The sequence below is a fragment of the Pseudomonas sp. AN3A02 genome (genome assembly GCF_011765255.1).
Taxonomy (GTDB): Bacteria; Pseudomonadota; Gammaproteobacteria; order Pseudomonadales; family Pseudomonadaceae; genus Aquipseudomonas.
In genome coordinates this window covers 284,564-398,371 of sequence record NZ_JAARNI010000002.1, presented here as the reverse complement: position 1 = coordinate 398,371, position 113,808 = coordinate 284,564, and the positions used below count along the sequence as shown (strand labels likewise).

The 113,808-nt window shown below is 60.5% G+C and carries 96 protein-coding genes, 4 tRNA genes and 1 pseudogene (2 of these 101 only partly in view); 61 read left to right on the top strand and 40 right to left on the bottom strand.

Annotated features, from left to right (window positions below; all coding sequences use genetic code 11):
* The 8 genes from HBJ59_RS11510 to gcl all read right to left on the bottom strand — a co-directional run.
* On the bottom strand, nt 1-730 hold the 5' portion of the coding sequence (locus HBJ59_RS11510; RefSeq protein ID WP_076015197.1) for a sulfate ABC transporter substrate-binding protein. It extends 275 nt beyond the left edge of the window; the window shows 730 of its 1,005 coding nt (coding positions 1-730); its start codon is at nt 728-730; its stop codon lies beyond the left edge, outside the window.
* A gap of 105 nt (nt 731-835) precedes the next feature.
* Nucleotides 836-1,660, bottom strand: coding sequence for an ion transporter (locus HBJ59_RS11505; RefSeq protein ID WP_076015198.1), 825 nt, complete (start codon nt 1,658-1,660; stop codon nt 836-838).
* 31 nt (nt 1,661-1,691) lie between these two features.
* Nucleotides 1,692-2,567 carry an urea transporter gene (locus tag HBJ59_RS11500; protein WP_167663623.1) on the bottom strand — a complete coding sequence of 292 codons (876 nt, stop codon included), beginning with the start codon at nt 2,565-2,567 and terminating at the stop codon, nt 1,692-1,694.
* A 129-nt stretch (nt 2,568-2,696) separates the two neighbouring features.
* Entirely contained in the window at nt 2,697-4,112 is a 1,416-nt protein-coding gene (gene pyk, locus HBJ59_RS11495) for a pyruvate kinase (RefSeq protein ID WP_076015200.1), read from the bottom strand.
* On the bottom strand, nt 4,102-5,397 hold the full coding sequence (locus HBJ59_RS11490; RefSeq protein WP_167663622.1) for a glycerate kinase: 1,296 nt from the start codon (nt 5,395-5,397) through the stop codon (nt 4,102-4,104). The genes pyk and HBJ59_RS11490 overlap by 11 nt, the downstream gene beginning before the upstream one ends.
* Nucleotides 5,398-5,575: 178 nt before the next feature.
* A complete protein-coding gene (locus HBJ59_RS11485; RefSeq protein WP_167663620.1) occupies nt 5,576-6,466 on the bottom strand; it encodes a 2-hydroxy-3-oxopropionate reductase in 891 nt (296 codons plus the stop codon).
* Between the two features lie 176 nt (nt 6,467-6,642).
* The gene (gene hyi / locus HBJ59_RS11480; protein WP_076015202.1) at nt 6,643-7,425 is read right to left on the bottom strand and encodes a hydroxypyruvate isomerase; all 783 of its coding nucleotides are present in this window, start codon (nt 7,423-7,425) and stop codon (nt 6,643-6,645) included.
* Between the two features lie 10 nt (nt 7,426-7,435).
* Nucleotides 7,436-9,211: a glyoxylate carboligase gene (gene gcl / locus HBJ59_RS11475; RefSeq protein WP_076015203.1), complete on the bottom strand. Its 1,776-nt coding sequence runs from the start codon at nt 9,209-9,211 to the stop codon at nt 7,436-7,438.
* Between the two features lie 267 nt (nt 9,212-9,478).
* On the opposite strand from gcl, the gene HBJ59_RS11470 reads away from it, so the two are divergent.
* Nucleotides 9,479-9,919: a heme-binding protein gene (locus tag HBJ59_RS11470; protein ID WP_093207568.1), complete on the top strand. Its 441-nt coding sequence runs from the start codon at nt 9,479-9,481 to the stop codon at nt 9,917-9,919.
* Between the two features lie 126 nt (nt 9,920-10,045).
* Here the strand turns inward: HBJ59_RS11470 and HBJ59_RS11465 are convergent, their stop codons facing one another.
* Complete coding sequence (locus HBJ59_RS11465) at nt 10,046-10,504, bottom strand: transposase (protein ID WP_167663618.1); 459 nt, start codon at nt 10,502-10,504, stop codon at nt 10,046-10,048.
* Nucleotides 10,505-10,715: 211 nt separating this feature from the next.
* Complete coding sequence (locus tag HBJ59_RS11460) at nt 10,716-11,321, bottom strand: TetR/AcrR family transcriptional regulator (protein ID WP_076015206.1); 606 nt, start codon at nt 11,319-11,321, stop codon at nt 10,716-10,718.
* Between the two features lie 144 nt (nt 11,322-11,465).
* Between HBJ59_RS11460 and HBJ59_RS11455 the strand changes: the two genes are divergently transcribed.
* The 13 genes from HBJ59_RS11455 to HBJ59_RS11395 all read left to right on the top strand — a co-directional run bounded on the left by HBJ59_RS11455 (nt 11,466) and on the right by HBJ59_RS11395 (nt 31,323).
* Nucleotides 11,466-12,482 carry a LacI family DNA-binding transcriptional regulator gene (locus HBJ59_RS11455; RefSeq protein WP_167663616.1) on the top strand — a complete coding sequence of 339 codons (1,017 nt, stop codon included), beginning with the start codon at nt 11,466-11,468 and terminating at the stop codon, nt 12,480-12,482.
* Nucleotides 12,483-12,629: 147 nt separating this feature from the next.
* Nucleotides 12,630-13,454, top strand: coding sequence for an inositol monophosphatase family protein (locus tag HBJ59_RS11450; RefSeq protein WP_076015208.1), 825 nt, complete (start codon nt 12,630-12,632; stop codon nt 13,452-13,454).
* A 48-nt stretch (nt 13,455-13,502) separates the two neighbouring features.
* A complete protein-coding gene (locus HBJ59_RS11445; RefSeq protein ID WP_167663615.1) occupies nt 13,503-14,864 on the top strand; it encodes an MFS transporter in 1,362 nt (453 codons plus the stop codon).
* A gap of 123 nt (nt 14,865-14,987) precedes the next feature.
* Nucleotides 14,988-15,698 carry an oligogalacturonate-specific porin KdgM family protein gene (locus HBJ59_RS11440; protein ID WP_076015209.1) on the top strand — a complete coding sequence of 237 codons (711 nt, stop codon included), beginning with the start codon at nt 14,988-14,990 and terminating at the stop codon, nt 15,696-15,698.
* A 15-nt stretch (nt 15,699-15,713) separates the two neighbouring features.
* Nucleotides 15,714-16,991: a histidine-type phosphatase gene (locus HBJ59_RS11435; protein WP_167663613.1), complete on the top strand. Its 1,278-nt coding sequence runs from the start codon at nt 15,714-15,716 to the stop codon at nt 16,989-16,991.
* Nucleotides 16,992-17,061: 70 nt separating this feature from the next.
* Nucleotides 17,062-18,348, top strand: a complete 1,287-nt coding sequence (locus HBJ59_RS11430; RefSeq protein ID WP_167663611.1) for a histidine-type phosphatase — start codon at nt 17,062-17,064, stop codon at nt 18,346-18,348.
* 174 nt (nt 18,349-18,522) lie between these two features.
* A complete protein-coding gene (locus HBJ59_RS11425; RefSeq protein ID WP_076015344.1) occupies nt 18,523-19,650 on the top strand; it encodes an efflux RND transporter periplasmic adaptor subunit in 1,128 nt (375 codons plus the stop codon).
* A 13-nt stretch (nt 19,651-19,663) separates the two neighbouring features.
* Nucleotides 19,664-22,726 carry an efflux RND transporter permease subunit gene (locus HBJ59_RS11420; protein WP_076015212.1) on the top strand — a complete coding sequence of 1,021 codons (3,063 nt, stop codon included), beginning with the start codon at nt 19,664-19,666 and terminating at the stop codon, nt 22,724-22,726.
* A gap of 5 nt (nt 22,727-22,731) precedes the next feature.
* A complete protein-coding gene (locus tag HBJ59_RS11415; RefSeq protein WP_167663945.1) occupies nt 22,732-25,857 on the top strand; it encodes an efflux RND transporter permease subunit in 3,126 nt (1,041 codons plus the stop codon).
* A complete protein-coding gene (locus tag HBJ59_RS11410; RefSeq protein ID WP_167663610.1) occupies nt 25,854-27,269 on the top strand; it encodes an efflux transporter outer membrane subunit in 1,416 nt (471 codons plus the stop codon). The genes HBJ59_RS11415 and HBJ59_RS11410 overlap by 4 nt, the downstream gene beginning before the upstream one ends.
* A gap of 67 nt (nt 27,270-27,336) precedes the next feature.
* Nucleotides 27,337-28,242, top strand: coding sequence for a DUF808 domain-containing protein (locus HBJ59_RS11405; RefSeq protein ID WP_167663608.1), 906 nt, complete (start codon nt 27,337-27,339; stop codon nt 28,240-28,242).
* Nucleotides 28,243-28,276: 34 nt separating this feature from the next.
* On the top strand, nt 28,277-29,260 hold the full coding sequence (locus HBJ59_RS11400; protein ID WP_167663606.1) for a GlxA family transcriptional regulator: 984 nt from the start codon (nt 28,277-28,279) through the stop codon (nt 29,258-29,260).
* Nucleotides 29,261-29,331: 71 nt separating this feature from the next.
* Nucleotides 29,332-31,323: an FUSC family protein gene (locus tag HBJ59_RS11395; protein WP_167663604.1), complete on the top strand. Its 1,992-nt coding sequence runs from the start codon at nt 29,332-29,334 to the stop codon at nt 31,321-31,323.
* 30 nt (nt 31,324-31,353) lie between these two features.
* On the opposite strand, the gene HBJ59_RS11390 is transcribed toward HBJ59_RS11395, so the two are convergent.
* Both HBJ59_RS11390 and HBJ59_RS11385 read right to left on the bottom strand, forming a co-directional pair.
* A complete protein-coding gene (locus tag HBJ59_RS11390; RefSeq protein ID WP_076015218.1) occupies nt 31,354-32,142 on the bottom strand; it encodes a VacJ family lipoprotein in 789 nt (262 codons plus the stop codon).
* Nucleotides 32,135-33,433 carry a serine protein kinase PrkA gene (locus HBJ59_RS11385; RefSeq protein ID WP_010166231.1) on the bottom strand — a complete coding sequence of 433 codons (1,299 nt, stop codon included), beginning with the start codon at nt 33,431-33,433 and terminating at the stop codon, nt 32,135-32,137. The genes HBJ59_RS11390 and HBJ59_RS11385 overlap by 8 nt, the downstream gene beginning before the upstream one ends.
* 236 nt (nt 33,434-33,669) lie before the next feature.
* Here HBJ59_RS11385 and HBJ59_RS11380 point away from each other — a divergent pair, with 236 nt between their 5' ends.
* Nucleotides 33,670-34,038, top strand: coding sequence for a hypothetical protein (locus HBJ59_RS11380; RefSeq protein WP_167663603.1), 369 nt, complete (start codon nt 33,670-33,672; stop codon nt 34,036-34,038).
* A gap of 98 nt (nt 34,039-34,136) precedes the next feature.
* Here the strand turns inward: HBJ59_RS11380 and HBJ59_RS11375 are convergent, their stop codons facing one another.
* On the bottom strand, nt 34,137-35,690 hold the full coding sequence (locus tag HBJ59_RS11375) for a glycosyl hydrolase family 17 protein (protein ID WP_167663602.1): 1,554 nt from the start codon (nt 35,688-35,690) through the stop codon (nt 34,137-34,139).
* 330 nt (nt 35,691-36,020) lie between these two features.
* On the opposite strand from HBJ59_RS11375, the gene HBJ59_RS11370 reads away from it, so the two are divergent.
* On the top strand, nt 36,021-36,872 hold the full coding sequence (locus tag HBJ59_RS11370; RefSeq protein ID WP_076015220.1) for a glycine betaine ABC transporter substrate-binding protein: 852 nt from the start codon (nt 36,021-36,023) through the stop codon (nt 36,870-36,872).
* On the opposite strand, the gene HBJ59_RS11365 is transcribed toward HBJ59_RS11370, so the two are convergent.
* Nucleotides 36,865-37,125: a hypothetical protein gene (locus tag HBJ59_RS11365; protein ID WP_143503581.1), complete on the bottom strand. Its 261-nt coding sequence runs from the start codon at nt 37,123-37,125 to the stop codon at nt 36,865-36,867. The genes HBJ59_RS11370 and HBJ59_RS11365 overlap by 8 nt on opposite strands.
* Between HBJ59_RS11365 and HBJ59_RS11360 the strand changes: the two genes are divergently transcribed.
* Both HBJ59_RS11360 and HBJ59_RS11355 read left to right on the top strand, forming a co-directional pair.
* Nucleotides 37,112-37,423, top strand: coding sequence for a DUF485 domain-containing protein (locus HBJ59_RS11360; protein WP_076015221.1), 312 nt, complete (start codon nt 37,112-37,114; stop codon nt 37,421-37,423). The genes HBJ59_RS11365 and HBJ59_RS11360 overlap by 14 nt on opposite strands.
* The gene (locus HBJ59_RS11355) at nt 37,420-39,078 is read left to right on the top strand and encodes a cation acetate symporter (protein ID WP_076015222.1); all 1,659 of its coding nucleotides are present in this window, start codon (nt 37,420-37,422) and stop codon (nt 39,076-39,078) included. The genes HBJ59_RS11360 and HBJ59_RS11355 overlap by 4 nt, the downstream gene beginning before the upstream one ends.
* Nucleotides 39,079-39,241: 163 nt before the next feature.
* On the opposite strand, the gene gltA is transcribed toward HBJ59_RS11355, so the two are convergent.
* Nucleotides 39,242-40,531, bottom strand: coding sequence for a citrate synthase (gene gltA, locus HBJ59_RS11350; protein WP_003210575.1), 1,290 nt, complete (start codon nt 40,529-40,531; stop codon nt 39,242-39,244).
* A 363-nt stretch (nt 40,532-40,894) separates the two neighbouring features.
* On the opposite strand from gltA, the gene sdhC reads away from it, so the two are divergent.
* The 10 genes from sdhC to brnQ all read left to right on the top strand — a co-directional run bounded on the left by sdhC (nt 40,895) and on the right by brnQ (nt 53,927).
* Nucleotides 40,895-41,269 carry a succinate dehydrogenase, cytochrome b556 subunit gene (sdhC, locus tag HBJ59_RS11345; protein WP_008433998.1) on the top strand — a complete coding sequence of 125 codons (375 nt, stop codon included), beginning with the start codon at nt 40,895-40,897 and terminating at the stop codon, nt 41,267-41,269.
* On the top strand, nt 41,263-41,631 hold the full coding sequence (sdhD, locus tag HBJ59_RS11340; RefSeq protein WP_003210573.1) for a succinate dehydrogenase, hydrophobic membrane anchor protein: 369 nt from the start codon (nt 41,263-41,265) through the stop codon (nt 41,629-41,631). The genes sdhC and sdhD overlap by 7 nt, the downstream gene beginning before the upstream one ends.
* Nucleotides 41,632-41,634: 3 nt before the next feature.
* Entirely contained in the window at nt 41,635-43,410 is a 1,776-nt protein-coding gene (gene sdhA, locus HBJ59_RS11335; RefSeq protein WP_076015223.1) for a succinate dehydrogenase flavoprotein subunit, read from the top strand.
* An 11-nt stretch (nt 43,411-43,421) separates the two neighbouring features.
* Nucleotides 43,422-44,126, top strand: coding sequence for a succinate dehydrogenase iron-sulfur subunit (locus HBJ59_RS11330; protein ID WP_076015224.1), 705 nt, complete (start codon nt 43,422-43,424; stop codon nt 44,124-44,126).
* 262 nt (nt 44,127-44,388) lie between these two features.
* On the top strand, nt 44,389-47,220 hold the full coding sequence (locus HBJ59_RS11325; protein WP_167663600.1) for a 2-oxoglutarate dehydrogenase E1 component: 2,832 nt from the start codon (nt 44,389-44,391) through the stop codon (nt 47,218-47,220).
* 44 nt (nt 47,221-47,264) lie between these two features.
* Nucleotides 47,265-48,491: a 2-oxoglutarate dehydrogenase complex dihydrolipoyllysine-residue succinyltransferase gene (gene odhB, locus HBJ59_RS11320; protein WP_076015226.1), complete on the top strand. Its 1,227-nt coding sequence runs from the start codon at nt 47,265-47,267 to the stop codon at nt 48,489-48,491.
* A 95-nt stretch (nt 48,492-48,586) separates the two neighbouring features.
* On the top strand, nt 48,587-50,023 hold the full coding sequence (gene lpdA, locus HBJ59_RS11315; protein ID WP_076015227.1) for a dihydrolipoyl dehydrogenase: 1,437 nt from the start codon (nt 48,587-48,589) through the stop codon (nt 50,021-50,023).
* A 214-nt stretch (nt 50,024-50,237) separates the two neighbouring features.
* Complete coding sequence (sucC, locus tag HBJ59_RS11310; protein ID WP_003210567.1) at nt 50,238-51,404, top strand: ADP-forming succinate--CoA ligase subunit beta; 1,167 nt, start codon at nt 50,238-50,240, stop codon at nt 51,402-51,404.
* A complete protein-coding gene (gene sucD / locus HBJ59_RS11305; RefSeq protein WP_076015228.1) occupies nt 51,404-52,285 on the top strand; it encodes a succinate--CoA ligase subunit alpha in 882 nt (293 codons plus the stop codon). The genes sucC and sucD overlap by 1 nt, the downstream gene beginning before the upstream one ends.
* A 328-nt stretch (nt 52,286-52,613) precedes the next feature.
* Nucleotides 52,614-53,927 carry a branched-chain amino acid transport system II carrier protein gene (gene brnQ / locus HBJ59_RS11300; RefSeq protein WP_167663599.1) on the top strand — a complete coding sequence of 438 codons (1,314 nt, stop codon included), beginning with the start codon at nt 52,614-52,616 and terminating at the stop codon, nt 53,925-53,927.
* Nucleotides 53,928-54,013: 86 nt separating this feature from the next.
* Here the strand turns inward: brnQ and HBJ59_RS11295 are convergent, their stop codons facing one another.
* Nucleotides 54,014-57,298, bottom strand: a complete 3,285-nt coding sequence (locus HBJ59_RS11295; protein WP_167663597.1) for a dermonecrotic toxin domain-containing protein — start codon at nt 57,296-57,298, stop codon at nt 54,014-54,016.
* 244 nt (nt 57,299-57,542) lie between these two features.
* Nucleotides 57,543-57,785: a hypothetical protein gene (locus HBJ59_RS11290; protein WP_010166269.1), complete on the bottom strand. Its 243-nt coding sequence runs from the start codon at nt 57,783-57,785 to the stop codon at nt 57,543-57,545.
* 157 nt (nt 57,786-57,942) lie between these two features.
* Here HBJ59_RS11290 and HBJ59_RS11285 point away from each other — a divergent pair, with 157 nt between their 5' ends.
* From HBJ59_RS11285 to HBJ59_RS11270, 4 genes are all read left to right on the top strand, one after another.
* Entirely contained in the window at nt 57,943-58,419 is a 477-nt protein-coding gene (locus HBJ59_RS11285; protein ID WP_167663596.1) for a PaaI family thioesterase, read from the top strand.
* A complete protein-coding gene (locus HBJ59_RS11280; RefSeq protein WP_076015232.1) occupies nt 58,416-58,868 on the top strand; it encodes a PaaI family thioesterase in 453 nt (150 codons plus the stop codon). The genes HBJ59_RS11285 and HBJ59_RS11280 overlap by 4 nt, the downstream gene beginning before the upstream one ends.
* 89 nt (nt 58,869-58,957) lie before the next feature.
* Nucleotides 58,958-60,862 carry a molecular chaperone HtpG gene (gene htpG, locus HBJ59_RS11275; RefSeq protein ID WP_167663594.1) on the top strand — a complete coding sequence of 635 codons (1,905 nt, stop codon included), beginning with the start codon at nt 58,958-58,960 and terminating at the stop codon, nt 60,860-60,862.
* A gap of 66 nt (nt 60,863-60,928) precedes the next feature.
* Nucleotides 60,929-61,657: a dienelactone hydrolase family protein gene (locus HBJ59_RS11270; RefSeq protein WP_167663592.1), complete on the top strand. Its 729-nt coding sequence runs from the start codon at nt 60,929-60,931 to the stop codon at nt 61,655-61,657.
* A 135-nt stretch (nt 61,658-61,792) separates the two neighbouring features.
* Here the strand turns inward: HBJ59_RS11270 and HBJ59_RS11265 are convergent, their stop codons facing one another.
* Nucleotides 61,793-62,665: a pirin family protein gene (locus tag HBJ59_RS11265; RefSeq protein ID WP_167663591.1), complete on the bottom strand. Its 873-nt coding sequence runs from the start codon at nt 62,663-62,665 to the stop codon at nt 61,793-61,795.
* A gap of 64 nt (nt 62,666-62,729) precedes the next feature.
* Nucleotides 62,730-63,146 carry an OsmC family protein gene (locus tag HBJ59_RS11260; RefSeq protein ID WP_017477540.1) on the bottom strand — a complete coding sequence of 139 codons (417 nt, stop codon included), beginning with the start codon at nt 63,144-63,146 and terminating at the stop codon, nt 62,730-62,732.
* Nucleotides 63,147-63,286: 140 nt separating this feature from the next.
* On the opposite strand from HBJ59_RS11260, the gene HBJ59_RS11255 reads away from it, so the two are divergent.
* The 3 genes from HBJ59_RS11255 to HBJ59_RS11245 all read left to right on the top strand — a co-directional run bounded on the left by HBJ59_RS11255 (nt 63,287) and on the right by HBJ59_RS11245 (nt 66,584).
* Complete coding sequence (locus HBJ59_RS11255) at nt 63,287-64,291, top strand: amidohydrolase family protein (protein ID WP_167663589.1); 1,005 nt, start codon at nt 63,287-63,289, stop codon at nt 64,289-64,291.
* Between the two features lie 67 nt (nt 64,292-64,358).
* Complete coding sequence (locus tag HBJ59_RS11250) at nt 64,359-64,823, top strand: DUF3859 domain-containing protein (RefSeq protein WP_167663587.1); 465 nt, start codon at nt 64,359-64,361, stop codon at nt 64,821-64,823.
* A gap of 135 nt (nt 64,824-64,958) precedes the next feature.
* A complete protein-coding gene (locus HBJ59_RS11245) occupies nt 64,959-66,584 on the top strand; it encodes a methyl-accepting chemotaxis protein (protein ID WP_076015238.1) in 1,626 nt (541 codons plus the stop codon).
* A gap of 864 nt (nt 66,585-67,448) precedes the next feature.
* Here the strand turns inward: HBJ59_RS11245 and fabB are convergent.
* The 5 genes from fabB to HBJ59_RS11220 all read right to left on the bottom strand — a co-directional run bounded on the left by fabB (nt 67,449) and on the right by HBJ59_RS11220 (nt 74,407).
* Complete coding sequence (fabB, locus tag HBJ59_RS11240) at nt 67,449-68,669, bottom strand: beta-ketoacyl-ACP synthase I (RefSeq protein WP_017480195.1); 1,221 nt, start codon at nt 68,667-68,669, stop codon at nt 67,449-67,451.
* Nucleotides 68,670-68,680: 11 nt separating this feature from the next.
* The gene (gene fabA, locus HBJ59_RS11235) at nt 68,681-69,196 is read right to left on the bottom strand and encodes a 3-hydroxyacyl-[acyl-carrier-protein] dehydratase FabA (RefSeq protein WP_003210552.1); all 516 of its coding nucleotides are present in this window, start codon (nt 69,194-69,196) and stop codon (nt 68,681-68,683) included.
* 248 nt (nt 69,197-69,444) lie between these two features.
* A complete protein-coding gene (locus HBJ59_RS11230) occupies nt 69,445-71,346 on the bottom strand; it encodes an ATP-binding protein (RefSeq protein ID WP_076015240.1) in 1,902 nt (633 codons plus the stop codon).
* A complete protein-coding gene (locus HBJ59_RS11225) occupies nt 71,343-72,254 on the bottom strand; it encodes an ABC transporter substrate-binding protein (protein ID WP_167663586.1) in 912 nt (303 codons plus the stop codon). Before HBJ59_RS11225 ends, HBJ59_RS11230 begins: the two co-directional genes overlap by 4 nt.
* A gap of 20 nt (nt 72,255-72,274) precedes the next feature.
* Nucleotides 72,275-74,407: a TonB-dependent receptor domain-containing protein gene (locus HBJ59_RS11220; RefSeq protein ID WP_167663584.1), complete on the bottom strand. Its 2,133-nt coding sequence runs from the start codon at nt 74,405-74,407 to the stop codon at nt 72,275-72,277.
* A 195-nt stretch (nt 74,408-74,602) separates the two neighbouring features.
* Here HBJ59_RS11220 and HBJ59_RS11215 point away from each other — a divergent pair, with 195 nt between their 5' ends.
* The 9 genes from HBJ59_RS11215 to HBJ59_RS11175 all read left to right on the top strand — a co-directional run bounded on the left by HBJ59_RS11215 (nt 74,603) and on the right by HBJ59_RS11175 (nt 83,306).
* A complete protein-coding gene (locus HBJ59_RS11215) occupies nt 74,603-75,628 on the top strand; it encodes an NAD(P)H-dependent glycerol-3-phosphate dehydrogenase (RefSeq protein ID WP_076015243.1) in 1,026 nt (341 codons plus the stop codon).
* A 10-nt stretch (nt 75,629-75,638) separates the two neighbouring features.
* Nucleotides 75,639-75,986, top strand: a complete 348-nt coding sequence (locus HBJ59_RS11210; RefSeq protein WP_063028225.1) for a DUF4389 domain-containing protein — start codon at nt 75,639-75,641, stop codon at nt 75,984-75,986.
* Nucleotides 75,983-76,432: a phosphohistidine phosphatase SixA gene (sixA, locus tag HBJ59_RS11205; RefSeq protein WP_076015244.1), complete on the top strand. Its 450-nt coding sequence runs from the start codon at nt 75,983-75,985 to the stop codon at nt 76,430-76,432. Before HBJ59_RS11210 ends, sixA begins: the two co-directional genes overlap by 4 nt.
* Before the next feature lie 913 nt (nt 76,433-77,345).
* Nucleotides 77,346-79,013 (top strand): AMP-binding protein, encoded by a 1,668-nt coding sequence (locus HBJ59_RS11200; protein ID WP_167663583.1) that lies wholly within the window; start codon nt 77,346-77,348, stop codon nt 79,011-79,013.
* Between the two features lie 31 nt (nt 79,014-79,044).
* Entirely contained in the window at nt 79,045-79,488 is a 444-nt protein-coding gene (locus HBJ59_RS11195; RefSeq protein WP_076015246.1) for a hotdog fold thioesterase, read from the top strand.
* A 98-nt stretch (nt 79,489-79,586) separates the two neighbouring features.
* Complete coding sequence (locus tag HBJ59_RS11190; RefSeq protein ID WP_076015247.1) at nt 79,587-80,396, top strand: alpha/beta fold hydrolase; 810 nt, start codon at nt 79,587-79,589, stop codon at nt 80,394-80,396.
* Nucleotides 80,393-81,247: an alpha/beta hydrolase gene (locus HBJ59_RS11185; protein ID WP_167663581.1), complete on the top strand. Its 855-nt coding sequence runs from the start codon at nt 80,393-80,395 to the stop codon at nt 81,245-81,247. Before HBJ59_RS11190 ends, HBJ59_RS11185 begins: the two co-directional genes overlap by 4 nt.
* Nucleotides 81,248-81,349: 102 nt before the next feature.
* A complete protein-coding gene (locus HBJ59_RS11180; protein ID WP_167663580.1) occupies nt 81,350-82,168 on the top strand; it encodes a DUF4892 domain-containing protein in 819 nt (272 codons plus the stop codon).
* Nucleotides 82,169-82,241: 73 nt separating this feature from the next.
* Nucleotides 82,242-83,306: an AI-2E family transporter gene (locus HBJ59_RS11175; RefSeq protein WP_076015250.1), complete on the top strand. Its 1,065-nt coding sequence runs from the start codon at nt 82,242-82,244 to the stop codon at nt 83,304-83,306.
* A gap of 28 nt (nt 83,307-83,334) precedes the next feature.
* On the opposite strand, the gene HBJ59_RS11170 is transcribed toward HBJ59_RS11175, so the two are convergent.
* Together HBJ59_RS11170 and HBJ59_RS11165 are read right to left on the bottom strand one after the other, a co-directional pair.
* The gene (locus HBJ59_RS11170) at nt 83,335-84,372 is read right to left on the bottom strand and encodes a cell wall metabolism sensor histidine kinase WalK (protein ID WP_076015251.1); all 1,038 of its coding nucleotides are present in this window, start codon (nt 84,370-84,372) and stop codon (nt 83,335-83,337) included.
* Nucleotides 84,372-85,136 carry a response regulator gene (locus tag HBJ59_RS11165; protein ID WP_076015347.1) on the bottom strand — a complete coding sequence of 255 codons (765 nt, stop codon included), beginning with the start codon at nt 85,134-85,136 and terminating at the stop codon, nt 84,372-84,374. The genes HBJ59_RS11170 and HBJ59_RS11165 overlap by 1 nt, the downstream gene beginning before the upstream one ends.
* A 290-nt stretch (nt 85,137-85,426) precedes the next feature.
* Between HBJ59_RS11165 and pyrF the strand changes: the two genes are divergently transcribed.
* A complete protein-coding gene (gene pyrF, locus HBJ59_RS11160) occupies nt 85,427-86,125 on the top strand; it encodes an orotidine-5'-phosphate decarboxylase (protein WP_167663578.1) in 699 nt (232 codons plus the stop codon).
* Nucleotides 86,126-86,280: 155 nt separating this feature from the next.
* On the opposite strand, the gene HBJ59_RS11155 is transcribed toward pyrF, so the two are convergent.
* Nucleotides 86,281-87,288, bottom strand: a complete 1,008-nt coding sequence (locus tag HBJ59_RS11155) for an NADP-dependent oxidoreductase (protein WP_076015253.1) — start codon at nt 87,286-87,288, stop codon at nt 86,281-86,283.
* Nucleotides 87,289-87,515: 227 nt separating this feature from the next.
* Here HBJ59_RS11155 and HBJ59_RS11150 point away from each other — a divergent pair, with 227 nt between their 5' ends.
* From HBJ59_RS11150 to HBJ59_RS32025, 4 genes and pseudogenes are all read left to right on the top strand, one after another.
* Complete coding sequence (locus HBJ59_RS11150; RefSeq protein ID WP_167663577.1) at nt 87,516-88,277, top strand: SDR family oxidoreductase; 762 nt, start codon at nt 87,516-87,518, stop codon at nt 88,275-88,277.
* Nucleotides 88,278-88,480: 203 nt separating this feature from the next.
* Nucleotides 88,481-89,905: a PLP-dependent aminotransferase family protein gene (locus HBJ59_RS11145; protein WP_167663576.1), complete on the top strand. Its 1,425-nt coding sequence runs from the start codon at nt 88,481-88,483 to the stop codon at nt 89,903-89,905.
* 115 nt (nt 89,906-90,020) lie between these two features.
* Nucleotides 90,021-91,127, top strand: a pseudogene (locus HBJ59_RS32030) (HAMP domain-containing protein); the annotation flags it as partial.
* A complete protein-coding gene (locus HBJ59_RS32025) occupies nt 91,107-91,988 on the top strand; it encodes a methyl-accepting chemotaxis protein (RefSeq protein WP_372241474.1) in 882 nt (293 codons plus the stop codon). The pseudogene HBJ59_RS32030 and the gene HBJ59_RS32025, both read left to right, overlap by 21 nt.
* A gap of 36 nt (nt 91,989-92,024) precedes the next feature.
* Here HBJ59_RS32025 and HBJ59_RS11135 read toward each other — a convergent pair whose 3' ends face one another.
* Complete coding sequence (locus HBJ59_RS11135; RefSeq protein WP_076015257.1) at nt 92,025-92,837, bottom strand: alpha/beta fold hydrolase; 813 nt, start codon at nt 92,835-92,837, stop codon at nt 92,025-92,027.
* 122 nt (nt 92,838-92,959) lie between these two features.
* Nucleotides 92,960-93,718 (bottom strand): hypothetical protein, encoded by a 759-nt coding sequence (locus tag HBJ59_RS11130; RefSeq protein ID WP_178124263.1) that lies wholly within the window; start codon nt 93,716-93,718, stop codon nt 92,960-92,962.
* A gap of 370 nt (nt 93,719-94,088) precedes the next feature.
* On the opposite strand from HBJ59_RS11130, the gene HBJ59_RS11125 reads away from it, so the two are divergent.
* From HBJ59_RS11125 to HBJ59_RS11110, 4 genes are all read left to right on the top strand, one after another.
* Nucleotides 94,089-94,164: transfer RNA gene (locus HBJ59_RS11125), tRNA-Glu, on the top strand.
* 3 nt (nt 94,165-94,167) lie between these two features.
* Nucleotides 94,168-94,243, top strand: a tRNA-Gly gene (locus HBJ59_RS11120).
* A gap of 104 nt (nt 94,244-94,347) precedes the next feature.
* A tRNA-Glu gene (locus HBJ59_RS11115) sits at nt 94,348-94,423 on the top strand.
* Nucleotides 94,424-94,426: 3 nt separating this feature from the next.
* Nucleotides 94,427-94,502: transfer RNA gene (locus tag HBJ59_RS11110), tRNA-Gly, on the top strand.
* Between the two features lie 99 nt (nt 94,503-94,601).
* Here the strand turns inward: HBJ59_RS11110 and HBJ59_RS11105 are convergent.
* The 7 genes from HBJ59_RS11105 to HBJ59_RS11075 all read right to left on the bottom strand — a co-directional run bounded on the left by HBJ59_RS11105 (nt 94,602) and on the right by HBJ59_RS11075 (nt 100,977).
* Nucleotides 94,602-95,147 carry a hypothetical protein gene (locus HBJ59_RS11105; protein WP_167663573.1) on the bottom strand — a complete coding sequence of 182 codons (546 nt, stop codon included), beginning with the start codon at nt 95,145-95,147 and terminating at the stop codon, nt 94,602-94,604.
* Nucleotides 95,144-95,470: a hypothetical protein gene (locus HBJ59_RS11100; RefSeq protein WP_167663572.1), complete on the bottom strand. Its 327-nt coding sequence runs from the start codon at nt 95,468-95,470 to the stop codon at nt 95,144-95,146. The genes HBJ59_RS11105 and HBJ59_RS11100 overlap by 4 nt, the downstream gene beginning before the upstream one ends.
* A 117-nt stretch (nt 95,471-95,587) precedes the next feature.
* Entirely contained in the window at nt 95,588-96,805 is a 1,218-nt protein-coding gene (locus tag HBJ59_RS11095; RefSeq protein ID WP_167663571.1) for a phospholipase D-like domain-containing protein, read from the bottom strand.
* Between the two features lie 55 nt (nt 96,806-96,860).
* Nucleotides 96,861-97,508, bottom strand: coding sequence for a MotA/TolQ/ExbB proton channel family protein (locus HBJ59_RS11090; RefSeq protein WP_167663570.1), 648 nt, complete (start codon nt 97,506-97,508; stop codon nt 96,861-96,863).
* Between the two features lie 17 nt (nt 97,509-97,525).
* Nucleotides 97,526-99,808, bottom strand: a complete 2,283-nt coding sequence (locus HBJ59_RS11085) for a TonB-dependent receptor (protein WP_167663569.1) — start codon at nt 99,806-99,808, stop codon at nt 97,526-97,528.
* A 24-nt stretch (nt 99,809-99,832) separates the two neighbouring features.
* Nucleotides 99,833-100,567: an energy transducer TonB gene (locus HBJ59_RS11080; protein ID WP_167663568.1), complete on the bottom strand. Its 735-nt coding sequence runs from the start codon at nt 100,565-100,567 to the stop codon at nt 99,833-99,835.
* A gap of 2 nt (nt 100,568-100,569) precedes the next feature.
* Nucleotides 100,570-100,977, bottom strand: coding sequence for a biopolymer transporter ExbD (locus HBJ59_RS11075; protein WP_017480231.1), 408 nt, complete (start codon nt 100,975-100,977; stop codon nt 100,570-100,572).
* Between the two features lie 189 nt (nt 100,978-101,166).
* On the opposite strand from HBJ59_RS11075, the gene HBJ59_RS11070 reads away from it, so the two are divergent.
* Both HBJ59_RS11070 and HBJ59_RS11065 read left to right on the top strand, forming a co-directional pair.
* Nucleotides 101,167-101,721 carry a GNAT family N-acetyltransferase gene (locus tag HBJ59_RS11070; RefSeq protein WP_167663567.1) on the top strand — a complete coding sequence of 185 codons (555 nt, stop codon included), beginning with the start codon at nt 101,167-101,169 and terminating at the stop codon, nt 101,719-101,721.
* Complete coding sequence (locus HBJ59_RS11065; RefSeq protein WP_167663566.1) at nt 101,721-103,289, top strand: alkaline phosphatase; 1,569 nt, start codon at nt 101,721-101,723, stop codon at nt 103,287-103,289. Before HBJ59_RS11070 ends, HBJ59_RS11065 begins: the two co-directional genes overlap by 1 nt.
* Before the next feature lie 180 nt (nt 103,290-103,469).
* Here HBJ59_RS11065 and HBJ59_RS11060 read toward each other — a convergent pair whose 3' ends face one another.
* Nucleotides 103,470-104,096 (bottom strand): alanyl-tRNA editing protein, encoded by a 627-nt coding sequence (locus HBJ59_RS11060; RefSeq protein WP_167663565.1) that lies wholly within the window; start codon nt 104,094-104,096, stop codon nt 103,470-103,472.
* Between the two features lie 91 nt (nt 104,097-104,187).
* Between HBJ59_RS11060 and HBJ59_RS11055 the strand changes: the two genes are divergently transcribed.
* On the top strand, nt 104,188-105,120 hold the full coding sequence (locus HBJ59_RS11055) for a LysR family transcriptional regulator (RefSeq protein WP_076015268.1): 933 nt from the start codon (nt 104,188-104,190) through the stop codon (nt 105,118-105,120).
* A gap of 106 nt (nt 105,121-105,226) precedes the next feature.
* On the opposite strand, the gene HBJ59_RS11050 is transcribed toward HBJ59_RS11055, so the two are convergent.
* Both HBJ59_RS11050 and HBJ59_RS11045 read right to left on the bottom strand, forming a co-directional pair.
* On the bottom strand, nt 105,227-105,634 hold the full coding sequence (locus HBJ59_RS11050; protein WP_003217220.1) for a PA2817 family protein: 408 nt from the start codon (nt 105,632-105,634) through the stop codon (nt 105,227-105,229).
* Between the two features lie 74 nt (nt 105,635-105,708).
* Nucleotides 105,709-108,156 carry an acyl-CoA dehydrogenase gene (locus HBJ59_RS11045; protein ID WP_167663564.1) on the bottom strand — a complete coding sequence of 816 codons (2,448 nt, stop codon included), beginning with the start codon at nt 108,154-108,156 and terminating at the stop codon, nt 105,709-105,711.
* A gap of 192 nt (nt 108,157-108,348) precedes the next feature.
* Here HBJ59_RS11045 and HBJ59_RS11040 point away from each other — a divergent pair, with 192 nt between their 5' ends.
* The 4 genes from HBJ59_RS11040 to HBJ59_RS11025 all read left to right on the top strand — a co-directional run bounded on the left by HBJ59_RS11040 (nt 108,349) and on the right by HBJ59_RS11025 (nt 111,533).
* Nucleotides 108,349-109,008, top strand: a complete 660-nt coding sequence (locus HBJ59_RS11040) for a transglutaminase family protein (RefSeq protein ID WP_167663563.1) — start codon at nt 108,349-108,351, stop codon at nt 109,006-109,008.
* Nucleotides 109,009-109,065: 57 nt separating this feature from the next.
* Nucleotides 109,066-109,689 carry a glutathione S-transferase family protein gene (locus HBJ59_RS11035; protein WP_076015271.1) on the top strand — a complete coding sequence of 208 codons (624 nt, stop codon included), beginning with the start codon at nt 109,066-109,068 and terminating at the stop codon, nt 109,687-109,689.
* Nucleotides 109,690-109,824: 135 nt separating this feature from the next.
* On the top strand, nt 109,825-110,757 hold the full coding sequence (locus HBJ59_RS11030; protein ID WP_076015272.1) for an ABC transporter ATP-binding protein: 933 nt from the start codon (nt 109,825-109,827) through the stop codon (nt 110,755-110,757).
* Nucleotides 110,754-111,533: an ABC transporter permease gene (locus HBJ59_RS11025; protein WP_076015273.1), complete on the top strand. Its 780-nt coding sequence runs from the start codon at nt 110,754-110,756 to the stop codon at nt 111,531-111,533. The genes HBJ59_RS11030 and HBJ59_RS11025 overlap by 4 nt, the downstream gene beginning before the upstream one ends.
* Before the next feature lie 816 nt (nt 111,534-112,349).
* Here HBJ59_RS11025 and HBJ59_RS11020 read toward each other — a convergent pair.
* Nucleotides 112,350-112,895, bottom strand: coding sequence for a TetR/AcrR family transcriptional regulator (locus HBJ59_RS11020; protein ID WP_167663562.1), 546 nt, complete (start codon nt 112,893-112,895; stop codon nt 112,350-112,352).
* A 91-nt stretch (nt 112,896-112,986) separates the two neighbouring features.
* On the opposite strand from HBJ59_RS11020, the gene HBJ59_RS11015 reads away from it, so the two are divergent.
* A protein-coding gene (locus HBJ59_RS11015) for an MFS transporter (RefSeq protein WP_167663561.1) crosses the window boundary here: on the top strand, nt 112,987-113,808 show its 5' portion. It continues 372 nt past the right edge of the window; 822 of the gene's 1,194 nt are visible here — the first part of the coding sequence; its start codon is at nt 112,987-112,989; the stop codon falls past the right edge of the window.

Sequence of the window (113,808 nt, the reverse complement as noted above, 5' to 3'; positions counted from 1 at the left end):
GCTCAGCCTCGGCGGAGACGCTTGGGTAGATCACTTCGAACTGATCACGGCCAAATTCACGGGCGATCATTTCTGCTTCGTTCTCAAACGTCACCAGTACGTCGCCGATCTGGTTGGTCATGAACGTGGTGGTAGCGGCACGGCCACCGGTGTCCAGCACGGGGGCGTGTTTGAACAGGTCGCCCACGAACTTCTTGGCCTTCTCCTCGTCACCACCGTTCTTCAGCACATAACCCCAGGCCGACAGGTAGGTGTAGCGGCCGTTACCGGAAGTTTTCGGGTTCGGCACGATGACTTGTACGCCGTCCTTGACCAGATCCGGCCAGTCTTTCAGGGCTTTCGGGTTGCCTTTACGCACGATGAACACCGTGGCCGAGGTGAACGGCGCGCTGTTGTTCGGCAGGCGGGTGACCCAGTTGTCCGGCACCAGCTTGCCGTTGTCGGCCAGGGCGTTGATGTCGGTGGCCATGTTCATGGTGATCACGTCTGCCGGCAGGCCGTCGATCACCGAGCGCGCCTGTTTGCTCGAGCCACCGAAAGACATCTGCAGCGTCAGCTTGTCGTCTGGATGCTCGGCGGCCCAGTGCTTCTGGAAGGCGGCGTTGTAGTCTTTGTAGAAGTCGCGCATCACGTCGTAGGAGACGTTGAGCAGAGTGACCGGGGCGGCCTGGACGACGCCAGCCAGTGCGAGGCCGGCGGCCAGGAGAGAGGCGCTAACGAGTTTTTTCACTGCTCATTCCTTGTTGTTCGAGAAGGTTGTCGACGATGTAGGGGCAATATGCCAGCGACTATAACGGGGGGCGCATAGTCGCTTAAATATTAAAAAGAACTTTGCTTATTCCACTTTCTTGAAAAGCCCGTTACCACAGCGTGAGCAAAACGCGGCGTTCGGCTCATGGCTGTTTTTCTTGCACACCGGGCAATCGGTTTGCAGCGCGTCACCCCGCATGGCATTGGCCAGTTCGGCAGTGAAGATCCCGGTGGGCACGGCGATGATCGAGTAACCGGTGATCATCACCAATGACGAAATCACCTGGCCCAGCGGGGTCTTCGGCACGATATCGCCAAACCCCACGGTGGTCAGGGTCACGATCGCCCAATAGATGCCTTTGGGAATGCTGGTAAAGCCGTGTTCCGGGCCTTCGATCACGTACATCAAGGTGCCGAACACCGTGACCAGGGTGCAGACGCTGACCAGGAACACCACGATCTTCTGCTTGCTGCCCCGCAGCGCCGCCATCAGGTAGTTGGCTTGCTTGAGGTACGGGCTGAGCTTGAGCACACGGAAAATCCGCAGCATCCGAATGATCCGGATGATCAGCAGGTACTGCGCGTCGCTGTAATACAGCGCCAGGATGCCGGGGACAATGGCCAGCAAGTCCACCAGCCCGTAAAAGCTGAAGGCATAACGCAAGGGTTTGGGCGAGCAGTACAGACGCAACCCGTACTCGATCAGAAAGATCAGCGTGAAGCCCCACTCGATATAGGCCAGCACATCAGCGTAGTTCTGGTGCACCTGGTCGATGCTGTCGAGCATCACGATCACCAGGCTGGCGAGAATGATCAGCAGCAGGATGCCATCAAAGCGCCGCCCGGCGACGGTGTCGCTTTGGAATACCATGACGTAGAGCCGCTGACGCCAGTCGTTGTTGCTGTCCATAAAACCCGCCTGAATCGAATGTCGAGCAAGCCTAGGGGGATTCGAAGGGGCTGTCCATGCGGGCTTTGTGCATCACCCGATGGCTGGCGCGCACCAGCCAGGTGGCGAGGATAAACGGCGCGGTCAGCGCGGGCAGGTTCAGGCCGGTGAAGCCAGGCGTGAGGATGATCGCCAGCAGGATACCGATCAGCGGCAGCCAGGGTTGGCGGCGATGCTGGCTGAGGGCCAATGCCGCCAGTGCCGGGTTATAGCTGTGCAGGCCAAGCAGGGCGCTGGCGGGTTCGTCCATCAGCAGGGCGACCAGCACGCCGAAGCTCGCGCCGGCCAGCGCCCATAACGCAGCGCGGCGGCTGGCGAGCAGCAGGCCGAGGGCGATCAACAGGCCGGCCAAGGGTTGGTTAAGCAGAATGACTTGGGCGAGGCCGTTAAACGGTGCGCAGAGCAGTGCCCAGGTGCCCGGTTCGCTGGCGGCGAATGCGGTGGGCGGGGCGGTGCCGAGCAATAGCCAGCCGAGCACCACAAACGGTGTGGTGTAGGCGGGCAGATCGTCAGGGTTGGCGGCGCGTTTGAGCCATTGGCGGGTGAGGATTGCGCTGAGGCCACCGCAGGCGAGGATCAGCGGCGGTATCAGTGCCGACCAGGTGAAATGCTGGCTGATCAGCAAGCCGAGTAGCACGCCGTTATAGCTATAGAGGCCGGCTTGGCGCTCGGCCTTGGGATAGCCGCGGCGTTGGGCGGTCAGCAAACCGGCCACACCGCCCAGCAGTGCACCGCCGAGCAGGGGCGGGGCGCCGATCAGGATTGCCAGCAGGCAGAGCAGGCCACACAGCGGGTGGCGCTGGAGGAATATTTGGCTGAAGCCGTTGAGCAGGGCTTCGGCCCAGTCGGGGCAGGATTGGTTGGGCATGATCAATAATCTGCAGGAAAGCGCCGAATCTTGTGGCGAGGGAGCTTGCTCCCGCTGGGGCGCGCAGCGGCCCCAAAAGATGGGCCTGCTGCGCAGTCCAGCGGGAGCAAGCTCCCTCGCCACAGGGGATTAGATCAACGTCTCGATCCGCAACGAATTGGTCGACCCCGGCTGCCCAAACGGCACCCCCGCGGTTATCACCAACGTATCCCCACGCTGCGCCATTCCTTGTGCCTGGGCAATTTCCAGCGCCGTGGAACACACCTCATCCACCTGCCGCAGCCGATCATTCACCACCGAATGCACGCCCCACGCCACGCTCAAGCGCCGCGCCGTCGACAGGTTCGGCGTCAGGTTGAGAATCGGCACCGCCGGCCGTTCCCGCGCCGCCCGCAGGCTGGAGCTGCCCGACTCGCTGTAGTTCACCAGCACCGCCACCGGCAGGATGCTGCTGATACGGCGAATCGCGCAGCTGATGGCGTCCGACACCGTGGCATCCGCCTTGGGCCGGCTGACATCCAGTTGCGTCTGGTAGTCCGGGCCGTTTTCCACTTGGCGAATGATCTTGCTCATCATCAGCACCGCTTCCAGCGGGTATTCGCCGGAAGCGGTTTCTGCCGAGAGCATCACCGCATCCGCGCCTTCGGCCACGGCGTTGGCCACGTCAGTGACCTCGGCGCGGGTCGGCGCCGGGGAGAAGCGCATGGACTCGAGCATCTGCGTGGCCACCACCACCGGTTTACCCAGCTGACGGCAGACGCCAATGATGTCCTTCTGGATTTGCGGCACGCTCTCCGCCGGCACTTCCACCCCCAGGTCCCCTCTGGCGACCATGATCGCGTCGCTCAACTCGGCGATTTCCCGCAGGCGCTGCACCGCCGATGGTTTCTCGATCTTTGCCATCAGGAACGCCTTGTCACCGATCAACTCGCGGGCTTCGCGAATATCTTCCGGGCGTTGCACAAACGACAGCGCCACCCAGTCCACACCCAGTTCCAGGCCGAAGCTGAGGTCGCGGCGGTCCTTGGGGGTCAGCGGGCTGAGTTCCAGCAACGCCTGGGGCACGTTCACGCCTTTGCGGTCTGACAGTTCGCCGCCATTGAGCACGGTGGTGTCGATGGCGTCGGCGTGCTTGGTGATCACCCGCAGGCGCAGCTTGCCGTCGTCCAGCAGCAGGTCCATGCCGGGCTTCAGGGCCGCGATGATTTCCGGGTGCGGCAGGTTGACCCGACGCTGGTCACCGGGTGTCGGGTCCAAGTCCAGGCGCAGGGCCTGGCCGCGAATCAGTTGCACCTTGCCTTCGGCAAAACGCCCGACCCGCAGCTTCGGGCCTTGCAGGTCCATGAGGATGCCGAGGGGATAGTTGAGCTGGCGCTCCACCTGGCGAATCCACTGGTAGCGCTGAGCGTGATCGGCATGGTCGCCATGACTGAAGTTCAGCCGGAAGATGTTCACCCCGGCTTCCACCAGCTCGCGGATGTCGTCGATGCTGTCGGTGGCGGGGCCCAGCGTGGCGAGGATCTTGACCTTCTTGTCAGGCGTCATGTTCAGGGGACTCTCTTTCAGGGCTCTCTAGAATCAGAATGGCGCGAAAATCGTTGACGTTGGTGCGGGTCGGCTCAGTGATGATCAAGCCGTCGAGGGCCGCGAAGTAGCCGTAGCCATTGTTGTTGTCCAGCTCATCGCGGGCGCTCAAGCCCAGGGCTTCGGCGCGGGCGTAGCTGGTGGGTGTCATGATTGCGCCGGCGTTGTCTTCGGAACCGTCGATGCCGTCGGTGTCACCCGCCAGGGCGTAGACGCCGGGCAGGCCCTTGAGGCTGTCGGTGAGGCTCAGCAGGAATTCGGCATTGCGTCCGCCACGGCCGTTGCCGCGCACGGTCACGGTGGTTTCACCGCCAGAAAGGATCACGCAAGGCGCCGCCAACGGCTGGCCGTGCTGGATGATTTGCCGGGCGATACCGGCGTGCACCTTGGCCACGTCTCGGGCTTCGCCTTCCAGGTCGCCGAGGATCAGCGGGCTGAAACCGGCCTGGCGGACTTTCACCGCCACGGCTTCCAGGGATTGCTGCGGGCGCGCGATCAGCTGGAAATGGCTGCGGGCGAGCACCGGGTCGCCGGGCTTGACGGTTTCCGACTCCGGGCTTTGCAGCCAGGTGCGTACGGACGCCGGGATTTCAATCTGGTAGCGCTTGAGGATCGCCAACGCCTGTTGCGAGGTGCTCGGGTCGGCGACGGTGGGGCCCGAAGCGATGACGGTGGCCTGGTCACCCGGCACATCGGAAATCGCATAGGTGTAGACCGTGGCCGGCCAGCTGGCCTTGGCCAAGCGACCGCCCTTGATCGCAGAGAGGTGCTTGCGTACGCAGTTCATCTCGTCAATGGCGGCGCCGGATTTGAGCAGGGCTTTGTTGATCGCTTGCTTGTCCGCCAGGGTGATACCGGCGGCCGGAAGGGCGAGCAGCGCAGAGCCACCGCCGGAGAGCAGGAAGATCACGCGGTCGTCTTCGCTGAGGTTGCTGATCAGTTCCAGCACACGTTTTGCTACGGCCTGGCCTGCGGCATCCGGCACCGGGTGCGCGGCTTCGACCACTTCGATTTTCTTGCAGGGCGCGCCGTGGCCGTAGCGGGTGACCACCAGGCCTGTGACTTCGCCTTGCCAGCCGTTTTCCACCACCAGCGCCATGGCGGCGGCGGCTTTGCCGGCGCCGATTACGATGACGCGGCCGCTGCGGTCGGCGGGCAGATAGGGTTCGAGGACTTGCCGGGGGTGGGCGGCGTCGATGGCTGTGGCAAACAGCTCGCGAAGCAGGTGTTGCGGATCGACCGACATAAGCGGGCTCCCGGGGATTCTTGTTATTAGGGGTGACTCAAATTCGATGTGAAATGCGGTCAAAAATGTGGGAGCGGGCTTGCTCGCGAAAGCGGTCTACCATTCGACATCCATGCTGACTGATACACCGCTTTCGCGAGCAAGCCCGCTCCCACATTCGATCGCATTTCAACGGGCGTTATTTATCGCGAATCGAAAAATTCGCCATATGTTCCAGTCCCTTGATCAGCGCCGAGTGGTCCCAGTTGCCGCCACCGATTGCGGCGCAGGTGCTGAATACCTGTTGGGTGCCGGCGGTGTTCGGCAGGTTGATTCCCAGCTCCTTGGCACCCGCCAGCGCCAGGTTCAAATCCTTCTGGTGCAGGCTGATGCGGAAGCCCGGGTCGAAGGTGCCCTTGATCATCCGCTCGCCATGCACTTCGAGGATTTTCGACGAAGCAAAACCGCCCATCAGCGCTTCACGCACCTTGGCCGGGTCGGCGCCGTTCTTCGAGGCGAACAGCAGCGCTTCGGCCACCGCCTGGATGTTCAGGGCAACGATGATCTGGTTGGCCACTTTGGCGGTCTGGCCATCGCCATTGCCGCCCACCAGGGTGATGTTCTTGCCCATGGCCTGGAACAGCGGCAGGGCGCGTTCGAAGGTGTGCGGGTCGCCGCCGATCATGATGCTCAGGGTGCCGGCCTTGGCGCCGACTTCACCACCTGAGACCGGTGCGTCGAGGTAGCGTGCGCCGGTCTCGTTGATCTTCGCGGCGAAGGCTTTGGTGGCGGTGGGCGAGATCGAGCTCATGTCGATCACTACTTTGTTCGGCCCAAGGCCTGCAGCAACGCCGTCGGCGCGGAACAGCACATCATCGACCTGCGGGGTGTCGGGCACCATGACGATGATGAATTCGGCTTCCTGAGCCACTTGCTGCGGGTTGGCCAGGGCCACCGCGCCAGCGTCGATCAATTCAGCCGGGGCCTTGCCATGGTGCTCGGAAAGGAACAGTTGGTGACCGGCCTTTTGCAGGTTGGCGGCCATGGGTTGGCCCATGATGCCGGTGCCGATAAATCCGATTTTAGCCATGATGAAAATCCTCTTATTGTTAGGTATGCGGGCCTGGCGCGGCCTGCTAAACACAGGAGATCCACTGTGGGAGCGGGCTTGCTCGCGAATGGGGGCCGACATTCAGCATTGATGTCGACTGATCCACCGCTTTCGCGAGCAAGCCCGCTCCCACATTGGGTGCTGTGTTTGTTCAGTTAGATCGCGTTGTGGCTTTTGAGCCATCCCAGCCCGGCTTCAGTGGTGGTCAACGGCTTGTACTCACAGCCGACCCAACCCTGATAACCAATGCGGTCCAAATGTTCGAACAGGAAGCGGTAGTTGATCTCACCGGTGCCCGGCTCGTTGCGCCCCGGGTTGTCCGCCAGCTGGATGTGGTTGATCTCACCCAGGTGCGCGGCCATGGTGCGGGCCAGGTCGCCTTCCATGATTTGCATGTGATAGATGTCGTATTGCAGGAACAGATTGGCACTGCCCACCTGCTCGCGAATCGACAGGGCCTGCGCCGTGTTGTTCAGGTAGAAGCCCGGAATGTCGCGGGTGTTGATCATCTCCATCACAAGCCGGATGCCCACCGCTTGCAGCTTGTCGGCGGCGTACTTGAGGTTGGCGACGAAGGTTTTTTCCAGGGTGGCGTCATCCACACCGGCAGGACGAATCCCCGCCAGGCAGTTGATCTGGGTATTGCCCAGCACCTGGGCATAGGCGATAGCCAGGTTGACCCCGGCACGGAATTCCTCGACCCGATGCGGGTGGCACGCCAGGCCGCGTTCGCCCTTGGCCCAGTCACCGGCCGGCAGGTTGAACAGCACTTGGGTCAGTCCGTGGGCATCGAGTTGCGCCTTGATTTCAGCCGAGCTGAACTCATAGGGAAACAGGTATTCCACACCACTGAACCCCGCGTCGGCGGCGGCTTTGAAACGGGCAAGAAAGTCCTGTTCGGTAAACAGCATGGACAGGTTGGCGGCAAAACGCGGCATGGGGTTCTCCTTAATCGAGCAGTGAAATGGCAGTCGGTGCGTCGTTGCCCACCAGTGCCAGATCTTCGAATTCGTTGACGGCGTTGATCTCGGTGCCCATGGAAATATTGGTCACCCGCTCCAGAATGATTTCAACGATCACCGGCACCTTGAACTCTTCGATCATTTCCTGGGCCTTGCGCAGTGCAGGCTGGATCTGACCTGGCTCGAATACGCGCAGGGCCTTGCAACCCAGGCCTTCGGCGACGGCCACATGGTCGACCCCATAACCGTTGAGTTCCGGCGCGTTGAGGTTGTCGAAGGACAGCTGCACGCAGTAGTCCATTTCAAACCCGCGCTGGGCCTGGCGGATCAGGCCCAGGTAGGAGTTGTTCACCACCACGTGGATGTACGGCAGCTTGAACTGCGCGCCCACCGCCAGTTCTTCGATCATGAACTGGAAGTCATAGTCGCCGGACAGCGCCACGACTTTGCGGGTCGGATCAGCCTTGACCACACCCAGCGCCGCCGGAATCGTCCAGCCGAGCGGGCCGGCCTGGCCGCAGTTGATCCAGTGACGGGGTTTGTACACGTGCAGGAACTGCGCGCCGGCAATCTGCGACAGGCCGATGGTGCTGACGTAGCAGGTGTCTTTGCCGAACACCTGGTTCATCTCTTCGTATACCCGCTGCGGCTTGACCGGCACGTTGTCGAAGTGGGTCTTGCGGTGCAGGGTGGCCTTGCGCTGCTGGCAGTCGTGCAGCCAGGCGCTGCGGTCCTTGAGCTTGCCGGCGGCTTTCCACTCGCGGGCCACTTCAATGAACATGGTCAGGGCAGAGCCGGCGTCGGAAACGATGCCCAGGTCCGGGGTGAATACGCGGCCGATTTGCGTCGGCTCGATGTCCACGTGAATGAATTTGCGGCCCTCGGTGTACACCTCCACCGAACCGGTGTGACGGTTGGCCCAGCGGTTGCCGATGCCCAGCACCACGTCCGATTTGAGCATCGTCGCGTTGCCATAACGGTGGGAGGTTTGCAGGCCGACCATGCCCACCATCTGTGGGTGATCGTCCGGAATCGTGCCCCAGCCCATCAGGGTCGGGATCACCGGAATGCCGGTCAATTCGGCGAATTCCACCAGCAGTTCGCTGGCGTCGGCGTTGATCACGCCGCCACCGCTCACCAGCAATGGGCGTTCGGCCTGGTCCAGCAGGGCCAGGGCTTTTTCCACCTGGATGCGGGTCGCCAACGGCTTGGCCAGGGGCAGCGGCTGGTAGGCGTCGATGTCGAATTCGATCTCGGCCATTTGTACGTCGAATGGCAGGTCGATCAGCACTGGGCCTGGGCGACCGGAGCGCATTTCATAGAAGGCTTTCTGGAAGGCATACGGCACCTGGCCGGGCTCCATCACCATGGTTGCCCACTTGGTCACCGGCTTGACGATGCTGGTGATGTCGACAGCCTGGAAATCTTCCTTGTGCATCCGAGCACGGGGCGCCTGGCCGGTGATGCACAGGATCGGGATCGAGTCGGCCCAGGCGCTGTACAGACCGGTGACCATGTCAGTGCCCGCCGGGCCCGACGTGCCGATGCACACGCCGATATTGCCGGCCTTGGTGCGGGTGTAGCCCTCGGCCATGTGCGAGGCGCCTTCAACGTGGCGAGCAAGGACGTGATCGATGCCACCGACCTTCTGCAAGGCCGAATACAGCGGGTTGATCGCGGCGCCCGGGATACCGAAGGCGGTGTCGACCCCTTCACGGCGCATCACCAGGACAGCGGCTTCGATTGCTCTCATTTTGCTCATGGTTTTGGTGCCTCTTGCGTTTTGTAATTGTATACAAGTGGTGTTGGTCTGAAGTGTATTCACGGCGAGCGTGGCAGGTCAATCCATTTTCTTGGGTGGCCTTTACGTTCGTCGGAAGGCTTCTGGACAGGAATATTTCGACGTGTGGTGCGTATGTTTCGAAATATTGTATACAAAAAATAAATCTATTGTGTTCTATTTGTTTGATCCTGCTTTTGATCAAACAGAGCCCCACGGCTTTCCCATAACAAGATAAGGACGGCACCCATGAGCGCTTTAACCTTGAAAGTCGCAGTCAACCTGGCCAGCCACGCCATCGCGGCAGGCCGCACCATTTCGTCAGCGCCGCTGACCATTGCGGTACTCGACAGCGGCGGGCATTTGATTACGTTGCAACGCGAAGATGGCGCGAGCCTGTTGCGCCCGCAGATCGCGATCGGCAAGGCCTGGGGTGCGATTGCCCTGGGCAAGGGCTCGCGGCTGCTGGCGCTGGATGCGCAGCAGCGGCCGGCGTTTATTGCGGCGTTGAATAGTTTGGGGCAGGGCAGCGTGGTGCCGGCACCGGGCGGGGTATTGATTCGGGATCAGGAGGGCGTGGTGCTGGGGGCGATCGGGATCAGCGGGGATACGTCGGATATTGATGAGCAGTGTGCGATCAGTGCGATTGAGGGGCAGGGGTTGTGGGCGGATGCGGGGGTTAGTGCTTGATTTGAGGTGACTGGGAGGGCCTCTTCGCGAGCAAGCCCGCTCCCACATTTTACCGAGTTCCAGCTTTGGAATGCGGTCAAATGTGGGAGCGGGCTTGCTCGCGAAAGCGGCAACTCGGTCCCGGCTCTAAACCCAAACCGCATCCCACAACGGATAGTCGCCAATCCGCTCCACCAACCCGGCTCTCAATGGGTTAGCCACTACATACCGAGCCATCTTCACCAAGTCATCGTCCTTGCGCAGCGCCCGATCATGAAAGCTGGTTTGCCAAAGCCGACCTTTGCGGCCGGTAGCGCCATTAACGGTTCGAGTGCTTTTGGACTTCACTTGGCACATCAGGTCTCCCAATGAGCCTTTTTGCAGCTCGATCAACCAGTGAAAGTGGTCGGGCATGATCACCCAGGCCAGTGAGTTCGCCAACCCTTGGTATTGGGCGACCCTGAATTGCCAGACCACCAGCCGGCCCAGATAAAAGTCACTGAATATTGGCACGCGTTCGTGGGTGTTGGTGGTGATCAGGTAAATGCGGTTGGATTCGCTGAATCGCCCGATACGCAGGCGATGTGAAGCAGCTGGATCAGGCATTCCTTTGCCTCTCTTCAGAAAGTGTCCTGAGAGGCTAGGTTGGGGAATCTGGGGATGATGGTCTGGCTTTGTGCAGGATGTGTCTGGGAGGGCGCTTTCGCGAGCAAGCCCGCTCCCACATTGGATCTGCGTCGTTTAAACAATTTATGTCTGGCACAAATCCAAATGTGGGAGCGGGCTTGCTCGCGAATCTTGAAGGCGCTGCGGTCTATCAGTCCGGCTCACACCCTTTAAGCACCAACCGAATAATCGTCTGCGCCGCCGCCTCATAATCCGCGTCATCCAGCTTGACCTTCCCGGTCACCGCTGAAATCTGCCAGTCAAAATCCGCATACGTCTGCGTCGCCGCCCAGATACTGAACATCAAATGATGCGGATCAATCTCTGCAATCAGCCCTCGGTCCACCCAGCTCTGAATGCAGTCGATGTTGTGCTTGGCCTGGGCATTCAGCTGTTCCACCTGCTCGGGGCTCAAATGCGGGGCGCCGTGCATGATTTCGCTGGCAAACACTTTCGAGGCAAACGGCAAATCCCGGGAGATGCAGATCTTCGAGCGAATGTACCCGCTCAGCACTTCCTTGGGGTCGCCATCGGGATTGAACGGTGTGGAGGCCGCCAGGATCGGCTCGATAATGCTTTCGAGCACCTCGCGGTAGAGGTTGTCCTTGGACTTGAAGTAGTAGTAGACGTTGGGCTTGGGCAGCCCGGCCTTGGCGGCGATGTCGCTGGTTTTGGTCGCGGCGAAGCCCTTGTCGGCAAACTCCTCACTGGCAGCCCGCAGGATCAGTTCTTTGTTGCGCTCGCGAATGGTGCTCATAGACCAGGTCATTCCTTGCCAAGACAGGCGGTCGGGCATGGTAGCACCGGCTTTGCGCGAGCCTCAAGAATGCACCTGTCGCACGCTTTCCTTGAGGTGCGTTTGCCATTAACGTAACGCCTCTTTCGCAGTGGGCGGTTGACCATGGACGCTTCTGACAAAAACGTGATTACGGCCCTTGATGTGGCCCGGCATGCCGGTGTGTCCCGTTCGGCGGTCTCGCGTACGTTCACCGCTGGCGCCAGCGTAGCCCCGGCGACCCGCGAAAAAGTCCTGGCTGCGGCCAAGGCCCTGGGTTATCAGGTCAACATGATCGCCCGCACCATGAACAAGGGGAGCAGCAACTTTGTCGGCGTGGTCACGGCGGGTTTTGACAGCGCCTTTCGTGCCAGCCTCTTGAGCCCCATCGCCCACAGCCTGAGCCGTCGCGGCTTGATGCCGTTGCTGATGAATGCCGATGATCCGCAGCAGCTTGAGCAATCGTTGCACGCCTTGCTGAGTTACCAGATTGCCGGGGTGATTCTGACCTCGGCCTCGCCGCCCCTGTCGGTGGTCCAGCATTATCTGGACCGGCAGATTCCGGTGGCCATGATCAACCGAGGCCATGAGCTGGCTGGCGCTGAAGTCGTCGGCAGCGATAACCGTGCTGGTGGGCGGATGGCGGCCGAGGCGCTGCTCAAGGGTAGGGCCAGGCGCCTGGCGTTCATTGGCCAGGGCGAGCACAATTTCAGCAGCCGGGAGCGTTGGTTGGGATTTGCCGAGCGCTTGGCTGAAGCCGGTATCGAAGCGCAGACGGTGTTCAATGAAACCCCGGGCTACCAGGGCGGAATCCAGGCATTGCTGGCGTTGTTCAGCCAGGGCGAAGGTCCCGACGGAATCTTTTGTGCGACCGATATGCTGGCCCTGGGCGCACTCGATGCGCTGCGCTTCACCCTGAACATACAAGTGCCGCAACAGGTGCAGGTGATCGGGTTTGACGACATCGCCCAAGCCTCGCAACTGGCCTACGACCTGACCACCGTGCGCCAGGACAGCGTGCAACTGGCGCAACGGGCGGTGAATGCGATTGTGGCGCGGGGCGAGAATTTCATGCGAATCGCCGAGTTCGAGCCAGTGCCGGTGACGCTGATTGAGCGCGGAAGCACTCGGTTCCAGAAATAAAATTTCATAATGCACTTGAAGAGAAAATTTATTTCGTGTTGTATGAGCAGTAATCGGTGATGGGTTGGTCTTCGCAAAAGGCTTGCCCTCACTTTTTTTTCCAAGACGTTTGCACACGTGTGCAATCATCGCTCAAGGGTAGGTTTTATGATTCAGGCACAGACGTTATCGGACCCGGATGAGCTGGCTGCGCGCTACGCCTTGGCACGTGAGGTCGCAAGTGAAGCGGCCCAACGCGGTATGGCGTATTACCGTCAGCGCGAGCAGTTGAACGTTGAGCACAAGGATTCGGTTCCCCAGGACGTCGTCAGCATCGCCGACCGGGAACTTGAAGTGTTTATCAAGGCGCGCCTGGCCGAGCGGTTCCCCGAGGATGGGTTTGTCGGCGAGGAGGGCGGCGCCGACGGATTGCAGGCCCGCTGCGTGTGGGTGGTGGACCCGATCGACGGCACTAGTTGCTTCGTCAACGGCCTGCACACCTGGTGTGTGTCCATCGGCTTGCTGGTGGACGGCCAGCCCTGGCTGGGTGCAGTGGCGGATGCCAACCATAACGAACTTTTCCACGCCTGCCGTGGCCTGGGCGCCTATGTCAACGACACACCGATTCGTGTCAGCCAGGCAGCGGATATTCGCTACGGCGTGACCGGCGTTGGCACTTCCCATCGACGTGGCAAAGAGCACTTCATTCCGTTTCTTTCCGGGTTGCTGGAGGGCGGCGGCATGTTCATCCGCAACGGCTCCGGTGCCTTGATGATTGCCTATGTCGCAGCCGGCCGGCTGGTGGGGTACTACGAAACCCATATCAACAGTTGGGACTGTGCCGCAGGGCTAGTGCTGGTCAGTGAAGCGGGTGGGCGCTGCAGCGATTTCCTTCGGGGCGATGGCTTGCTCGGCGGTAACCCGCTGTTGGTGGCCAGCCCTCAGGTTTACCCGCAACTGGCCGAGCTGATCGGTCCGTCACTGGAGGCCTGAGTCCCGCTTCAACGTACAGCCAATAATAACAATAGGAGACTGTCCGCCATGAGATCCATCCTGCAACTGTTCCATGCCGCACCGGCCCGGCCCGGCGTCGACGACCCCGATGGCCGCAGGTTTCGCCGCGCACGCTGGCTGACCTTTTTATCCATGTCCTTGAGCTATGCGCTGTTCTACGTGTGCAGGCTTTCCTTCAACGTCGCCAAGCCCGCATTGGTGGCCCAGAACATCCTCAGCCCGACGCAACTGGGCATGATCGGCTCGGCGCTGTTTTTCACCTATGCCGTGGGCAAGCTGGTCAATGGCTTCCTCGCGGACCACGCCAACGTGCGACGCTTCATGATGCTCGGCTTGTTGATCAGTGCAGTGGTAAATGCGTGCATGGGCCTGACCACCAACGCAGTGGTCCTGACCATCGCCTGGGGCATCAACGGGTGGGCCCAATCCATGGGCGTGGGGCCGTGCGTGGTGTCGCTGGCGCGCTGGTATTCGGACAAGGAGCGGGGCACGTTCTATGGCTTCTGGTCGATTGCCCACAGCCTCGGTGAAGCGCTGACCTACATTGCGGTCGCGGCGATGATCGTGACCTGGGGCTGGCAATACGGTTACTGGCTGGCTACCGCGATGGGCTTGTTGGGCATGCTGCTGATCTACCTGTTCATGGCCGACTCGCCGCAAAGTGCAGGCTTTGCCGAAGTCGACAGCGACCGAGCGGAGGTGGTGTCGAAGACCATCGGCAAATGGGGCGCGCAACTGGCACTCCTGAAGAACCCGGCGCTGTGGTTGCTGGCGCTGGCGTCGTGCCTGATGTACATCGGCCGTTATGCAGTGATTTCCTGGGGCGTGTTTTTCCTTGAGAACGCCAAGGGCTACACCACGCTGTCGGCCTCGGCGCTGATCTCCATTACCGGCGTGTTCGGGATTGTTGGCACCGGTCTGAGCGGGCTGATTTCCGACCGTTTCTTCAGTGGTCGGCGCCACGGCCTGGCGATTCTGTTTGGCCTGATGAACAGTGCTTCCCTGGGGATGATGCTGTTCCTGCCGGGTGGCCATTACTGGCTGGACGCCGCGGCGATGATGCTGTTCGGCCTGTCCATGGGCGCATTGCTGTGTTTCCTCGGCGGCTTGATGGCCGTGGATATCGCCGCCAAAAGCGCGGCCGGTGCGGCGCTGGGCATGATCGGGATTGCCAGTTATGCAGGGGCGGCAGCTGGTGAAATTCTCACGGGTGTGTTGATCGAGCATGGCACCACGCTGGCCGCGGACGGGAGCAAGCTGTACGACTTCCATACCTTGTCGCTGTTCTGGATCGGTGCCTCGCTGGTCTCGGTAGTGATGACCGCACTGTTTTCCGGGCAGGTTTACCGCCGGCAACGGCATGCAGTGGCCAAGCCTTTAACCAACTAATAAACCCAGGTTTCAAACAATCCGAGTGATCCGGAAAAGGAGTACGTCTGCGCGTATAAAAAGCCGTCGTGGGAAGTTGTCTTGACATTAAAAATAAAAATAACAGGTGCAAAGATGAAGAAAATGAGCGTTAACCCTAATAAGAAAGCAATCCGGCGTATCTCGCTGATCGGTTTGGTAGTGGCCTCTACCACCGCCCATGCCCTTGAACTGGATTACCAACACCAGTATTCGGAAGTTGATCGCGAGCACAAAGATAAGGTCATGCTCACCCAGGCACTGGACAATGGGCTGGCGTTCTCGTTCGAGTCAGTGATGAACACTGCGCCCGACAAGGACGGCCAACCCGGCAAAGCGTTTTCGCGCCTGACCAAGGATGAACTCAAGGCCAAGGTCAAGTACAGCCACAAGCTGGGGCCTAAATGGAAGGTCAAGCCCAAGTTCACTTATGCCGTGGCCAAGGACAAGAAGTCCTATAAACCGTCATTGAAAGTTTCTTACGCCGTCACTGAAAAGTTCTCCATCACGCCGGGTTATTACTACAAGCTCACCCACTACGACGCGTCGGGCAAAGAAGATAAAAAAGATAACGTTATTGAGCTGGGTGCCAAATACAAGTTTGGGCAATTGTCGGTGGGCGTAGGCCGTAAGCAGATTTACAGCGACCAAGTGGTGTTCGACGGCACGAAGAATAACTACAGCAATAAGGTGTTGTTTGAGTACAAGGTGAACAAACAATTTACGCCTTATCTGGAGGTGGCCGACGTGTACGTCGACAAGAACACCGACCAGCGCCAGGCCCGCTATCGCCTGGGTTTCAAGTACGAATTCTGATCAAGGAGACTGCGCATGACCGTATTCAAACGAACGGGCCTGGCTGTCGCCGCGCTCACGCTGTGTGCGGGCCTTCAAGCCGCCGAAAGCAGCCATTATGTATTGGAAAAAGCCGTACAGGTCAGCCGCCATGGTGTGCGTTCGCCCACCGACACCGACAAACTGGTCAAAGCCACGGGCCGCGACTGGACGCCGTGGTTGGTGCAGGACGGCGAGTTGACCGGCCATGGCTACCTGGCTGCCAGCCAGATGGGCACCTGGCAGGCCGCCTATTATCGCAACGCGGGCCTGCTGGCTGACGGCTGCCCGCAGCCGGGAAGTGTGGTCGCCGTCGCCAGCCCCAAGCAACGCACCCGATCCACCGCTGCCGCGCTGCTGGACGGCATGTTCCCCGGCTGTGGCGAAAAGGCCCGGGCGCGGAGCAAGCCTGACCCGCTGTTCCAGACCGATGAAATGCCCTTCGCCAAACTTGACCCGGCCATCGCCAAGGCGCAGATACTGCAAGCCCTCGGCGGCACTCTTCAAGCGGCCCAGGAGCGCTTGCGACCGGACCTGGAACGCCTGAAAGACGCTGTGTGCGAAACCGGCAAAGCCTGCCCGTTCTTCGATACCCCTTGGGCACTGAAGGAAGGCGATGGCGGGCGCTTCAAGATCAAAGGCCTGGACAAGGCCTCGTCCATGGCCGAGACCATTCGCCTGCAATACAGCGAAGGCATGCCCCTGGCCGACGTGGCCTTTGGTCACGCCAGGGATGCAGCACAAGTCTCGGCGCTGGGGCGCTTGCACAGGGCCAAATACGACTTCATCAATGACACGGCCTACATTGCCAGCCGTGGGGGTTCGCAGTTGATGAACCAGATTGTGCTGGCCCTGGAGCAGGGCACGGCGCTGGAAAAAAATGATCCTCTAGGCAACCCGCCACCTGCGCGCCTGTTAATGCTGGTGGCCCACGACACCAACATCTCGCACCTGCGCACGATGCTGGGCTTTACCTGGGCGCTGGGCGAGTACCAGCCGGGCAATATCCCGCCGACCGGCACACTGGCGTTCGAGCGTTACCGCGACAGCCAGACCGGTGAGCGTTTTGTTCGCACACGGTTCATTACCCAAGGCATGGACCAGATCCGCGCGTTGCAGCCGTTGGACGTTGCGCACCCGCCGTTGCAAACGGACTTCGATCAGCCCGGCTGCCAACATACCGCTGTCGGGACCCTGTGCCCGATCGCGCAATTCGTCGAACGCACCGGCCACACAATTGACCGTTCGGCGCTGACGGCTTACCGCTACCCTTGACCCTGCGCGGCCATTCCCGTTTGCCATGAGCGGGATTGGCTCGTACGTTCACCCGAAACAGGATGCTCGCATGCCTTCTCTCACACGCTTTACCCCCTTTTTACTGCTGGGCCTGATCTCGGCGTATTCGGTGCAGGCGGCGCCGGCCGACGGTTTTGTGCTGGACAAGGTGGTGCAGGTCAGCCGTCATGGCGTACGACCGCCCACCGACAGCGCCAAACTGGCCAAGGCCATCGGCCGCGAGTTGCCCAACTGGACGGTGCCGGACGGGCACCTGACCGGCCATGGCTACGCCGCGGCGGTGGAAATGGGCCGCTACCGTGGCCAGGTGCTGCGCGCTGCGGGCTTGTTGCCCAGCGGCTGCCCGGGCCCAGGCGAAGTATTCGTTCGCGCCAGTCCCCTGCAACGTACCCAGGCCACGGCCACGGCCCTGCTTGATGGCCTTTTCCCGGGTTGTGGCTTACAGCCGAGCGTGGTGCAGGGCGACAAGGATGCGTTGTTCCAGGCCGATAAAATGCCGTTCGCGCGACTTGATCCCCAGCGTGCCGAAGACAGTGTGCTGGAGCGCATGGGCGGCAGCGTTGCCGGCGCTCAAGCGCGTTACCAGGTTGCCGAACAGCAATTGCGCAGTGTCATCTGCGGTGAGGCCAGCGCGTGCCAATACCGCGATCAACCCTGGCAACTGGTCGAAGATGAAGATGGTCGCGTCGCCATCAAAGGCCTGAGCCTGGAAGCCAACCTGGGGGAAACCTTCCTCCTGGAATACAGCGAAGGCCTGCCGCTGTACCAGGTGGCGTTCGGTCATGGCGCAACGGTGCAACAGGTCGCGCAACTGACCACGTTGACCAAGGCCAAGTACGACTTCATCAACGACAGCCTCTACATTGCCAGCCGCGGTGGCTCGCAGCTGATGAACCAGATTTCCCTGGCCCTCAGGCAAGGCACGCCCCGGGCCGCAACGGATGCCCTGGGCAACCCGCCGGACGTACGTTTCACCCTGCTGGTGGCCCACGACACCAACATTTCCTATCTGCGCACCTTGCTGGGTTTTCGCTGGACCCTGGGGGACTACCTGGAAGGCAACATTCCACCGGTAGGCAGCCTGCAGTTCGAGCGCTACAAGCAGCTCAAGACCGGTCGCTATTTCCTGCGGGTGGCATTCGAGGCGCAATCCCTGGGGCAAATCCGCCAGTTGGCGCCGCTGACCGCGGCGCAGCCGCCCTTGCATGCGGACCTCGCCAGTGGAGAAGGCTGTGTCAGCACCCAGGCCGGTTTGCTGTGCCCGATGGAAGTGGCACTCAAACGCCTTGACCAGCACATCGATCGCACGGCGCTGACAGCCTACAGCTATCGTTGATGATCGTTACGCAGCCCCTGTGCCTCGGGGCTTGCAGCTGACTTTGTCTGTCTTGATGCTGAACGCATTCACGGTCGTACAGGCACAGGCCGGGCGCGCTGCTAGAGTTCAGGGCAGCGAGCGGCCGATCAGGTGGCTCGCCCCATCCTGATTTCGGCGTTCGAGAGAGAAACCGTGGAGAACAGCAGACGACGTACGTTCGCCTGGGCAGTTGGCACGTTGTTACTGCTAGCGTTGTTGATTGCCTTGGGTTTGCACTTCTTTGCAGGTGGGCACAAAGGCAAGCCACCCGCACCCGGTGAACCGGTCGCCGTGGTGCCTGTCGCCTTGCAGGACGTGCCGGTCTACATCGATGCCCTAGGCACCGTCACGCCGACCCGCAGTGTGACCGTGGTCACCCAGGTCGATGGCATCCTCAGCAGCGTGGAATTCAAGGAAGGCCAGCACGTCAGCAAGGGCCAGGTGATTGCGCGGATCGATGACCGTGCCCTCAAGGCCCAACTGGCCGTGGCCAAGGGTACCCTGGCCCACGACCAGGCCGTGTTAAGCAATGCCCAGCGCGATTTGGCACGCTACCGCGAACTGGTCAAGGCCGGCTCCACCAGCCAGCAAACCGTCGATACCCAGGCGTCCCTGGTTCAGCAACAACTGGGCACCGTGGCCGCCGACCAAGGCAATGTGCAGAACCTTGAAGTGCAGGTCGGTTACTGCACCATCACCTCGCCGGTCGACGGTGTGGTGGGCCTGCGCCTGGTAGACCCGGGCAACTACGTCACCACCACCAGCACCACCGGCATTGTGGTAATTACCCAGATGAACCCGGCCACCGTGGTGTTCGCGGTGCCCGAGGACGACTTGGGCGCTATCAACCAGGCCCTGGGCCGTGGCGCTGTGACGGTGCTGGCCTACGACCGCAATAAAAAAGCCCTGCTGGCCACCGGCAGCCTGTTGGCCCTGGATAACCAGGTAGACACCACCACCGGCACCATCAAGGTCAAGGCGCAGTTCGATGATTCGGGCAATGCGCTGTTCCCCAACCAGTTCGTCAATGCGCGCCTGAAGGCCGACACCTTGACCCAGGTCGCCGTGGTGCCCACCCGGGCGATCCAGCATGGCAGCAAGGGCGATTTCGTGTTCGTGGTGAATGGCGACAAGGCCAGTCTGCGCAACATCAAGACCGGCCCGTCGATGGGTGATGTGTCGGCGGTGCTCGAGAGCGGGGTCAAGCCGGGGGAGCAGGTGATCACCGAAGGCGCCGACAAGCTGGATGACGGTTCGACCGTGAAGGTCGTCGCCCAGTGAGGAGCTGCCGAGCATGAACATTTCGCGGCCCTTTATCGAACGTCCCGTCGCCACCACCTTGATGATGGTGGCGGTGCTGTTGCTCGGCCTGTTGGGGTATCACTTGCTGTCGGTGTCGGCCTTGCCCGAAGTCGATTACCCGACCATCCAGGTTTTCACCCAATACCCCGGCGCCAGCCCGGACGTGGTCAGCTCGTCGATTACCGCGCCGCTGGAACGTCAACTCGGTGAGATGCCGGGCCTCAAATCCATGAATTCCACCAGCTCCGACGGCGCTTCGGTGGTGACCCTGCAATTCGACCTGTCGCTGTCCCTGGACGTCGCCGAACAGGAGGTGCAGGCCGCGATCAACGCCGCCGGCACTTTCCTGCCTGCCAACCTGCCGTACCCGCCGGTGTACAGCAAGGTCAACCCGGCGGATGCACCGGTGTTGACCCTGTCCCTGACCTCCGACGTATTGCCGCTGACCAAGGTCGAAGACCTCGCCGACACGCGCCTGGCGCAGAAGATCTCGCAGATCACCGGCGTCGGTCTGGTGACCATCAGCGGCGGCCAGCGTCCGGCGGTGCGGGTCGAGGCGAATACCTCGGCGCTCAACAGTCTTGGCCTGTCCATCGACGACCTGCGCAGCTCGCTCGGCACGGCCAACGTCAATCAGGCCAAGGGCAATATCGACGGCAAGTTCCAGGCGTATTCCATCGGTGCCAACGACCAGCTGCAATCGGCCGAGGAATACCGCGACCTGGTGATCGCCTATAAAAACGGCGCGCCGATTCGCCTGTCGCAGATCGCCACTTCCACCCAGGGCCCGGAGAACCCGCGCCAGGCCGCGTGGACCAACAGCACGCCGTCGATTGTGCTGAACATCCAGCGCCAACCCGGCGCCAACGTGATTCAAGTGGTCGACCGCGTGCAGCAATTGCTGCCCAAGCTGCGGGCCAGTTTGCCGGGCACCTTGAAGGTCGAGGTGCTGACCGACCGCACGCAAACCATCCGCGCCTCGGTCACCGATGTGCAGTACGAACTGGCCATGGCCATCGCGCTGGTGGTGATCGTGATTTTCGCGTTCCTGCGCAACGTGCCGGCCACGATCATTCCCGCCGTCACCATTCCGTTGACGCTGGTGGGTACCCTGGCAGTGGCCTATGCGTTGGGCTTCTCCCTGAACAACCTGACGCTGATGGCGCTGACCATCGCCATCGGATTCGTGGTGGACGACGCCATCGTGATGATCGAAAACATCACGCGCTATATCGAGGCGGGAGACTCACCGCTGGAGGCGGCGCTCAAGGGCTCGGAGCAAATTGGCTTCACGATTATTTCGCTGTCCATCGCCCTGATCGCAGTGATGATCCCGCTGCTGTTCATGGGCGATGTTGTCGGCCGGTTGTTCCGTGAATTCGCCATGACCGTGGCCGTGACCATTGTTATCTCAGCCTTCATCTCGCTGACCCTGACGCCGATGATGTGCGCGCGAATGTTGAAGAATAAGCACCAGGAGCGCCGCGCGGATTTCTTCGACCGCATCAACACCCACTACGTGCGTGGCCTCGACTGGGTACTGGCGCATCGCACGTTAACGCTGATCTCGATAGCGCTCACCGCCGCGCTGACCCTGATGATTCTGGTGATCATGCCCAAGGGCTTTTTCCCCGACCAGGACACCGGCCTGATCCAGGGTATTTCCCAGGCGGCGCCGACGGTTTCGTTCCAGCAGATGCAGACCGAACAACAACGTCTCGCCGCCCGAATCCTCAAGGACCCTGCCGTACAAAGTCTGTCGTCCTTTGTCGGGATCGACCAGACCAACCCGACCATCAATCAGGGCAACCTGCTGATCAACCTCAAGCCGCGGGGTGAACGTGACAGCGCCACCAAAGTGATCCGCCGGCTCTCCGATGCCAACGCCGACGACGCTGGGATCCGCCTGTACCTGCACTCGGTGCAGGACCTGACCCTCGACGCCACGGTGTCCACCACCAGCTACCGCCTGGGTCTGCAAGCCACCGACCCGGACGAACTGGAAACGTGGACCAACAAGCTGCTGGCCGCGATCAAGCAAGACCCGATGTTCACCGACGTGCAAAGCCAGGCGATGCAGTTTGGCAACCAGATCCAGCTGACGTTCGACCGCGCCACCGCCTCGCGGCTGGGCATCACGCCCCAGGCGATCGATGACGTGCTGTACGACGCCTTCGGCCAGCGCCAGGTGTCGACGATCTACACCCAACTCAACCAGTACCACGTGGTAATCGCCACCGACCATCCGCCGCGCAACTTGCCTGACCTGCTCACGGGGTTGTACGTGGACATCCCGGGCGGCGGTGTCGCGCCGCTGTCGAGCATGGCGACCCTGCAGGTGGTGCGGGCGCCCGTGACCATCAACCGGCTGGGCCAGTTTCCCTATGCGGACGTGTCGTTCAACCTCGCCCCCGGCCAGACCCTTGGCGCGGCGGTGACGCGGCTCAAGGACATCGAGGCCAAGGTCGGTTTACCGCTGTCGGTGCAGGCCAACCTCGAAGGTGCGGCGGCGACGTTCGAGCAGTCGCTGTCGAATCAGGTGTTCCTGGTGGTGGCGGCGATTGTGGTGGTGTACCTGATGCTGGGGATTCTGTACGAGAGCTTTGTGCACCCGGTGACGATCCTTTCGACGCTGCTCTCGGCGGCACTCGGAGCCTTGCTGGCGCTGCTGGCGACCGGCACGCAGTTCGACATTATCGGTTTGATCGGCATTGTGTTGCTGATCGGCATCGTGATGAAAAACGGCATCATGATGGTCGACTTTGCCCTGGAGTTATTACGTGAGGGTGGCCTGAGCCCCACGGCGGCGATCCGTCAGGCCGCGGAGTTGCGGTTCCGGCCGATCCTGATGACCAGCATGGCGTCGCTGTTCGGCGCGGTGCCGCTGGCGCTGGGGACGGGGATTGGCTCGGAGCTGCGTCATCCACTGGGCATCGCGATTATCGGCGGGTTGTTGCTCAGCCAACTGCTGACGCTGTTTTCCACGCCGGTGATCTTTCTTGCCATGCACAGCCTGGGGCAGCGCTTCAGCCGCCGTCCGGCTGAAGCGGTCTGATGGTGATGAACCTCAGCGCGCCGTTTGTTCGCCGCCCGATTGCAACCACCTTGATGGCGGCAGGCCTCGCGCTGTTTGGCGCGCTGGCCTTCATGCTGCTGCCGGTGGCGCCGCTGCCGGAGGTGGATTTCCCCACCATCAGCGTCAGCGCCTCGTTGCCCGGTGCCGATCCCACCACGGTTGCCAGCTCAGTGGCCACGCCCCTGGAGCGCCAGTTCGGGCAGATCGCCGGGGTCACGCAGATGACCTCGTCCAGCAGCCTCGGCTCGGCGCGGATCATCCTGCAGTTCGACCTGAACCGCGACATTGACGGCGCCGCCCGGGACGTGCAGGCCGCGATCAACGCCGCCCGCAGCAACCTGCCCAGCGACCTGTCGGGCAACCCGACGTACCGCAAGGTCAACCCGGCCGACTCGCCGATTTTGATCATCAGCCTGACCTCCGACAGCGCCACGCCGGGGCAGATGTATGACGTGGCCTCGACCCTGCTGGAGCAGAAGTTGTTGCAGACCACCGGCGTCGGTGATGTGACGGTGGGCGGCGGCGCGCTGCCGGCGGTGCGGGTGGAGTTGAACCCCGACCGGCTCAACCAGTACGGCGTGAGCCTGGAGCAGGTGCGCCAGGTGATCAACGCCTCCAACGTCAACCTGCCCAAGGGCAACGTGGCCATCGGCGACCGTAACTACGGCATTGCCGCCAACGACCAGTTGCTCAACGAAGAGGACTACGGGCCGCTGGTGGTCAAGGCCCACAACGGCGACCTGATCCATATCTCCGACCTGGGCTACGTGCGCGAAGACGTGCAGGACCTGCGCAACTTCGGTCTGTCCAACGGCAAGCCGGCGGTGCTGCTGGTGGTGTTCAAGCAGCCGGGGGCCAACGTGATCGAGACGGTGGACGCGGTGAAAGCCTCGCTGCCGTTTTTGCAAAGCTCGATTCCAGCGACGATCAAGCTCGACTTGCTGATGGACCGCACCACCACCATTCGCGCCTCGTTGCATGACGTCGAGATCACGTTGCTGGTGTCGATCCTGCTGGTGACACTGGTCACGTTCGGCTTCTTCCGCGACTGGCGCAGCACCCTGGTGCCGGCGATTGTGGTGCCGCTGTCGTTGCTTGGCACCTTCGGCGCGATGTACTTCCTCGGCTACAGCCTGAACAACCTGTCCCTCATGGCGCTGACCATTTCCACCGGCTTTGTGGTGGACGATGCGATCGTGGTGGTGGAAAACATCATGCGCCACCTGGAGCGCGGCAAGACCCGGGTGGAGGCCGCGCTGGAAGGGGCCCAGGAAGTCGGCTTTACGGTACTGACCATCAGCGTGTCCCTGGTGGCGGTGTTTATTCCGCTGCTGCTGATGGGCGGGATTGTCGGGCGGCTGTTCCGTGAGTTTTCGGTGTCGTTGTCGGTGGCCATCGTGATTTCGATGCTGATCTCCCTGACGGTCACGCCGATGCTCGCCAGTGTGCTGTTGCGCGCGCCGAAGGAGATTCACCAAGGCAACGAACATCCGGATTCACGTTTTCACCGCTTCTACGATCGCACCCTGGGTTGGGTGATCGACCATACGGTGCTGATGGGGTTCGGCACGGTGTTGGTGATCGTCCTCGCCGGCGTGTTGTATGTGCTGGTGCCCAAGGGCTTTTTCCCCCAGGAAGACACCGGGCGCTTGCAGGGCAGCATCCTGGCGAACCAGAGCATTTCCTACGGGGCGATGCAGAAGGACTTCACCGAGATCAACCGCAAGGTGATGAAAAACCCGAATATCGAAACCGCCGCCGGGTTTGTCGGCGGCGGCGGAGGCGGCGGTGGGGCGGTCAACAGTGCGCAGATGTTTGTCTTGCTCAAGCCGCTGGGGGAGCGCAAGGACAGCGCTACCGAAGTCATCGGGCAAATCCGTCGCAGCCTCGGCGACCTGCCCGGCACCAAGCTGTATTTGCAGTCGGCCCAGGACATCACCGTGGGTGGCCGGCAAAGTGGCGCGCAGTACCAATACACCCTGACCGCCGATGACCAGGAATCGCTGGATGAATGGGTGCCCAAGGTGGTGGCGGTGCTGCGTAAGTTTCCACAACTGACCGACCTCAATACCGACCAGCAGGACAACAGCCTGCTGGCCAATGTGCAGATCAATCGCGACACGGCGGCGCGCCTCGGGGTGAGTATCTCGGCGGTCGACCAGGCGCTGTACGACGCCTTTGGCCAGCGCCAGGTCGCCACCCTGTATCGCGCGGCCAACCAGTACCACGTGGTGATGGAAATCGCCCCGGAATACTGGACCGACCCTTCCGCGCTCAAGGGCATTTATGTGCCGACGGGCACCCAGGTCACGACCACCAAAGGCACTACGGCAGCGCCCAACCTGACCACCGGACAGACGCTGGTGCCGCTGTCGGCGCTGGCGGACAACACGGTGGCGCGCACCGCGATTTCCATCAGTCACCAGGGCACGTTCCCGGCGGTGACCATCTCGTTCAATCTGGCCCCCGGCACGTCCATCGGCCAGGCGACGGCGATGGTGGACGATGCAGTGAAGCAACTGCGCATGCCCGCCAGTGTGGTCGGCCAGTTTGCCGGTACGGCCCAGGTGTTCCAGTCGTCGGTGGCCAGCGAGCCGTTGCTGATCGTCGCCGCGCTGCTCTCGGTGTATATCGTGCTGGGCATCCTCTACGAAAACCTGATGCACCCGCTGACCATCCTCTCGACCTTGCCCTCGGCCGGTGTCGGTGCGCTGATTGCTTTGCTGCTGACCGGCACCGAGCTGTCGATCATCGCGCTGGTGGGGGTGATTCTGTTGATTGGCATCGTGAAGAAGAACGCGATCATGATGATCGACTTCGCGATCACCGAGCGGCGGGAGTTCGGCCTCACGGCCAAGGAAGCGATTCGCCGGGCCTGCCTGATCCGCTTTCGGCCGATCATGATGACCACCCTGGCGGCGATCCTTGGCGCGCTGCCGCTGGTGCTCGGTACCGGCTACGGTTCGGAGTTGCGTCGGCCGTTGGGGATTTCGATTATTGGTGGCCTGCTGTTCAGCCAGGTGCTGACGCTGTACACCACCCCGGTGATTTACCTGTGGCTTGACCGGGCGTCACAGCGCCTGGGTCGGCGTAAGGAAGCAAGGTTATGAACGTGAAATACAGCGTGCTTTGCATCAGCCTGCTGCTCGGCGGCTGCATGGTCGGGCCCGATTACCAGAAGCCCGCCATGGAACTGCCGCAGACCTTCAAGGAAGGCGCGCAGTGGCAGCGCGCGGCGGCCAACCCCCAAGGGGCGATGGACAGTCAGTGGTGGCTGGCTTATCAGGATCCGGTGCTGAACGACCTGGTGGCGCGCTCGGCCAAGGCCAACCAGTCGATCATCGCGGCGGAGGCGGCTTATCGTCTGGCCCAGGCACAGGTGGCGTCCAGCCGGGCGGGGTTGTGGCCCACCGTTGGCGTAGGGTTGTCGGGTACGCGGGGAACGGCGGGCAGCGGCACGTCGAGCACCGTCACCAACGCTGGCGGCGTGGAAAACAGTGTCAGCGCAACCTTGACCGCCAGTTGGGAGCCGGACCTGTGGGGCCTGGTGCGGCGCGGGATTGAGTCCAGCCAGGCCACGGCCCAGCAATCCGATGCGTTGCTGGCCGGAGTACGGTTGTCCATCAGCTCCAGCGTGGCCAGCAACTACCTCGCCCTGCGGCAGATGGATATCGACGTGCGCCTGTTGCAGCAGCAACAGACTATCAACCAGAAGTTGCTCGACATGATCCAGGTGCAGTTCACCCAGGGCGTCGCCACCAACGACCAGTTGCTGGTGGCCCAGGATCAACTGACCACTTCGATTGCCGACCTGCAGACCTCGCTGCGCGACCGCGAGCAATACGAACACGCGCTGGCGGTGCTGGTGGGCGTGGCGCCGAGCGAGTTTGCCGTAGCTGCGCGGGATGACTACCGCTTCGTGCTGCCGCGTCCCCCTTTGACCCTGCCTTCGACCTTGCTGCAACGGCGTCCCGATGTGGTCGCGGCGGAGCGTTCGGCCGCGGCGGCCAACGCGAAAATCGGCGTGGCCGAAGCCGCGTTTTTCCCGACGCTGGACCTCACCGCCGAGGCCGGCTATCGCGGCAGCGCCCTGGGCGGATTGTTCTCCTTGCCCAATCGCATCTGGACGTTGGGGCCGGCGCTGGCGCAAACGCTATTTGACGGCGGCGCCCGTGAAGCGGCGGTCAGGCAGGCCGAGGCCAGCTACGACCAGATCGCCGCCAACTACCGGGGCACCGTGCTCAGCGCTTTGCAGAACGTCGAAGACAACCTATCGGCGATCAACCATCTGCAAACCCAGGCCGATGCGTTCCAGCAGGTCTACCAGCGCAATCAGCAACTGTTCGGCAGCCAGGAAGCGCAACTGCGCGCCGGCACTGTGAGCCAGGAGAATGTGCTGACCCAGCAACTGGTGCTGCTGCAAGCCGAGCAGAATCTTCGCGACACCCAGGGCCAACTCAGCCAGGGCAGTGTGGCGCTGATCCAGAGCCTGGGTGGCGGTTGGCAAACCCCTCAGCACTGAACGGCTCGCTAACCCGGTGTGCGCCGCGTTATTCTCGGCACACTTTGAATCACGGGAAGCCTGAGCCATGGCAGGAAGCAGTTTGCTGGTATTGATCGACGACATCGCCGCGGTGCTCGACGATGTAGCGTTGATGACCAAGATGGCCGCGAAGAAAACCGCCGGCGTGTTGGGGGATGACCTGGCGCTGAACGCCCAGCAAGTCTCCGGGGTGCGCGCCGAGCGGGAAATCCCGGTAGTGTGGGCGGTGGCCAAGGGTTCGTTCGTCAACAAGCTGATTTTGGTGCCGGCTGCGTTGCTGATCAGCGCATTTGCGCCGTGGGCGGTGACGCCGCTGTTAATGCTGGGCGGCGCTTATTTGTGTTTTGAAGGCTTCGAGAAACTCGCGCATACCTTCTTTCACAAACGCACCGAAGAACAGGCGCACTTGGTGGAAGCGGTGGCGGATCCGGCCACGGACCTGGTGGCCTTCGAGAAGGACAAGATCAAGGGCGCGATCCGTACCGATTTCATCCTCTCCGCCGAAATCATCGCCATCACCCTCGGCACCGTGGCCGATGCGCCGCTGATGCAGCAAGTGATCGTGTTGTCGGGTATTGCCATCGTCATGACCATCGGCGTCTATGGGCTGGTGGCCGGTATCGTCAAACTCGATGACCTGGGCCTGTGGCTCACTCAGAAGCCCGGCCAGGCTGCGCGCAGTATTGGCGGAGCGATCTTGCGGGCCGCACCGTACATGATGAAAAGCCTGTCGGTGATCGGCACGGCGGCGATGTTCATGGTCGGCGGCGGCATCCTGACCCACGGTGTGCCGGTGGTGCATCACTGGATCGAGACGGTGAGCCAGAGTACCGGCGGCCTGGCGTGGTTGATGCCGACGTTGCTCAATGCGGTGGCGGGGATCATTGCCGGGGCCGGGGTATTGGCGGTGGTCAGCGTGGTGGGTAACCTTTGGAAGCGGGTGAGGGCGTAGGCACTTGATCGAGCGGCGGCAATTCAGCGGGGGCATGAAAGGCAAGAACCTCCGTTATCTGAATGAAAATCCCGGCGAGACCCGTCAAACGGTGCGTGCGGGATTTGTGTTGCTCGAACATTTCTCGCTGCCGGCGTTCACCCAGGCGCTGGATACGCTGATCACCGCGAACCTGCTGCGGCCTGCGTCGTTTTCTACCGCGACCTTCGGCTTGCAGGAAGGCGAGGTGACCAGCGACCTGGGGCTGGTGATCCGGCCCGATGCGCGGCTTGAGTCTTCGGTGCTTAAAGAGTTGGACCTGCTGGTGATTTGCGGTGGTTACCGCACCGAACTGAAGGCTTCCGACGAATTCATCCATCTGCTGAAAAGCGCTGCGGAGCAGGGTGTGAGCCTCGCCGGCTTGTGGAATGGCGCGTGGTTCCTCGGGCGTGCGGGTTTGCTGAGCGGCTATCGATGCGCCGTGCACCCGGAACATCGCCCGGCCCTGGCCGATTTCTGCAAGGCGACGCAGGTCAGCAGCGAGCCGTATGTGATTGATCGCGACCGGCTGACGGCTTCAAGCCCTTCCGGTGCGTTTCATATGGCGCTGGACTGGATCAAGGGGCTGTACGGCAAAGCGCTGGTCGAGGGGATCGAGGACATCCTGGCGTTTGAGGAGTCGCGCTACCGGCGGGTGAAACCGACCGAGAACGTCTGCTTGAGCGCGCCGTTGCGCGAGGTGGTCAACCTGATGGATGCCAATCTCGAAGAGCCCCTGGAGCTTGAACAACTGGCGGTGTACGCCGGCCGTTCCCGGCGCCAGTTGGAGCGTTTGTTCAAGGAGCAGCTTGGCACTACGCCCCAGCGTTATTACCTGGAACTGCGCATCACCGAGGCCCGCCGGCTGCTGCAACATACCGAGCTGTCCCAGGTCGACGTGCTGGTGGCCTGCGGGTTTGTCTCGCCGAGCCATTTCAGCAAGTGCTACAGCGCGTACTTTGGCTACAGGCCGTCCAAGGAAAAGCGGTTGGTCAAATAACCGAGAATTGGCATTCTCGGCAAATATAGATACGATGCTAATCATTAGCTTGCTATCTATATGCGGGTTTCATGAAATCCTCCACCTTTCAGCTCCCTGATTTCTGGCAAGCGACGCTGGCCCCGTCCCGCAACGATCTGCTGTTTGCCTTGCGCAACATGATCGCCGGCGGGGTCGCGTTGTACCTGGCCTTCTGTTTCGACTTGCAGCAGCCGCAATGGGCCCTGACCACTGTATTCATCGTTGGCCAGTCCACCAGCGGCATGGTCTTGGCCAAAGGCGCGTATCGGCTGGTGGGCACTTTTGTCGGGGCCATGGTCTCCATTGCGATGATCGGTGTGTTTGGCCAGGCGCCGTTGTTGTTCCTGCTGTGCATGGCGCTGTGGCTGGCGTTCTGTACCACCGGGGCTTCGTTGCTGCGCAATCACGCGTCCTATGGCTTTGTGCTGGCGGGTTACACCACGGCGATTATTGCGCTGCCGGCTACGGCGGCACCGCTGGGGGTGTTCGATGAGGCGGTGGCGCGCTGTCAGGAGATCAGCCTGGGGATCCTCTGCGCCTCCATCGCCAGCACGATTTTGTGGCCGCGCCGGGTCGAGCAGGTGCTGGCGGTTCAAGCGCGCGCCGCCTGGCAGGCCGGGGTGCGTGCCGCCGCTTCGGAGCTGTTGGGTAACGATCAGCGTAAAGGGTTGCTCGACGCGTTGAGCCGCCTGGTGGCGGTGGACAGCCAGCGCGACCACGCCTGGTTTGAAGGGCCCAAGGGCCGGCGGCGCTCCCAGGCCTTGCGGGTGCTCAGCCGTGATCTGCTTAGCCTGCTGCGGGCAGCGCGAGGTGTGGCGCGCCAGCGGATGATGCTCGATGAGACGGCTGCGGTGCTGCCATTGATTGAAGCGGTGGCGGGCGCATTGCAGCAAGAGCGTCTCGATGACTTGCCGTTGCTGGCGCAACGGCTCGGCCTCGCGTTGCAGGATCCGCTGCTTGGCCAGGAGGTGCACTTTTGCCTGATGCAACTGGCTCGAGTACTGCGTTTGATTGAGCTGGGGGGATTGACCCTGGTCGCGGTCGAACAGGGCAGGGTACCGCCCGGCGCGCCGGGGGCGATGTCCTGGCACCGGGATATTGAGCAGGGCGTGCTCGGTGGGTTGCGCAGTGCGTTGGCGTTCCTGGCGGTGGCGGCGTTCTGGATCTTTACAGCATGGCCTTCGGGTTTGGGCGCGGTGTCGATTTGTGGTGTGGTGCTGAGCCTGTTTGCGGCACGGGAAAACCCGTCGGCCTCAAGCCTGAATTTCCTCAAGGGCATTGCGCTTTCGATCCCGGTGGCGGGGTTTGTGTGCTTCGTGCTGTTGCCCGGCTTCGATGGCTTTCCCTTGTTGTGCCTGGCGTTGGGGGTACCGCTGTTTTTCGCCTCGCTGTGCATGAGCCGCCTCAAACTGGCGGCCACGGCCTCGGCGTTCTGCATCTTTTTCGTCAACAATGTCGGGCCCAGCAATGTGATGACCTACGACTTCGCCGCCTTCCTCAACAAGGCCATCGCGACGCTGGTGGGTGTCGGGATTGCCGTGGTGGTGTTTCGGCTGATCCAGCTCAATCCGGGTGAGCATCACTATCGGCGGATGTTCAAGGCGTCGTTGTTCGACCTGGCGCAATTGACCTCGCGCCCGCTGGAACAGGCTGAAAGCTGGTTTGGCGGGCGCATGGCGGACCGGCTGATTCGCTTGTCGCGCTACAGCGAAACCTTGCCTGCTGATCGCCGCGCGCATTGGGACAATGGATTGCTGGGGTTGGACCTGGGGGATGAGTTGCTGGAGTTGCGCGCGTGCCTGGCGGGCAGTCGTGGCGGGTTGGCGATTGAGCGTGATCGCTACTTGCGGGCGTTGCAGGCGGCGCTGGAGGCGGGCGGGCCGAGCGTGGCGAGTGAGTCGCTGATGGATGCGGCCAGCGTTGCGATGCTGGAGGCGCTTGAGCAGCCCTCGGTATTGACGGAACAGGATCGGGAAATGGCCAGGGCGGCCGTGCTGCAGTTGAGGTTTACGTGGCGTAAGTGGTGTCGGCGGGGAATGTAGGCGCTGGCAAGCCAGCGCCTACGGGGGGCATTACTCGGCGATCTGCAACTTGCGCGCCTCGGTGTACACGTAGCGCACCTTTTCATACTCGAACGGCGAGTTCATCTGGCCGTAGCGGAAGCTGGTCTGGTAGCGCTTGTCGACCGCGCGCAGGGCCCAGATTTCCGGGTGATTTTCGCTGACCTTGGACACGTTCAGGAAGTTGATCTCGGTCTCGGCGCCGTAGTCCACCAGCAGGCCGGTGGTATCGCGCAGGTTCGACGGACCAAACAGCGGCAGCACCAGGTAGGCGCCGCCCGGTACCCCGTAGAAGCCCAACGTCTGGCCGAAGTCTTCGCTCTGGCGCGGCAGGCCCATGGCGGTGGCCGGGTCCCACAGGCCGGCGATGCCGATGGTGGTGTTGAGCAGCAGGCGGCCGGTGGTTTCCAGGGAACGATGGCCCTTGAGTTGCAGCAGGCTGTTCAACAGGTTGGGTACATCCCCCAGGTTGTTGAAGAAGTTGCTGACGCCGGTGCGCAGGAAACTCGGGGTGACGTAGCGGTAACCGTCCACCACCGGCAGGAACACCCACTGGTCGAAACGGTAGTTGAAGTGGTACACCCGGCGGTTCCACGACTCGAGCGGGTCGTAGACATTCAGGGCGTTGACCGACGAGCGCTCGAACTCACGCTGGTCCAGGCCAGGGTTGAATTTGAGATGGCTCAGTGGCTCCTTGAAGCCATCGGAGTCGATTACGGTCGGCGTGTGAGCCTTGCTGTTGTCGGCATTGGCCACGCCCGCGCACATCAGGGCGGCGAGCAGCAGAAGATATTTAGCCACGGAAGAACTCCAGCATGGCGTCGGCGTTGACGCGGTAATTGAGGTTGCCGCAATGGCCGCCCAGGGGGTAGACGGTCAAGCGATCGCCGAAGGTTTTACGCAGGAAGCCAAGGTCGCCCGGGCCCAGGATAACGTCGTCGGCGTTGTGCATGACGGCGATTTTCGGGCTGTCGTGCAGGTAGTCCTTGAGGGCATACAGGCTGACCTGGTCAACCAGTTGCAACAGGCTGCCGCCGTCGGAACGGGCGCGCCACATCGGGATCACCTGTTCGGTGAGGTAGCAGTCGAAGTCGCACTGCAGCGCACGCTTGAGGAACGGCGTGAGGCTGGTGCCTTCGCTGATCGGGTACTTGGGCGGGATGATCAGGCCGCGGCGGTTGATCAGGTCCGAGGTGAAGGCAATGTCGGCCGCCGAGAAGCGGAACGAGGTGCCGATCAGCATCGCCATCTGTTCGTTGGTCAGGTGTTCCTTGGAGTTCTGGAAGTCGTAGAGCAGGGCATCGTTCAGGTCGATGTAGCCCTTTTGCTGGAAGTAGCGAGTCAGTTTGTTCAACACCAGTTCATAGAAAGTGGTGCTGTTGTTGATGCCTTTGACCTCGGTCTGCACCAGCTTGTCGAGGTTGGTGATCGAGGTATAGAGGTTGACCGGCGGGTTCAGCAGCAGGACTTTCTTGAAGTTGAAGCTGCGACGGGTTTCGTCCAGTTTGCTGACAAAGGCTGCGTCGAGGGCGCCGAGGCTATAGCCGGTGAGGTAGAAGTCGGTCACGGGCAACGTCGGGTTTTGCGCGCGTACCGCCTGCATCACGCGGTACATGTCTTCGGCGTCTTCCTGGCTGATGCCGGGGGTGGCGAAGCGCGAGGCGGCGGCGATGAAGTCGAAGCTGGTGGGGGACGACAGTTGGACGACGTGGTAACCGGCCTTGTAGTACAGCTTTTTCAGGTATTCGTTGATGGTGCTGTCAAAGCGTGCGCCGGTGCCGGCGATCAGGAAGATCAGCGGTGCGGCACGGTCTTGCTTGGCGATGCGGTAGGTGAGTTTCTTCACCGCCCAGAAGTTGTCGGGCAGGCTGAACTCGCGCTCGGGGCGCATCGTCAGGGTGTAGTCGGACTGATTGATTTCATCGTCGGACGGCAGTTCCGGCCGCAGGTTCGGCGGGGTGGTCGCGATGGTTGCTTCAAACGGGTTGGTCAAAGGGTAGCCATAGCTGGCTTGGTCGATATCGACCGCCAGTGCTGACGCACTCAGAAAAAGGCTGCCCAAGAGGGCCGCACAGCGCAAGGAACGGAGCATGACTAAATCCCTAAGAGGAAAATGTGCTGAATTGGAGTTCGCAGGCTATGACCACCGCGTTGCTGCCGAAGTGCCAGCCCTCGGCACTAAAAGTCGGAAAAAACGTCGGAATCGGGGTAATAGTAGCGAGACGATACACTTTGGCAGGCACTATTGAATACTTATCTGTTTCCAAGCCTTGCCAACGGCTGCCGGGGGATTAAGCTGGGCGCCGTTTTCGTCTATCGGAGTGCCCCATGTCCCGCCGTTTTCCGCTGATCCTGTTGCTTATTGCCCTGCCGCTTTGGCTGGCCGCCAGTTATGGCGCGCGTTATGGATTCATGGAGGATGGCCGCTGGGTTGGCATTTGTGCTGACGAAGCCAGCCGCTGGGAATGCCAGGTGCGTTCCAACCTGGGGTTGATGATTCACTTCAAGGTGCTGGGCTGGGCGGCGTTGGTCACGTCGGTGCTGGCGTTTTTTGTGCCGGGCCGGGCCGGGTGGGGGTTGGCGGTGTTGGCGCTGGTGTTCGGCTTTCCGGCATTGGCGTTGTACAACACGACGTTTGCGGTGTTTGCGGTGGTGATTGCGGGGTTGCGGTTGGTCCGTGAGCCTCGCATCGCCTGACAGGGCCTCTTCGCGAGCAAGCCCGCTCCCACATTTGACCGAGTACATCCCTTGGAATGCGGTCGAGTGTGGGAGCGGGCTTGCTCGCGAAAGCGGTCTTAAGCCTTGCGCACCCGCAAGCAACGCCACAATGCTACGACCATGAGCAGGCTAACCACCGCCCAACCCCACGCCTGCTGGTTCATCACCCCTTCACGGTACAGCTGCGGCGCAATGCCGGCACCGATGATGAACGCCAGCAATGCAATCTCCCGACGCAGCCCGCTCACCGGACGCACCAGGTACACCAGCGCCGGCAGCACCAGCGCGGCACTCGGGAAGCTGCGATAACGCGGGTCAAACACCAGCGCCAGCATCATGACCGCACCGGCGAACCCGGCGATTGCCACCAGCCAGCCAGCGCGTTGCTCGATCCAGTTGAAGGTGCGTTCACGCCAACCTTCACGTGCACTCAACGCCAGGGCGGCGTGAGCCAGTACCGCAAGGTTCAAGGCCACCAGCAATCCAGCCCACACCCACTCATCGGCGAAGCGCGCTGTGACCCGGTTCAATTCGGCCCAGGTGCCGATCGAGCAGGCAGCGACGGCACCGAGCAACGGCAACAACAACGCAGCACGAGTGGTGCGCACGCGGCCGCCAAGCAGCAGCGTACCCAGCAGGATAATCCCGCCAACCCCCAGCCAAACCGGCCAGTACGGCACATTGGTCACCGGCCCTGCCAGCACGCCTTTGTCCTGGCGATCCGCATCGAACAGACCCCAGTAACCACCCACAGCACCTTCGCTGGCGCGTTTCCACGGCTGGTCAAACGCTTCGATCAAGTTGTAGTGCCAGCCATTGGCTTCAGCCATGGCCACGAACCCACGCATGAACTTGGCTTCGTTGACCCGGCTCGGCACTGCGGTTTCCCGCTGGCGGCCTTCGCTCGGCCAGCCGGTCTCGCCGATCATTACATCCTTGGGCGCGAACTTGTTGCCGAAGGTCTGGCGAACATCGCCCACATGCTTGAGCGCCTGGTCGATGCCCGACGGGTCATCTTCCCAGTAAGGCAGCAAGTGAATGGTCAGGAAATCCACCGCCGGGGCGATTTCCGGGTGTTGCAACCAGAATTCCCACACGTCGGCATAGGTGACCGGCTGCTTGATCTGGCTTTTGACCTGGTGGATCAACTTGACCAACTGCGCGGCGGTAACTTCCTTGCGCAGCAGGGTTTCGTTACCCACGATCACCGACGTGATGACGTCGGGGTTGGCGTTGGCCGAAGCGATCAGCGCATCGACTTCTTTCGCCGTCGCCACCGGATCACTGCTGACCCACGCGCCGCTCATCAGCTTCAGGCCGTGTTTGCGCGCCAGTTCGGGCAAGGCTTCAAGGCCGGTCTGGGAGTAGGTGCGGATGCATTCAAAACGGGTGGACAGCAACGCGAGGTCGGCGTCCATGCGCTCGGGGCGCAGTTTGAACGGCTGGTCGAACGGCGATTGGTCTTTGTCGAAGGGCGTGTAGGACGCGCATTGCAGCTTGTGGCTGGCGCTCGCCACGTCCGGCAGCACCACCGGTTGGCCAAGGCCGTACCAATAGCCGCCGAGGGCCAGCACACCGAGGATCAGGGCAAATAAATAAGGCAGGAGCGGGAAACGTGCAGTCGCGGGCATGATCAGGCCGTCTGGGGGCAAAGGCGCGCATCTTACCCGGATTTGTGCCCTCCCAGTGGGGCAGCATAATTTTGACATGCAAAGTTCGGGCGGGATCGTCGGTGAATATCCTACAAATCGTCCTGCTGGCGATGTGATGTCGTTTCTTGCTCACCTGAGGTCGTAGTCAGAGCAGGTCGCTTGTGGCAGCAGGTTGATTATCGAAGTGTCAGCCCTCCACTGATGAGGCACCCACGTGATCGATGCGCGTGAAGGGGGCGCGGTGCACCACATAACAACAGGTTGACGTCGCTCGGCATCCGTCGGGCGCAGCACTTTCGGGGAAGCACTATGAAGATGCGACGACTCTTGGGCGCAGCTGCCACGCTGGTAGTTGCGATGAGCTCCACACTGGCCAGCGCCGACAGCAAAACCCTGAGCATCGGCTATGTGGATGGCTGGTCGGACAGTGTCGCCACCACCCATGTGGCGGCAGAAGTGATCAAGCAGAAGCTCGGTTATGACGTGAAACTGCAAGCGGTCGCCACCGGGATCATGTGGCAAGGCGTGGCCACCGGCAAACTCGACGCCATGCTCTCCGCCTGGCTGCCTGTGACCCACGGTGAATACTGGACCAAGAACAAGGACAAGGTGGTCGACTACGGCCCCAACTTCAAGGACGCCAAGATCGGCCTGATCGTGCCTGAGTACGTGAAAGCCAAATCCATCGAAGACCTCAAGACCGACACCACCTTCAAGAACAAGATCGTCGGTATCGACGCCGGTTCAGGCGTGATGCTCAAGACCGACGAAGCGATCAAGGCCTATGGCCTGGACTACAAGCTGCAAGCCAGTTCGGGCGCGGCGATGATCGCCGAGCTGACCCGTGCCGAAGACAAACAGGAATCCATTGCGGTCACCGGTTGGGTGCCACACTGGATGTTCGCCAAGTGGAAACTGCGTTTCCTGGACGACCCAAAAGGAATTTATGGTGCTGCTGAAACCGTCAACAGCATCGGCAGCAAAGGCCTGGAAAAGAAAGCCCCGGAAGTCGTGGCGTTCCTGAAGAAATTCCAGTGGGCCTCCAAGGATGAAATCGGCGAAGTGATGTTGGCGATCCAAGAGGGCGCCAAGCCTGAAGCGGCGGCCAAGGATTGGGTGGCCAAGCACCCTGAGCGTGTCGCCGAGTGGACTGCTAAGTAATACCCAAAACGGTAGGAGCGAGCTTGCTCGCGAAGAAGGCAAGGGCACCGCGATCATCCAGAATGAACGCGTTATCGTTGACGTTTTTCGCGAGCAAGCTCGCTCCTGCAATTGTTTCTGCACACCCGTAAACCCTCGCTACACTCCTTCTACTACTAAGGTCGTCTGGAACCTGTTCCTCAGCCGCATACAGTGGATATGTTCCAATAATAAAAAGCTGTGCTGCGAGGATAAAAACAATGAACGACAGCATTTACCTCTCGATTCAAAACAGCCCGCGTTTCAAGGAGCTGGTTAGTAAAAGGGAAAGATTCGCCTGGATTCTCTCGGCAATCATGCTTGGGCTGTACTCCGCTTTCATTCTTCTGATTGCCTATGGGCCACAAATACTGGGGGCCAAGATCAGCCCCGGTTCGTCCATCACGTGGGGGATCCCTATCGGGGTCGGGCTGATTGTGTCGGCCTTCATCCTCACTGGCATCTATGTACGACGCGCCAACGGCGAATTCGACGACCTGAACAATGCGATTCTCAAGGAGGCTGCGCAATGATCCGTCGTCTATTGGCTGTACTCGGCGCCTCGGCCTTTGCACCTGCCGTTTGGGCGGCAGATGCATTGACCGGCGAAGTGCATAAACAACCGCTGAATATCGCAGCGATCCTGATGTTCGTGGCCTTTGTTGGCGCGACCTTGTGCATCACCTACTGGGCGTCCAAGCGCAACAAGTCGGCGGCTGACTACTATGCGGCCGGCGGCAAGATCACCGGGTTCCAGAACGGTTTGGCGATTGCCGGTGACTACATGTCGGCGGCGTCCTTCCTGGGGATTTCCGCGCTGGTGTTCACCTCCGGCTACGACGGCCTGATCTACTCGATCGGCTTCCTGGTGGGCTGGCCGATCATTCTGTTCCTGATCGCCGAGCGCCTGCGTAACCTGGGCAAATACACCTTTGCCGACGTGGCGTCCTACCGCCTCGGGCAAACCCAGATCCGCAGCCTGTCGGCGTGCGGTTCGCTGGTGGTGGTGGCGTTCTACCTGATCGCGCAGATGGTCGGCGCGGGCAAGCTGATCCAGCTGTTGTTCGGCCTTGATTACCACGTTGCGGTGATCCTGGTGGGCATCCTGATGTGCCTCTATGTGTTGTTCGGCGGCATGCTGGCGACCACCTGGGTACAGATCATCAAGGCAGTGCTGCTGCTGTCCGGTGCCTCGTTCATGGCACTGATGGTGATGAAACACGTCAACTTCGACTTCAACATGCTGTTTGCCGAGGCGATCAAGGTTCACCCTAAAGGTGAAGCGATCATGAGCCCGGGCGGCCTGGTGAAAGACCCGATTTCGGCGTTCTCCCTCGGCCTGGCACTGATGTTTGGTACCGCTGGCCTGCCGCACATCCTGATGCGCTTCTTCACCGTGAGTGACGCGAAGGAAGCTCGCAAGAGCGTGCTGTATGCCACTGGCTTCATCGGCTACTTCTATATCCTGACCTTTATCATCGGCTTTGGCGCGATCCTGCTGGTCAGCACCAACCCGGCGTTCAAGGATGCTGCAGGTGCCTTGCTCGGCGGTAACAACATGGCGGCGGTGCATCTGGCCAACGCGGTGGGCGGCAGTATTTTCCTGGGCTTCATCTCGGCCGTGGCGTTTGCCACCATCCTGGCAGTGGTTGCCGGTTTGACCCTGGCGGGTGCTTCGGCGGTGTCCCATGACCTGTACGCCAGCGTGATCAAGAAAGGTAAGGCCAACGAGAAGGATGAGATTCGCGTATCGAAGATCACCACCATCGCCCTGGCAGTGCTGGCGATTGGCTTGGGTATCCTGTTTGAGAGCCAGAACATCGCGTTCATGGTGGGCCTGGCGTTCTCCATTGCGGCGAGCTGTAACTTCCCGGTGCTGCTGCTTTCCATGTACTGGAAAAACCTCACCACCCGCGGCGCAATGATTGGTGGCTGGTTGGGCTTGGTCAGTGCCGTTGGCCTGATGATCCTCGGCCCGACCATCTGGGTCTCGATCCTGCACCATGAGAAGGCGATTTTCCCTTACGAGTACCCGGCGCTGTTCTCGATGATCATTGCGTTCGTCGGTATCTGGTTCTTCTCCATCACCGACAAATCGGCGGCGGCAGAGAAGGAACGTGCGCTGTACTTCCCGCAGTTTGTGCGTTCGCAGACGGGTCTTGGGGCGAGTGGGGCGGTTTCTCACTAAGGGTTGTATCGAGATAGCTATATAAGTTGCACTGACAAAAATGCCCCGGTCGAGAGACCGGGGCATTTTTTATGGGGGAGAGCGGTGCATGGGGCACAAACAAATACGGCCTCCATAAGGAGGCCGTATTCGGTGCAGCTAAGCGGTTATCGCAAGACAATGCTTATTTGCGGTCTTCCAGCTTGGTGATGTCACGCGACTCGTAGCCGGTGTACAGCTGGCGCGGGCGGCCAATCTTGTACGGGCTGGAGAGCATTTCTTTCCAGTGGGAGATCCAGCCCACGGTCCGCGCCAGGGCGAAGATCACGGTGAACATGCTGGTTGGAATGCCGATCGCCTTGAGGATGATCCCCGAGTAGAAGTCGACGTTCGGGTACAGCGAGCGCTCGATGAAGTACGGGTCGGTCAGGGCGATCTCTTCCAGGCGCATGGCCAGTTCGAGTTGCGGATCGTTCTTGATGCCCAGTTCCTTCAGCACTTCGTCGCAGGTCTTCTTCATTACGGTGGCGCGCGGGTCGCGGTTCTTGTAGACCCGGTGACCGAAGCCCATCAACTTGAACGGATCGTTCTTGTCCTTGGCCTTGGCGATGAACTTGTCGATGTTCGAGACATCGCCGATTTCATCGAGCATGGTCAATACGGCTTCGTTCGCACCGCCGTGGGCAGGGCCCCACAGTGCGGCGATGCCGGCGGCGATACAGGCGAACGGGTTGGCACCCGAAGAGCCCGCCAGGCGCACGGTAGACGTCGAGGCGTTCTGTTCGTGGTCGGCGTGCAGGATAAAGATCTTGTCCATCGCGGCGGCCAGCACCGGGCTGATCGGTTTGATCTCGCACGGGGTGTTGAACATCATGTGCAGGAAGTTTTCCGCGTACGTCAGGTCGTTGCGCGGGTACATCATGGGTTGGCCCATGGAGTACTTGTAAACCATTGCGGCCAGGGTAGGCATCTTGGCAACCAGGCGGATCGCGGAGATTTCGCGATGCTGCGGGTTATTGATGTCCAGGGAGTCGTGATAGAAGGCCGACAGGGCGCCGACTACGCCGCACATGACGGCCATCGGGTGGGCATCGCGACGGAAGCCGTTGAAGAAGGTCTTCAACTGCTCGTGAACCATGGTGTGGTTCTTCACGGTGCTGACAAACTGGGCCTTTTGCTCAGCTGTTGGCAATTCGCCATTAAGCAGCAGGTAGCAGGTTTCCAGGTAGTCCGACTGTTCAGCAAGCTGTTCGATCGGGTAACCGCGGTGCAGCAAGATACCGTTATCACCGTCGATATAGGTGATCTTCGACTCGCAAGAGGCGGTCGACATGAAGCCTGGGTCGAATGTAAAACGGCCCGTGGCCGTCAGGCCCCGTACGTCGATAACATCGGGACCAACGGTGCCGGTTAAAATGGGCAGCTCGACGGGGGCTGCGCCCTCGATGATCAACTGCGCTTTTTTGTCAGCCATGTGGCCTCCTATTTATGCTTCAAATCATCAGACAGACCCCCCACGCAGGGCCCGCACCACTATAGTGAGATAAATTCAGATGTCAATTTGCCTAAAGTCTTGCTCCAGAAGGCTTTAACCGTACTTTTTCCTCGAAATTACCTGCCGTTTACGCCTTTTATGCCGCCAGCGCAATGCGCTATTAGGGTGAGGAGTGCGCGTTGTCATTAGTTGCCTAACTGTCTATACTCGGCCTCCGACCGCCAGGGGCTTTTGGGCCCGTTTTGATGGGGGTCGCACTCCCTGGGTGGTGGTTACCTGACCAGTGCACTCCCCAACAACTTTGCCCTGATTGTTAGGGGCTCTTCAGTGTGAAAAAAAGCCGTGAATAGCCAACGACCTGTAAACCTAGACCTAAGGACCATCAAACTCCCCATCACCGGCGTAACGTCATTCCTGCACCGTGTATCCGGCATCATCCTGTTTCTTGGCCTGGGCATCATGCTTTATGCATTGAGCAAATCCCTGGGTTCGGAAGAAGGGTACGCCGAGGTGAAGGCATGCTTGACCAGTCCGCTGGCCAAATTCGTCGCCTGGGGCCTCCTGTCCGCTCTGCTTTATCACCTTGTGGCCGGTATTCGCCACTTGATCATGGACATGGGTATCGGTGAGACGCTGGAAGGCGGCAAGCTGGGCTCGAAAATCGTCATCGCCATTTCCGTGGTGCTGATCGTTCTGGCGGGAGTTTGGATATGGTAACCAGCGTTACGAACCTGTCGCGTTCGGGCCTCTATGACTGGATGGCGCAACGTGTGTCTGCGGTTGTTCTCGCGGCTTATTTCATCTTCCTGATCGGGTACCTCGCGGCGAACCCTGGCATTGGCTACGCCCAATGGCACGGCCTGTTCGCTCACAACGGGATGCGCATCTTCAGTCTGCTGGCCCTTGTAGCCCTGGGCGCTCACGCCTGGGTTGGCATGTGGACCATCGCGACCGACTACCTGACGCCAATGGCGCTGGGCAAGTCCGCGACAGCAGTACGGTTTCTCTTCCAGGCAGTATGCGGCGTTGCGATGTTCGCTTACTTCGTCTGGGGTGTGCAGATTCTTTGGGGTATCTGATTCATGGCTAACACAGTTAATACGCTTTCATTCGACGCCATCATCATTGGCGGCGGCGGTGCCGGCATGCGCGCTGCGCTGCAACTGGCCCAGGGCGGTCACAAGACTGCCGTGATCACCAAGGTGTTCCCGACCCGTTCCCACACCGTTTCGGCCCAGGGTGGCATCACTTGCGCCATCGCCTCCGCCGATCCAAACGATGACTGGCGCTGGCACATGTACGATACCGTCAAGGGTTCCGACTATATCGGTGACCAAGACGCTATCGAATACATGTGCTCCGTCGGCCCGGAAGCGGTCTTCGAGCTGGAACACATGGGTCTGCCGTTCTCCCGTACCGAACAGGGCCGCATCTACCAGCGTCCGTTCGGCGGTCAGTCCAAAGACTTCGGTAAGGGTGGCCAGGCCGCTCGTACCTGCGCCGCAGCCGACCGTACCGGTCACGCGCTGTTGCACACCCTGTACCAGGCCAACCTGAAGGCCGGCACCGTATTCCTCAACGAATACTACGGCGTCGACCTGGTGAAGAACGAAGACGGTGCCTTTGTAGGCATGATCGTTATCTGCATCGAAACCGGCGAAACCTCTTACGTGCGGGCTAACGCCACCGTATTGGCCACCGGCGGTGCAGGTCGTATCTACTCGTCCACTACCAACGCCCTGATCAACACCGGTGACGGTATCGGCATGGCCCTGCGTGCAGGCGTCCCGGTACAAGACATCGAAATGTGGCAGTTCCACCCGACCGGCATCGCCGGCGCCGGTGTACTGGTTACAGAAGGTTGCCGTGGTGAAGGTGGTTACCTGATCAACAAGAACGGCGAGCGTTTCATGGAGCGTTATGCTCCGAACGCCAAAGACCTTGCCGGTCGTGACGTTGTAGCCCGTTCCATGGTTAAAGAGATCATCGCCGGTAACGGCTGTGGTCCTGATGGCGACCACGTAATGCTGAAACTCGATCACCTCGGTGAAGAAGTTCTGCACAGTCGTCTGCCAGGCATCATGGAGCTGTCCAAGACCTTTGCCCACGTTGACCCGGCTGTTGCGCCGATCCCGGTTGTTCCAACTTGCCACTATATGATGGGCGGCGTTGCCACCAACATTCATGGCCAGGCGATCACCCAGGACGCCGACGGCGTTGACCAGATCATCCCTGGTCTGTTCGCGGTAGGTGAAGTGGCTTGCGTATCGGTTCACGGTGCCAACCGTCTGGGCGGCAACTCGTTGCTCGACCTGGTGGTATTCGGTCGCGCCGCCGGCCTGTTCCTGGAGCAGACCCTGAAGGAAGGCGTTGATTACGCTCGTCCACGCCAGTCCGACATCGACGCTGCCCTGGCGCGTCTGGATGGCCTGAACTCGCGTACCGACGGCGAAGACGTTGCTTCCCTGCGCAAAGAGCTGCAAAGCTGCATGCAGAACTACTTCGGTGTGTTCCGTACCGGCGAATACATGCAGAAAGGTATTGCCCAGTTGGCTGACCTGCGTAAGCGCATCGCCAACGTCAAGATCAACGATAAGAGCCAGGCGTTCAACACCGCTCGTATCGAAGCCCTTGAGCTGCAAAACCTGCTGGAAGTGGCTGAAGCAACTGCCATCGCTGCAGAAGTTCGCAAAGAGTCCCGCGGCGCTCACGCCCGTGAAGACTTCGAAGAGCGCGACGACGTTAACTGGCTGTGCCACACCCTGTACTTCCCGGGTGACAAGCGCGTAGCTAAGCGTGCCGTGAACTTCTCGCCAAAAACAGTCCCTACGTTTGAACCAATGATTCGGACTTATTAAGGGTGGCCGATATGTTGAAAGTCAGTGTTTATCGCTACAACCCTGATCAGGACGCCGCGCCGTTCATGCAGGAATTCCAGGTCAATACCGGTGGTAAAGACCTGATGGTGCTGGACGTACTGGCCTTGGTTAAAGAGCAGGACGAAGGTTTCTCCTATCGTCGCTCTTGCCGTGAAGGTGTCTGCGGTTCCGACGGCATGAACATCAACGGCAAAAACGGCCTGGCGTGCATCACGCCGCTGTCTGCCGTGGTTAAAGGCAACAAGCTGATCGTTCGTCCACTGCCAGGTTTGCCGGTTATCCGTGACCTGGTCGTCGATATGAGCATCTTCTACAAGCAATACGAAAAGGTTAAGCCATTCCTGCTGAACGACACTCCGGCTCCGGCCATCGAGCGTCTTCAGACTCCGGAAGAGCGCGAGAAGCTGGACGGTCTGTACGAGTGCATCCTGTGCGCTTGCTGCTCGACTTCCTGCCCGTCCTTCTGGTGGAACCCCGACAAGTTCCTGGGCCCAGCTGCCCTGCTGCAAGCGTACCGCTTCCTGGCAGACAGCCGTGATACCAAGACTGCCGAGCGTCTGGCTTCACTGGATGACCCGTTCAGCGTATTCCGCTGCCGCGGGATCATGAACTGCGTCAACGTATGTCCTAAAGGCCTGAACCCGACTAAGGCCATTGGTCACGTACGTAGCATGTTGCTGCAAAGCGGCGTGTAACCGACGTTGTAGTAAAAGCAGGACCGTTGTGCCCGTAGATGCTACGGCGCAGGCTTCAACCGGCGCCGTAGTTTTAACTTGAGCAGCGACTTACAAAGACGCGGCTCTTATTTTGAAGAAATGAGACAAGCAGGGGCATTCGGGTTGGTACCCGAACTATCAGCGTGATCCTAAGTGGCTTGTTTTGGTCGCTGCACTTGGCCTTTTGCAAGCAAACTCGGTGTTTTCGCCGGTGGTGTCCCCAAATCGAGGGTGACCAAGCATGCAAGAAAGCGTGATGCAGCGCATGTGGAACAGCGGCTATCTTTCAGGTGGTAACGCTGCCTATGTGGAAGAGCTTTATGAGCTCTACCTGCACGACCCTAACGCTGTGCCAGAAGAATGGCGCACCAAATTTCAGACGTTGTCTTCAGACGGCAACGCTGCCACCGATGTATCGCACGCAACAATTCGCGATCAGTTCGTGCTGCTGGCAAAGAACCAGCGCCGCGCCCAGCCGGTTTCTGCCGGTAGCGTGAGCAGTGAGCACGAGAAGAAGCAAGTTGAAGTACTGCGACTGATCCAGGCCTACCGTATGCGTGGCCACCAGGCAGCCCAGCTTGACCCGCTGGGGCTGTGGCAGCGTCCTGCACCTGCAGACCTGTCGATCAATCATTACGGCTTGACCAATGCCGATCTTGATACGACCTTCCGTGCCGGCGACCTGTTCATCGGCAAAGAGGAAGCGAGCCTACGCGAAATTCACGAAGCGTTGCAGCAGACATATTGCCGCACCATCGGTGCCGAATTTACGCACATCACTGATTCCGAGCAGCGCCACTGGTTCCAGCACCGTCTTGAAGGCGTGCGTGGTCGCCCGGTGCTGTCTGCGGACGTCAAGAGCCACTTGCTCGAGCGCGTCACAGCAGCGGAAGGCCTGGAAAAATACCTGGGCACCAAATACCCGGGCACCAAGCGTTTCGGCCTGGAAGGCGGCGAAAGCCTGATCCCGATGCTCGACGAGCTGATCCAGCGTTCCGGTTCCTACGGCACCAAGGAAATCGTGATCGGCATGGCCCACCGTGGCCGCTTGAACGTGCTGGTCAACACCTTCGGCAAGAACCCGCGCGAGCTGTTCGACGAGTTCGAAGGCAAGAAGAAGGTCGAGCTGGGTTCCGGTGACGTTAAATACCACCAGGGCTTCTCGTCCAACGTAATGACCACCGGCGGTGAAGTTCACCTGGCCATGGCGTTCAACCCATCCCACCTGGAAATCGTTTCTCCAGTGGTCGAGGGGTCGGTACGTGCTCGCCAGGACCGTCGTAATGACTCCACCGGTGAGAAGGTCCTGCCGATTTCCATCCACGGCGACGCGGCATTCGCCGGTCAGGGCGTGGTCCTGGAAACCTTCCAGATGTCGCAGACTCGCGGCTTCAAGACCGGCGGTACGGTTCACATCGTCATCAACAACCAGGTGGGCTTCACCATCAGCAACCCACTGGACGCACGCTCTACCGAGTACGCGACCGACGTTGCCAAGATGATCCAGGCGCCGATCCTCCATGTGAATGGTGATGATCCGGAAGCCGTGTTGTTCGTGACCCAGTTGGCCATCGATTACCGCATGCAGTTCAAGCGTGACGTGGTCATCGACCTGGTCTGCTACCGTCGTCGCGGTCACAACGAAGCGGATGAGCCTAGCGGCACCCAACCGTTGATGTACCAGCAAATCACCAAGCAGCGCACCACCCGTGAACTGTATGCCGATAGCCTGATCAAGGCCGGCGTGGTGGACGATGCACGTGTTCAGGCGAAGATCGATGAATACCGCAACGCGCTGGATAACGGTCTGCATGTAGTAAAAAGCCTGGTTAAAGAGCCGAACAAAGAGCTGTTCGTCGACTGGCGTCCGTACCTGGGCCACGCCTGGACTGCGCGTCACGACACCTCGTTCGATCTGAAAACCCTGCAGGAACTGTCGGCCAAGCTGCTGGAAATTCCAGACGGTTTCGTCGTACAGCGCCAGGTTGCGAAGATCTACGAAGACCGTCAGAAGATGCAAGCCGGCGGCCTGCCGATCAACTGGGGCTACGCTGAAACCATGGCGTACGCGACCCTGGCGTTCGAAGGTCACCCGATTCGCATGACCGGCCAGGACATCGGCCGCGGTACGTTCTCGCACCGTCACGCTGTGTTGCACAACCAGAAAGACGCGGGTACCTACATCCCGTTGCAGAACCTGTACGAAGGCCAGCCACGTTTCGACCTGTACGATTCGTTCCTGTCCGAAGAAGCCGTACTGGCGTTCGAATACGGTTACTCGACCACCACGCCTCAGGCGCTGGTGATCTGGGAAGCCCAGTTCGGCGACTTCGCCAACGGTGCCCAGGTGGTTATCGACCAGTTCATCACCAGCGGCGAGCACAAGTGGGGCCGTCTGTGCGGTCTGACCATGCTGCTGCCACACGGTTATGAAGGTCAGGGTCCGGAGCACTCCTCGGCCCGTCTGGAGCGTTACCTGCAATTGTGTGCCGAGCACAACATTCAGGTGTGCGTGCCGACTACCCCGGCCCAGATCTACCACTTGCTGCGTCGCCAGGTGATCCGCCCGCTGCGCAAGCCGCTGGTAGTGCTGACCCCGAAATCGCTGTTGCGTCATAAATTGGCCATCTCGACCCTGGAAGATCTGGCGGATGGTTCGTTCCAGACCGTTATTTCAGAAATCGACACCCTGGACGCGGCTAAGGTCACTCGCCTGATCCTGTGCAGCGGCAAGGTTTACTACGACTTGCTGGAAAAACGCCGTAGCGAGGGCCGCGAAGACATCGCCATCGTGCGGATCGAGCAGCTTTACCCGTTCCCGGAAGACGACCTGATGGAGGCCATCGCGCCTTACACCAACCTCACCAACGCGGTGTGGTGTCAGGAAGAACCGATGAACCAGGGCGCTTGGTACAGCAGTCAGCATCATCTGCGTCGCAGCATCGGCAACCACAAACAGGCCCTGGGCCTGGAGTACGCCGGTCGTGATGCTTCTGCTGCACCTGCGTGTGGTTATGCGTCGATGCACGCCGAACAGCAGGAAAAACTGCTGAAAGATGCTTTCACTGTTTAACGCCTTCGCGCTGACTGAAACCGAATTTTAAGGACCCACAGATAATGGCTATCGAAATCAAAGCCCCGTCATTCCCGGAATCGGTTGCCGATGGCACCGTTGCCACCTGGCACAAGAAACCAGGCGAGGCCGTCAAGCGTGACGACCTGATCGTCGACATCGAAACCGACAAGGTCGTGCTCGAAGTGTTGGCTGAAGCTGACGGCGTGCTGGGCGCAATCGTTGCCGAAGAAGGCGCTACCGTTCTGTCGAACCAGGTTCTGGGCTCGATCGAAGAGGGCAGCGCTGCTCCTGCTGCCGCGGCTCCTGCACCGGCCGCTGCTGCTGCCGCAGCTCCAGCTGCTGCACCGGCTGCGGGCGGCGAAGATCCAATCGCTGCACCGGCTGCACGTCAGTTGGCTGATGAAAACGGCATCAACCTGGCTTCCATCAAAGGCACCGGCAAAGATGGCCGTGTGACCAAGGAAGACGTGGTTGCCGCGGTTGAAGCCAAGAAAAACGCTCCAGCTGCCGCGCCTGCCAAGGCGGCTGCCCCGGCTGCCGCTGCTCCTGTGTTCGCCGCTGGCGACCGCACCGAGAAGCGCGTACCGATGACCCGCGTGCGTGCCACCGTGGCCAAGCGCCTGGTTGAAGCACAGTCGAACATGGCGATGCTGACCACGTTCAACGAAGTCGACATGACCGAAGTCATGGCCCTGCGTTCGAAGTACAAAGACCTGTTCGAGAAGTCCCACAACGGCGTGCGCCTGGGCTTCATGTCGTTCTTCGTGAAAGCGGCCACCGAAGCGCTGAAACGCTTCCCGGCAGTCAACGCTTCCATCGACGGCAGCGACATCGTTTACCACGGTTATGCTGACGTCGGCGTTGCCGTGTCCAGCGACCGTGGCCTGGTGGTACCGGTTCTGCGTAACGCCGAACTGATGAGCCTGGCTGAAATCGAAGGCGGCATTGCCAACTTCGGCAAGAAAGCCCGTGACGGCAAACTGACCATCGACGAGATGACCGGTGGTACCTTCACTATCACTAACGGTGGTACTTTCGGTTCGATGATGTCGACTCCGATCGTCAACCCGCCACAAGCTGCGATCCTGGGCATGCACAACATTCTGCAGCGTCCTATGGCGATCAACGGCCAAGTGGTTATCCGCCCGATGATGTACCTGGCGCTGTCGTACGATCACCGCCTGATCGATGGTAAAGAAGCCGTGACTTTCCTGGTGACCATCAAGAACCTGCTGGAAGACCCGGCTCGTCTGCTGCTGGATATCTGATAAAGCGGCGGTGCGCCGCACCACCCGGTCTGCCGCAAGGCAGGCCGGAGTGCGGCTCACGGCTTGAAGCTTTTAGCTAAAGAGGATTTTTTTTCATGTCGCAGAAATTTGACGTTGTAGTGATTGGCGCAGGCCCTGGCGGCTACGTTGCCGCCATCAAGGCCGCACAACTGGGCCTCTCGACTGCTTGCATCGAAAAATACACCGACAAGGAAGGCAAACTGGCTCTGGGCGGTACTTGCCTGAACGTTGGTTGCATTCCTTCCAAGGCGCTGCTGGACAGCTCCTGGAAATTCCACGAAGCGCAAGACGGTTTTGCCATCCACGGCATCAACCATGCTGGCGTGACCATGGACGTGCCAGCAATGGTCGGCCGCAAGGCCAACATCGTTAAAGGCCTGACTTCCGGCGTTGCTACCCTGTTCAAGGCCAACGGCGTTACTTCCCTGCAAGGCCACGGCAAACTGCTGGCCGGCAAGAAAGTTGAAATCACCAAGCCTGACGGTTCGGTAGAAGTCATCGAAGCCGAGAACGTGATCCTGGCTCCAGGTTCGCGTCCAATCGACATTCCACCGGCTCCAGTTGACCAGAACGTGATCGTCGATTCGACCGGCGCCCTGGAATTCCAATCGGTTCCAAAACGTCTGGGCGTGATCGGCGCTGGCGTGATCGGCCTGGAGCTGGGTTCGGTCTGGTCCCGTCTGGGTTCCGAAGTGACCGTGCTGGAAGCCCTGGACACGTTCCTGCTGGCTGCCGACACCGCAGTGTCCAAAGAAGCGTTGAAAACCCTGACCAAACAAGGTCTGGACATCAAGCTGGGCGCTCGCGTTACCGGTTCCAAGGTTAACGGCGAAGAAGTCGTCGTGACCTACACCGACAAGGATGGCGAAAAAACCATCACTTTCGACAAGCTGATCGTAGCCGTTGGTCGCCGTCCAGTGACCACTGATCTGCTGGCTTCCGACAGCGGCGTGAACATCGACGAGCGTGGTTTCATCCACGTTGACGATCACTGCGCTACCACCGTGCCGGGCGTCTACGCCATTGGTGACGTGGTTCGCGGCATGATGCTGGCGCACAAGGCTTCCGAAGAAGGCATCATGGTTGTCGAGCGCATCAAGGGTCACAAGACCCAGATGAACTACGACCTGATCCCATCTGTTATCTACACCCACCCGGAAATTGCATGGGTCGGCAAGAACGAACAGCAGTTGAAAGCTGAAGGCGTTGAAGTTAACGTCGGCACCTTCCCGTTTGCCGCTTCTGGACGTGCCATGGCAGCCAACGACACCGGTGGTTTTGTCAAAGTCATCGCTGATGCCAAGACTGACCGCGTATTGGGCGTCCACGTGATTGGCCCGAGCGCTGCAGAACTGGTTCAGCAAGGCGCAATCGGTATGGAATTCGGCACCAGCGCCGAAGACATCGGCATGATGGTTTTCTCCCATCCGACCCTGTCTGAAGCGCTGCACGAAGCCGCGTTGGCAGTGAATGGCGGCGCCATCCACATCGCCAACAAGAAGAAGCGCTAAGCGAGATAATAAGAAACCACGGCGGTTGCCCGTCGTGAGCCTTGTGCGCAAGACTCACCGCGGAATATCCGCTGGACGCAGTCTTGCGCAGTTTCACCACCCAGGGTTCAGGCCTTTGGTGGTTTGACTGTGCAAGCAGCAGTCACAGGTGGCGCGGCACTCAATAAAGAGCGCAGCGCCGAATGCGCAGTACCTAACGAAGACGGTAATAAGCATGAATCTTCACGAGTATCAGGGTAAGCAGCTGTTCGCTGAGTACGGCCTGCCAGTATCCAAGGGTTACGCAGTAGACACCCCGGAAGCAGCAGCAGAAGCTTGCGACAAAATCGGCGGCACCGAGTGGGTTGTCAAAGCCCAGGTTCACGCTGGTGGTCGCGGTAAAGCGGGCGGCGTTAAGCTGGTTCGCAGCAAAGAAGACGCCAAAGCCTTCGCTCAGCAGTGGCTGGGCAAGCGTCTGGTGACTTACCAGACTGATGCCAATGGCCAGCCAGTCACCAAGATCCTGGTTGAATCGTGCACTGATATCGCTAAAGAGCTGTACCTGGGCGCTGTCGTTGACCGTTCGAGCCGTCGCATCGTGTTCATGGCCTCCACCGAAGGTGGCGTGGACATTGAGAAGATCGCCGAAGAAACCCCAGAAAAAATTCTGAAAGCCACTATCGATCCACTGGTTGGCGCTCAGCCATTCCAGGGTCGCGAGCTGGCATTCCAGTTGGGTCTGGAAGGCAAGCAAGTTGCCCAGTTCGCCAAGATCTTCGTAGGTCTGGCCAAACTGTTCCAGGATCACGATCTGGCCCTGCTGGAAGTGAACCCGCTGGTGATCAAGGCTGACGGCGATCTGCATTGCCTCGACGCCAAGATCAACATCGACGCCAACGCCATGTACCGTCAGCCTAAGCTGAAGACTTTCCACGATCCGTCGCAAGACGATCCGCGCGAAGCGCACGCTGCCAAGTTCGAACTGAACTACGTAGCCCTGGAAGGTAACATCGGTTGCATGGTCAACGGTGCTGGCCTGGCCATGGGTACCATGGACATCGTCAACCTGCATGGCGGCAAACCAGCCAACTTCCTCGACGTAGGCGGTGGTGCCACCAAAGAACGCGTTACCGAAGCGTTCAAGATCATCCTGTCCGACTCCAACGTCGCTGCAGTACTGGTCAACATCTTCGGCGGCATCGTTCGTTGCGACATGATTGCCGAAGGCATCATCGGTGCAGTGAAAGAAGTTGGCGTTAAAATCCCGGTTGTTGTTCGCCTTGAAGGTAACAACGCTGAACTGGGCGCTAAAGTACTGGCAGAAAGCGGTTTGAACATCATCGCTGCTACCAGCCTGACCGACGCTGCTCAACAAGTTGTCAAAGCTGCGGAGGGCAAATAATGAGCGTCCTGATCAATAAAGACACCAAGGTTATCTGCCAGGGTATTACCGGTTCGCAAGGTAGTTTCCACACCCAGCAAGCCATCGAATACGGCACCAAGATGGTCGGTGGCGTTACTCCTGGTAAAGGCGGCACCGAGCACCTGGGTCTGCCAGTGTTCAACACCGTGAAAGAAGCTGTAGCTACCACTGGCGCCACCGCCAGCGTGATCTACGTTCCAGCTCCTTTCTGCAAGGACTCCATCCTGGAAGCAGCATTCGGCGGCATCAAGCTGATCGTTTGCATCACCGAAGGCATTCCTACCCTGGACATGCTGGACGCTAAAGTTAAGTGCGACGAGCTGGGCGTAGTCCTGATCGGCCCTAACTGCCCAGGCGTGATCACTCCAGGCGAATGCAAGATCGGCATCATGCCAGGTCACATTCACTTGCCAGGTAAAGTCGGTATCGTTTCCCGTTCCGGCACCCTGACCTACGAAGCTGTCAAGCAGACTACTGACGCCGGTTTCGGTCAGTCGACTTGCGTCGGCATCGGCGGTGACCCGATCCCAGGTTCGAACTTCATCGACATCCTGAAACTGTTCCAGGAAGACCCAAAGACCGAAGCGATCGTGATGATCGGTGAGATCGGCGGTTCGGCTGAAGAAGAAGCGGCTGCCTACATCAAGGCACACGTGACCAAGCCGGTTGTTTCCTACATCGCTGGTGTGACTGCCCCTGCTGGCAAGCGCATGGGCCATGCTGGCGCAATCATCTCTGGCGGCAAGGGTACTGCAGACGAGAAGTTTGCTGCCCTGGAAGACGCAGGCGTTAAAACCGTGCGTTCGCTGGCAGACATCGGCAAGGCTTTGGCCGAGCTGACTGGTTGGGCTGTCAAGTAAGCCTCGCGCTTAACTGACGCTTCACCACACAAAGGCCACCTTCGGGTGGCCTTTGTGCATTCTGCAGGTTGGTGGAGATCAATATGTGGGAGCATTTCAAAATTTAAATATAAAAACGCGACATAAAAATGTCGCTTATCGGACAGTTCGCCCCGCAACAGTGCGTTTGACCGGCAAATTCGTTAGGCTAGCCGCCTCTTTATGCGTACGCATCCCAAAAGGAAGCCTCGCGCTAGACCGGTCGGTCCCCATCAGGACCGGCAGTATTTCCCTCATCCATAGGGAAGCCCTCTCTAAATTCCGATTCAGTAGTGTGGTATTTCCTCAAATGAAAGTGTTGAAAAGCCAGGACATCCTGGCGTTGGGCTTTATGACCTTTGCCCTGTTCGTGGGCGCCGGCAACATCATCTTCCCGCCTATCGTCGGTTTGCAGTCCGGGCCACATGTCTGGATGGCGGCGCTGGGCTTCCTGATCACCGCGGTCGGTTTGCCGGTGATCACCGTGGTCGCCCTGGCCAAGGTCGGTGGCGGCATGGACGCGTTGAGCAGCCCAATCGGCAAGATCGCCGGTGGCTTGCTGGCAGCGGCTGCCTACCTGGCCGTCGGCCCGTTGTTCGCCACCCCGCGAACCGCGACCGTGTCGTTTGAAGTGGGCCTGGCGCCGCTGACTGGTGAAAGCCCGCTGGCGCTGTTCCTCTACAGCTCGGTGTACTTCCTGTTGGTGTTCTTCATCTCCCTGTACCCAGGCCGTCTGCTGGATACCGTCGGTCGCTTCCTGGCGCCGTTGAAGATCATCGCCCTGGCCGTATTGGGCATCGCTGCCTTTGCCTTGCCGGCTGGTGACGTGGGTGTCGCTACCCCTGAATATGTCGCGGCACCGTTCTCCCAGGGCTTTATCAATGGTTACCTGACCATGGATACCCTCGGCGCCCTGGTGTTCGGCATCGTGATCGTCAACGCGATTCGCTCCCGTGGCGTTGAGTCGCCGAAGCTGATTACCCGCTACGCGATCATTGCCGGGCTGATTGCCGGCGTGGGCCTGGCCCTGGTGTACATCAGCCTGTTCCGCCTCGGTTCGGGCAGCCATGAAGTGGCCGCCGGTGCCGCCAATGGCGCCGCCGTGCTGCACGCTTACGTCCAGCACACCTTCGGCTCCCTGGGCAGCGGCTTCCTCGCCGTGCTGATTTCCCTGGCGTGCCTGGTGACCGCTGTAGGCCTGACCTGCGCCTGCGCCGAGTACTTCAGCCGTGTGTTGCCGCTGTCCTACAAGACCCTCGTAGTGATCCTGGCGGTGTTCTCGCTGTTTGTGTCCAATCTGGGCCTGACCAAGCTGATCGCCTTCTCGATCCCGGTACTGACCGCGATCTACCCGCCGTGCATCGTGCTGGTGGCCCTGAGCTTCTGTAAGGACTTCTGGCAGGAGCAGGGCCGGATCGTCGGCCCGGTGATGCTGGTGTCGTTCATCTTCGGCTGCATTGATGCGCTGAAGGGCGCTGGCCTGGCAGACTGGATGCCATCGCAACTGGCTCACCTGCCGCTGAGCGAGCAGGGCCTGGCGTGGCTGGTGCCTTCGGTGATGACCCTGGTCGTTGCGGTAGTGGTTGACCGTCTTCTGGGCAAGCGTAGCGAAGCGATCGCTTAACGCCTCTGGTCCTGCCGTAATCGAAAAGCCCCGGAACAAATGCTCCGGGGCTTTTTTATGCGCGGTGTCAGGACAAGCTGCCTGTTTCAGGGGATCGGGAGTTTGCTCTTTGTCGAACCCACTCCCATGTTTTTCAAATATTCCTGGGCAGGCTTCAAATCGCTTTGTTTAGGTAGATAGTGTCCAGATACATTGGAAAGGTGGGTTTTTCCCATGCGGTCTTTCCTTATGTAGCCTGCGCTGATCACCTGTTCTGATTGACCAGTGCCAGCGCCGATTTCCGCAATGGCAGGGTGGGATAACCATTTTGGCGGCACACCTTTGTCGATATTGCCGACGATCAGTTGCTTGTCTTGCGTGAAGACGAACTTGCTGACGGTATTGGGCTTAGATACAACGTTCAGGTCCTCCGGCTTTGTGATCGACACCAGTTCCGCTCGGGGAGCTCTGGTGTTCAATGCCCCGCCGGCCAGATGTTTCTCGGCATTCAGGTCACGAGCTTTGGTATTGGCCAACACTGGAAGTGTTTTTTGAGACGACGACGTTGATTGCCAACTGCCGGCATTGGAAGAGCTGCTTGGAGACAGTAAGTTTTCAGGCAGTTTGACGTCTCTCTGCAAAGCAGTTGGCGCCCTGAACACCGGGCGCAACGGTGTTTTTCGAAGCAGCGGGAAACCTGACGCCGCCATGGCAAAGTCCGAATAGACAGCGCCCCATCGGCCCGGCTGGGTAAGTAGTTTAGGCAAGCTTCGGCCGGGAACGCGCAGGGCTTTTAAGGCGGCTTTGGAGAGCCTGTTGACGGCGGAAACTCCTTTGGTGACAGGGATCAGGTCCAGTATTAACGTTGCCACTTCACCGGCAAATACCAACTGGTTGGTAGCGCTTTGGGCCGCTACTTCAGTGCTCGTGGTGAACTGGGCACCGGCTTTGGCTGCGACCAGGGCCACGTTTTGCGCGTAGAGATGGTCGCCGAGGGAGCCTTTGATCGGTTTGAGTGCAATACCGGCTTCATGGTCGACTGCCAGCTGCTTCAGAATCATGCTGACCGGGTGTATGAATAGTTTGTCGTGAGTCGAGTACTTGTCAGCCGGCGAGACCCGGCGGTCCATATAGGTTTGCCACTCGGGCTTGGCCAGCAAAGCGTGAAGCTGGCCTTGGCTGACTATTTCCCTGAAGACACGTCCGTCGGGAGCGTCCGGGCTGTATAGCACCAACGATGGATGGTCGATCGGCTTGATGACCAGCATGCCTTGAATCGGCTTTCCATCCCTGATGACACTATGGGAGATGATTGAGGATCCATTCACAACGGGCCATTTTGTGGGATCTGTATGCTCTATCGTTGCGTTGATCCACTGTTCTGCGTTTTTTTGCCTGTTCAGATAGGCTTCCGGGTCCAGGGAGGTCAATAAAGCGTCCTTGGCCAGGCTCGCCCGTTGGTTTTGCTGCCGGGCACTGCGCAATGCGGCGGCCTCTCCCGATGTGGCACTCGGGTCCAGCTTTTCACCGAGCAAGGTCAGGTATTTGCCACCCACATCGGTGGGCTTGATCAGTTCCTCAAGCCACTGCGTATCCAGCGTTATGCGTTTTCCGTCTGCACCGGCCACGTGCGCTTTCCAGGTTGTCTGGGTCGACAGTAGTGGAGAGCCAGCGTCCCAGGCCGAGGTGTTCCTGAGGGCCAGATCGGTCAGCGATATCATTTCGGTGGCAGGAGGCAAAGCGACACTAGGAAGCGCAGTCAGCCCAAGGTGGACGGTTTTTTCTCTCGTTACCCAGACCATGAGCTTGTCGGGGTCGATGTCCTCCTTCGGGTATCGCTTTTGTAATTTGTCTTTCAGTGCCTGAACCAGCAATTCTTTTGCAAAATGTCCCAGGGAGGGAAGCTTCTCCAGCAGCGGTTTCAGGCGGGCAAAACTCGACTGCTCTGCCTGCTCCAGGTCCCGGTAGTGTGCTTCCTGCCCTGGGGTCAGTTCTTTGAGCCATGGCGGCTGGAGCTTTTCCATTAATTTTTCGTTGCGTGCGAGCATGGCATTGCTGCCATCAAAGTGCAGCGACAGGTCGGCGGCGTCATTGATATCCGTGACGATTGCGGGATCGAGCACGTTCCCGGTGCCTGCTTGGTCAGGCGCGGCGGTGAAGGCGTACTGCAGCGTTTCCTTGACCTCGTCTGCCTGGCGTTTCATCAACAGCGGCAATGCCTGGGCCACCACGTCCCCCGATACGGGAGCGAATCCCAACATCAAGTCATTCCCCCATTGTGGATTGCGACTGTGCTGCACCGACAGCGGCAAACTTTTCAGCAGCACGCTGGCTTTCTCGTCATCGTCATTGATCCGGTGTAACAAAGCTTCACGGGCATCAGCCGGGGTCGCGAACTCTTCGAAACCGTCGCAGGGGGTGTAAAGCACAACCGGTCCGTTAGGTGCGTCGAGCGCGATAGTCCGGATGTCCGTTGCTGTGTACGGCGCGTCAGCCGACGACCCGTCTTTACTGGTGATAAGGAAGCAACCGGCTAAAAGCGCACCATTGGGGGTGTTGTCATCGATCCTGATGGGGTACACCCCCGGCCGACTGCCTGATGCAAATGCACCTTCGCGTGCTGCAAGGGTGGGAAACTGAAACGCGGCGTCGACCAGTTGTTTGGCAGGATGGCTAAGTGTTCCATCCTCAACGCGGAGCGCCGCCTCGGTGGAGAGCATCTGCCGGTGCAAGGCCAGCAACTGCTCTTGTCGCGGCGCTTGGAGGCCGTGGCCTGAGGGTGGTTTTTTCCAATAGCTGCTGAGTGCGATGGGCAGCCGGGTCGCAATGTTCCGGGCGATCGTGAGCAATGAACATCGGGGTTCGAGCTTGCGCTGAGCACCACCGTGTGGCGCATCGATATAAAAAGCGGCCTCGGTTTCTTTGTCAGGCGAACCTGTGAGCGCGTTCAGGTTCACTTCCATGATCTTGTCAAACAGTGCCTGGGACAGCGTTTGGCGGTCTCCTTCGGGCTGTTGCCGGTAGGTTTTGACGTGAATTGAATTCGGATCAATTGATTCGAACTCGGGAAAGGCTTTTTTCAACTGGGCCTGAATAAACCGATGGAATGTCGTTTGGTGGCTTAGCAGTTCTGTGATCTGTTTGTTCAGTTTCGTGTGCTGGTCAATCAATTGGGATTGGACGGTGGTTGTGGCAGGGCGGTTGGTATCCGCGACGACAGGTGCTATGCCGCGCACAGTGGGCGCGACGAAATCATTGTGATTCAAGCCCGCTGGATGAGGCTGCGTAACGGGTCGCGATGACGGCTGAGCGGGCGCCGTCGGTTTGCTGATGGGCGGCGGGGCAACGGGTGGGGTGGATGCCGGACTGGAGAGCTGGGAGGGGGCGAGCATGGTGGTTCTATCTCTGAAGTAGCATGGCATTCCCTTCTATTCCAGCGATGGCGGAGCTCCGTACCCTCGGGGCGTCAATTGAGTGATTCAAAGTGTGGGGCTGGTTCCTTGGGCTGATTAAGGCTTAGTCCGATTTTTCGCACTTTACTGGGCTGATAAAAGCACCAGACAAAGTAAAGCCCGCACTTGGCGGGCTTTCTTTTGCAACATGGTTTTTCAAACCACGGTGTTCAAGTCGTCAGACTCAAGAACCGGTTGCAGGTGCTGCTTCTTTCGCGGCTGCGTTGTTCGATTCCTGCTGGGCTTTGGCAGCTTCAGCGTTTTCTTTTGCAGCGTCGTTCACTTTATCCTGAGCTTCACTCATTTTTTCTTGAGCTTGTTCAGCATGTTGGTTGGCATCCTGAGCTTTGTCCTCGGATTTTTTATCGCAGGCAGCGAGGCCGAGGGCAGCGGCCAACATCAAGGAAATAGCTAAAGTCTTGCGCATGGGGTGTTTCTCCTTATTGAAGATATCTACTGGCCTTTCGAGCCTATGCCCAACGCTTAGTTCCTTAAATCTCACAGATATATAAGACGTTTTTCCAGGGAACTTTCACCAGGGTTGTCTATTTCGCCGGATCCACACTAATAAGAGTCTTTAACGAATGACCGAAAATCTTCTTTTGTCCCGTGCCACACGCTTCGTTTCAGCCTTGCGCCACTGTCAGGTGCTGGGTATCCAGGTCTATGCCGCCAGTGAAGACGGCATGACCCTGATGCTGCCTTATGGTCCGCAAATCGTGGGTGATCCGCAGACCGGGGTGATCCATGGCGGCGCGCTCACGTCGTTGATGGACACCGCCTGCGGCATGGCCACCTTGTGTGTGCTGCCGGAGTTCGAGGTTTGCCCGACCCTGGACCTGCGCGTCGACTACATGCACCCGGCCGAACCCCACAAGCCGGTATTCGGTTTTGCCCAGTGCTACCGGGTGACCACCGACGTGATCTTCACCCGCGGCTTCGCCTATCAGGACAACCCGCAGCAACCGATTGCCCATGTGGTGGGCACCTTCATGCGCATGGGCAAGCGCCTCAAGGGCAGCCAGGGCCTGGGCAATACGATCAAGGGAGAACAGCCATGAAGCATCAGTTCAAGACCCGTCTGCAGCAAGCCCATGAGCGTGGCAACTATGAGGCGCTGCTCAACCTGATTCCCTACGCCAAGCTGATCGGCGTCGAGTGCACGCGGCTGGGGGACGAATTGCTGTTCCGCATGCCGGCCAACAAGGACAACATTGGTAACCCGATATTACCGGCGATCCATGGTGGGGTGATCGCAGGCTTTATGGAGCTGTCCGCAGCCTTGCATTTGCTGGTTTTTACCGGTGCACCTGGCGTTCCCAAAATCATCGATTTCTCCCTGGATTACCTGCGCGCCGGCCAGTTTCGCGACACTTACGCCAAATGCCAGGTGTGGCGCCAGGGCCGACGGGTGGCCAATGTGGCGATTACTGCCTGGCAAAGCACCCCGGCCGAACCGATTGCCACCGCCCGTGCGCATTTCAAGATTGAGGAAACGGCCCGCCCTTGAAATCCTGGTCTTAGCCCCCAACTTTGATGACAACCCGCCGCCAACCCTCAAGGGCGCGGCCACTGCCATCCAATTGGAGTTTGATGACCATGAGTGTGGAAACTCAAAAGGAAACCCTGGGCTTCCAGACCGAGGTGAAGCAACTGCTGCACCTCATGATCCATTCGCTGTATTCCAACAAGGAAATTTTCCTTCGCGAATTGATCTCGAACGCCTCTGACGCTGTCGACAAATTACGTTTCGAAGCCCTGTCCAAGCCTGAGTTGCTGGAAGGCGGCGCGGAACTGAAAATCCGTGTGAGCTTCGACAAGGACGCGAAAACCGTCACCCTCGAAGACAACGGTATCGGCATGAGCCGCGACGATGCGATCACCCATCTGGGGACCATCGCCAAATCCGGCACCGCTGATTTCATGAAAAACCTGTCGGGCGATCAGAAGAAAGATTCGCACCTGATCGGCCAGTTCGGCGTGGGCTTCTACTCGGCCTTCATCGTTGCTGACAAGGTTGAAGTATTCAGCCGCCGCGCCGGTCTTGCTGCCAGCGAAGGCGTGCACTGGTCTTCCAAGGGCGAGGGCGAATTTGAAATCGCCACCGTCGACAAGGCTGACCGTGGTACCCGCATCGTGCTGCACCTGAAGTCCGGTGAAGACGAGTTCGCCGATGGCTGGCGCCTGCGCAATATCATCAAGAAATATTCCGACCACATCGCTTTGCCGATCGAACTGCCGAAAGAACAAGCGGCGGCCGAAGGCGAAGAGGCGCCTGCCCAGGAATGGGAAGTGGTCAACCGTGCCAGCGCCCTGTGGACCCGTCCTCGTACCGAAGTCAAAGACGAGGAATACCAGGAGTTCTACAAGCACATCGCCCACGACTACGAAAACCCGCTGAGCTGGAGCCACAACAAGGTCGAAGGCAAGCTGGAATACAGCTCGCTGCTCTACGTCCCGGCCCGTGCTCCGTTCGACCTGTACCAGCGTGAAGCGCCGAAAGGCCTGAAGCTGTACGTGCAGCGGGTGTTCGTGATGGACCAGGCGGAATCCTTCCTGCCGCTGTACCTGCGCTTTATCAAAGGCGTGGTCGACTCCAACGACCTGTCGCTGAACGTGTCGCGGGAAATCCTGCAGAAAGACCCGATCATCGACTCGATGAAGTCGGCGCTGACCAAGCGTGTCCTCGACATGTTGGAAAAGCTGGCGAAGAACGAGCCTGAGCAATACAAGGGCTTCTGGAAAAACTTTGGCCAGGTCATGAAAGAAGGCCCGGCAGAAGATTTCGCCAACAAGGAAAAAATCGCCGGCCTGCTGCGTTTCGCATCGACCCACGGTGACGATGGCGAGCAGAACGTTTCCCTGGCCGAATACCTGGCTCGCGCCAAGGAAGGTCAGGACAAGATCTACTACCTGACCGGCGAAACCTACGCTCAGGTCAAGAACAGCCCGCACCTGGAAGTCTTCCGCAAGAAAGGCATCGAAGTGCTGCTGCTGACCGACCGGATCGACGAGTGGCTGATGAGCTACCTCAGCGACTTCGACGGCAAGAGCTTTGTTGACGTCGCCCGCGGCGACCTGGACCTGGGCAACCTGGATTCCGAAGAAGACAAGAAAGCTGCCGAAGAAGTGGCCAAGTCCAAAGAGGGCCTGGTTGAGCGAATCAAGACCGCCTTGGGCGATGCTGTCAGCGAAGTTCGGGTTTCCCACCGTCTGACCGATTCCCCGGCGATCCTGGCCATCGGCGAGCAGGACCTGGGCATGCAGATGCGTCAGATCCTGGAAGCCAGCGGCCAGAAGGTTCCGGACTCCAAGCCGATCTTCGAATTCAACCCGGCTCACCCGTTGATCGAGAAACTCGACGGCGAGCAGAGCGAAGAGCGGTTTGGCGACCTGTCGCACATCCTCTTCGACCAGGCAGCCCTGGCTGCCGGCGACAGCCTGAAAGACCCGGCCGCTTATGTGCGCCGACTGAACAAGCTGTTGGTTGAACTGTCGGTTTAACACCGTTGTAGAAAAACCCGCTTCGGCGGGTTTTTTCGTTTTAGAGCCTTTCACCTGGAGTAAATGATGAGCCAAATCACCGTGCGTTCCGTGGTCTATCAGATTGATGGCCAGTCTTATGAAAGTCGCCTGGCATTTGATGCCAGTCATAAGGGCCCGCTGCCAGGGTTGTTAATGGCGCCGAACTGGATGGGTGTCAGCGCCGGCGCTGAAGAGATCGCCAGGAGCGTGGCCAGCAAGGGCTACGTGGTGCTGCTCGCCGACCTGTACGGGCAAACGGTTCGCCCGTCGAACGGCGACGAAGCAGGCGCGGCGATGATGCCGTTGAAGAACGACCGGGTGTTGCTGAACAAGCGCATGCAGGTCGCGCTTGATCACCTGAAAACCCAGACCGAAGCCACGGTGGATACCTCGAAGCTGGCAACCTTCGGTTTCTGCTTCGGTGGTTGCTGCTCCCTGGAGCTGGCGCGTACCGGTGCTCCGTTGAAAGCGGCCGTTTCGTTCCATGGCAGCCTGGACACACCGAACCCGGCCGACGCGAAAAACATCAAGGGTTCAGTGCTGGTGTTGCACGGCGCTTCCGACCCGTTGGTGCCGAAAGAGCAACTGCCGGCGTTTGAAGATGAAATGAACGCGGCCGGTGTGGATTGGCAATTGCTGAGCTACGGCGGTGCGGTGCACTCGTTTACCGACCCGCACGCGAACGTGCCGGGCAAGATGATGTATGACGCGAAGACCGCTGCACGAGCCTTCCAGTCGATGCATAACTTGCTGGATGAAGTGTTCAAGGGCTGATAGTTCGGTTGCCTGAGGTGGCCCCTTCGCGAGCAAGCCCGCTCCCACATTTTGACCGCGTACTTCCTGAAGGAACGCGGTCGAAATGTGGGAGCGGGCTTGCTCGCGAAGGCTATTTCATAGGCAATAAAGCGCTTAAGCCTTACCTTCAGGCAACTCAATTCGCTCGGTTTCCCCCGGCACTGTCGGCCAATCCCCAGCCGCCCAACGCTGCCGAGCCTGCTCGATCAACGCCGGATCACTCGCCACAAAATTCCAGTTAATCCGCCGTGGTCCATCCAGCGCCGCGCCACCGAACACCACCAGATGGCAATCGGTCTCGGCAAACAGCGCCATGCTTTCGCCTGCCGGCAACACCACCAGGCTATGCACCTCCAGCACCTCGCCATCCAACTGCGCGTCACCCTCCAGCACATACACCGCCCGTTCCACATGCTCATCCGGGATCAGCAGCGTCGTAGCCGTCTGCATCCGCACTTCGGCATACAGCGTGGGTGACAACACCGGCACCGGAGACTCCAGGCAAAAGCCGCTGCCGGCAATCAGCCGAATCTGCACGCCCAGGTTGTCACTGACCGGCAAGCTGGCGGCGGGGTGATGGCTGTAATGCCCAGGTCCTTGCTCATGATCCCTGGGCGAGGCCAGCCATACTTGCAAGCCGTGCAGGTTGAAACCACTGGCCTTCAACGCCTCAGGGCTGCGTTCAACGTGGGCAATGGCGCTGCCGGCTGTCATCCAGCTGACATCCCCGGCCTTGACCACCTGGTCGGAGCCGAGGCTGTCCTTGTGCAGGAGTTCGCCTTCAAACAGGTAGGTCAGGGTGGACAGGCCGATATGCGGGTGCTGGCGAATATTCATGCCGGTGCCCGGGGCATAGCGGGTTTGCAGCATGTGGTCGAAAAACACGAACGGCCCGACGCTGCGGCATTGCCTGGACGGCAGCGGGCGCAGGATCGGTTGGCCTTCCACATCTTCGGCACGCGGGCGAATCACGGTCACTGTGGTCATGGTGCATCCCAGTCTGAGCGGGTTAGATGGCAATGAGCATAACCCGCTCGACGGGAGGTTGCCGCTACTGGCTGAAGGCGCCTTCCGAGAGTTTGGTCTCGATGGTGACTTCGGCGGTGGTCATCAGCTTATGCACCGGGCAGCGATCCGCCACGCGATGCAATTCATCCCGCTGCTCGTCGGTGAGTACGCCCTTGAGGGTGAGCTTGACGCTGAGCTTGTATTTGCCCTTTTGCTCTTCGGTGCTGTCGTGGGTGACTTCCACGGTGACGCCGGTGAGCGGAATGTCTTTTTTCTGTGCATAGAGCTTGACCGTCAGCGCCTTGCACGACGCCAGCGCGGCATCGAAGTAATCGTGGGGAGAGGGCGCCGAATCGTCGCCGCCCAGGCTCTTGGGCAGGTCGGTAAACAGCTCATGGTTATTGATGTTGACGCTGTGGCGAAAGTTTTCGGCGTTCAGCGTATTCACGGTAACAGGCATGGCAAACCTCACAGGGTGGCAGGAAGAAGCTCATGCAGTTATAGAGCATGCTGGCACCTGGGTGTTCCCCATTGTTTAGCGCTGAACCCGCAGGCGCGGCCTGAGGTCTACCTTCATTAGCCCTTGTTTGAGATGCCACCGTGCGCCGGACCCGCCTGAGTATTGCCCTGTTACTGGCCGCCGCGAGCCTTGCCGCGCAGGCCCGCGACTATGCCTACAGCGATGCACACCTGCATTACGTCGACTTCTTCCAGGAGTCGGCGGGCATGGACAAGTTGCTCAAGGCCATGGCCGATAATCGGATTGAACACGTGATGATTTCCGGCATCCCCGTGGCCAAGAAATGGCACGAAGACGAGCCCAAGCGCCCGCGTTATTACGCAGGCGACGATGCCGACGCGTATTGGTACAGCGCCACTGACGTGTTTGTCGCCGATGCGGTGAATAAACTGACCCCGGAGCAACGCCAGCGCTTTCACCCGTTCCTCAGCGGCTTCAACCCCAACGATAAAAACGCCGCGTCCCACATCCAGCGCATGCTCGACCTCAACCCAGGGCTGTGGCAAGGCATCGGCGAAGTCTTCACCCGTCACGACGACCTGACTGCACTGACCTCCGGCGACACCCCAAGAGCCAACAACGAGGCGATGACCCGCATCTATCATTTGGCGGCGGAGAACGATCTGCCGGTGATGGTGCATTCCAACATCACCTCCAAGCGTGAGAAAAATCCGTTGTACCTGGCGGAAATGGAAGAGCCCCTGCGCAACCATCCGCACACCCGGTTTATCTGGGCTCACGCGGGCAGCAGCATGGAAATCCATCGGCACCAGACGCAGATGGATTTCCTGCTACCGACCCTGGCACGCCTGCTGGAGGCTTACCCGAACCTGTACGTCGACCTGTCTTGGAGCGTGCTCACGCCTTACTTGCTGGGTGAGGCGGGAAAGCCACGCCCTGAGTGGGTAAAGCTGGTAGAGCGCTTCCCGGACCGCTTCATGCTTGGCTCGGACGTCGTAGGACGCTTCAACAAGCTGGGTAAGGAAATGCGCAGCTTCGACCCGTTTCTTGATGCGCTGCCTGAAGACGTGGCCAGAAAGGTTGCACGGGACAATTTCCTGGCGATTCTGCCCAAGCCCAAGTGATGGTTTTTGTCATCCTGTCGTCATCCCTGCGTCATAAGCTGCGGCCTTCTCAAACAAGGAGTGCAGCATGCAATTCACCCGTTCAGGCGCCTTGGTGGCGCTGATGATGACCAGCAGCCTCGCCAGTGCCGAAGTGCGTATCGAAGGGCCGGTGGAGTACGGCGTGTTTGATGGCCCGAAAGCCGAGTTGCAGGCCGGAGAGCGCGTGCTGCGCCGCAGCAACGAACAGATTCAGTCCACCACCGTGGTGCCGGTGAAGCTGGGCACCAAATTCGGCCTGCGTTATCAACTGCTCGGCAAAGTCGCCGAAGGCACGCCGCTGACCTTGCTCTACTTCACCCCGGGCGTCCGCACGCCGGATGGTGTGCGTCACGACAAATTCGAAGTAACCCAGAAGCTGGTGCCCGGTGCCCCACAGGACGTGATGGCCTATGAGTTCACCGAAAACCACGAAGTGGTGCCGGGCGAGTGGCGTTTCATGGTGTTCCAGGGGGATCGTCTGCTCACGCAAAAGAGCTTTACCGTTCGCTGAATCGCTACAGCCGGGGCCGGGCGATCATAAGGCGTTTTGATATCGCGTTTTCGTCTTACGCAAACTTCGTTCTTCGCCGATACCTTTCAAGAGCCCGCTGCAGGTGGATGCAGCGCTTTTGGAAGGATTCCGAACATGAATATCAGAAGTCTGAATATCGCCCCTCGCGCCGGCCTGGGGTTTGGTTTGCTGGCGCTGATGGTGTTTGCCCTGGGCGGGTTTGCCTTGTCGCAGATGGGCAATATGCGCCAGCAGTCGGACCAGGTGGAAAACAACTGGCTGCCCAGCGTGATGGCGGTCGGCGAGATGAATCAGGACCTGCTGCGGGTACGGGCCCTGACGCTGCGCCTGCTGCTTAACCGCGACCCGCAGGCGATCACGCAGAATGAACAGAAAATCACCGAACTGAAAAACGGCCTGCACAAGGCTCAGTCGCTCTATGAAGGCTTGATTGTGCTGCCGGAAGAGCGGGTGCTGTTCGATCGCTTCAAGACCGAGGAAGCGCGCTACCTGCAACGCCAAGAGCAAGTGATGGCATTTTCTCGGGCCAATCAGCTGGAAGACGCGATCAAGGTCGTCAACGGCGAGATGAACCAGTTGGCCGATGAGTTGGCCGGCACCCTGCGTGAGCTGGTGACGCTGAACAAGGTCAGTGCCAATCAGGCGGCGAGCCTGGCCCAAAGCGTGTTCACCCAATCGCGCAGTTGGGTGGTTGGCATGATTGCCGTGACGGCGCTGATCACCATTGGCCTGGCACTGCTGCTGACCCGCAGTATCGTGCTGCCGTTATCCCAGTCGCTGAAAGTCGCCCAGGGCGTGGCCAGTGGCGACCTTACGGGTGTGATTACCGTCAGCGGCAACGATGAACCGGCGCGTTTGCAGCGGGCGCTGAAAAGCATGCAGGAGAGCCTGCGGGAAACCATTCGGCGTATTTCTGATTCGTCCAGCCAATTGGCGTCGGCTTCCGAGGAGCTCAGCTGTGTGACGGAGGATGCCACCCGTGGGCTGCATCAGCAAAGTCAGGAAATTGAACAGGCAGCTACTGCGGTGAACCAGATGACGGCGGCGGTGGAGGAGGTGGCGAGCAATGCGGTGGCCACTTCACAGGCGTCCCGTGAGTCGGACCGTATTGCCCAGCATGGTCGCGAGCAGGTGCATCAGACGGTGTTGTCGATTGAGTCCCTGGCGGATGATGTGACGGCCAATGCGACGCAGGTGGAGGACCTGGCGCAGAAGGTGTATGGCATCAGCAAGGTGCTGGATGTGATTCGCTCGATTGCCGAGCAGACCAATTTGCTTGCGTTGAATGCTGCCATTGAAGCCGCGCGGGCCGGGGATGCCGGGCGTGGGTTTGCAGTGGTGGCGGATGAGGTGCGGGCGCTGGCCCATCGGACCCAGCAGTCGACGCAGGAAATCGAGCAGATGATCAGCGGGATTCAGCAGGGGACTGATCAGGCGGTGAGCTCCATGCAGCAGAGCAACACCCGGGCGCGGTCGACGCTGGATATTGCCAAGTCGGCTGGGACGGCGTTGGAGGAGATTGCTTCGGCGTTTACGCTGATCAACGAGCGCAACCTGGTGATTGCCAGTGCCTCGGAAGAGCAGGCGGCGGTGGCGCGGGAGGTGGATCGCAATTTGATGAATATTCGCGATTTGGCGCAGCAGACGTCGGCCGGGGCGAACCAGACGAGTGCGGCGAGTCAGGAGTTGTCGCGGTTGGCGGTGGATCTCAACACCATGGTGGCTAGGTTTTCGGTTTAGGGTGGTGGACGGTGTACATATCCGTTGCTGCGGTCACGGCTGCTTAGGGTTCCGCTCTTACAGCGGGTCACTTTTGAAAAAAGCGCAAAAGAAACCAAAACGCTCTGCCCCGCCTGTCGGCGCCTCGCTGTGGCTCGGCGTTCCCTCACTCCGGCACAGCGAAGCGGGCCGCCGCGACGGGCCATCCATGGCCCGGCGCGGCTAAACCGGCGTCCTGCCGGTTTACCCGCTCCGCAATACCTGCGTTCGGCCTCGGGCTGAATGGGGCAGTCAGATCAAGATCAACAGCAGATCAAAAGCAGAGCACAGCGGCCTACCGGCCGGCTTGCTTCTCTGTAGGAGCGAGCTTGCTCGCGAAAAACCTGAGGGCGCCGCGTTCATTCAGGATGCCAGCGTCATCGTTAACGGCCTTCGCGAGCAAGCCCGCTCCCACATTTGGACCGTGCCCGCTTTAGCTTTTGCTGTTGCTCTAAAACACTCAAGCCGGCCTGTAGGCCGCTGTGCCCTTGATCTGCTTTTGATCTTGATCTTAGGCGCCCCGTTAAACCACGCTGGCCGAACGCAGGCTTTGGAGCGTGGGTAACCCGGCAGGACGCCGGGTTAGCCGCGCTGGGCCAAGGATGGCCCATCGCGGCGGCCCACGCTCCAAAGCCGGAGTGAGGGCACACCGAGCCCAAGCGAGGTGCCGAGTGGTGGGGCAAGAGCCTTTTGGTTACTTTTGGGCTCCTTTCAAAAGTGACCCGCTGTAAGAGCGGAACCAATCGAAGCCATCCTCCAAATAACGGATATACACCCAACAACCGAGGCAAAAAAAAACGCCCCGAACCAGTCGGGGCGTTTTCAGACGATCAAGCCGCGGGAAGCTTACTTACCCTGCCAGCGTTTCAGCACCAAGGTAGCGTTAGTGCCACCAAAGCCAAAGCTGTTGCTCATCACGGTGTTGATGGTCGCATCTTCACGAGTCTTGGTCAGGATCGGCATGTCAGCCACATCCGGGTCCAGTTCCTCGATGTTGGCAGAACCTGCCATGAAGTTGCCTTCCATCATCAGCAGGCAGTAGATCGCTTCGTGAACGCCAGCGGCGCCCAGGGAGTGACCCGACAGGCTCTTGGTAGAGCTGATCGCCGGAGCCTTGTCGCCGAATACCGCACGCACGCCTTCCATTTCCTTGGAGTCGCCGACCGGAGTCGAAGTACCGTGGGTGTTCAGGTAGTCGATCGGAGTATCAACGGTGGACATGGCCATCTGCATGCAGCGGATGGCGCCTTCGCCGCTTGGCGCAACCATGTCGTAGCCGTCGGACGTCGCGCCGTAGCCAACGATTTCCGCGTAGATCTTCGCACCACGGGCCAGGGCGTGTTCCAGCTCCTCGACCACCACCATGCCGCCACCGCCAGCAATGACGAAACCATCACGGTTCTTGTCATAGGCGCGGGAGGCTTTTTCCGGGGTTTCGTTGTACTGGGTCGACAATGCGCCCATGGCGTCGAACAGGAACGACTGGCTCCAATGTTCTTCTTCACCGCCACCAGCAAACACGATGTCTTGCTTGCCCAGCTGGATCTGCTCAACCGCGGTACCGATGCAGTGAGCACTGGTGGCGCAAGCGGAGGAGATCGAGTAGTTCACGCCCTTGATCTTGAACGGCGTGGCCAGGCAGGCGGAAACGGTGCTGCCCATGGTCCGCGTGACGCGGTACGGGCCAACACGCTTGACGCCTTTCTCGCGCAGGATGTCCAGCGCTTCCATCTGGTTCAAGGTCGACGCGCCACCGGAACCGGCGATCAGGCCGGTACGTACGTTGGACACCTGGTCTTCGCTCAGGCCGGAATCGGTGATCGCGTCCTTCATGGCCAGGTAGGCGTAAGCGGCTGCGTGGCCGACGAAGCGATAGATCTTGCGATCAATCAGCTCTTCGAGGGGCAGGTCGATGGAGCCGGAAACCTGGCTACGCAGACCCATTTCGGCATATTCCGGGTTAAAGCGGATGCCAGGGCGACTTGCACGCAGGTTAGCGGAGACGGTCTCTTTGTCATTGCCCAGGCACGAAACGATGCCCAGACCAGTGATAACGACGCGGCGCATGCGGATAACCCTTAAAAGTTGTCAGTGGAAGTAAATACGCCGACCCGAAGGCCTTCGGCAGTATAAATCTCGCGACCGTCGACAGTCACCGAACCATCGGCAATGGCCAGGTTCAGCTTGCCCTTGAGGACGCGCTTGATTTGAATGTTGTAGGTGACTTTCTTGGCGGTCGGCAAGACCTGGCCAAAGAACTTCACTTCGCCCGAACCCAGGGCGCGACCGCGGCCCGGCAGGCCTTGCCAGCCCAGGTAGAAGCCAACCAGCTGCCACATGGCGTCGAGGCCCAGGCAGCCCGGCATCACCGGATCGCCTTCGAAATGGCAGGCGAAAAACCACAGGTCAGGGGTGATATCCAGCTCGGCGACCAATTCACCTTTGCCGTACTTGCCACCCTCTTCACTGATATGGGTGATGCGATCCACCATCAGCATGTTCGGGGCGGGCAGTTGCGCGTTACCTGGGCCGAACAGCTCACCGCGACTGCAGCGCAGCAGGTCTTCCCGAGTAAAGGCGTTTTGTTTGGTCATGCGAGCTCCTCAATAATCCCATGCGGCAGGGCAGGGCAAATCTTCCCGGCCGACTGAAGCGTTCATGCCTCATATCGGCAGCCTACACATAGACTATTGCGTTGTAGTGAAAGTCACAGCGTCAAGGTCATGAATGTACACTTGTGCACTGAAATTATAAACCGGGCCGGTTTACGGGCCCGTTCGGGTGCCTAAGACTGCCGCACTTTCGTCTTTCACGCCAGTCGCAGTTGGCTGATGGCACCGTGTTACTGCACCCACCGCTGCAGGATTTGCTGTAAATCCGTGCGTTTGAACGGCTTTGCCAGGTAATCGTTCATTCCAGCCGCCAAACAGGCTTCGCGGTCGCCCTGCAAGGCGTTGGCCGTGAGGGCAATGATCGGCAGGTCGGCGCAACCGGGCAACTGGCGAATCTGCCGGGTGGCCTCGTAACCGTCGATGCCCGGCAGTCGGCAGTCCATCAGGATCGCGGTAAAAATCAGGCTCTCGGCACTGCGAATCGCTTCGGCGCCGTCGGTGGCAATGCTGACTTCAAATCCAAGGCTGCGCAGCATGGCTTCAACCACGGTGCGATTGACCGGGTTGTCCTCCACCAGCAACACGTTACGGCCTTCGCCTGCACTGGCACTGCCTTCGGCGTTCGGCACGATCACCGGCAAGCTCTGCTGGTAAATCGCCAGCGGAATTTCCAGGGTGAACACCGAGCCCTGGCCTTCTTCGCTCTGGGCGCGAAGGGTGCCGCCCATACGTTCGGCCAGGGTGCGTGCGATAGGCAGGCCCAGTCCGGTGCCGCCGTAACGTCTTGAAATGGAACTGTCAGCTTGCTGGAACGCATCGAACATCAATTCCAGGCGCTCGGCCGAGATGCCAATCCCGCTGTCGCGCACGGTGCAGGTGAACCACAACAGTTCATGGTCCAGGGTTTGCCAGTGCGGTTCGACGGTGACGGTGCCGTGCTCGGTGAACTTGAGGGCATTGCCGATCAGGTTCACCAGAATCTGCCGGATACGCGTCGGGTCGCCCTGCACCTGCAGCGAGTCCAGGCCCTGCGGAATCGGCACTTCAAGCGCCAGCCCGCGTTGCTGGGCGGCATGCTGGAAGGCCTGGGCGCAGCTGCTGATCAGCTCCATCAGGTCGAACGGAATGTGCTCCAGCTCCAGGGCTGCGCGCTCGATGCGCGAGAAGTCGAGGATATCGTTGATCACTTTGAGCAGATGTTCGGTGGACTCTGAAGCCAGCGCCGCGTATTCGGTCTGCTCCTCGGTCATGTCGGTAGTTTCCAGCAGTTGCAGCATACCCAGCACCCCGTTCATCGGCGTGCGCAGTTCATGGCTCATCATCGCCAGGAAGTCTGACTTGGCATTGTTTGCCCGCTCGGCTTCTTCGCGAGTCTGGATCAACTGGGCCATGGCCTGGTGCTGTTCACGACTGGCCTGGTTCAAGCCATCGGCTAGATTATTGATGTGACGCGACAGGTCGCCCAGTTCCGAGTCATCGACAATGGGCAGTGGCGTCTGGTAATCGCCCTGCTGGATCGCCTTGACCGCATTGCCCATGGCGCTGATCGGCTGCGACAGGCTGGCCGCCAGGCGCCGGGCCAATAAGAAGGTAAACAACAGGGCGAACAGCGCGAGAATCCCGGCCTTGAACAGGATTTCCTGCTGGCGCTGGCTGAACGCATCGTTGGACATGCCCACAATCACCCGGCCCAGGTAATCCGCACGGGGCGCCTTGGGCTCGGCGATGTTGTCCTGGAAGAAGTCATTGCCCAGTTGGATATGTTGCAGGCGAATCGGCGCCTGGAACACTTTCACCGACAGCGAACGGTCGTGCTTCTCCGACGGTTGCTCGACATACACCAGAATGTTTTCCGTGCTGTCCTGTATCTCCAGAAAGCGCACATGCGGCGTGGCCAGGGTGGCCCGCAACAGGCTTTCGAGCACGTCGTTGTTGCCGGAAATAACCCCGTATTCGGTGGCCGGTGCCAGCTGGTTGGCGATCAATTGGCCGGTGTGGTCCAGCTCCTGGCGCAAGTCCTGGATCCGTACGAAGGTAAAGAAGCTGATCAACAGCAGCGTCAACAGGAGTGCCGGGCCCAGGGTGATGAGCTGGGTTCGGGTGTTGATGTCCCAACGGCGACGAAATGTCATGGGCGTTTTTCTCCTTCGGCCAGGCGGGCGGCGACGTTGGTTTCGTCCACCTGTTCGATCCCCAGTGAGCGCGCAACCTGCGGGTTGCCCACGACTTTGAAGCGTTCCGGGTACAACGAGCGCGGCCAGTTGGCGGGCGCATGGTCCAGCAGCCGGTCGAGTACATTCAGCCAGTCGGCCTGATCGCTGTAGGTGCTGGCCAGGCTGCCGGCCTTGACGAACCCGGCGTTGGGCCCGACCAGTGGCAATTGCCTGGCGTAGCTGCTGAGCAGCAGGTTTTTCGCGGTTTTCGGGTTGTACAGCTGGGGATCATCCAGCCCCAGCAAGACGTCGCTGCTCTTGAACAGGCTTTGCAGCGGACGACTGTCGTTAGTGTTGTCCCAAAGCTGGGGCACGATCTCCAGCCCCATCGGCGCCGCATGCTGGCGCAACTCGCGGAGCAGGAATTCGCTGTCGATCCCATAGAGCACACCGATGCGCCGGGCCTGGGGCAGGATGCCGGTGATCAGGCGCAGTTGGCGGTCCAGTGGCGGGTCGCTCCACAACAGGCTGATCTTGGGGGGCACGCTGTCACCCAGGCGCTGGCGGGCTTGCAGGCGGCTGATGCGCAGCACCAGGGTCGGCGGGCCCTGGGTGTCCTGCAGGCGCCAGTCGAGGCTGGGCAGGTCCAGCAGGATCAGACGGGTACTGGCCGGCAAGTGCGCGGGGGCGGGAAGGTCTTTGAGCGGGGTGAACTGCACATGGTCTTCGGGGCGCTGTTCGCTCAGGGCCTGGACGAATGCTTGTACGCCCGGGCCGTCTTCGTCGGCGGTCAGCAGGATTTGCGCCGCCCATGTCGGTGCGGCAAACAGTAAAACCCCAAACAACACACAGCGCCGCCAGAGTCGGGCGGTAAAGGAGAGGGTCATCCGTGACAAGTCGCTATCCACTAGAACTCTAACTCCGCACTGAAGTAGAGCACGTGGCGTTGGTCATAGTTGTTGTCGGGCCAGGTGGTGGGCTGATTGTCGAGACGTTGTTGCAACATGCCGGCCAGCTCCACGTTGGCTTTGCCCAAGGCAATGCGCTTGGCCACCCGCAGGTCGACCCGTTCGAAGCGATACTGGTTGAGCGCGTCGTCGCCATAGTAGAACACCGCACTGGACCAGCCATGGCCCCATTCCCGCATCCAGCCGGCCGAGCCGCTGTTGCGGGCGGTTTGCTGTCTGTCCAGCGGGTTGGTGGCGCTGGCGTCTACGTAAGCATAGGTCAGCCGCAGCCGGTCGGCGGTGCTCATGTGCCAGTCGAGTTGGGTTTCAGTGCCGGTAAAGCGCGAGCTGTTGGAGTTGCTGGCGATGTACTGGTTGTTGCGCAGCGGCTCGCTGACCATGTCGCTGATTTCGTCATAGAACAGCTTCACGTCGACGTTCAGCCCGATGTCGGCAAAAAAGCCGTTGTAGCCCAGCTCCCGGGAGCGCATCAGCTCTTTGTCGAGGTTGCCCGGGCCGCGGGTTACCACGAAATATTGACCGGAGTTCTGGCCGTAGGCCGGCGAACTGAGGTTGGTGACGCGGTAACTCCAGTTGACGTTGTTCTCGAACATGTCCGGCGAACGGATGGCTTCGGAGTACACCGCACGCAGGCCGTGACGCGGGTTGATCAGGTAGTTGACGGCCACCCGGGGCGTCAGCGAGTTGCCGCTCAGGTGGGTGTCCTCATACATTGCGCCGCCCTGGAGCAGCCAGTGTTCGCTGGCACGCCATTCCAGGTGGCCAAACATGCGCCAGGTGGTGTCGTCCAGGGTGCCGTTGAAGTAGGTGTCGGAGTCGGCGCGGTCGTACCGGTAGTTCATGCCGCTGACCAGGCGCAGGCTATCGGACAGGCTGAGGGTGTCCTGAATCTCCAGGTCGTAGCGGCTTTCCTTGGTGCTTTGGTCGATGTTGCCGCAAACCGGGTCCTTGCCGCCGTCACCCCATTGCTGGAGCACCTGCCGGGCCAGCGCCTGTTCGGCGGGGCTGCCGGGTGGAAGGTTGCCGGGGTTGAAGTTGTTCATGTGCCGGGCCAGTCGCTCGGCATAGTTGGGATTGAGCTGCCACAGCTGGGTCAACTCCGGGCTGAACGAGACCTTGGCGTCGCAGGCGCGCCAGATCTGCCGGCGATCCCACTGCTGGGCCGAGCCCTGGATATACAGGCTGTGATCAGGATTGAAGTCGAAGTTCCAGCGCAGGGAGCCGGCGTAATCCTTGGCGCTGACGTCAGAATTTGTACCGCCTTCGGTAATACCATCGAACACTGGTTGATAGGTGTACGGCCGCTGGTTGGTGCCTTCCTTGGCGTCCAGTTGCCAGTCGATGCTTTGTTGCGCGTTCAGGTTCTGGCTCACGGCGAGGCTGAAGCGGCTCAGGCGGCGACTGTCACGGCGGTCGGCGCCCACGCGGTCGCTGTCAAAACCATCGTCCTGTTGGCCGGAGAGTGACAGGCGCAAGTCGCCGGTTTCCCAGCCCATGCCCTGGCTGGCGTACCAGTCGTTGATCCCGCGTCCGCCCTGGGTGAGTTTCATCCGGGTGCCGTGGCTGTTGGCTGGGGAGCGGGTGAGGATGTTGACCACCGCCATCAGCGCGTTGGCGCCGTAACTGACAGTGTTGGGGCCGCGGAAGACTTCGATGCGGTCGATGTCTTCCAGGGCCACCGGAATATCGCTCCAGTCCACCGTCGCCAGGCCGGCGCGGTACACCGAGCGACCATCGATCAGCACCTGCATGCGCCGGGCGTCGCCGGCCTGGGTGCCGTGGTAATTCACGGCGGCCTGGTTGCCGGTGGTGTAGCCGACCATCATCCCGGGCACCAACCGCAGCAGTTCCGGGATATCCCGCGCACCGCTGGCCTTGATCAACTCGCTGTCGATCACCGTCATGCTGCCGGGCACGGCGGCGGCCGATTGCTTGAGCCGCGTAGCGGTCAGTACCTGCGGCAGCGGTTGGCTGTCGAGGAACAGATCGTCGGCCAGCAACGGCGCACTGCACCACGGCATGCACAACAGCGTCAGCAGGAGAGATGAACGAGGAGGAGGGCCCAAATACACGGCACGGCCTTGATAATTACGGATAGCCGCCCATGTTAACTGAGGCGGGGCCTTTTGCCAGTCGTCGGCCCTGTAATTACTTCGCACAAATGTCGCATTTTCCGACGAGTGTTTGAATTGACGCGGGGGCTGGCCGCAAGCGGGTCGCTCCGTATAATGCGGCCATCGCCACTGCTATGGATTAACGGATTGCATATGACTGAACAGCGCCCTATTGCGGTCCTGGGAGGCGGAAGTTTTGGTACCGCCGTGGCTAATCTGCTGGCTGAAAATGGTCACCAGGTGCGTCAATGGATGCGTGACCCCGAGCAAGCCGAGGCCATCCGGGTCAACCGGGAAAACCCCCGTTACCTTAAAGGCATCAAGATTCTGCCGGCCGTGGAGCCGGTGACTGATTTGCAGGCGACGCTGGACGAGTGCGACCTGTGCTTTGTCGCGCTGCCCTCCAGCGCCCTGCGTTCGGTGCTCGCGCCCCACGCCGAGCGGTTGGCGGGCAAGCTGCTGGTCAGCCTGACCAAGGGCATCGAGGCGCACACCTTCAAGTTGATGAGCGAAATTCTTGAAGAAATCGCCCCCGAGGCACGCATTGGCGTGTTGTCCGGCCCGAACCTGGCGCGGGAAGTGGCTGAGCACGCGCTGACCGCCACCGTGATCGCCAGTGAAGACGAAGAACTTTGCGAACGGGTGCAGGCAGTGCTGCACGGTCGCACCTTCCGTGTTTACGCCAGTGCCGATCGCTTCGGCGTCGAGCTGGGCGGGGCGTTGAAAAACGTTTACGCGATCATCGCCGGCATGGCGGTTGCGCTGGGCATGGGTGAAAACACCAAGAGCATGCTGATCACCCGTGCCTTGGCCGAGATGACGCGCTTTGCGGTCAACCAGGGCGCCAACCCGATGACCTTCCTCGGCCTTGCTGGCGTGGGCGACCTGATCGTCACCTGCTCGTCACCGAAAAGCCGCAACTATCAGGTAGGTTTCGCCCTCGGCCAGGGCCTGAGCCTGGAAGACGCGGTCACGCGTTTGGGCGAAGTGGCCGAAGGCGTCAACACCCTGAAGGTGCTGAAGGCCAAGGCCCAGGAAGTCGGGGTGTATATGCCGCTGGTCGCCGGTTTGCACGCGATCCTGTTTGAAGGGCGCACCTTGAACCAGGTCATCGAGTTGCTGATGCGGGCCGAGCCGAAGACCGATGTCGACTTTATTTCCACCAGTGGTTTCAACTGAGGAACGCGTCATGAACGATCCGAAAGCAGCTCCCAAGTACGAATCCATTGGCCTGCGTGTGCTGTGGATGCTGGTGTTTGCCCTGGTGTGGCAAGTGGCGCAGTTTCTGCTGGGGGCGCTGGTGGTAGTGCAGCTGGTTTACCGGTTGGTGTACGGCGCGCCGAACCTTGGGCTGATGAATTTTGGTGACAGTTTGAGTCAGTTTTTGGCGCAGATTGGGCGGTTTGGCAGTTTTCACAGTGATCAGAAGCCTTGGCCGTTTGCTGATTGGCCGACGCCCCGTGCACCGGAAGGTGAGGCTGCTCACAGCGTGCCGCCGGCGCCGCATCCTGTGCGTGATGAGGAACCGAAGCTATGAAGGTGTGGGTGTTGCGTCACGGTGAGGCCGAGGGGCATGCGCGTACGGATGCTGAGCGTAATTTGACGGCCCATGGGCGTGAGGAGGTTTTGCGCAGTGCGGGGCATCTGATTGGGCAGCCTGTGCGGGCGATTATTGCCAGTCCTTATGTGCGGGCGCAGCAGACGGCGCAGTTGGTGCGGGAGGCGTTGGGGTTTGAGCCTGAAATCCGCACTGTGCCTTGGTTGACGCCCGAGAGTAATCCGCTGGAGGTGCTCAAGCATCTCGATAATGACGATGATGTGTTGTTGGTTAGCCATCAGCCGTTTGTGGGGGGGCTGATCAGTTATTTGCAGCATGGGCATTTGCGGCAGCCGCAGGCTATGAGTACGGCGAGTTTGGCGGAGTTGGAGGGGGATTTTCCGTTGGCGGGGTTGATGAGTCTTTTGAGTGTTCGGAATCCTTAAGGTTGGGTTTGGGTTTGGGTACATATCCGTTTCTTCGGTAACGGCCGCTTAGGGTTCCGCTCTTACAGCGGGTCACTTTTGAAAAGCGCAAAAGTAACCAAAACGCTCTGCCCCGCCTGTCGGCACCTCGCCTAGGCTCGGTGTTCCCTCACTCCGGCATTGCTACGCGGGCCGCCGCGACGGGCCATCCATGGCCCGGCGCGGCTAAACCGGCGTCCTGCCGGTTTACCCGCTCCGCAATACCTGCGTTCGGCCTCGGGCTGAATGGGGCAGTCAGATCAAAAGCAGATCAAAAGCAAAAGCACAGCGGCCTCCCGGCCGGCTTGAGTGTTAAGAGCGAAAGCAAAGCTGCTTTTCTGTAGGAGCGAGCTTGCTCGCGAAAAACCTGAGAACGCCGCGTTCATTCAGGATGCCCGCGTCATCGTTAACGACCTTCGCGAGCAAGCCCGCTCCCACATTTGGACCGTGTCCGCTTTAGCTTTTGCTGTTGCTTCACCACACTCAAGCCGGCCTGTAGGCCGCTGTGCTCTTGATCTGCTGTTGATCTTGATCTTAGGCGCCCCGTTAAACCACGCTGGCCGAACGCAGGCTTTGGAGCGTGGGTAACCCGGCAGGACGCCGGGTTAGCCGCGCTGGGCCAAGGATGGCCCATCGCGGCGGCCCACGGTCCAAAGCCGGAGTGAGGGCACACCGAGCCTAGGCGAGGTGCCGAGTGGTGGGGCAAGAGCCTTTTGGTTACTTTTGGGCTCTTTTCAAAAGTGACCCGCTGTAAGAGCGGAACCCATACAAGCCATCACCCAAATAACGGATATACACCCCAAACCAGCAGAACTTGCACCCCCCGCGCTCCCATGAAATAGTCAGCCAAGCAAGTGCTTGGTTGGCTACCATCGGAACACAAAGGAGCGCGTCCATGTCTGTCGCTATTCGTTTGCCGCTGCAAGTCTTCTTCGACCGCGAAGCCCGCCACCCACGGCAACGATTCCTGGTTCAGCCCATCAAAGGCGGCGAGGTCCAAACCCTTACCTGGGCCGAAGCCGGCCACCAAGCCCGCTGCGCCGCTCACTGGCTGCGCGCCCGCGACTTCCCCCAGGGCTCCCACATCGCCCTGATCTCGAAAAACTGCGCCCACTGGATCATCGCCGACCTCGCCATCTGGATGGCCGGCCATGTCTCCGTGCCGCTCTACCCCAACCTCACCGCCGACTCCGTCGCCCACGTACTCGAGCACTCCGAAGCCGCGCTGGCGTTCATTGGCAAACTGGACGACTGGCCCGCCATGTCCGCCGGAGTAAAGGCCGACCTGCCCACCATCAGTCTGCCGCTGTGCCCCGAAGGCGAATTCGACTTCACCTGGGCCGACCTGCAAACCTGCTCACCCATCCAGGACAACCCCGCGCCAGCCGCTTCGGACCTGGCCACCATCATCTACACCTCCGGCACCACCGGCCTGCCCAAGGGCGTGATGCACAACTTCGGCGCCCTGGCTTTCGCGGCCACTCGCGGCACTGAATTGTTCGGCCTGGGGGAGGGCGACCGCCTGCTGTCCTACCTGCCGCTGTGCCACGTGGCCGAGCGCATGTTTGTGGAAATGGCCTCGATCTACACCGGGCAAACCGTATTTTTCGCCGAGAGCCTCGACACTTTTCTGACAGACCTCAAGCGGGCCAGGCCGACAGCACTGTTCGGCGTGCCGCGCATCTGGACCAAGTTCCAGATGGGCGTCTACAGCAAAATCCCCGCAAGCCGCCTCGATACCTTGCTGCGCCTGCCCTTCATCGGCAAACGCGTTGGCCACAAAGTGCTCGCCGGGTTGGGCCTGGACGCCGTGCGCGTGGCAATCTCCGGCGCAGCCCCCGTGCCCGAAGCCCTGTTGGTCTGGTACCGCAGGCTCGGCCTGGATGTGCTGGAGGTCTACGGCATGACCGAAAGCTGCGGCTACTCCCACGTGTGCCGCCCCGGCGAGCAGAAACTTGGCTGGATCGGCCCGCCATGCCCGGACGTTGAAGTGCGCATCGGTGACGACGGCGAAGTCCAGGTGCGTAGCGGCGCGACCATGCTCGGTTATTTCAAGGACCCGGTGAAAACCGCCGAAACCATCACCGCCGACGGCTTCCTGCGCACCGGCGACAAGGGCGAGCAGGACGCCGATGGCCGACTGCGGTTGACCGGACGGCTCAAGGAAATCTTCAAGACCAGCAAAGGCAAATACGTGGCCCCGGCGCCGATTGAAAACCGCCTGGCCGAGCATGCGCGTATCGAGCAGGTGTGCGTGGTAGGCGATGGCTTGAGCGCGCCCATGGGCCTGTGCGTGTTATCGGTGGTGGGCCTGCAAGATGCCGATGGCCAGGGGCGCCAGGCGTTGCAGGTCAGCCTCGAGCGCCTGCTGGAAGAGGTCAACCAGCTGCTGGATAAACATGAACGCTTGCGCCAACTGGTGGTGGTGAAAGACAGTTGGGCGGTGGAAAACGGTTTCCTCACGCCCACTTTGAAGATCAAGCGTAACGTGATTGAAGCCGTCTACGGGCCACAGTTCCTGGACTGGAGCGCGCGCTCCGAAGCCGTGCTGTGGCAGGATTGAGCACTGACATAAAACCAATAAGGATCGATCAATGAGCCTGTGGCGCACCCAACCGAATATCGAACAACTCAATGCGATCCAGAAAAACACCATCGGTGAAGTGCTGGATATTCGCTTCGAAAGCTTTGACGACGAGTCTCTGACCGCCAGCATGGTGATCGACCACCGCACCCATCAACCCTACGGCCTGCTGCACGGCGGCGCGTCGGTGGTGCTGGCGGAAACCGTGGGCTCCATGGCGAGCTACCTGTGCATCGACGCCAGCAAGTTCTATTGCGTGGGCCTGGAAATCAACGCCAACCACCTGCGCGGTTTGCGCAGCGGGCGGGTGACGGCGGTGGCCAAGCCGATTCATATCGGGCGCACCACCCACGTGTGGGACATCCGCCTGACCAGCGATGAAGGCAAGGCCAGCTGCGTATCGCGCCTGACCATGGCCGTGGTGCCGTTGGGCGAGAACCCGCCGGCTCGATAGGTGTGGCGTGAGTGTCATCATTCCTGGCAGTTACAGTCATTGCCGTGACTGCCCGGTCTGGGGAGAATCAACGCTCTGTTTATGGTGATGGATCAGGTATGTCGCAGCACGTGTTTTTCGCTCACGCCAATGGCTTTCCTTCGGCGACCTACGGCAAGTTGTTTGCCGCCCTGGCCCCGGAGTACGCCGTCGCGCATTTGCCGCAGCACGGTCACGACCCGAGGTTTCCGGTGGATGACAACTGGCAGAACCTGGTGGACGAACTGATCCACCACCTTGAGCAACAACCGGAACCGGTGTGGGGTGTGGGCCATTCGTTGGGGGGCGTGCTGCACCTGCACGCGGCCATGCGTTGCCCGCAGTTATATCGCGGCGTGGTGATGCTCGATTCCCCGGTGCTGACCCTGGCGGATCGCTGGGTGATCCGTGCGGCCAAGCGCTTCGGTTTTATCGACCGGCTGACCCCGGCGGGCCGAACCCTGGGGCGGCGTGAAGAGTTCGCCGACCTGGCGGCAGCGCGCCAGTACTTCGCCGGCAAGACCCTATTTCGCGGCTTTGATCCCGAGTGTTTCGACGCTTACCTGCAACATGGCCTGGAGCAGGTGGGCGACCGCCTGCGTCTGCGCTTTGATCCGGCCACCGAGATCAGCATCTACCGTGGTGTGCCCCACACCAGTCCCGGCCAGGCCCGGCAATTGAAAGTGCCGCTGGCGGTAGTGCGTGGCCGCCAGAGCCGGGTAGTGATGCGTCATCATGCCAGCGGCGTGGGGCGCATGCCGATGGGTGAAATGCTGACCATGCCCGGCGGCCACATGTTTCCTCTTGAGCGCCCACAGGACACTGCCACCTTGATCAAGAATCTGTTTGCCCGTTGGGAAGCTCGCCAGCGCGAGCGCAGTTGCGCATGACCGCGCCCGTCGAAGAAGTCCGCCTGGCGTTGCCGCACATCGAGTTGGCGGCGCATCTGTTCGGTCCAGAGGACGGCCTGCCGGTGATTGCCCTGCATGGCTGGCTGGACAACGCCAACAGCTTCGCGCGCCTGGCGCCGAAACTCGATGGCCTGCGCATCGTTGCGCTGGACATGGCCGGCCATGGTCATTCGGCTCATCGCCCCGTCGGTGCCGGTTACTCCCTGTGGGATTACGTCCACGATGTGCTGCAAGTCGCCGAGCAACTGGGCTGGAAACGTTTTGCATTACTTGGCCACTCCCTCGGCGCCATCGTTTCCCTGGTGTTGGCCGGCGCCTTGCCGGAGCGAGTGACACACCTGGGATTGATCGATGGCGTGATCCCGCCGACCGGCACCGCAGACAACGCCGCCGAACGCCTCGGCATGGCGTTGCAGGCGCAATTGAACCTGCAGGACAAACGCAAACCGGTGTACAGCACCCTCGATCGGGCGGTGGAAGCGCGGATGAAAGGCGTGGTGGCGGTCAGTCGCGAAGCCGCCGAACTGCTGGCCCAACGCGGCCTTATGCCAGTTCCCGGAGGTTACACCTGGCGCAGCGACAGCCGTCTGACCCTGGCTTCCCCTATGCGTCTGACAGAAGAACAGGCGATGGCCTTCGTGCGTCGAGTCGGCTGTCCGACACAGCTGGTGGTCGCCGAAGACGGCATGTTGGCGAAACATTCCGAATTGCTTTCCGGGCTTCCATTCCAGGTGACCACCTTGCCCGGTGGCCATCATTTGCACCTGAACGACGAGTCAGGCGCTACCCTTGTTGCAGACTGTTTCAATCGGTTCTTCTCCACGCCTTGACTTGGCGGAGTCAACTGCCGAGGCTGGGCGGATCGAAAGGGAGTCAACCATGAACGATCTCAACACCGCAGCGCACCCCAATGGCCTGGGCGCGCTCATCCGATGAGTATGCCGAAGGGATTTATCCGTATTCTGGGGCTGTGCTGTTTCAGCCCGCTGGTGTTCGCCGCCGACGTACCGGGTAGCCAGGACTTGCCCGCCGTGGCCCGTCAGGCCGACGCGCAGATCGTCGACTACCGCCCCGCCGAAGATAAAGAACGCATCTACCCGCTGGGCTCGATCCGCAAGATCAGCGGCCAGCTTCGCTACGAAGGCCAGGCCACCGCCCGCGGCCAAACCACCGCCATCACCTATGAACTGCCTGCCGAACACACTTCCAGCGCTGCATTCACCGCCACCCGCGAAGCCTTGCAGGCTCAGGGCGCGCAGTTGCTGTTCTGGTGCCAGGCCCGCGATTGCGGCGAAAGCAGCCTGTGGGCCAATGAAGTCTTCGGCAACGCCAAGCTGGTAGGCGCCGACGGCCAGCAGGAATACCTGTTGCTGCGCCTGGCGGCGCCCCAAGACAATTCCCTGGTCGCGCTGTACGGCATCACCCGGGGCAATCGCCGGGCGTATCTGCATGTAGAGCAGCTGGACGCCAGCGCGCCGCTGGGTGACTTGCTACCGACTTCCGCCACGCTGCTGCGGGAGCTGAAAAGCACTGGCGAGCTGGACTTCCCCAAGCTGGGTACCGAACCTGACGCCACCTGGCTCACCCTTATTTCCCGTGGACTGAACCTGGATGCCACCTTGCGGGTCAGTTTGACCGGGCCCACCGCGGAAGCATGGCGCCAGGGCTTGATTGATCAGGGCGTACGTGCGGCCCGGCTGGAAACCGGCACCGCCGAAGCGAAGGGTTTGCACCTGCATCTGATACGCTGACCGTTCCAGGGCGAACGGACCCGCGCCGTTCGCCTAAGCTCTTCCTCTTACAGACTTCTTTTCGAGAAACCACATGCTCAATAACGATCGCCTGCTGGTGCAGATCCTGCTGCTGGTGTTGTTTGGTGCCAGCTTCTGGGTGATGGCGCCGTTCTGGTCGGCGCTGTTCTGGGGCGCGGTGCTGGCGTTTGCCAGTTGGCCGGTGATGCGCCTGCTCACCCGCTGGCTGGGTGGGCGCGAATCCCTGGCGGCCGGAATCCTGACCCTGGTCTGGATGCTCTTGGTGGCGTTGCCGCTGGTTTGGCTGGGGTTCAACCTGGCTGATCATGTGCGCGACGCCGTTGGCTTGATCAAGGATATCCAGGTGGATGGTTTGCCCGAGGCACCGACCTGGCTCGGCTCCATTCCTTTTGTCGGCGAGCGGTTGGTGGCGATGTGGGACAGCATCGACCAGCAAGGCGCGGCGTTGATGGTCACCCTCAAGCCGTACCTGGGGCAGGTGGGCAACTGGTTGCTGGCCCGAAGCGCGCAGATTGGCGGCGGGATTCTGGAGCTGACCCTGAGCCTGGTGTTTGTGTTCTTTTTCTACCGGGACGGGCCGCGCCTGGCGATGTTTGTCCATCGTCTGCTGGAGCGGTTGATCGGCGACCGTGCGGGCTACTACATCGAACTGGTCGCGGGTACGGTGCAGCGGGTGGTCAACGGTGTGATCGGCACCGCTGCCGCCCAAGCCCTGCTGGCGCTGATCGGCTTCTGGATTGCCGGGGTGCCGGGAGCATTGGTGCTGGGCATCGTCACGTTCCTGCTGAGCCTGATTCCCATGGGGCCGCCGCTGATCTGGATACCGGCCACCGCTTGGCTGGCGTGGAAGGGTGACTACACCTATGCGGTATTCCTGGGTGTGTGGGGCACATTCATCATCAGTGGCGTGGACAACGTGCTCAAGCCCTACCTGATCAGCCGTGGCGGCAACCTGCCGCTGGTGATCGTGCTGCTGGGGGTGTTTGGCGGGTTGATTGCGTTCGGTTTCATCGGCCTGTTCATCGGCCCGACGTTGCTGGCTGTGGCCTATAGCTTGCTGACGGACTGGAGCGCCAGCCAGGCTCAGGTACGGCGGGACGATAAAGCCGGGCAGTAAAGGTTCATGCAGGGCGTAGGAACCATTCCTACGCCCTCGGCAGCCACATCACTGCCGTCAGTCCACCGCCCGGCGTTTCCTCCAGGCTCAACCGTCCACCGAGGCGTTCAACCGCTTCCTTGGAAATCGTCATCCCCAACCCCACGCCGCCGGAATTACGATTGCGCGAGCCTTCCAACCGATAAAACGGTTCAAACACCGCCTCGCGTTTATCCGCCGCAATTCCCGGGCCATGGTCGATCACCTTGATCACCAGCGCCTGCGGGCTGTCCGCCAGTTCGATGCGCGCGGTGCCGGCATAGCGCAAGGCGTTGTCGATCAGGTTATTCAGGCACGAACGCAGGGCCATCGGTTGCACCTGCAGCGGCACACATTCACCACTGCATTGCACGTCGGAGCCGCGGTCCTGGGCGTTTTCACTCAGGGATTCCACCAGCGCCTGCACATCCAGCCAATGCCGGGTTTCACTGGTGCGTTGTTCGTGCAGGTAGCTCAGGGTGGCGTCGAGCATGCCGATCATGTCGTCCAGGTCCTGGCGCATCTGGCCCTGCAGCTTGGTGTCTTCGATCTGTTCCAGGCGCAGTTTGAGCCGTGACAGCGGCGTGCGCAGGTCGTGGGATACAGCGCCGAGCATGCGGGCACGCTGGGTGACCTGTTCGCGGATTCGCTTTTGCATCAGGTTAAAGGTCGACGCTGCCTGCCGTGCTTCCCGTGGGCCGGACTCGTTCAGCGGTGGGCTGTCGAGGTCCAGGCTCAGGCGTTCGGCTGCGGCGCTCAGGCGCTGGATCGGCCGGCTGAGTAACTTGGCGCCATACCAGGCCGCGATTATCAGCGAGAAAAACTGAAACGTCAGCGGCACCACAGGCCCGCCGAACCAGGGACGGCGATGCGCCTTGGGCATTGGCGTCAGGGTCCCGTCCGGTTCCTCGATGAAGGTTTCGTGTGGCGGTGGCGGCGGCGGGCCATAGTGGTGAAACCAGAAAAATGCCAGCGCGTGGGCCAACACAATCGCCACCAGCAACACACCGAACAGCCGCCCGAACAGGGTGTTGAAGGCGTTGCGCATCAGCCGATATCCCGGGCGTCGAACAGGTAGCCTTCACCGCGTACGGTCTTGATCAACTGCGGAGCCTTGGGATCATCCCCGAGTTTTTGGCGCAAGCGCGAGACCAGCAGGTCAATGCTGCGATCAAACGCTTCGATGGAACGGCCACGGGCCGCATCCAGCAATTGCTCGCGGCTCAGCACCCGGCGCGGGCGCTCGATAAACACCCACAGCAAGCGGAATTCGGCGTTGGACAGCGGCACCACCAGGCCATCGTCGGCCACCAGTTGGCGCAGCACGCTGTTGAGGCGCCAGTTGTCGAAGCGGATATTCGCCCGTTGCTCGGTGCGATCATCCCGCACGCGACGCAGGATGGTCTGGATACGCGCCACCAGCTCGCGAGGCTCGAAGGGCTTGGACATGTAATCGTCGGCTCCCAGTTCCAGACCGATGATGCGGTCGGTGGGTTCGCAGCGGGCAGTGAGCATCAGGATCGGGATGTCCGACTCAGCTCGCAGCCAGCGGCACAGTGACAAGCCGTCTTCACCGGGCAACATCAGGTCGAGCACCACCACGTCGAAGGTTTCGGCTTGCATGGCCTGGCGCATGGCGGCGCCATCGGTCACGCCGCTGGCGAGGATATTGAAGCGCGCCAGGTAATCGATCAGTAGTTCGCGGATCGGCACGTCGTCGTCGACGATCAGCGCGCGGGTGTTCCAGCGCTTGTCTTCACCCACAAGCGAGCCTTTTTGATCGTCATTCAGCGCAGGAGTCAGGGTTTGCATGGTGCGATCATCTACCTGGTGGGCCGCCGGGCCGAAGATCGGCGGCGAGGTTGTTGCGTTCAGCATAGGCGCCCAGCCCCGGGGCTGGAAGTTCTGTACGGTGGTTCACGTGTGCGAGGCTAATCTTCGGGGGTATTGCAGGCATGTCGGGAATGTATCGGTTTCGACACAATTGCCCGGGGGCCCGCAATCTGGCGGGTAAATCGCGAATTACCGATCATCGGATCCCGCAAACGCGCTGCTTGCGCTACAATCCGCGCCGATTTCGACTTGCCTGAGAGCCCATTCCAATGTCCGTCTGCCAGACTCCTATCATCGTCGCCCTGGATTACCCCACCCGTGACGCCGCACTGAAGCTGGCTGACCAGTTGGACCCCAAGCTTTGCCGGGTCAAGGTCGGCAAGGAATTGTTCACCAGTTGTGCGGCAGAAATTGTCGGCACCTTGCGTGACAAAGGCTTCGAGGTGTTCCTCGACCTGAAATTCCACGACATCCCCAACACCACCGCGATGGCGGTCAAGGCCGCCGCCGAAATGGGCGTGTGGATGGTCAATGTGCACTGCTCCGGCGGTTTGCGCATGATGGCCGCGTGCCGTGAAGTGCTCGATCAACGCAGCGGCCCCAAGCCATTGTTGATTGGCGTCACCGTGCTGACCAGCATGGAACGTGAAGACCTGGCCGGCATCGGCCTGGATATCGAGCCACAGGAACAAGTGCTGCGCCTCGCCGCCCTGGCGCAAAAGGCGGGTATGGACGGCCTGGTGTGCTCGGCGCTGGAAGCCCAGGCGTTGAAGACCGCCCACCCGTCGCTGCAACTGGTGACCCCGGGGATTCGTCCTGCGGGCAGCGCCCAGGACGACCAGCGTCGCATCCTGACGCCGCGCCAGGCGTTGGACGCCGGTTCCGATTACCTGGTGATCGGTCGCCCGATCAGCCAGGCGGCCGATCCGGCCAAGGCGCTGGCGGCGGTGGTTGCCGAGATCGCCTGACCTACCCGATCTGAAGCGGGCACGGTAAAAAAATGTGGGAGCGGGCTTGCTCGCGAATGCGGTAGATCAGTCAAGAAATTCAGTGACTGACACTCCGCCTTCGCGAGCAAGTCGAAACGTCGCACAGCCGCTCCCACATTTGGTTCTGCGGTGTGTCAGCTGACTTTCAGTACCAACTTCCCAAAATTCTCGCCGTTGAACAGTTTCATCAACGTTTCCGGGAACGTCTCCAGTCCTTCGACGATATCTTCCTTGCTCTTGAGCTTGCCCTGAGCCATCCAGCCGGCCATTTCCTGCCCGGCAGCGGCAAAATTCGCCGCGTGATCCATCACCACAAACCCTTCCATACGCGCACGATTGACCAGCAATGACAGGTAATTGGCCGGCCCTTTGACGGCCTCCTTGTTGTTGTACTGGCTGATGGCGCCGCAGATCACCACGCGGGCTTTCAATGCCAGGCGGCTGAGCACGGCGTCGAGAATGTCACCGCCGACGTTATCGAAATACACGTCCACACCTTTCGGGCACTCGCGCTTGAGGCCGGCGTGCACGTCTTCGTTTTTGTAGTCGATGGCCGCATCAAACCCCAACTCATCCACCAGGAACTTGCATTTGTCGGCGCCGCCGGCAATGCCCACCACGCGGCAGCCTTTGATCTTGGCAATCTGCCCGGCAATGCTGCCCACTGCGCCGGCCGCGCCGGAAATCACCACGGTGTCTCCGGCCTTGGGTGCGCCGGTGTCCAGCAGGGCAAAGTAGGCAGTCATGCCAGTCATCCCCAGTGCCGACAAATAGCGCGGCAGCGGTGCGAGTTTCGGATCGACCTTGTAGAAACCCCGTGGCTCGCCGAGGAAGTAATCCTGCACGCCCAAGGCACCGTTGACGTAGTCCCCCACGGCAAATTTCGGATTGTTCGAGGCGATGACCTTGCCTACGCCCAAAGCGCGCATGACTTCGCCGATACCTACCGGCGGAATGTAGGATTTGCCCTCGTTCATCCAGCCACGCATGGCCGGGTCCAGAGACAGGTATTCGTTGTGCACCAACACCTGCCCGTCCTGCGGCGTGCCCACCGGCACTTCCTGGTAGGTGAAGGTGTCCCGCGTGGCAGCGCCGACCGGGCGTTTGGCGAGCAGGAATTGGCGGTTGGTCTGGGCAGTCATGGCAGGGACTCTTGAGAAGTGGACCTTGAGTGATAGACCCTTCGAGCCGCACCGGCAAGGTGCGCGGCACCTGCGAATGCCCCTCGATCCACTGCAATGATAGTGACGCCGGTCCCGTTATCACTGCGGCTCATGGTTCCCCAACCGGGCGTTTGATAGTGCTGACGTGCCCATGGCCGCTCTGGCTAGACTGGGGTCATCGAGCATCCCCATCGAAGGACATCACCATGAGCATGACATTTTCCGGCCAGGTCGCCCTGGTGACCGGCGCGGCCGCGGGCATTGGCCGCGCCACTGCGCTGGCGTTCGCCGCTGAAGGTTTGAAGGTCGTAGTCGCCGACCTGGACGCGGCGGGCGGCGAGGGCACTGTGGCGCTGATTCATCAGGCCGGTGGCGAAGCGGTGTTTGTACGCTGCAATGTCACCCTCGAAGCGGACGTACAGCAGTTGATGCAGCAGACCGTGGACACCTATGGCCGGCTGGACTATGCGTTCAACAACGCGGGGATCGAGATCGAGAAGGGTAAGTTGGCCGACGGCAGTCTGGATGAGTTCGACGCCATCATGGGCGTCAACGTCAAGGGCGTGTGGCTGTGCATGAAGTATCAACTGCCGTTGCTGCTGGCCCAGGGTGGTGGTGCCATCGTCAATACGGCCTCGGTGGCGGGGCTGGGGGCGGCGCCGAAGATGAGTATCTATGCCGCGTCCAAGCACGCGGTAATCGGCCTGACCAAGTCGGCGGCGATCGAGTACGCGAAAAAGAAAATCCGCGTCAACGCGGTGTGCCCGGCGGTGATCGACACCGATATGTTCCGACGTGCCTATGAGGCTGATCCACGCAAGGCTGAATTTGCTGCCGCCATGCACCCGGTCGGGCGTATCGGCAAGGTCGAGGAAATCGCCAGCGCGGTGCTTTACCTGTGCAGCGACGGTGCTGCGTTTACCACAGGCCAGGCATTGGCGGTGGACGGTGGCGCGACTGCCATTTAGGAACTGACGCTGATGCCATTCAGAAAAGCGTTGGCCGCGCTGTGAGGCTTTTCCGCAGATGGCCAGATGCCTTGGCTGAATGTGTATCAGTAGGTAAATAATCCAATTAAATCAATGATTTAATAAATCTTCACCACGGCTGTCATTGGGCTTCTGTGCTTAACTGGTTTGGGTTAAATGACAACAGTTTAAGTGAGTGGCTCATGGATTTAGGGATCGATCGACAAGCCCTTGTACCGGTAGTGCAGCAAATCGTCAGCGCGTTGGCCGCCTGGATTCGCGAGAGCGGAGCCAGCCCCGGGACGCGGTTGCCTTCGGTTCGGCAGTTGGCCCACGAGAACCTGCTCAGCCAGTCCAGCGTGATCGAGGCGTTTGAGCGGATGGTTGCCCAGGGCGTGCTGGCCTCAAGGCAAGGCTCGGGTTTCTGTGTGGCCCAGCCTCCCGCCGAGCGCGGCCTTCGTTGCGAAAACCAATGGTATGAGGGCGCCGAGTCCGGGTGGGGCGCCTTCGTCGACAATCAACTGGGTGAACTGAAACTGGGGTGCGGCTGGCTGCCGGACACCTGGCGCGAAAGCGACGACATCAGCTACGCGATTCGTGAGGTCACCCGCACCGATACCGCCGCCGTCTTCAACTACAGCACGCCGCTGGGCCTGCCGGCGCTGCGGGAACAGTTGCTCAAGCGCCTGGCCCACATTCATGTGGCGGCCCGGGTCGACCATATCCTTATCACCCAAGGTGCGAGCCATGCCCAGGACCTGCTGATCCGCACCCTGCTCAAGGCCGGTGACACCGTGGTGGTGGAAAGCCCGGGCTACGGCAACCTGTACCGCCAGTTGGCCTTTCACGGTATCAAGCTGCTGGAAGTGCCGCGCACACGCGGTGGTCCGGACATGCCTGCACTGGAGGCGCTGTTGCACGGGCATCGGCCCAAGTGCCTGTTCATCAACAGCCTGTATCACAACCCCACTGGCACCAGCCTGTCCCTGGCGGTGGCCGAGCGCTTGTTGCAATTGGCTCATTCCCGGGACTTCTTCATTGTCGAAGAAGACGTCTATGGCGATCTACAACATGCCAGCTGTACCCGGCTGTCGGCGTTGCCCCACGAGGACCGGGTGATCTATATCTCGAGTTTTTCCAAGACCCTCAGCAGCGCTTTGCGCGTGGGCTACCTCACGGCCAGCGGGGCGATCATCGCGCAGTTATCCAAGGTCAAGACCATGACCGGTATCGGCACCTCGCGGTTCGCCGAGGCGGTGGTGGCCACGTTGCTGGCCAATGGTACCTACCGCAAGTGGGTGCAGCGCCTGCGTCGGCGCTTGAGCACCGAAATGGCCGTCACCTTGCAGGTGCTGGAAGACGAGGAGTGGGAGGTGTTTGCGGTGCCGGCGGGTGGCATGTTTGTGTGGGCGCGGCCTGGCGTGGGTGACTGTTCGACGCTGCACGCGCAGGCTCGTCGGCTTGGGGTGTTGCTGTCGCCAGGGGCGCTTTTCAGCCCGACGGGCGAACACAGTGACTGGCTGCGCATCAACGTGGCCTATGCTTCTGATCAGCGCGCACTCGCGCTGTTCAAGGCCATGGGCCCGGCAGGATCGACCTCTACCATTCTGAAAACGACGAGGATGTAGCTTTTTGCCATTATTGTGGCGCCAAACGCTTGTGTTCAGTGCCCCGGGGTTGCGAATCTCGCTGCATCGAAACCGGGCTTGATGGCACCCGCCATTGCAAGAGGACTCAAGTGCAATGATTTCTGCCGTGCAACGACGTTTTGCCAACCTCGGTATGGCAAAGAAACTGGGCTTGGGCTTCGCCTTGGTGTTGCTGTTGACGGCGCTGGTGGCGGCGATTGGCGTGTGGTCGCTGCAAACCGTCGGTCAGCGCTTCGAGGGCCTGAAAGCCATGTCGGCGCTCAACAGCGGCCTGCTCAAGGTGCGCTTGATCGAGCAGGACTACGCGCTGCATGCCGATCCCAAGTCGGTGGACGCCTTGCACGAAAGCGTCGACGCATTGGCCGCCCAGGCTACGATCCTGAAGGGCCTGTCGCCCGCCAACGTCCCGGTGATGACCGACGTCGAGCAGGCGTTGGCGGCCTATCGCAAGGTGTTCGATGAGTTTGTCGAGTTGACCCAGACCAAGGATCTGGCCCTGGAAATGGCCAGTTGGTCGGTCTCCAGTGTCGCCAACAACCTCGATGTATTGCAGGCCGGGCTGGCGGACGACGGCGCCTATGGCCTCAAGGAAAGCCAGGGCAAGGAAGGCGCCGAGTTTATCGAGCAGGCGGGGCAGGTCAGCCAGGTCTCGCGCCTGATGCTGCAAGCCATGAACGAAGCGCACGTGCGTCTGGATCAGAGCCGCAAGGGCGATGACGAGAACGCCGAGCAAGGCAAGATCGAGCAGGCCGATCAGGCCTTGGCCCAGGTCGAGCAGTTGAAAACCACGGTCAAGGATTCCGGTTATCAAACCGTACTTAACGAAGTGTCCGGGCATATCGCGGCCTTCAGCGAAAAACTCGGCGAGTACACGGGCCTGCTGGCGCAGGAAAAGGTCGTCTATAAGCAACTGCACGAGCGTGCTGCGGAGGTGGTCACCCGGGTCAATCAGGCCTATGACGCAGAAGACCTGTCGATGCAGGCGCAGTTGAAGAAAAGCGCATTGCTGATCATTGGCTCCTCAGCGTTGGCCTTACTGGTCGGGCTGATTGCGGCGTGGATCATCACCCGGTTGATCGTCGCCCCGCTGCGCCGTGTGATTGCAGCCGCCCAGCAGATTGCCTCCGGTGATCTCAGTGGGCGCATGGACGTCAGCCGTCGGGACGAAATGGGTCAGTTGATGCTGGCGATGCAGCAGATGAGCAGCGGCTTGAGCAACATGGTCAGCGGGTTGCAGGCGGGTATCGAGCAACTGGCCAGCTCGGCTCATTCGCTGTCCAGCGTGACTGAGCAGACCAACATTGAGGTCAGCAGCCAGAAGGAAGAGACCGAGCAGGTGGCTACGGCCATGAACCAGATGACCGCCACCGTGCACGACGTGGCGCGCAACGCCGAAGAAGCGGCCCAGGCTGCGCAGACCGCAGATGACAAGGTCGACAGCGGCCAGCAGGTGGTGCGCCAGAGCTTGCAGCGCATCGAATTGCTGGCCAGTTCTGCGACCTCTGCCAGTACCAGCATCGAAAGCCTGAGTGCGGAAATCCAGCATATCGGCACGGTACTCGAGGTGATCAAAAGCGTGGCCGAACAAACCAACTTGCTCGCCCTGAATGCGGCCATCGAGGCGGCCCGGGCGGGCGAGCAGGGCCGTGGTTTTGCGGTGGTGGCCGATGAGGTTCGGGCACTGGCCAAGCGTACCCAGCAATCGACCGAGGAGATCGAGCGACTGGTCAGCACCTTGCGCAGCGCGGCACAGTCTTCGGTGCAGCAGATCAAACAGAGTGGCGAACTGGTGAAGCTGGCGGTCAGTGATGCCCTGGAAACTGAAAGTGCCCTGGGCAGCATTGCGGCGGCGGTGTCACTGATCCAGCAGATGAACCAGCAGATTGCCGCGGCGGCCGAAGAGCAAAGCTCGGTGGCCGAGGAAATCAACCGCAGCGTCACCAGCATCCGTGCCAGTGCCGATCAATCGGCGTTGAGCATGCAGGGCAACGCGGCGTCGAGCATTGAGCTGGCGCAGTTGGGCATGGAGCTAAAAGGGATGGTCGGGCACTTCCGCCTTTGATCACCGCACGCCTGCGGCGATCAAAGGGCAGGGCCGTCAGGCGTTGTTGACCAGGAAAGTCAGCAGCGCCTCGTTGACGTAGTCGGGGTTTTCCCGGCTGGAGATATGCCCGGCGTCCGGAATCAACGTCAGCGTGCAGCCGATCAAGGTGGCCATTTCTTCTGATTCGGCCGGTGGGCGTGGCTTGTCTTGCTCCCCACACATCACCAGGGTGGTGTCAGCGTTTAGGCGCGACAGCTGCTCCAGCACATCGGCGCGGCTGAAGATAATCCGGCCCAGGGGCACGATGCTTTGCAGCAGGCGCTCTTTGGGGAAGGCCTTCAGTGCGTTGCGAAAGTCCTGGTACAAGGCCGATTCCCGGTCGATGCCGGGGCGGAAGAAGATCGGCGCCACCACATCCAGCAGCGGCTCCGGAATGGCACCGGCATCTTCGATCATCTTGAACAGCGAGAAGTAGTACTGGCGAGTGGCTTCCGGCTCGGCACCCAGGTGCGTGTCCATCAGCACCAGGCTGTTGACACGCTCGGGTGCCAGCAGCGCCAGGCGTGCGCCCCACATGCCGCCGACCGACAAACCTACGAGGTTGACTTGGGCGATGTCCAGATGATCCAGCAGGGCCAGGTGCTGGCGTGCGAGGTCGTCCAGGGATGCGGTGTTTGCAGGCAGTGGGCCGGACTCGCCGTGGCCCCATAACTCGGGGACGATCACTCGGTATTGTTGCGAAAGGGCTTCTATCTGCGGCGCCCACATCTGGCTGTCCCACAGGTAGCTGGAACCGAGGAGAACGGCCGGGCCGGTGCCCTGGTCGAGGTAGTGCAGCGGTTGTCCATCGATGATCACGACAGGCATGGCGAGGCCCTTTTCGTTAACGGAGAGAGGGGGCCTTTTTTACGCTATTCGGCGGGAAGGGGATAGGTGCAGAGTGATGGCATGTGGCGAGCGGGTTTACCGCCCACCACAATGGCAGGGGATCAGTCGTAGATGGCTTTCTTCTTCCAGTCTGCATCCGCGTCCGCCACTTTCAAGCCTTCGGTCAATTCGTTGACCTCGTCTTCAGCCGGCTCGAGGTTGGTCAGCACCATGGAATTGGCGCGCGCCAGTTGCTTCTCCAGCAATTGCAGTTGCTGGCTGTACACCACGGGCTCTGGCTGTTTGCGCAGGTACTGCACGCCGCGCTCGAACGCCAGGCGTGCCTGGCCCGGCTGGCCCTGTTGCAGCGCGTGCTGGCCCAGGTTGTTGAAGAACTCGATGTGCAGCAGCACCAGGATGTGGCGGATTTCCTTGATCCAGTGCTTGGCTTCATTGGTCGGCAGGAAACCGTCCTGGGCCGCGCGAGTTACCTGGCCATGCAGGGCTTCCAGCAGGAACCGTACATCCTTGGCCTTGGCTTCGGTCTGGATCGGGCCGGGCGGGTTATTCACCGGAATCGATTCGCCCTGGGCCACCAGCGCGTTGAGTTCGGTGATGCGTGCCTTGAGCGACGCATTCGACTTGTCCAGGTTCAACAGGCGCTGGTTGACGTTGAGCTCCAGGCGGGTCAGCAGCAACTTGAGTCGCGGCGTCATCAATTGGCCTGGAAAGGTCTCGGTGATTTCACCGCAGCGACGCAGCCGGTCATTGAGTTCGATCCGGGTCCGGTTCTTTTCCAGCTTATTGTTTTCCACCACGTGGTTCATGTAGCCAATGGCGATCAGTATTACGATCCCGGCTATTACCAGCAGGGTGATCATGAGTGGTGTCACCGGTGTGACCTCTTTATGGGGTTTGCGTTGAAGTGTAGTGACTGGTGCAGTGGCCGGATAGGACTGAGCGACCAGTTGCGTCAGTAGTTGCTTCTATATAGCTGGGCAATCCCTGCATGGATGCACATTGCCATCATTTGCTGTGGCCAACTATAGCGCCTTGTGGAACGCCAGAATATAGGCGCCAAAGCCTGGACGGCGAGAAACCCTTGCAACCCCCGTAAACCACGGCGAAGTCATTGATTTAAATAAATTTATCCTTGGGGGTTGACGACCTCCCAATCCATCCATAGAATGCGCGCCACTTACAGCGTAAAGCACACAGCGAAACGCGGTAGGGAGTGAATGTTGTACGTGTGTCCCCTTCGTCTAGTGGCCTAGGACACCGCCCTTTCACGGCGGTAACAGGGGTTCGAGTCCCCTAGGGGACGCCATATGCGGGAATAGCTCAGTTGGTAGAGCACGACCTTGCCAAGGTCGGGGTCGCGAGTTCGAGTCTCGTTTCCCGCTCCAAATTTAAGCAGTGTTGCTCTCGGGCGGCACTGAGTGAAACCAGGGCATAATCTTCGGATTTAATCTCTGGGCACTGAAATACACACCATGTGTTTCAGTAGCGTGTCCCCTTCGTCTAGTGGCCTAGGACACCGCCCTTTCACGGCGGTAACAGGGGTTCGAGTCCCCTAGGGGACGCCATTTGCGGGAATAGCTCAGTTGGTAGAGCACGACCTTGCCAAGGTCGGGGTCGCGAGTTCGAGTCTCGTTTCCCGCTCCATATTTAACGAAAACGCCGATCAGCAATGATCGGCGTTTTTGTTTGTGGGTTTTTTATGGGCTGGCGCGCAACGCCCCAACCCACGTTGCGCCTGGGCCGCTAGAAGTTATCCATCGCGTGGCACATCGACAGCCTTCCCGACGGCGTCGGTTCAATCGGATTCCACCGTTCAGCACCCTTCGGCAGTTCGGCCAACTCGAACGCACAACTGCTGGACAGGGACGCGCGCACCATGTAATCCATGCCGGGCTTGGGGATAAAGGTCATGGTGTTGAAACATTGCCGGCCAGCTTGCGGCAGCCCCAGGTAGTGAAAGGCGATGGGCGTGTTCGCCGGAATCACCAGTTCGGACGACACCGCACCGTCCCAGGTGTAAGTCGGCCCCGGCATACCGAGGCTTGCGCCATTGCGGTCGGAGAAGCCGGATTTGGCTGACACCATCACGCCGGCGCCGGGGACATTCCAGTCCAGGCAATCGCGACCGGGCACCGCACGCACCATGCCGTCGCTGATAATGCGCAAGCGCGCCGTCTCGGTGGATGGCGGCGCCGTGTAGGCGGTGTTGAGGGAGCGGATGTTATACACCTGGCCGCAGCCGCTGAGGAGTACCAGGAAGAGGGCGGGAATTACACGTAAAGTGCTCATGGCTGGCGGCAGTTCTGGCTGACCGACAGATGCGGCGCGGGCTCATGGCTGACCATCTGCAAGCCGTCGGCGCCCTGGAAGATAAAATAGGTGCTGCGACAATCCCTGAACGCCTGCGAGTAACCCTCAGCCCGGAATCCCTCCCCGTCGATCTTCTTAGTCACCGTATTATCGCGGCTGACGACAGCGAGTACCTGCTCATAGCTGTCGCCCATCTTCACGCCCGGCACACCGGTGGAGGTCATGGAGTTGGCACAACCTGTCAGCCCGATGGCCGCCAAAACCAGCGCGGCTCCGTACAGTCCATTGCGTATGTTGTTCATCCCTGCTCTCCATCCATGAGTTATGCAGGGTTGGTCAGCGCAAAGGCGAAAAAGTGCAACATTCATATCTGGCAATGTGACATTGCCCGCAAAGTCATGCTCTTTGCGGGCAACGGTTCACGGCTTGCCCGGATGTGGTTCCGGGTACTCGCTCGTCACTTCCAGTGCCTTGGCATACGGCCCGTCCCACAGTTGTTCGTGTAAATCTTCTACACGCTTGGCCATCGCTTCACTGCGCATCACCACTTCCAGGTTGCGCGAGTTATCGAAATAGCCACCCAGCCAGTTACTGGTCCCCACCCAGGCCACTTGCCCATCGATCTCCATGGTTTTGCTGTGAATCACCCGCGCATAAGGAATAAATCCCTGCTTGGCCTCAGGCAGCGTGACGATCTTGACCTCTACATTCGGCAGCACGGCCAGGCTTTTCAGGTACGGCAATTCCAGCGCTTCGGTGTTCCAGTTGGAGACCATCAACTTGATCGACACCCCGCGCGCCGCCGCCGCACGCACCGCGTTGTCGATCACCGCATAGTAAGGCCGGGTTTTGTCAGGTCCATAAGACAGCGGCGCGTAGTCCAGCAGCTGTACACGCACTTCCTTTTTTGCCTCGCCCAGCAGGCGTGGCAGCTCCAGCTGTGAATCACCCACGCCCGGCGGGTTGTAGCGTTGGGGGCTGGCCACCAGGTAGTTGCCAGTGCGCGCCGGTGTAGCGCCCGCGGCGGGCAGCGCGACAGGCTTGTTGCCGGCCAACGCTCCCTGGGCCTGCCAGTCCTGTTCAAAAATCGCCTGGGTCTGCGCCACGATACTTGCATCACTGATGAGCAGCCCGGTTTCGTGGATATGCTCCAGCGAACGCCAGTCGAAGTTCTGGCTGCCGATAAACGCCTGTTTGCCATCCACCACCAGGTATTTCGCGTGGATGATCCCGCCACTCAGTTGCCCGTACGAAAGTACGCGGAAGGTCAGGTTGGGAATCGCGCGCAAGCGGTCCAGGGTCGACGCTTCCGACAACCGAATACCTTTTTCTTCCAACAGAAAGCGAATTTTCACGCCGCGCTTGCCGGCGGCTTCCAAGTGTTCGATGACCGTGTCCATCACCGAGCCGGGATGGTCGGCCGCGTAGAACTGGCCGATATCAATGCTGTTTTTTGCACCGTCAAACAACTCGATCCACACCGGGCCTGGCTGACGCAAATCGGCCGTACCCAACGTGGTATCCACCGGCACGGTGTGCACCAGTTCAAAACCCGCAATTGAAAAGTCCGCCTGGGCAAGCGGACTAAGGAGCAAGCCGGTCAGGCCTGCGATACGCAACTTCAACGATATGGACATAAGCGTCTCATCGGGCAAAAAGAAAGGCGGGCGCATCACGCGCCCGCCTTGAAGGTCATGCTGTACGGGTATGCAGCGGCGCCGGCACCAGGTGCGGCACTTCACCCTGCACGCGGGCGCCGGTTGCAGCGCGAATCAGCAGGATTTTCAGCTGGTCGTTGATGCGCTCCAGGCTGTCCTGGAAGAAGTTGTGGAACACCACGCAGAACAGCGCGATGGCGATACCCAAACCCGTGGCGAACAGGGCCGTACCGATACCACCGGAAATCTGCCCCGGGTCGGACACGCCGGCAGTGGCCAGCGCCTTGAAGGTGTCGATGATGCCGAGAATGGTGCCCAGCAGGCCGAGCAGCGGCGCGGCGGTGGTGATGGTTTCGATGATCCACAGGCTGCGCGACAGTGGCGCGCGGGTCTTGAGGTACTGGGTTTCGATCTCGTCGTCCAGGTCCTTGCGCGAACCATGGGAAGCCTTCTGCGCCAGGATCGGCAGCACCATGCTCAGCGGCAGGCTGTCACGGCGGGTCAGGGTTTCCGGCAGGTCGCGCTCGCTGTGCACATTGGCGCCCAGCACTTCAGTCAGCGCACGGGCCTGGCGGCGCACGTAGGCGAAGTAGAGGCCACGTTCGATGGTGATGAAGATTGCAATCGCCAGTGCGGCGTACATCACATAAAAGGTGATTTGGTGAAGCAGGTTCATGTCCATGATGCTGAGCCTCGCAGTTAGAAATTGGCTTCCAGGGAAACGGTGACGGTGCGGTCAAGCCCAACGATGTAAGCCGGGTCGCCGTCGCGGAAACCGCTGTAGCTCGCCGAGTTGGTCTTGGTGGTGTACACGCCGTCCAGGTACTTCTTGTCGAACAGGTTGTCGACGTTCAGGCGCAGGGTTGCGTCCTTGACGACTTTCTTGTCCACCGGCAGGTAGATACCGGCGCCGAGGTTGAAAATGGTGCGGGCGGAGATGGCTTCGTCGTTGGTCAGGTCGCCATAGAGCTTGCTGGTGAACTTGCCGCCGAAGGTGCCGTAGAAGCGCCCGTCGTCATAGCCGACGTTGGCTGCCAGCATGTTCGTCGGCACGTTGGCGAATTGCTTGCCGCTGGTGGGCAGCACGATCGGTTTGCCGCCGCTGTAGACGGTCAGGTCATCCTGCTGCTTGGAGCTGGTGTAGGTGTAGGAGGTGTAGTAGTTGAAGTTGTGCGGCAGCTTGCCGCTCCACTCCAGCTCCAGGCCTTTGTTGATGACGGTGCCGGCGTTGATGTCGGCGGAATCACCATTGCTGTCCAGGGAGGTGAGCTGGCGATTCTTGAACTGCATGTAGAACAGGGTGGCGGCGAGGGTGCTGTCTTCGCCGGTGTAGCGCCAGCCCAGTTCCTGGTTCCAGCTGAGCTCCGGCTTGGAGTCGAGGGAGCCGACGCCTTTGTCGTACAGCACGTAGTTCTGTGGAATCCGCATGTTGCGCGACAGGCTGTAGAACAGTTGGTCACGCTCGTCGATCTGGTACTTCAGGCCGGCGTTGGGCAGCAGTTTGTTGTAGGTCTGGCTGGCCTTGCCCGGTTGCTCGGTGAGGCTGCCGTGGTTGGTGCCTTCACGCTCGACATTCATGTAGGCCAGGCCTGCGATCAGCGTCCAGTCCGAGTTGATGTACCAGGTGTCCTGGGCCCAGACTTTCTGCGCCGGGGTGACGGTGTAGCGGTCGCGACCCTGGACGGTGTTGCCATTGGCGTCGACCACGGAGTTGCCGTCCGGCCAGGTATCGCTTGGCTTGCCGTTGTTCTTGAGGGCAATGAACGGTTGTGTCTGGCTTTGGCGAGCGCGTTCGTACCAGTAGCCGAATTGCAGGCTGTGGTCGCCCAGGTCCCAGTTCAGCTTGGTGGTGATGCCCGGGCGCCAGGTCTGGGTGCGCGAAGGGCGGTAGTAGACGCCGGTGGTTGCGGAACCGTCGGCGTTGTATTGGGCCTGCGTCGGCAGGTTACCGAGGTCGAAAACACCGCCCTTGTTCGAGCCGCTGTTCAGCGCATAGGCGGAGGAGCCCACGCCGCTGCCGTTGCCGTAGTAGTAATACGGGATCACCGAGAGGGACAGGTTGTCGCTCAGTTTGTACTGGGTATTAAGCACGGCGGTGAAGGTCTGGAACGGGTTCTGCGCCAGGTCGTAGTAGCTGCTGATTTTGCCGTTGGAACCCACCGCCGGTGTCGCCGGGTACGGGTCGTACTTGCGGCCGTACTGCTGGAATTGCGATTTGGTCAACTGGCTGTAACTGTTGTTGTCCTGCTCGTGGTACTTGAGGATCAGGTTGGCGGTGTTGCCGTTGCCGGCGTCGAAGAAGCTGTTCCACTCCACCTTGTCCGCGCGCACGGCACCCGAGCCGCGCCACATCTGGCCTTCGGTGTGGGAGGCCGACAGCCAGTTGCTCAGGCCGTTGACTTCACCGGTATTGAGGCGGGCGAAGGTCTTGCGGGTGGCATTGCTGCCGACCACTTGCTTGACGAAGGCACCGGTTTCCTTGGTGGGGCGAGTGGTCACGATACCGATGTTGCCGCCGCTGGAACCGATGTGCGGGCCGTCGGCTTCCGACGAGCCTTGGGTCACGAAGATCTGGTCGATGTTTTCCGGGTCGCCCAACAGGTTGGAGTACAACGCATAGTTGCCGGAGTCGTTGATTGGCATACCGTCCACCGACATGCCCACCTGGTCGGAGTTCATGCCGCGCATGGTGAAGCGGAAACCCGAGAGGCCGGTGTTGTCTTCACTGGAGATGTTCAGGCCCGGGGTGTACTTGAGCTTGTCGATGGCGTTGCCGGTGGCCGTCTGTTTGTCCAAGGCTTCCTTGGTGATGGTCGAGCGGCCCTTGGCGCTCTCTTCCTGAACCATGTAACCGCCCCCCGCGGTTGCCTTGCCCTGTACCCCAATGGTCCCGACGTCACTGTCGCTGGTGTCTGCCATGACCATTCCATGGGTCATGCTCGTCGCGGCAACGAGTGCCAGATGAATCCGGGTGAACTTCATCACTGTCGTCCTGGTGGTGTGTGCTTATTGCACGCTGTAGTTGAAGGTGGCGGTGAAGCGCTGCTCGTTACGTCCACCGAAGGCTTGTTCGGGGAACGGTTTCACCTGCTTGATACGGCGCAGGCTGTTGGTGGCGGCCCGGTTGAGCAGCATGCTCGGCCCCGGGGTCTGGATCCCGGAGTCGAGAACGCGGCCTTGGCGGTCCACCCTTAACCAGACAACCACCTCGCCACTCGGGCGTTCGAGGGACGCCTGGCGCCCGGTGGGGTATTGCTTGTATGTGTCCAGCTCGTTGCGCAAACCCTTGAGGTAGCCGCCTTCCAGTGCCTGGCCGTCGACTTTCGGCGGTGCGGGCGGTGCTGCGGGTGCCGGCGTGGGCGCGGGAGCGGCTTGCACGGGCTTGGCTGCGACCGGCGCGGGTGCAGGCACAGGCGTCGGTTTGGCGACCACCGGCTTGGGCACGGGTTTCGGCTTGGGCTCAGGTTTTGGCAGGGGCTTTGGCACCGGTTTGGGGGGCGGAGGCGGCGGGGCGGGTTCGGCCTCTTCGTCTTCGATCACCGGTGGCGGTGGCTCTTGCTCCACCACGGGCTCGGGGACCACTTCCGGCTCGGGCTCCACCAGGGCAAGTTCAACCGCTGACTCGTCGTACTGTGGCTGAATCTTCAGGGGTTGGGACTGGATACCCAGTGCAATCAGCACCAGGGCGATCAGGGCCGGGACACTGCCCAGCAGCCGACGCGCACGAAACAAGGCGTACATGATCAGGACTTTTTCGTGGCGATGGAGACAGAGGTAAAGCCACCCACGCGCAGGGTGTCCATCACCTCGACCAGGCGAGAAACTTCGACGCCTTTGTCACTGTTGACGATGATCGTCGACTTGGTGTCAGGCTTCTCGGCAGCCTTGAGTGCCGGCACCAACGCCTCGACGCTCATGTCCTTGCCGTCGAGCTGCAACTGCCCTTCCAGACCCAGGGTCAGGATGAATTTATTTTGCGGCTTGAGCTGTTGTGAACTGCTGGCGCTCGGCAACTGAGTCTTCATGCCCAGGGCCGGAATCACGTTCAAACTCACCAGTACAAAAAACACCAACAGGAACATCATCACGTCGATCATCGGGATCAGTTCGATGTGTGCCTTGCGCTTTTTGGGTTCATCCCAAGTTCTCATTCCGCTACCCCGCCGTTGATTAGGGGCGACACGCTAGCAACCAAAAATGACCGAATGGTTAACTTTAATTTAAGCTTTTAAGGCTCTAGGACGCGTCTTACAGACGACTCGTGGGTCTGTTTAACTACGTAATGAAACTGACACGACGCGAGTACATTCTTGGAGAATTTATTTCGCGAGTCCCTCTGCATGAGCATTGCACTGCCGCATTTATCCACCCCGCGCCTGCTGTTGAAGCCTCTGCAAAAGGAGCAGGCCGAGACGTTGTCGGTGCTGGCCAACGGTCCCGATATTGCGAACAACACGGCTGCGATTCCATCGCCTTACACCTTGGAAACCGCACACGTCTTTATTGATGGCCAGGCAGAGAATTACCGCTCGGGGCATTCACTGGGGCTGGGTATTCATTTGCGGGAAACGGGCGAATTGATCGGCGTGATCAGCCTCAGGTTGTCTGCGGCTCATAGGAGTGGGCACCTCGGGTATTGGGTGGCCGCCCATTGTCGAAGCCAGGGTTATGCCGCCGAAGCAGCGGCGCAGATCATGGCGTTTGGGTTTAGCGAATTGGCGCTGCAGCGTGTGGGCAGCCAGTGCTTTGCCCGTAACAAAGGGTCCGCTCGGGTCATGGAAAAAATCGGCTTGGGTTACGAAGGGTGCATGAAGGGCGCCTTCCTCAAGAACGGGGTCCACGAGGACATGTTGTTGTACGGCCTGGTGCGTGCCGACTGGACGGAGCGCGGTTGATGAGCGTCGATCACGACCGCCGTCGCGTACTGGGCGGGCTTGCAGTTGCCACCGCGTTTTCGATCCTCAGTCCTTTTGCCCGCAGTGCAGGCATTGACTATCCCTTCACCCTCGGCGTGGCTTCAGGCGATCCGTTGCCCGATGGTTTCGTGATCTGGACGCGCCTCGCGCCGTTGTTCAATGCCGCAGACGGTCGCGGCGGATTGAACCGAGCAGTGCCGGTGCGCTGGAAGGTGGCCAGCGATGCGGCGATGACGCGGATTGTGCGCCAGGGCGAGGTGATGGCCAGCGAGCGTTTCGCCCATTCGGTGCATGTGGAAGTCGCCGGGCTGGAAGCGGGTCGACCGTACTGGTACCAGTTCGAAGGCCTCGGCGCGCAAAGCCCGGTGGGGCAGTCGCGCACGGCCCCGACGGTGCATGCCATGGCGTCGGCGCAATTGGGCTTTGTCTCCTGTTCCCATTGGGAGCGAGGCTACTTCAGCGCCTATCGTCACTTGGCGGCCGAGCAGCCGGACCTGGTGTTTTTCCTCGGTGATTACATCTACGACAGTTCCTACGCGGCCGACTCCGGCAAGATCGTTCGCCCCCACGGCAGCGGCAATGCGCTGAACCTGGTGGATTACCGCAACCGTTACGCCCTGTACAAGACCGATCCGGATTTGCAGGCACTGCATGCCGCGGCGCCGAGTGTGGTCACTTGGGACGATCACGAAGTGCAAAACGACTACGCGAGTCAGTGGTCCCAGGACCCGAACATTCCGGTGGCGAGTTTTCTCAAGCAGCGGGCGGCGGCCTATCAGGCGTTCTATGAACATATGCCGCTGCGCTTGAGCAGCTTGCCGCGAGGGCCGGACATGCGCATTTATCGGCGTTTGGATTACGGCCGACTGGCGCGTTTCCATGTGCTGGATGGTCGCCAGTACCGCTCCGAGCAGCCGTGCATTCTGGCCAATGGCAGCCACAAGGGGCATGTCGCCGCGAATACCTGTGCCGACCTGCGCGATCCCCGCCGCACCATGCTCGGCTGGGAGCAGGAAGCATGGCTGGATCAGGGCTTTGCCGAGTCCCGGGCACAATGGAACGTGATCGCCCAGGACCTGTTGGTCGCGCCGCTCACACAACGAGACCTGACCAACCACAAGCCTGGCCGCTGGACCGATGGATGGGATGGTTACATGGCCAACCGTGAACGGATACTCGCTTCGATAGTGCGCAGGAAGGTGAATAACCCGGTGTTCTGGGGCGGCGATATTCACTCGTTCTGGGCGACGGACCTGCACGCTGATGGAGGGAATCTGGATTCGCCGGTGGTCGCTACCGAGTTTGTCGGCACGTCGGTGACCTCTGACGGGCCGCCGTTTGAGGCGTTCAATGCGATCCTGCCCCTCAATCCCCATGTGAAGTTTTTCGACAGCCGCCAGCGCGGCTATGTGTCGGTGGCGCTTGGGGAGAAGAGCATGCTGACGCACTTTCGGGTGATTTCCGATCCGAAGGATCCGAATGCCAGCGTCTCGACCCTCAAGTCGTTCGTGGTGGAGCCGGGCAGGGCGGGGGCGATTGCGGTTTGACTAGCTGAGGAGGACTTTTGTGGCGAGGGGGCTTGTCCCCCGTTGGGCTGCGAAGCGGCCCCAAAAATCTCATGCCGGGCTCTGCCTGAAGGGAAGCTGATTGCCTTCTGGGGCCGCTGCGCAGCCCAACGGGGGACAAGCCCCCTCGCCACAGGTTGTTTGCCAGCCAGAAGAGGTTTCTCAATCCAGGCTGTATCGCACCGACAGTGCCCCTTTTTTTTCCGAAAGGGCCAGGATCTTTATCTGGCCCACGTCCCCCAATGCCTGCACATGCGTACCGCCGCAGGCATAGGCCGGCAGCTCGCCAAAACCCACTTCCCGCGTGCCTTCATCCAACGCCATGTGGCGCGGCAGGTTGGCGGCGATCCATTGGTCGACTTGCCGCTGAATCACCTCTGCGTCCATGGCCTGGGCTGACGTGCCGCGAATAAAGGTGATCTTGCCTTCGCCCGGCCAGTGATGGGCCTTGATCGGCATCCAGCCCAGGGTTTCGCCGGCATTGCCGATCAGGTGCCCGGCTGAGTGCAGGCGGGTGTGCAAGGTGCGGCGGTCTTCATCGACGCGCGCCTGGATCACGCCGGGTGCTACGGGGCGGTCGACGTAATGCACGACACGATCACCTTCCTGCACCACCTTCAGCACTTGGCTGTCCCCCAGCCAGCCGGTGTCGCAAGGCTGGCCGCCACCTTGGGGGTGGAAGATCGTTGACTGCAGGGTCACTGCAAATTGGTTATCAAAAGGCGTGCATCCCAGCACTTCAAGTTCGGCATTCAGGTGGTCATGGGTAAAAAACAAGCGCTGGGTCATCATCTACATCCGCATCAGGGTTTCGATCCGGCAGTATAAGAAGTGCGCCAATGGGTGATAATCCGTTCAAATCTCAATGGACTTGTGCGTCATGAGCATCAATCTTCCCTTGCCACTGCTCGGTGAAATGGCGATTTTCGTCAAGGTGGTGGAAACCGGCAGCTTCTCAGAAGCCGCGCGGCAGTTGGGTGCATCGCCGTCGTCCGTGAGCCGCAGCATCTCGCGCCTGGAAAAAGCCCTGGCGACTCGCCTGCTGCAACGCACCACACGCAAGTTGCGCCTCAGCGAAGGGGGCGAAGAGGTATTCAAGCGCTGCCAGGAAATGGTCAGCGCCGCGCGTTCGGTGATGGAGATCAGCGGGCAGTACACCCATGAAGCCGAAGGGCTGGTGCGGGTCAGCGTGCCCAAGGCGGTGGGGCGGTTTGTGGTGCATCCGCATATGCCGGAGTTTCTGCGGCGTTATCCCAAGGTCGATGTGCAATTGATCCTTGAGGACCGGCATGTTGACCTGATTGATGACAATGTCGACCTGAGCATCCGCATCACCGACAGCCCGCCGCCGGGCCTGGTGGGGCGGCAATTGCTGCCAATCGAGCATTTGATCTGCGCCACGCCGCAGTATCTGGCCGAGCATGGTACGCCGCAGCATCCCCATGATTTGCTGGAGCACAGTTGCATCTACCTGGGCGAGACGTCGGGGGATGCGCGCTGGAAGTTTCGCCAGGGCAGCAAGGCGGTGACAGTCGGGGTGCGCGGGCGGTATGCGGCCAATCACACCGGGGTGCGGCTGGATGCGGTGTTGCAGCACGTGGGGATTGGCAGCTTGCCGTATTTCACGGCGCGGCATGCGCTGGAAGCGGGGGAGGTGGTGCAGGTGTTGCCGGGTTGGGATTTTATCGCGTCGTACCACGGGGATGCCTGGTTGCTGCATTCGCCGACGCGGTATCTGCCGCCGAAGTTGCGGGTGTTTATTGATTATTTGGTGGAGTGCATGGCTAAAGAGCCAACGCTGAAGAAACTGTAGGAGCGAGCTTGCTCGCGATGGACGTTAACGATAACGCGTGCATCCTGAATGCACGCGGCGCCTTTGAGTTCTTCGCGAGCAAGCTCGCTCCTACAGTGGGTCCGTGTTAGTGCTTGGGCTGGTCATTGGACATGGCCAACAACTGCTTTTCCTGGTTCCAGTCGAACGGTTCGTCGTTCTGTTCAGCTTCGAAGCGACGTTCTTCCAGGGCCTGGTACAGGTCCAGTTCGTCGTCGGGCATGAAGTGCAGACAGTCGCCACCGAAGAACCACAGCAGGTCGCGCGGCACCAAGTGAGCAATTTGCGGGTAGCGCAGGATGACCTGGCTCATCATGTCCTGGCCCAGGTACTGGCTTTCGATCGGGTCGATCGGCAGCAGGGCGCGCAGTTCATCGAAGCGCTCCAGGAACAGAAGGTGGCTTTCCTCGGGAACCTGTTCGGCTTCGCCGACGGCAACCAGGATGCTGCGCAGGTGGTCGAGCAAGACGAGATGATCGGCAACGACATTGGACACGAGATAAGTCCTCAAGAGCAAAACGGGCGCGAGAGTATATAGCTCAAGCGCCCGTTTTTATATGACCGCTGGGATCAGCGGACTTTTCCCTCAGCCTGGCTCAGCTCTTCCTTGCTGAAATCATCGACGTCGATCACCTTGCGTCGCGCTGCTTCGGCGTCACGCAGGGTTTGTGCCTCGGCCGGTTGCAGCACGCCGGCATGCAGCGCGGCGTCGATGGCATGTTCGCCAGCGGTCGGTTTGACCTGGCCGCTCTTGAGGCCTTCGTGGAGTTTTTTCTGCAACGGGTGGCTGTCGGCCAACAGGTCGTAGGCATGTTGCAGGGCGCCCACCGGATCTTCTGCGGACTGTGGGCGATAGCAGCCCGCCAGCACTGCTTCCAGGGCCGGGTCACCCTTGGCGCGACCAATCACCGCGGCCACTTCTGCATCCAGCGCATCGGACGGGCCCTTATGGCGACGACCGAGCGGGAACACGATCACCCGCAACAGGCAACCCAGCACCTTGTTCGGGAAGTTGGTCAGCAGTTCATCCAGTGCGCGCTCGGAGTGGCCAAGGCTTTCTTCCATGGCCCAGGCGAACAGCGGTTCCAGGTGGTCTGGCGAATCCAGGTCGTGATAACGCTTGAGCGCTGCCGACGCCAGGTACATATGACTCAGCACATCACCGAGGCGTGCCGACAGGCGTTCGCGACGTTTCAACTCGCCGCCCAGCAGCATCATGCTCAGGTCCGCCAGCATCGCAAATGCAGCAGCCTGACGGTTGAGTGCGCGGAAGTAGCCTTGGCTCAAGCGGTTGCCTGGGGCTTTTTCGAAGTGGCCGAAACCGAGGTTCAGCACCAGGGTGCTGGCGGCGTTGCTCACGGCAAACCCGATGTGCTGCAGCAGCAGGCCGTCGAATTCCTTAAGGGCCTGGTCATGGTCTTCGCGACCGGCCAGGGCCATTTCCTTGAGTACGAACGGATGGCAACGAATCGCACCCTGGCCGAAGATCATCAGGTTGCGCGAGAGGATATTCGCGCCTTCCACGGTGATGAAGATCGGCGCGCCTTGCCAACTGCGGCCCAAGTAGTTGTTGGGCCCCATGATGATGCCCTTGCCGCCGTGCACGTCCATTGCATGGCTGATGCACTCGCGGCCGCGTTCGGTCAGGTGGTACTTGAGGATCGCCGACAGCACCGAGGGTTTTTCCCCCAGGTCGACGGCGTTGGCGGTGAGCATTCGCGCGCTGTCCATCAGCCACGCGTTACCGCCGATGCGGGCCAGGGCTTCCTGGATGCCTTCAAAGGCCGCCAGCGGTACGTTGAACTGCTCGCGCACTTGGGCATATTGGCCGGTCACCAGGCTGGTGAACTTGGCCGCGCCGGTGCCAACTGCTGGCAGGGAAATCGAACGGCCTACCGACAGGCAGTTCATCAGCATCATCCAGCCCTTGCCGAGCATTTCCTGGCCACCGATCAGGAACTCCAGGGGAATGAACACGTCCTTGCCGGAGTTGGGGCCGTTCATGAACGCGGCACCCAGTGGCAGGTGACGGCGGCCAATTTCAACGCCCGGTGTGTCGGTGGGGATTAGCGCGAGGCTGATGCCGAGGTCTTCTTTGTCGCCCAGCAGGTGGTCCGGGTCGTGGGCCTTGAAGGCCAGGCCAAGCAAGGTCGCTACCGGGCCGAGGGTGATGTAGCGTTTTTCCCAGTTCAGGCGCAGGCCGAGGGTTTCCTTGCCTTCCCATTCGCCTTTGCAGATCACCCCGGTGTCGGGCATGGAGCCGGCATCGGAGCCGGCCAGTGGACCGGTCAGGGCAAAACACGGGATATCGTCGCCACGGGCCAGGCGTGGCAGGTAATGGTTGCGTTGTTCATCGGTGCCGTAGTGCAGCAGCAATTCGGCGGGGCCGAGGGAGTTGGGCACCATGACCGTGGAGGCGAGGTCGCCGCTGCGGGTCGCCAGTTTCATCGCGACCTGGGAGTGGGCGTAGGCGGAAAAACCCTTGCCGCCGAATTCCTTGGGGATGATCAGGGCAAAAAAGCCATGCTGCTTGATGTGATCCCAGGCGGCGGGTGGCAGGTCCATGGCCTGGCCGATTTCCCAGTCGGTGACCATGGCGCACAGTTCTTCGGTGGGACCGTCGATGAAGGCTTGTTCTTCTTCGGTCAGTTGCGCCTTGGGATAGGCCAGCAGCTTGTCCCAGTCGGGGCGGCCGCTGAATAGCTCGCCATCCCACCACACGGTGCCGGCGTCGATGGCGTCGCGCTCGGTCTCGGACATCGGCGGCAGGACTTTCTGGAACCAGTTGAACAGCGGCGCGGTGAAGTACTTGCGACGCAGGTCCGGCAGCAGCAGCGGGGCGGCCACCACGGCGATCAGCACCCAGAAGATCAGCAGCAACCAGCCTGGTGCGTGGCTGAAGGCGCCCATCGCCAAGAGGTAGACGGCGACCACGCCGATGGCGGGCAGGGGCGCGATGCGCCGGTGCGCCAGGTAGGCAATGCCCACCACCAGAACCAGTATCCACAACAACAGCATATTCAATCCTCCGTGAAACCAGATGCGAAATCACCTCAGAGCTTAGTCGGCATCCGAACAAGCGGGGTGATGAGGGTGTTACGTGGTGTGCCGGCAATGATCAGCACCAGGCGCCGACATTTGGCCGAATCGTCGTTATCCCAGGTGCAGGCCTGTGGTTAGACTCAGGGTTTGCTATCTGAGATTAACCTCATGAATGCGTACTTGAATCCCGGCCGCTTCATCGATAGTGACCACCCTGCGGTGATGGAGTTCGCCGAAAAACATCGCGGTTCGAGTGCCGCGCCCCGTGACCAGGCAGTCAGTCTTTACTATGCCGTTCGCGAGGCGGTGCGCTACAACCCCTACACGTTCAGCCGCGACCCGCAAACCCTCAGCGGCAGCTTCGCCCTGGCGGCTGGCGAGAGTTATTGCGTGCCCAAGGCGACGCTGTTGGCGGCATGTGCAAGGCACTGCGGGATTCCGGCACGCATCGGCCTGGCTGACGTGCGCAACCACCTCTCGACGCCGCGTTTGATTGAACTGCTCAGAAGTGACGTATTTGCCATGCACGGCTACACCGAGCTGTATCTGGACGGCCGTTGGGTCAAGGCCACGCCCGCGTTCAACCAGCAACTGTGTGAGCTGTTCGACGTGCCGCCCCTGGAGTTCGACGGCATCCACGACAGTGTCTTCCACGCCTTCAATCGCAAGGGCCAGCGGTCAATGGAGTATGTGGTGGACCATGGGCAATTCGCCGAGGTGCCCGAAGAATTCTTCTTTGCCCACATTCAGAAATGTTACCCACACCTGTTTGGCGAGCAGATGCCGATGCTGCTGGGGGACATGCAGAGTGATTTAAGCCGGACGTGATCCGGCGTATGCTGCCCCGGCATTCATCCAACCATCTTTTTCAAAATCGGGGCGGTCATGCTGAAAATCTGGGGTCGTAAAAATTCGTCAAATGTCAGGAAAGCACTGTGGTGCGCCGAGGAGCTTGGCCTGGACTATGAGGCAATTGATGCGGGCGGGGCTTTTGGTGTGGTCGACACGCCGCAATACCGCGCGCTGAACCCCAATGGCCGCGTGCCGATGATTGAAGATGGCGACTTTGTGTTGTGGGAATCCAACACCATCGTGCGCTATCTGGCTGCCAAACATGCACCGGATTCGAATTGGTACCCCGGCGACCTGCAAGCTCGCGCCAACGCTGAAAAGTGGATGGACTGGACCACCTCGACCCTGGCCGAACCCTTCAAGACCGTGTTCTGGGGCGTGCTGCGTACCCCTGCTGAAAAGCAGAACTGGGACACCATCCACGCCGGGCGCCAAACCTGTATCGATGTGCTGCAAACCGTCGAGCAGGCCTTGGCGACGCAACCTTACCTCTCCGGCAAAGAGATCGGCATGGGTGATATTCCCTTGGGCTGTTTCATCTATGCCTGGTTCGAGATGCCCATCGAACGCCCGTCGATGCCGAACCTGGAGGCCTGGTACCAGCGCCTGCGCCAGCGTCCGGCCTATCAAAAAGCGGTCATGACCGCGTTGACCTGATACCCACTATTAATACGGGTTACTGTACTTGTGCGGCGCGGACAAGCACCATGCTTGTCACGCGCAGCCGTTGTATTCCGTGCGGTCCGCCCTCATGTAACAATTCTATTCCTCTTCTTTGGTGCGTAATCCGATATGAGTTCCGCTCTGTCCATCCGGCAGCTAACCAAAACCTACGGCAACGGTTTCCAGGCCCTGAGTGGTATCGATCTGGACGTCGCCGAAGGTGATTTCTTCGCCTTGCTCGGCCCCAACGGCGCCGGCAAATCCACCACCATCGGCATTCTCTCGACCCTGGTCAACAAGACCAGCGGCACGGTGAATATCTTTGGCCACGACCTGGATAAATCCCCGGCGGCGCTCAAGCGCAGCATTGGCGTGGTACCCCAGGAGTTCAACTTCAACCAGTTCGAAAAGACCTTCGACATCGTTGTGACCCAAGCCGGTTACTACGGCATCCCGCCGAAGATCGCCAAAGAGCGTGCCGAGCAATACCTCACGCAACTGGGGTTGTGGGACAAGCGCGACGTGCCTTCACGCTCCCTGTCCGGCGGCATGAAGCGCCGTCTGATGATTGCCCGCGCCCTGGTTCACGAACCGCGGCTGCTGATCCTCGACGAACCGACAGCGGGTGTGGACATCGAACTGCGTCGCTCGATGTGGACCTTCCTCACCGAGCTGAACCAGAAAGGCATCACCATCATCCTCACCACCCACTACCTGGAAGAGGCTGAGCAGCTGTGCCGCAACATCGGCATCATCGACCACGGCACCATCGTCGAAAACACCAGCATGCGTTCACTGCTGAGCCAGTTGCACGTCGAGACCTTCCTGCTTGACCTGAAAAACGACATGACGGTTGCGCCCCAGCTGATCGGCTACCCGAATCGCCTGGTGGACAGCCACACCCTGGAAGTCCAGGTAGACAAAGCCGTGGGCATCACCGCGTTGTTCGGCCAGTTGGCCACCCAGAACATCGAAGTGCTGAGCCTGCGTAACAAAACCAATCGCCTTGAGGAGTTGTTCGTGTCCCTGGTGGAGAAAAATCTGGCGAAGGTGGCGGTATGAGTTCGGAACTGCAACCCAACCTTGTCGCGCTGCAGACCATCGTCTACCGCGAAGTGAAGCGCTTTACCCGGATCTGGCCGCAAACCCTGCTGCCGCCGGCGATTACCATGGTTTTGTACTTTGTGATCTTCGGCAACCTGATTGGTCGGCAGATTGGTGATATGGGTGGTTTCACCTATATGGAATACATCGTGCCGGGGTTGATCATGATGTCGGTGATCACTAACTCCTATGGCAACGTAGTGTCGAGTTTCTTTGGCAGCAAGTTCCAGCGTTCCATCGAGGAATTGATGGTGTCGCCGGTGTCGCCCCATACGATTCTGATCGGCTACACCCTGGGCGGCGTGCTGCGCGGGTTGATGGTCGGGGTGATAGTAACGATGCTGTCGTTGTTCTTTACCCATTTGCAGGTGCATCACCTGGGGATCACCTTGCTGGTGGTGGTGCTGACGGCGACGATCTTTTCGTTGCTGGGCTTTATCAACGCGGTGTTTGCGCGCAACTTTGATGATATTTCGATTATTCCGACGTTTGTGCTGACGCCGTTGACGTACCTGGGTGGGGTGTTTTATTCGATCACCTTGCTGCCGCCGTTCTGGCAGACGGTGTCGTTGGCTAACCCGGTTTTGCACATGGTTAACGCGTTTCGCTATGGGATCTTGGGCGTTTCGGATATCAAGATCAGTGTGGCGATCACGTTTATGCTGGTGGCGACGGTGGTGCTGTATGTGGGGTGTGCGCGGTTGCTGGTGAGTGGGCGTGGGATGCGCACCTAAGCGTTGATTTTGCGTTTTTGGGGGAGTACATATCCGTTTCTTCGGTAACGGCCGCTTAGGGTTCCGCTCTTACAGCGGGTCACTTTTGAAAAGCGCAAAAGTAACCAAAACGCTCTGCCCCGCCTGTCGGCACCTCGCCTAGGCTCGGTGTTCCCTCACTCCGGCATTGCTACGCGGGCCGCCGCGACGGGCCATCCATGGCCCGGCGCGGCTAAACCGGCGTCCTGCCGGTTTACCCGCTCCGCACTGCCTGCGTTCGGCCTCGGGCTGAATGGGGCAGTCAGATCAAGATCAAAAGCAAAAGCACAGCGGCCTCCCGGCCGGCTTCCTTCTCTGTAGGAGCGAGCTTGCTCGCGAAAAACCTGAGACCGCCGCGTTCATCCAGAATGCCAGCGTCATCGTTAACGACCTTCGCGAGCAAGCCCGCTCCCACATTTTGGACCGTGCCCGCTTTAGCTTTTGATTTAGCCTTTGCTTCACCACACTCAAGCCGGCCTGTAGGCCGCTGTGCCCTTGATCTGCTTTTGATCTTGATCTTAGGCGCCCCGTTAAACCACGCTGGCCGAACGCAGGCTTTGGAGCGTGGGTAACCCGGCAGGACGCCGGGTTAGCCGCGCTGGGCCAGGGATGGCCCATGACGGCGGCCCACGGTCCAAAGCCGGAGTGAGGGCACACCGAGCCTAGGCGAGGTGCCGAGTGGTGGGGCAAGAGCGTTTTGCTTACTTTTGCGCTTTTCAAAAGTGAGCCGCTGTAAGAGCGGAACCATAGGCGGCCGTTACCGCAGCAACGGATATACACCCAAACCCAAAAACCACCTCACCCCCCCAACGCCAACTCAATCAGCTCATGCAGCTCCTCAACCGCCAACGGTACAGTAGAAAACAGACTGCGAAACACGGTGGGCGCAACGATCAGGTTGATCAGCCGATCCACGCTGGGGGCAGTTTCAGCGTCGCCCGGATAGCGATCCAGGATCGTCTCCAACTGCCCGGTAAGGATCCCCACGCAATACCCCGGCGCCTGACTGCATTGCACATCGCGCATCATCTCCCGACCAAGATCCGAGCTCATTTCATCGCGATATTGCTCACCCCAAGCCCGCAGGTCTCCGCGCAGGCTGCCAGTGTCAGCCGGCTCACTGTCCGGTCGCAGACGAGCCATGGCGACATCCGCCAACAGCGCAGCAAGGTCACCCCAACGGCGGTAGATAGTCGAGGGCGTGACCCCGGCGCGCGTCGCTATCTGCGGCACGGTCACAGTGGAACGGTCCTGCTCGTCGAGCAATTCACGCACCGCCGAATGCACTGATTCCTGAACCCGGGCACTACGGCCCCCCGGGCGGAGCCCTTCTTTTATCGCCATGCGTAAAACCTTAACACAAAGAATTTGCTTTAAGCGCCATCCAGTAGCACACTCCGCAAAAGCAAAATATTAGCTTTAGCGGAGCGTGCCCATGTCCAGCGTTACTTCCCATCGTTTCAGCCTGGTGTTTCTCGCGATCACCTTGCTCACGTTCCTCGCCGCCTCCAGCGCGCCGACGCCGTTGTACCACCTCTATCAGGAAGGCCTGCATTTTTCGGCGGCAATGCTGACCCTGGTGTTCGGCGTCTACGCCTTGAGTCTGCTGGCGGCCTTGTTGACCGTAGGTTCCCTGTCGGACCACCTGGGACGCAAACCGGTAATTTTTGCCGCGCTGCTCCTCGATATGCTGGCGATGCTGCTGTTTATCAATGCCGACAGCGTCGGCTGGCTGATTGCCGCCCGCACGGTACAAGGTTTTGCCACCGGCATGGCCACCGCTGTATTGGGCGCCGCGCTGCTCGACACCGACCGCCAGCAAGGCCCGTTGATCAACAGCGTAGCGCCTTTGTTGGGCATGGCTTGTGGCGCCATGGGCTGCAGCCTGCTGGTGGAGTTCGCGCCGATGCCGACCACGTTGATTTACTGGACCCTGCTCGTGTTGATGATGCTGCAGGCACTCTACGTCTGGCGCCTGCCGGAAACGGTCAGCCGGATTCCGGGCGCGCTGGCCTCGCTGTGGCCCACCTTGCATGTGCCGCCCCAGGCGCGTCGTGCGTTGTGGATCTCGTTGCCGGTGGATGTGGCGGTGTGGGCCATGGGCGGCTTTTACCTGTCCCTGGCGCCCTCGCTGGTGCGGGCGGCGACCGGGTCCACCTCGAACCTGATCGGCGGCGGGCTGGTCGCGGTGCTGACGCTGAGCGGGGCGGTGATGATTTTCAGTCTGCGCAACCGCTCTGCAGACAAGGTCCTGCGA

What these genes read in the sequence shown, in the direction of transcription:
- HBJ59_RS11505 (WP_076015198.1), bottom strand. Translation starts at nt 1,660, where the DNA reads ATGGACAGCAACAACGACTGGCGTCAGCGGCTCTACGTCATGGTATTC.
- HBJ59_RS11500 (WP_167663623.1), bottom strand. Translation starts at nt 2,567, where the DNA reads ATGCCCAACCAATCCTGCCCCGACTGGGCCGAAGCCCTGCTCAACGGC.
- pyk (WP_076015200.1), bottom strand. Translation starts at nt 4,112, where the DNA reads ATGACGCCTGACAAGAAGGTCAAGATCCTCGCCACGCTGGGCCCCGCC.
- HBJ59_RS11490 (WP_167663622.1), bottom strand. Translation starts at nt 5,397, where the DNA reads ATGTCGGTCGATCCGCAACACCTGCTTCGCGAGCTGTTTGCCACAGCC.
- HBJ59_RS11485 (WP_167663620.1), bottom strand. Translation starts at nt 6,466, where the DNA reads ATGGCTAAAATCGGATTTATCGGCACCGGCATCATGGGCCAACCCATG.
- hyi (WP_076015202.1), bottom strand. Translation starts at nt 7,425, where the DNA reads ATGCCGCGTTTTGCCGCCAACCTGTCCATGCTGTTTACCGAACAGGAC.
- gcl (WP_076015203.1), bottom strand. Translation starts at nt 9,211, where the DNA reads ATGAGCAAAATGAGAGCAATCGAAGCCGCTGTCCTGGTGATGCGCCGT.
- HBJ59_RS11470 (WP_093207568.1), top strand. Translation starts at nt 9,479, where the DNA reads ATGAGCGCTTTAACCTTGAAAGTCGCAGTCAACCTGGCCAGCCACGCC.
- HBJ59_RS11465 (WP_167663618.1), bottom strand. Translation starts at nt 10,504, where the DNA reads ATGCCTGATCCAGCTGCTTCACATCGCCTGCGTATCGGGCGATTCAGC.
- HBJ59_RS11460 (WP_076015206.1), bottom strand. Translation starts at nt 11,321, where the DNA reads ATGAGCACCATTCGCGAGCGCAACAAAGAACTGATCCTGCGGGCTGCC.
- HBJ59_RS11455 (WP_167663616.1), top strand. Translation starts at nt 11,466, where the DNA reads ATGGACGCTTCTGACAAAAACGTGATTACGGCCCTTGATGTGGCCCGG.
- HBJ59_RS11450 (WP_076015208.1), top strand. Translation starts at nt 12,630, where the DNA reads ATGATTCAGGCACAGACGTTATCGGACCCGGATGAGCTGGCTGCGCGC.
- HBJ59_RS11445 (WP_167663615.1), top strand. Translation starts at nt 13,503, where the DNA reads ATGAGATCCATCCTGCAACTGTTCCATGCCGCACCGGCCCGGCCCGGC.
- HBJ59_RS11440 (WP_076015209.1), top strand. Translation starts at nt 14,988, where the DNA reads ATGAGCGTTAACCCTAATAAGAAAGCAATCCGGCGTATCTCGCTGATC.
- HBJ59_RS11435 (WP_167663613.1), top strand. Translation starts at nt 15,714, where the DNA reads ATGACCGTATTCAAACGAACGGGCCTGGCTGTCGCCGCGCTCACGCTG.
- HBJ59_RS11430 (WP_167663611.1), top strand. Translation starts at nt 17,062, where the DNA reads ATGCCTTCTCTCACACGCTTTACCCCCTTTTTACTGCTGGGCCTGATC.
- HBJ59_RS11420 (WP_076015212.1), top strand. Translation starts at nt 19,664, where the DNA reads ATGAACATTTCGCGGCCCTTTATCGAACGTCCCGTCGCCACCACCTTG.
- HBJ59_RS11415 (WP_167663945.1), top strand. Translation starts at nt 22,732, where the DNA reads ATGAACCTCAGCGCGCCGTTTGTTCGCCGCCCGATTGCAACCACCTTG.
- HBJ59_RS11410 (WP_167663610.1), top strand. Translation starts at nt 25,854, where the DNA reads ATGAACGTGAAATACAGCGTGCTTTGCATCAGCCTGCTGCTCGGCGGC.
- HBJ59_RS11405 (WP_167663608.1), top strand. Translation starts at nt 27,337, where the DNA reads ATGGCAGGAAGCAGTTTGCTGGTATTGATCGACGACATCGCCGCGGTG.
- HBJ59_RS11400 (WP_167663606.1), top strand. Translation starts at nt 28,277, where the DNA reads ATGAAAGGCAAGAACCTCCGTTATCTGAATGAAAATCCCGGCGAGACC.
- HBJ59_RS11395 (WP_167663604.1), top strand. Translation starts at nt 29,332, where the DNA reads ATGAAATCCTCCACCTTTCAGCTCCCTGATTTCTGGCAAGCGACGCTG.
- HBJ59_RS11385 (WP_010166231.1), bottom strand. Translation starts at nt 33,433, where the DNA reads ATGCTCCGTTCCTTGCGCTGTGCGGCCCTCTTGGGCAGCCTTTTTCTG.
- HBJ59_RS11380 (WP_167663603.1), top strand. Translation starts at nt 33,670, where the DNA reads ATGTCCCGCCGTTTTCCGCTGATCCTGTTGCTTATTGCCCTGCCGCTT.
- HBJ59_RS11375 (WP_167663602.1), bottom strand. Translation starts at nt 35,690, where the DNA reads ATGCCCGCGACTGCACGTTTCCCGCTCCTGCCTTATTTATTTGCCCTG.
- HBJ59_RS11370 (WP_076015220.1), top strand. Translation starts at nt 36,021, where the DNA reads ATGAAGATGCGACGACTCTTGGGCGCAGCTGCCACGCTGGTAGTTGCG.
- HBJ59_RS11360 (WP_076015221.1), top strand. Translation starts at nt 37,112, where the DNA reads ATGAACGACAGCATTTACCTCTCGATTCAAAACAGCCCGCGTTTCAAG.
- HBJ59_RS11365 (WP_143503581.1), bottom strand. Translation starts at nt 37,125, where the DNA reads ATGCTGTCGTTCATTGTTTTTATCCTCGCAGCACAGCTTTTTATTATT.
- HBJ59_RS11355 (WP_076015222.1), top strand. Translation starts at nt 37,420, where the DNA reads ATGATCCGTCGTCTATTGGCTGTACTCGGCGCCTCGGCCTTTGCACCT.
- gltA (WP_003210575.1), bottom strand. Translation starts at nt 40,531, where the DNA reads ATGGCTGACAAAAAAGCGCAGTTGATCATCGAGGGCGCAGCCCCCGTC.
- sdhD (WP_003210573.1), top strand. Translation starts at nt 41,263, where the DNA reads ATGGTAACCAGCGTTACGAACCTGTCGCGTTCGGGCCTCTATGACTGG.
- sdhA (WP_076015223.1), top strand. Translation starts at nt 41,635, where the DNA reads ATGGCTAACACAGTTAATACGCTTTCATTCGACGCCATCATCATTGGC.
- HBJ59_RS11330 (WP_076015224.1), top strand. Translation starts at nt 43,422, where the DNA reads ATGTTGAAAGTCAGTGTTTATCGCTACAACCCTGATCAGGACGCCGCG.
- HBJ59_RS11325 (WP_167663600.1), top strand. Translation starts at nt 44,389, where the DNA reads ATGCAAGAAAGCGTGATGCAGCGCATGTGGAACAGCGGCTATCTTTCA.
- odhB (WP_076015226.1), top strand. Translation starts at nt 47,265, where the DNA reads ATGGCTATCGAAATCAAAGCCCCGTCATTCCCGGAATCGGTTGCCGAT.
- lpdA (WP_076015227.1), top strand. Translation starts at nt 48,587, where the DNA reads ATGTCGCAGAAATTTGACGTTGTAGTGATTGGCGCAGGCCCTGGCGGC.
- sucC (WP_003210567.1), top strand. Translation starts at nt 50,238, where the DNA reads ATGAATCTTCACGAGTATCAGGGTAAGCAGCTGTTCGCTGAGTACGGC.
- sucD (WP_076015228.1), top strand. Translation starts at nt 51,404, where the DNA reads ATGAGCGTCCTGATCAATAAAGACACCAAGGTTATCTGCCAGGGTATT.
- brnQ (WP_167663599.1), top strand. Translation starts at nt 52,614, where the DNA reads ATGAAAGTGTTGAAAAGCCAGGACATCCTGGCGTTGGGCTTTATGACC.
- HBJ59_RS11295 (WP_167663597.1), bottom strand. Translation starts at nt 57,298, where the DNA reads ATGCTCGCCCCCTCCCAGCTCTCCAGTCCGGCATCCACCCCACCCGTT.
- HBJ59_RS11290 (WP_010166269.1), bottom strand. Translation starts at nt 57,785, where the DNA reads ATGCGCAAGACTTTAGCTATTTCCTTGATGTTGGCCGCTGCCCTCGGC.
- HBJ59_RS11285 (WP_167663596.1), top strand. Translation starts at nt 57,943, where the DNA reads ATGACCGAAAATCTTCTTTTGTCCCGTGCCACACGCTTCGTTTCAGCC.
- HBJ59_RS11280 (WP_076015232.1), top strand. Translation starts at nt 58,416, where the DNA reads ATGAAGCATCAGTTCAAGACCCGTCTGCAGCAAGCCCATGAGCGTGGC.
- htpG (WP_167663594.1), top strand. Translation starts at nt 58,958, where the DNA reads ATGAGTGTGGAAACTCAAAAGGAAACCCTGGGCTTCCAGACCGAGGTG.
- HBJ59_RS11270 (WP_167663592.1), top strand. Translation starts at nt 60,929, where the DNA reads ATGAGCCAAATCACCGTGCGTTCCGTGGTCTATCAGATTGATGGCCAG.
- HBJ59_RS11265 (WP_167663591.1), bottom strand. Translation starts at nt 62,665, where the DNA reads ATGACCACAGTGACCGTGATTCGCCCGCGTGCCGAAGATGTGGAAGGC.
- HBJ59_RS11260 (WP_017477540.1), bottom strand. Translation starts at nt 63,146, where the DNA reads ATGCCTGTTACCGTGAATACGCTGAACGCCGAAAACTTTCGCCACAGC.
- HBJ59_RS11250 (WP_167663587.1), top strand. Translation starts at nt 64,359, where the DNA reads ATGCAATTCACCCGTTCAGGCGCCTTGGTGGCGCTGATGATGACCAGC.
- HBJ59_RS11245 (WP_076015238.1), top strand. Translation starts at nt 64,959, where the DNA reads ATGAATATCAGAAGTCTGAATATCGCCCCTCGCGCCGGCCTGGGGTTT.
- fabB (WP_017480195.1), bottom strand. Translation starts at nt 68,669, where the DNA reads ATGCGCCGCGTCGTTATCACTGGTCTGGGCATCGTTTCGTGCCTGGGC.
- fabA (WP_003210552.1), bottom strand. Translation starts at nt 69,196, where the DNA reads ATGACCAAACAAAACGCCTTTACTCGGGAAGACCTGCTGCGCTGCAGT.
- HBJ59_RS11230 (WP_076015240.1), bottom strand. Translation starts at nt 71,346, where the DNA reads ATGACATTTCGTCGCCGTTGGGACATCAACACCCGAACCCAGCTCATC.
- HBJ59_RS11225 (WP_167663586.1), bottom strand. Translation starts at nt 72,254, where the DNA reads ATGACCCTCTCCTTTACCGCCCGACTCTGGCGGCGCTGTGTGTTGTTT.
- HBJ59_RS11215 (WP_076015243.1), top strand. Translation starts at nt 74,603, where the DNA reads ATGACTGAACAGCGCCCTATTGCGGTCCTGGGAGGCGGAAGTTTTGGT.
- HBJ59_RS11210 (WP_063028225.1), top strand. Translation starts at nt 75,639, where the DNA reads ATGAACGATCCGAAAGCAGCTCCCAAGTACGAATCCATTGGCCTGCGT.
- sixA (WP_076015244.1), top strand. Translation starts at nt 75,983, where the DNA reads ATGAAGGTGTGGGTGTTGCGTCACGGTGAGGCCGAGGGGCATGCGCGT.
- HBJ59_RS11200 (WP_167663583.1), top strand. Translation starts at nt 77,346, where the DNA reads ATGTCTGTCGCTATTCGTTTGCCGCTGCAAGTCTTCTTCGACCGCGAA.
- HBJ59_RS11195 (WP_076015246.1), top strand. Translation starts at nt 79,045, where the DNA reads ATGAGCCTGTGGCGCACCCAACCGAATATCGAACAACTCAATGCGATC.
- HBJ59_RS11190 (WP_076015247.1), top strand. Translation starts at nt 79,587, where the DNA reads ATGTCGCAGCACGTGTTTTTCGCTCACGCCAATGGCTTTCCTTCGGCG.
- HBJ59_RS11185 (WP_167663581.1), top strand. Translation starts at nt 80,393, where the DNA reads ATGACCGCGCCCGTCGAAGAAGTCCGCCTGGCGTTGCCGCACATCGAG.
- HBJ59_RS11180 (WP_167663580.1), top strand. Translation starts at nt 81,350, where the DNA reads ATGAGTATGCCGAAGGGATTTATCCGTATTCTGGGGCTGTGCTGTTTC.
- HBJ59_RS11175 (WP_076015250.1), top strand. Translation starts at nt 82,242, where the DNA reads ATGCTCAATAACGATCGCCTGCTGGTGCAGATCCTGCTGCTGGTGTTG.
- HBJ59_RS11170 (WP_076015251.1), bottom strand. Translation starts at nt 84,372, where the DNA reads ATGCGCAACGCCTTCAACACCCTGTTCGGGCGGCTGTTCGGTGTGTTG.
- HBJ59_RS11165 (WP_076015347.1), bottom strand. Translation starts at nt 85,136, where the DNA reads ATGCAAACCCTGACTCCTGCGCTGAATGACGATCAAAAAGGCTCGCTT.
- pyrF (WP_167663578.1), top strand. Translation starts at nt 85,427, where the DNA reads ATGTCCGTCTGCCAGACTCCTATCATCGTCGCCCTGGATTACCCCACC.
- HBJ59_RS11155 (WP_076015253.1), bottom strand. Translation starts at nt 87,288, where the DNA reads ATGACTGCCCAGACCAACCGCCAATTCCTGCTCGCCAAACGCCCGGTC.
- HBJ59_RS11150 (WP_167663577.1), top strand. Translation starts at nt 87,516, where the DNA reads ATGAGCATGACATTTTCCGGCCAGGTCGCCCTGGTGACCGGCGCGGCC.
- HBJ59_RS11145 (WP_167663576.1), top strand. Translation starts at nt 88,481, where the DNA reads ATGGATTTAGGGATCGATCGACAAGCCCTTGTACCGGTAGTGCAGCAA.
- HBJ59_RS32025 (WP_372241474.1), top strand. Translation starts at nt 91,107, where the DNA reads ATGCTGGCGATGCAGCAGATGAGCAGCGGCTTGAGCAACATGGTCAGC.
- HBJ59_RS11135 (WP_076015257.1), bottom strand. Translation starts at nt 92,837, where the DNA reads ATGCCTGTCGTGATCATCGATGGACAACCGCTGCACTACCTCGACCAG.
- HBJ59_RS11130 (WP_178124263.1), bottom strand. Translation starts at nt 93,718, where the DNA reads ATGATCACCCTGCTGGTAATAGCCGGGATCGTAATACTGATCGCCATT.
- HBJ59_RS11105 (WP_167663573.1), bottom strand. Translation starts at nt 95,147, where the DNA reads ATGAGCACTTTACGTGTAATTCCCGCCCTCTTCCTGGTACTCCTCAGC.
- HBJ59_RS11100 (WP_167663572.1), bottom strand. Translation starts at nt 95,470, where the DNA reads ATGAACAACATACGCAATGGACTGTACGGAGCCGCGCTGGTTTTGGCG.
- HBJ59_RS11095 (WP_167663571.1), bottom strand. Translation starts at nt 96,805, where the DNA reads ATGTCCATATCGTTGAAGTTGCGTATCGCAGGCCTGACCGGCTTGCTC.
- HBJ59_RS11090 (WP_167663570.1), bottom strand. Translation starts at nt 97,508, where the DNA reads ATGGACATGAACCTGCTTCACCAAATCACCTTTTATGTGATGTACGCC.
- HBJ59_RS11085 (WP_167663569.1), bottom strand. Translation starts at nt 99,808, where the DNA reads ATGAAGTTCACCCGGATTCATCTGGCACTCGTTGCCGCGACGAGCATG.
- HBJ59_RS11080 (WP_167663568.1), bottom strand. Translation starts at nt 100,567, where the DNA reads ATGTACGCCTTGTTTCGTGCGCGTCGGCTGCTGGGCAGTGTCCCGGCC.
- HBJ59_RS11075 (WP_017480231.1), bottom strand. Translation starts at nt 100,977, where the DNA reads ATGAGAACTTGGGATGAACCCAAAAAGCGCAAGGCACACATCGAACTG.
- HBJ59_RS11070 (WP_167663567.1), top strand. Translation starts at nt 101,167, where the DNA reads ATGAGCATTGCACTGCCGCATTTATCCACCCCGCGCCTGCTGTTGAAG.
- HBJ59_RS11065 (WP_167663566.1), top strand. Translation starts at nt 101,721, where the DNA reads ATGAGCGTCGATCACGACCGCCGTCGCGTACTGGGCGGGCTTGCAGTT.
- HBJ59_RS11060 (WP_167663565.1), bottom strand. Translation starts at nt 104,096, where the DNA reads ATGACCCAGCGCTTGTTTTTTACCCATGACCACCTGAATGCCGAACTT.
- HBJ59_RS11055 (WP_076015268.1), top strand. Translation starts at nt 104,188, where the DNA reads ATGAGCATCAATCTTCCCTTGCCACTGCTCGGTGAAATGGCGATTTTC.
- HBJ59_RS11045 (WP_167663564.1), bottom strand. Translation starts at nt 108,156, where the DNA reads ATGCTGTTGTTGTGGATACTGGTTCTGGTGGTGGGCATTGCCTACCTG.
- HBJ59_RS11040 (WP_167663563.1), top strand. Translation starts at nt 108,349, where the DNA reads ATGAATGCGTACTTGAATCCCGGCCGCTTCATCGATAGTGACCACCCT.
- HBJ59_RS11035 (WP_076015271.1), top strand. Translation starts at nt 109,066, where the DNA reads ATGCTGAAAATCTGGGGTCGTAAAAATTCGTCAAATGTCAGGAAAGCA.
- HBJ59_RS11030 (WP_076015272.1), top strand. Translation starts at nt 109,825, where the DNA reads ATGAGTTCCGCTCTGTCCATCCGGCAGCTAACCAAAACCTACGGCAAC.
- HBJ59_RS11025 (WP_076015273.1), top strand. Translation starts at nt 110,754, where the DNA reads ATGAGTTCGGAACTGCAACCCAACCTTGTCGCGCTGCAGACCATCGTC.
- HBJ59_RS11020 (WP_167663562.1), bottom strand. Translation starts at nt 112,895, where the DNA reads ATGGCGATAAAAGAAGGGCTCCGCCCGGGGGGCCGTAGTGCCCGGGTT.